Origin of the sequence: Bacillus sp. JFL15, assembly GCF_001184225.1 — a bacterium.
GTDB classification, from domain to species: Bacteria; Bacillota; Bacilli; order Bacillales; family Bacillaceae; genus Bacillus; species Bacillus siamensis.
The window spans coordinates 861,417-975,169 of record NZ_KQ236689.1; the positions used below are offsets into that span (position 1 = coordinate 861,417).

Genomic DNA, 113,753 nt, shown 5'->3' on the forward strand with positions numbered 1-113,753 from the left:
ATGCCATTTTCCTTTTACGCCTTTCACCCATCCGTAACGGTCGCCGTTGTGGTCAAAATGATAAGGTTTCGCCTCATCCAGCTGCCAGCCGAGGCGGTTTTCCAGCTCGGCTTTTACATTTTCCAGACCGAGACGGTCAACAGTATATTTAAATCTGGCATTCTTTCTGACGGAACGATTTCCGTAATCACGCTGAATCGTAATGGTTTTTTCCGCTACATCATACAGCTGCTCCGGTTTGCAGAAGCCGATGACTTTTGAAAGCTGCGGATAAGTGGCCGTATCACCGTGCGTCATTCCCATACCGCCGCCGATCGCCACGTTGAATCCGATAAGTCTGCCTTCTTCTACAATCGCAATGAAGCCGAGATCTTGAGAAAAGACATCGATATCATTGGACGGAGGCACGGCGATTCCGATTTTGAATTTCCGCGGCAAATACAGCGGCCCGTACATCGGTTCCGTTTCCGTATCAGGAGTGCCCGCCACCCGTTCCTCATCAAGCCAGATTTCATGATAGGCTCTCGTGCGCGGAAGAAGGTCGTCACTCAGTTTTTTCGACCATTCGTACACTTCCGCATGGATTTCAGACTGATACGGATTTGAAGCGCACATGACGTTTCGGTTGACATCTCCGCAGGCCGCAATGGTATCAAGCAGCGCCTCATTGATTTTCTGAATCGTTTTTTTCATGTTCCATTTTAAAATTCCGTGCATTTGGAACGTTTCGCGCGTTGTCAGCTTTAATGTATTGTTTCCGTATTTTTGCGCCAGTTCATCCATGACAAGCCATTGTTCCGGAGTTGACACGCCGCCTGGCATCCGGACGCGCAGCATGAATTGATAAGCCGGTTCAAGCTTTTGTTTCTGACGTTCATTGCGGAGATCGCGGTCATCCTGCAGGTAGCTGCCGTGATGCTTCATCAGCCGGTTGTCATCGTCCGGGATGCCGGCTGAAATCCGGTCAAGCATGACTTCTTTCAATGTGCCGCGCAAATAATCACTTTTTTCTTTAATTTCCTCAACATCACTTGGAGGGCCTTCCGGCGCTTTTAAAATGTTGTTCACCATGCTGAATAAGCTCCTTTCAAACCAAAATCAATATACGTCACGCTGATAGCGTTTTTTCTGCTGCATGTCTGCCAGGAAGCTTTCCGCTTTTTCACGGCTCATGCCGCCTTCTTCCTGAATGATATCGAGAAGCGCCTGGTGCACGTCATGCGCCATATGCTGTTCATCACCGCAGATGTATACGGCGGCTCCCTGCTGCAGCCATTCATACAGCTCTTTGCTTTGTTCTTTCATACGGTGCTGCACATATACTTTTTCCTCCGAATCCCGGGAAAAAGCGACGTCCATTTTTGTAAGTACACCGTTTTGCAGCCATTTTTGCCATTCCGTCTGATACAGAAAATCAGTGACAAAGTGCTGATCTCCGAAAAACAGCCATGTTTTCCCTTCAGCACCGGTTTCTTCACGTTTCTGCATAAAGGAACGGAACGGCGCGATGCCTGTCCCCGGCCCGACCATAATAATCGGTGTATCCGGGTTTTCCGGCAGCTTGAAGTTTTGGTTGTGCTGAATGTAAACCGGAAGCGTATCTCCCGGCTGGAGTCTTTCCGCACACAGAATGCTGCAGACGCCTTTTCGTTCTCTGCCGTGCGCATCATATCTGACCGCTCCGATGGTCAGATGCACTTCATCCGGATTCGCTTCTAAACTGCTTGCGATCGAATAGAGCCGGGCCGGCATTTTACGCAGGATGGAAAGAAAGTCTTCCGCGGACGCTTCCCACGGACCGAAATCCCGGACGAGATCAAGCAGGTCACGGCCGTTGATGTATGCTTTCACCTGCTCTTCATTTCCTTCGGCCAGAAGTTCACTCAGCTTTTTGTCAGTCGTAAACTGTGCGGCCTTTTGCAAGAGCGGTTTTGTTAACACTGTAATTTCAAAATGAGAAGTGAGCGCGTCTTTCAGCGGACGGGTCTCTCCTTGCTTATTCACCGCCACTTCCTGTTTTGGGTCCCATTTCAGCTCATTGATCAGCTCATCCACAAGCGCCGGATCATTTTCCGGATAGATGCCGAGGCTGTCCCCGGGCTGATACGCGAGACCGGAACCTTCAAGCGAAAGCTCCAGATGGCGTGTTTCTTTATTCGAACCGCGCCCGTTCAGATTGATGTTCTCAAGAACCTCCGCCCGAAACGGGTTCGTTCTGGAATAAACGGATTCACCGAGAGCAGGCGTCTCGGCAGGCGCTTCGGCTGTTTGGTTTCCCGCTCCTTCGTTCAGGCCGCCGATAACCGCATCAAGCCATTCTGAAAACGGTTCATCATAATCAAGATCGCAATCAACCCGGGGCGCAAGCTGCGTGCCGCCGAGCTCTTTAAGACGCTCGTCAAACTCTTTGCCGGTCTGGCAGAAAAATTCATACGAGCTGTCCCCGAGCGCCAAAACGGAAAAACGGAGCGCTTCAAGCTTCGGCGCGCGTCTGCCGTGAAGAAATTCATGAAAAGCCAGCGCGTTATCCGGCGGATCGCCCTCTCCGTGCGTGCTCACCACGATCAGTAAATTGTTTATTTTTTTCAGATTATTCGGCTTAAAATCGTTCATCGACGCGACGGTGACTTGGAATCCCCGTTCCTCAAGCGTCTTTACCGTCTGTTTCGCAAGACCTTCCGCATTTCCCGTTTGCGATCCGTATAATACGGTCACTTCTTTCGAGACTGCCGGGCTTTCTGCCGCAGCCTGGGGAGCGGGTGCGGCTGCTTCACCGGACTCGGGCCGGGCCGCAGCCAAATAACCGCTCAGCCAGATTTTCTGTGATTCTGTCAAGGTCGGCAGAAGGCGGTTAAGGAGCTCTGCCTGCTCCTGATTAAACGGACTGTTCATGACCTGAAGTTGCAACGATATCCACCTCACAAGGAATTAAACGTAACGTACGTTATTTCTATAGGAATTGTCAAAATAATATTCTAATTGAAACTTTACCGAAAGTTTGTGTGTAAGTAAAATATATAATCATGATGATAATGATTAAGATTACTAATGATAAAAAGCCCTTTGCACTTGGGCAAAGGGCTTACACGAATAAGCCGGCGGGCACTTCGTTTATAAAAGGAGAGAGTTCTCCCGGAGACAGCACGGTCAGATGATGCATCGCCCGCGTGCAGGCCGTATATAAAAGCTTGCGGTCATGCCCGCTTTTATACTGAGCAGCAGAGGCGTCAACGACAATGACGGCGTCAAACTCAATGCCTTTTGCCAAATACACGGGAATGACGCATACCCCTTTTTGAAAAGGCTGGTTTTCTTTATTGATCAAACGGACACCGCTCCCGGCGCTGACTGTCTGAAACACTTTTTCCGCTTCCGCGGCCGTTTTGCAGATGACAGCGATCGTCTCCCGGCCTTTTTGCCTGAGCTCCCGTATTGTTAGAGTCAATTGCTCGCGGCGCTCTTTTTCAGTATCCGCCCGCAGAACCCGCGGTTTTTCCCCGTTCCGGTTAAAAGGCTCAATGTCATCACCGTCAGCCAGCAGCGCTTTCGTAAATTCAACAATCTGCCGCGTCGATCTGTAAGTCCTCTTCAGGCTGACATACTTTTCTGCGCCATTGCGGAAGCAGCCGGCGAGTGAAGAAGGACCGGTAATGGTGTGTGCATAAATCGACTGGCTGACATCACCGAGCACCGTCATTTTTGCAGCCGGGAAGATGCTTTGAATATACGTGAGCTGAAAAGAGGAATAATCCTGCGCTTCATCAATGAAAACGTGCTTCATTTGTGTGTTTATTCTTTTTCCTTCTATCAGGTCCTGCAAATACAGATACGGAGCGGCATCTTCATACGGGAGCGACCGTTCTGCAAATGCGCTGCGGGTTAAAGCCCCGATGCTCTGCCAATGATCGGGCTTTTCATCAGCTCCCCAGTCTGAAAACAGCCGGAGGTACATCCGTTTTATATCGAGAAAGCCGAGCTGTCTGACGGCCTGTTTAATCGGTTTAAAGGCTTTGCGGACAATAATGGCGCCAAGCAGGCGCTGTTCACGCTGATGGTCGTCAAATGCAGGTTCATCATCCGCCGCTTGCTTCTTAAGTTTTTGATAAACCTCAGCATAATCTTCTTTATCAAGCAGCTCACTCTCCTGCAGCACCCATTCCTTCTTACGCTCCTTTTTTTCGAGTGCGCTGATTTCCGTAAGAAGCCATTCCGCCGTCAGCTCCGCTCTGTTCGGAATCGGCAGCTGCTTATCAAGCGAATAAAAATAGGCTTCAATCCGCTCTTTTGAAATCAGGATGTCTCCCCGGAAGCTGATCTGTTTACATATCAGGCCGGAGACCGAAAGCGACCCGGCATAACGGTCAATCATGGCCTGAAAAGCTGGTGACGCTTTGTAAGCAATGGCTGCGAGTCTTACGGAAAGGGCGTCCTGATTCTGCTCGGTCAGGCAATATTCGAGCTGTTCGTACGGGCTTTCACATTCAAACTTTCGTCCGAGCCGGCGGGCGATATATTCCTGAAACGTGGCCTGTTCCATATTTTCTTCTCCCAGTTCCGGCAATACGGCGGAAACGTAACTGTTGAACAAAATGTTCGGAGAAAACAGCACTATCTGACGGGCGTCAAGCACACCGCGCCCGCGGTACAGCAAGTAAGCGGCCCGCTGAAGCGCCGCGGATGTTTTCCCGCTTCCGGCGGCTCCCTGAACGATGAGATATTTGCTTTTTTCATCACGAATGATTTCATTCTGTTCTTTTTGGATGGTTGACACGATGTTTTTCATCTGCTGGCCGGAATGGCCGCTCAGCACCTCTTGCAGCATTTCGTCACCAATCGTCATATCCGTGTTAAACATCGCTTTAAGCGTCCCGTTTTTAATAATAAACTGCCGCTTCAGTGTAATGTCTCCTTCTATCGTTTCTTCCGGAACTTCATAGCGGGCTTTTCCCGGGGAATATTGATAGTAAAGAGATGAAATGGGCGCACGCCAATCGCAAATGAGAAAATGCTCATTGTTTTCATCCATTAAAGAAGTCAGCCCGATATAAATCTGCTCGGCAGAGGACTCCCCTTTTTCCGTAAAATCGACACGGCCGAAGTAAGGAGAGGCTTTCAGCTTTTGGATTTTTTGAAGCTGCCGGTATTGAAGCCGATGCGTCCGTTCACGTTCTGAAAGCATTTCAGCCTGCTGTTTAATGCTTGAAAATGTTTCCGCCGCTTCATGGGCATCATCCAAATTAACCGTGACATCATCCCAAAACGTTTTTCTCAGGCCGACAATATCCTGCTTCAATCCGCCCGATGATGCTTCAAGACGCGTTTGTTTCTGATCCAGTTCCTTCATGACAAAATTGATTCTTTCCTGCTCTTCTTTCCATTCTTCATCACGTTTTGCCATCAGCGGCACCTCCGACATCAAGCTGACAAATCCGGCTTTCTTTACACAAACATATTATTCATCATTATAGTCAAATACCCTTTTTCTTATCATATCGGGCGTCTTTTTTATCCGTTATGCAAAAAAACCGATTTCTTTTATGAAATCGGTTTTTTACTGATCTATATGATAGGAACGAATCGGCAGGCGCCACCTGAAAACATAACTGCAGATGCGGCATGCCACAAGCACAAGGAACAGCACATACAAACCTGCGGCATTCCCGGCCCAGCCGAGGCCCACGATTAATCCTCCGAGTGCGGCCCAGACTGCATAAATTTCCGACTTGAGCACAAGGGGCTTCCTGCCCGCGAGCAGATCCCGTATGATGCCGCCCCCGCTTCCGGTCAGCACCGCGGCCGCAACCACTGCACTGAGCGGATGGCCCATTTTCACGGCATACAAAGCGCCTTGGATGGCAAACGCCGAAAGCCCGATGGCATCGGATAAGTTGCCCCATTTACTCCAATGTCTTAACAGCAGCTTCGGAAATAAAAAGACAATCGTAACTGATGCGAGAGCGATTTGAAAAAACGCGCCTTGCTCCCACAAGGCGGAGACCGGAACACCGATCAGCAGGTTTCGGATGGCTCCGCCGCCGAACGCCGTTACAATCCCCAAGATATACACGCCTAAAATATCATACTCCTCTTCCATCGCAACAATCGCTCCGCTGACCGCAAACGCAATGATGCCGATTACACTAAGCAGCTCCCAGGCCATTCCATATGCTCCTTTTTATTTGTTAAATTTTCTGACGACCATTAGATTTTATAATCGCTTTCTCTTAAAATCAACCTTAATTTTGAAAGATTCTGATCCCAAAATCGGGACAACTGCATTCAGCATGGCTGGAGGAGAGAATATTTTCCTATTTTGTACTATATTAGGAGGTTTATTGGAAGTTTCATTGAATACCTTCTCTTAACAAAAAAGGGGGGTTATAAGATGAAAATCAGTTCACTTGTTTTTCCAGTTTTATTGGCCGCCGGATTAATTCCTGGCCTGCCGTCAGCCGAAAACCATACGCATTCGCACACTCATGCGGAGCCGGCCAAAACGGTGTATACGGACCCGCTTCCGAAAGCCGATCATTTTAAAGATCTGAAAGGCCCGGTTCAGATTGAACAGACGGTTGATACAAAAATTCTGGATGAAAACGGTAAGCAGGTCGGCACGAAACGATTCGACGCTAATGTCAATCAGGATAAAGCCTCAACTAAAGCCAGTACAGGCTCCCAGAAGGTCAGAGTACTGGCGGTGGCGGACGCTGAATACCGCGCCAAATACAACGACTGGCAAACGCGAATCGTCCAGATCGTGGAGCAGGCTGATGTCGCCTTCAATCGTGATCATAACATTGATTTTGTCGTACAGGCCGTGCAAGCCTGGAATTCCTCCGGCTCAAACAGTTCTCAGATTTTATCGAATCTTCAAAGCAGCTTCAGAAATCAAAATTATCATTTTGTCGTCGGTTTTACCGCAAAATCGAGTTTTGACGCCGGCGGTATCGCGTATGTATATAACGGCAAACCGAGCGGCCCGGCTTTCAGCGTGAACCTAGATCAAGGAACGGCCAACACGGCGAAAGCGGCCCAGCACGAGTTTTCCCATAATTTCGGACTTCAGCATGACGCCCAAGGCAGCGGCATCCGCTGCGTCATGAATTATGATTATGCCTATTCCGTAGATATTTGGGACAGTTCCCATAACAGACAGATTGAGACAAACAAAGCTTGGTACAGATAATAGAAAAAGAGCCGCTCCCATGGAGCAGGCTCTTTATTTTGCCGTGCGTTCCGCTTTGACAAAACACATGCAGACAATAATGAGAATAAATGCCGTCAATGCTAAGAATGGAATGGTAATAAAACCGAACCAGTTAATATATTCAGATGAGCAAGGCACGCCGTAGACGCATGGCTTGATGCCGCTGAAACCGGGCACCTTCTGCTCAAGGTAATGCATGATCGATATAAACGCACCGATGACGGCCATCGGGAGCACATATTTTTTCACGCGCGTGTCACCCTGAAAGGTGGCGATTCCTAAAATCAGGACAAGCGGGTACATGAGAATTCTTTGATACCAGCACAGCTCGCACGGTATGAATTTTCTGATCTCGCTGAAATATAGGCTGCCGAGCATGGCAACAAGAGCTATTACCCAAGAAGCATATAAAAATACGATTCTATTTTTCATTTTTCAGCTCTTTCTTAATCGTTTTTGAAATCTCCTCATAATTAGCGAAGTCTTTAATCACTTTGTCATTTACGTAAATCGTCGGTGTCGCCGTGATATTTAATTTATCATTCAGGTCAGTGTCAGCTTTCAGCTCTGTTGCGAAGGTTTCTTTATCAAGGTTTTCCTTCAGCTTGTCAGGATCAACCTTTTTCGCGGTGCTTTTGACCGTCTTTTCAAGCAATGCAGGCGTGACCCATTCCTGTTCGCTTGACGGCTGCTCTTCAAACAGCTTTTCATGGAAAGCCCAGAATGATGCCGGGTCTTCCTTCCACACCTCTTCTGAAGCAAGTGCCGCCAGACGCGAGCCGGTTCCGTGGAACATGACGTTCACAAATGAAAATTTCACGTCGCCTTTATCGATAAAATCTTTTTTGATTTTCGGAAAGATATCGCTGTTAAATACTTTGCATGACGGACATTTGTAATCTCCGAATTCAACTACCGTCACAGGCGCGCTCTCTTTGCCGAGCACGGGCTGTCCTTTAATGGAAGGCTGTTCGGCGGCTGTTTCGCCCGCTTTTTCCGTTTGGTTGTTAATAATTACGATGGCCGCAAATAAAACGACAACGATTAACGTCAGAATCACCGCAAATTTCGCAGACGATTGTTTCTTTTTCACTCAGACACCTCATTGTTTTTAAAATAAAAAAGAAGCGGATGCCGGATGGCCCGCTTCTCTATTTTACCAAGACAACCTTGTTTAAGAAAACCCTGAAAAACGAATTATCTTTGACAATTATTCCGCTTTCACTCTCATAACGCGCATTGCGTTGGCAACGGCGATCAGCGTAACACCTACATCTGAAAAAACCGCTTCCCACATGGTGGCGAATCCGAATGCGCCAAGCAGGAGAAAAATGATTTTCACGCCTAAAGCAAATCCAATGTTCTGCCAGACGATCCGGCGTGTGCGGCGTGCAATCCGGATGGCTTCGGCTGCTTTTGACGGCTGGTCTGTCATCAGGACGACATCGGCCGCTTCGACGGCGGCATCAGAACCGAGAGCCCCCATGGCAGCTCCGATGTCAGCTCTGGCAAGCACAGGCGTATCGTTAATCCCGTCACCGACAAACATCAGTTTTTCATTCGGTGCAAGCGCCGCTTCGAGTTCTTCGACTCGGTCTACTTTGTCACCCGGCAGCAGTTCTGTATACACGTCATCAATACCGAGCTCGCGGCCGACCGCTTCACCGGTCTGCTTTGAATCACCCGTCAGCATCACTGTCCGTTTGACGCCGAGCGCTTTTAAACGGGCAATGGCCTGTTTGGCGTCCTCTTTGATTTCGTCGGCGATCACGATCGCCCCCGCATACTGCTGATCAACGGCGACATAGACGACGGTTCCGTTATTTTCAGCTGTGCCGAAAGCGATTTGTTCTTTTGCCATCAGTTTTGGATTTCCGGCCAAAATCGTTGATCCGCCGGTTTTCACCCGAATGCCGTGTCCGGGTATTTCTTCATATTCTTCAATCTCCTCATCCGCGAGCGGTTGATTGTAAGCCTCACGGATGGATGAAGCTATCGGATGATTGGAATGGACTTCGGCAAGCGCAGCCGCATGAAGCAGGCTGTCTTGCGTAAATCCTGCCGCCGGTTTGATATCAGTAACGGCGAAATTGCCTTTCGTTAAGGTTCCCGTTTTATCAAACACGGCGTATGCCACCTGATTGAGCGCTTCTAAATAGTTGCTGCCTTTCACGAGCACCCCTGCTTTAGACGCGGCTCCAATACCGCCGAAAAACCCGAGCGGAATGGAGACGACGAGTGCGCACGGACAAGAAATCACAAGGAAAATCAGCGCCCGGTACACCCAGTCGGACAACGCGGCTGACGGCACGAGAAGCGGCGGTAAAAAGGCGAGAAGCACCGCAACAATGACAACGGCCGGTGTATAGTACTTGGCAAACTTCGTAATAAAGTTTTCCGTTTTCGCTTTACGTCCGGCCGCATTTTCGACCAGATCCAATATTTTTGATACGGCGGAGTCTTCATATCCTTTAGAGGTTTCAATATGAAGCACGCCGTTCTGGTTCATAAATCCGGCCATCACATCTTGCCCCGGCTCCGCTTTTCTCGGCACGGATTCGCCCGTTAAAGCGGATGTATCAACCATCGAGGAACCGCTCAGCACCTTTCCGTCCAGCGGAATCCGTTCTCCGGGATTCACGACGATGACCTGTCCGACTTTGACGTCCTGCGGCGGAACGGCAGCCATACCGTTTTCCGTTTTCACATTGGCGTACTCAGGACGGATGTCCAATAACGCGCTGATCGATTTTCTGGATCGGCTGACGGCCGCTCCCTGAAACAATTCACCGATTTGGTAGAACAGCATGACTGCGACGCCTTCCGGATACTGATGAATGATAAATGCGCCGATTGTCGCAAGCGCCATCAGAAAATGCTCATCAAATACCTGGCCGCGGACAATATTTTTTCCCGCTCTGGCTACGATATCGCCGCCGATGATCAAATATGAAGCAAAAAAGAGCAGAAACTCAAGGACGGCGCCTGTGTGCGCGAAGTAAGCGATGACGGCCAAAACGGCACCCGCCGCCAATCTCACTAACATCAGCTGCAGCTTTTTGCGGTATTCATCCTCTCCGGGTTTGTCTTCATGTTTCGAACGGACGGTCACATGAGGATCAATGGACTTTACTTTTTTTGCAACTTCATCTTTCATCCATTGCTCATCTTTGCCCCCGGCCGAAACCGTAATGGTGCTTGCCGCAAAATTGACAGCACAGCCGTCGATGCCGTCAATGGCTTTTACGCCGTTTTCTATTTTTTTTGCACAGTTGCTGCAATCAAGTCCGTCTAACACAAATTCACCTTTTGCCGCTTTCATTTTCGACTCACCCTACTTTCCGTAATAGGATTCCCATAATATCAATGCAGCTAAACGAAATTATATATATGAGCATATGTTCATATAGTTGTTTTCTATATTATATGCAAGTTTTGAATAAAGTGTCAATAAAAAAGACAAAACCGGCATCAGCCGATTTTGTCTTTTTTCACCTTCTGTAAACGCAAAGCATTAAGGACGACCGATACCGAGCTGAACGCCATGGCGGCGCCTGCCACCCACGGAGCCAGAAAGCCGGCTGCCGCAATCGGAATGCCTATGATGTTGTAGCCCAATGCCCATCCTAAATTCTGCTTGATGTTTCTCATAGTCAGCCTGCTCATGCCGATGGCGTCGGCAATGCCGTTCAGGTCTCCGCGGATCAGCGTAATGTCCGCTGCTTCCATTGCGATATCGGTGCCGGTGCCGATGGCCATCCCGATATCGGCCACAGCCAGCGCCGGAGCATCATTGATGCCGTCGCCGACCATTGCCACGCGCCGGCCTTCTTTTTGCAGCCGGGAAATCTCCGCTGCCTTTTGTTCGGGAAGCACTTCGGCAATCACGCTGCTGATGCCTGCGGCTTTAGCAATGGCTTCCGCCGTCTTTTGGTTGTCACCGGTCATCATGATGACGTCAAGGCCCATATCCTTCAGGCGTTTCACCGCAGCCTGAGATGTTTCTTTGATCGTATCGGCGACTGCGATAAGCCCCGCCACTTTGCCGTCTGCCGCAATGAGCATCACCGTTTTTCCTTCCGCCTCCAAGCGGGTCATGTGCGGAAGCAATGCACTATGCTCAATGTGTTCCGATTCCATCAGCCGTCTTGATCCGGCAAGAATCGTTCTCCCGTCAGCCTCTGCATAGATTCCGGAACCGATCCGGGCTTGGAAACGGGTTAGTTTCGGAATGGAAATCCCGCGTTTTTCGGCTCCTGAAACGATGGCTTCTCCAAGCGGGTGCTCCGATCCCGCTTCAGCGGCGGCCGCCAGCCGCAGGAGCTCCCCTTCGTTCATTCCCGCTGCCGGTACGGCGTCTGTCAGCACCGGTCTGCCGTTTGTCACCGTTCCGGTTTTATCCAGTACGATTGTCGTCAGACGCTGGGTCTTTTCTAAGTGCTCTCCGCCTTTAAAGAGAATGCCGAATTCAGCGGCGCGGCCTGAGCCCGCCATAATGCTCGTCGGAGTGGCGAGCCCGAGTGCGCACGGACAGGCAATGACAAGCACGGCGATGAATTTGCCGATCGCTTCAGAAAACTGTCCCGGAGACGCCCATACATACCAAATGAGAAAAGTCACCACGGCCAATCCCAGCACAATCGGGACGAAAATGCCTGAAATGTGATCCGCGAGCCGCTGAATGGGTGCTTTTGATCCTTGGGCTTCTTCCACGATTTTAATAATGTGTGCAAGCGCGGTATCTTTCCCGACATTCACCGCTCTGATTTTGAGAAAGCCGTTTGCATTGATCGTCGCCCCAGTGACGGTGCTCCCCGGAGACTTATCTGCAGGCATGCTTTCTCCCGTAATCATCGATTCATCAATCGCGGAATGGCCTTCAATCACTTCGCCATCGACAGGAACGCGTTCTCCCGGTTTCACATATACGATGTCCCCCGTCCGGACCTCGTCAATCGGAATCACCTGTACCTTCCCTTCCCGCTCAACAGCCGCCGTCTTCGCCTGAAGCTTCATTAACTTTTTAATCGCTTCTGATGAGCGGCCTTTTGCTTTCATCTCTAAAAGCTTTCCAAGCAAAATCAAAGTCAGCAAAATGGCGCTCGTTTCATAATAAAGCCCCTCGGCATGGCCGTTTCGCCCGAGAGACGCAATCGTCATGTACAGGCTGTACGCGTAAGCGGCTGTCGTTCCGAGGGCAACGAGAACATCCATATTGGCGCTTTTGTTTCTCAGCGCCTTGTACGCTCCCGTATAAAAAGGCCAGCCGATGACGAGCTGCACCGGGGTGGCAAGCGCGAATTGCAGCCACGGATTCATCAGGATATCCGGCATCCAGATAAAAGAAGTAAAAGAAAAATGGCTGACCATCGACCATAGAAGCGGAAAGGAGAGAACGGCAGAAAATATCAGCCTGATCAGCTGTTTACGCTGCTCTTTTTCCTTTTGAGATAACCCGCCGTCTTGGCCGTCCGCTTCCTTATCTTCTAACCGGTAGCCGAGTTTTGCCACGGTCTCTTTCAGTTCTTTCGGTGTCACTTCTTTAGGGTTGTATTCAACGGAGACCGTTTCAAGGGCGAAATTCACCGGCGCGTTCACAACGCCCTCTATTTTGTTCAGGCGCTTTTCAATCCGATTGGCGCAGGCGGCACACGTCATGCCTTCAATCTGAAAATCGGCTTTTTCCGTCACGACGTGATAGCCGAGTTTTTCAATTTTATCCTTTATGGCGCCAGCTTCGATTTTGTCAGGCTGATAGGAAATATTTGAGGTCTCAAGCGCAAGATTGACGGAAGCGTCATTGACGCCGTCCATCCGTTTCAGTCCTTTTTCAATTCTTGAAGCGCAGGCGGCGCATGTCATGCCTCCCACTTGAATAGTCATTTCTTTTGGTTCACTCAATGCCCTCACCTCTTCTCACAAACCCCCAGGGGGTATCATTTTCATAAAAGAAAACCGCGCCCGTTCCCGAAGCGCGATAAACCTTATACGACGTCATACCCTTGATCTTCAATCGCGTCTTTTATATCTGATACGGAGACTTTGTTCTCATCAAACGTCACATCCACCTGTCCGGCTTCCAATTTCACCTGAACCGCCGTCACTCCGTTCAGTTCTCCTACTCCGGTCTCTACTGCTTTGACGCAGTGCTGACAGGACATGCCTTCGACTTGCAGTGTTTTTTGTTCCATGATGATTCCCTCCACGTCTTGTTTTTTCTTCTTCATGTTACCATACCCCTGTAGGGTATTTCAAAACTTTTTATTTCATGATTTCGCGATTTTTTTCACGACATCCAGCAGCTCGGCAATCGCCTGCTCCCCGTTTCCGCTTTCAATGGCGCCGGCTACGCAGTGATGGGCGTGATCTTCCAGCAGATGAAACGCGACTTTCTGCATGGCCGCCTGAACGGCTGAAATCTGCACGAGAATATCCACGCAATATCGTTCGTTTTCCACCATGTTCTGAATGCCCCTGACTTGGCCTTCAATCCGTTTCAGCCGGTTCAGAATCTGGTCTTTTTCCTTGGCGCTTTTATGATTTAACGATTGATGTTCGGTATGTTTGTCCATTTTCCACCTCGTTTTTTTCTTCGTTATCTTCATTATACAGACTTGAAAAACCGGTGTAAAAAATTTTCAACACACAAGTTTTACCAGTACACCCGCGGGGTATATATTGTTATCACATATCAAGAGGGGGAAGTTCATTGAAAACGATACAGGTTGGCATATTAGGATATGGTTTGTCGGGGAAAGTCTTTCATGCGCCGCTTTTGGACGTCCTTGATGATTATCAGATCAAAAAAGTCATGACCTCCAGAACGGATGAGGTCAAACGTGATCTGCCGGGGGCTGAAGCCGTGCGCACGATTGAAGACATCACCGGAGACCCTGACATTGATCTCGTCATCGTTACGACACCGAGCGGAATGCATTATGAATCAGCGATGAAATGTCTCCTTGCGGGGAAACACACCGTCGTGGAAAAGCCGATGACGGCGACTTCAGCAGAAGCGGAGGAGCTGAGAAGAACGGCTGAAAATAAAGGCGTCTTGCTGAGCGTGTATCACAACCGGCGCTGGGACAATGACTTTTTAACGATTCAAAAGCTGATTCGGGACGGGGCGCTTCAAGACATTCATACATATCAAGTCAACTACGATCTATACAACCCGGTTGTACAAGAAAGATGGCGCGAAAAAAGCGGACCCGCCACGGGAACACTGTATGATCTCGGTTCACATATTATTGACCAGACACTCCTGCTTTTCGGAATGCCGGAATCCGTCACCGCACATGTGATGAAACAGCGGGACAACAGTGAAACGGCCGATTGGTTTCTGGCCGCCCTCCATTACGGCAAACTTCAGGTTATTCTTCAATCCGGCTCCATGAATGCGGCAAGCGGCCCGCGCTATCAGATTCACGGACGGAATGCAAGCTTTATCAAATACGGAAAGGACGGACAGGAAGCTGCGCTTTCAGCCGGCCAAAAGCCGATTGACGAGAACTGGGGCGCCGATGACCCTGACAGCTTCGGTGAGCTGACAACCGCAGCGGATGAAAAAAGACATACAGAAACAATCCCCTCTGAGAACGGATCTTACCTTACGTACTACAAACGGCTGGCAGACAGCATCTTAAACGGAAAACCGCTTCCTGTTACGGCGGAAGAAGGCATCGATGTCATCCGTGTCATTGAAGCGGTGATGAAAAGCAGCGAACAAAAACGGACGATCGCACTTTAATAAAAAACCCCCCAGCCGTATCAGCTGGGAGGTTTTTTTAGATTAGAATGATTTTCCGGCTTCTTTCGCGCGGGCAATCGCATCTTCTTTAATTTGCTGTGCTTTATTCGGTTCAGCATTATGACCTTCAACGATTAATCCGTCGAAAGAAGGAACGCCGAAGAAGTTCATCATGATGCCGATGTAACGGTGGCCCATTTCCATGTCAGCCGCCGGGCCTTCAGAGTAATAGCCTCCGCGCGCCTGAATGTGGAGCGCTTTTTTGTCTGTCAACAGACCGATCGGGCCTTGTTCTGTATATTTGAATGATTTTCCGGCTACAGCTACAGAATCAAGGTACGCTTTCATAACAGGCGGGAATGAGAAGTTCCAAAGCGGTGTAACGAATACGTATTTGTCAGCAGATGCGAATTGATCGCTCAGCTCGTTCAGACGGCCGACTTTCGCTTTTTCATTTTCAGAAAGCTCTTCAAAACCTGTGCCGGATTGAAGTTTTCCCCAGCCGCTGAATACATCCGCGTCGATATGAGGAATGTTTTCTTTGTAAAGGTCGATATGTACAACCTCATCATTCGGGTTTGATTCTTTATAAGAATCGATAAACGCTTTTCCTGTCGCCATGCTGTAAGATGTCTTTTCATCATGAGGATGAGCAGTGATATAAAGTACTTTTGCCATTGTAAACAGCCCTTTCGTTTTCAGATTACACACATATTTATTATGAAATATGAATGTTTTTTTATACTGATCAGTTCTGTAATAATTATAGTTACAAAAAAATCTTTTAGCAACAATAATATCTCGAAATCAGTATATTTTTTTGAAATGCTTTAATGACGGGGGTTTGAAGCACCAGAAAAAGCAGAAACATTTAGTTTCTGCTCAAAATCGGATTTGGTTTGCAGACCGGAATATCCAATCCGAGATTCCCCCGCAGTGTATCCGCCGGATAGCTTTTTCGGTACAGCCCCTTTTCCTGAAGGATCGGTATGACATGATCTACAAAGGCTTCAAGCATGCCCGGGATGTCAGAGTGAATGATAAACCCGTCCGCCGCTTCCCGCTGAAACCATGTTTCAATTAATGATGCCACACGTTCCGGTGTCCCGATAAAGTTGGTTCGCGGAAACGCCGCTTCGCGCGCCACTTGACGCAGCGTAAGATTCCGGGCTTTCGCCTCTCTTTTGATACGGTCTGTCGTGCTTTGAAACGCGTTTTTTCCGACGTCGCCCAAATCAGGAAACGGCTCATCCAATGGAAATCGGCTCAGATCATAATCGTCAAAAAATCTGGCCACATATTTAACGGCGTTCTCTATCGGAATCAGCTCGGCGAATTCCTGATATTTCGCTTCCGCTTCTTCTTGTGAGCCGGCTATAATCGGACTGATTCCCGGAAAGATCCGCAGTTTGGAAGCGTCCCGGCCATAATCCGCCGCCCGCTTCTTCACATCATCATAAAAAGCTTTCGTTTCCTCAAGTGAATTGGAGTGCGTAAAGACTGCATCGGCATTCCGCGCGGCAAACGACCGGCCGGTTTCTGAAGACCCCGCTTGGAAAACGACCGGCTCTCCCTGTTTGGACCGGCCGATATTCAGCGGGCCCTCCACTTGAAAATACTCGCCTTTGTGATACAGACGATGCAGTTTGTCAGGATCAAAAAACTGTCCGGTTTCTTTGTTGCGGACGAAGGCATCTTCTTCCCAGGAATTCCACAGACCGCGCACCACGTCCACATGTTCTTGGGCGATGGCGTAACGCCGGCTGTGGTCGGGAAGGCTTTCCTTGCTGTGATTGCGCGCAGCCCCCGCCTGCGGAGAAGTGACGAGATTCCAGCCCGCCCGGCCGCCGCTGATATGGTCAAGAGACATGAGCTGTCTTGCGATGGTGAACGGCTCAGTGAACGATGTGGAAAATGTACCGATTAAACCAAGATGGGTTGTAGAAGCGGCAAGCGCCGATAAAATGGTGATCGGCTCAAACCGATTTAAGAAATGCGGGATGGACTTTTCAGAAATGAACAAGCCGTCCGCAATAAAAGCAAAGCTGAACAGCCCTCTTTCAGCGGTCTGCGCTTTTTGCCTGTAAAACGCCGCATTCGTGCTTGCTGACGGATCGACGTCGGGATGACGCCACCCGTCCGTTGTACCGCCGACACCGTGAATCATGGCTCCGAATTGAATAAGATCCGTCCGGCTCATTTTCTCTCCCCCTTTTTTCCCTCGTAATCGGCAAGCGCCCGTTCTACGTGTTCAATGCCGACTTGAGTAACGGCCTGATACACCCGCCTGTCACCGCTGCCGATTTCAACGACGGGGACATGGCGGATGCCGTACTTAGTGTGAAGCACGTCACGCAATTCATCCCGCTCCGTCACATCAATTGTTTCGTACGCAATGGCCTTTTCCCGCAAATATCCTTTCACTTCCTCGCAATACGCACAGCCCTTTTTGCTCCAAACCACTACATTTGCTTCATGACTCATGTTCATCCCTCCTGTAATTGTGCGGCCGGCTGCACCGCTTCGCTTAACAGCCGATAAGACAGCCGTTTTTCTTCAGCGTTTTTGATAGGCGACAAAATCACAAAATCGGTAATGCTGTATTGAACGGATAATCGTCGCAGCTCGGCGGCGGTCTCTTCTTTTGTCCCGGCAATCACACCCGTCTTTTGTGTGATCGGCTTATATGGCTGCGTAACTTGTTCAAGAAACGCATCCGCTTGTTTTCGGGAAGCGACATTCACCTTTTTGCCGTCTTCGAGAATGATTTTGACCGATTCACGCGATACGACGTGTTTTTCCGCTTCCGCTTTTGTATGCGCGGTAAAGACCATCGGCGCAAGGTGGAATTCCGCTTTTGCCCCTTTCGGCAGATGTTCGTCAAAGGCTTGGCGCGCTTTTTCTAACGCAGCGTCTTCACCGTTTATGAAATAGGCGAAAACGAAGGAAATGCCGAGTTTGGCCGCTGTGATCGCGCTTTCTGTGCTGCCGCCGAGCAAAAAGATGTCAGGCGCATACTCAGTATGCGGAGCCGGCCGCAATGACGCGTAGCGATGCGAGTCCGGAAAATCATTGCGGATGAAATGAGTCAGCTCCTCAAGCTTTTCTTCAAATAAACGGGCGGGCTGAATAAGCTCGCGCTGCAGCGCATCGGTTGACAGCTGAAATCCGCCGGGCGCTTTGCCGACACCGAGCGCTATACGGCCGGGGGCAAGGGCGGACAAAACCCGGAACTGCTCCGCCACTTTATAAGGGCTGTAATGCTGCAGCATCACCCCGCCGGATGCGAGGCGGATTTTTTTCGTACTGGCGGCCAGATACCCCAGGACAATTTCCGGTGCTGATCCCGCTATCTCTTCATTGTTATGATGCTCCGCCGCCCAGAAACGGTCATATCCGTATTGTTCGGCCTCTTGAGCCAATCTCACCGTTTGCCGCAAAGCTTCTTCTGCGGTTTGGTTTTCCGCGGTGACACTTTGGTCTAAAATGCTTAAACGAATCATACGACAGGCTCCTTTATGTGTTCTTTTATGTCATAACCGTAATCAGGAAGAACGCGGCGGAGGAACTTCTTCGTTCTTTCTTTTTTCGTCTTGTAAAAGACCTCCTCAGGCGTTCCTTGTTCCACGATTGCGCCTTCATCCATAAACACAATTTGGTCGGACACTCTTCTGGCGAATTCCATTTCATGAGTAACAATGATCATGGTGGCCCCGGTCCGCACAATGTTAAGCATCACCTCAAGCACCTCGCCGACAAGCTCCGGATCGAGGGCTGCGGTCGGTTCATCAAACAGCATCACATCAGGATGAATGGCAAGCGCCCTGGCAATTCCGACCCGCTGCTTTTGGCCTCCCGACAGCTGATTCGGATAGGCGTGCAATTTATCCTGAAGCCCCACCTTGGCCAGTTCCCGCTCCGCAATGGCGTACGCATCTGTCTTTTTCATTTTCCTTGCGACCGTCAGGCCTTCCATGACATTTTGAATCGCCGTTTTATGCGAAAACAAATGATATTGCTGAAAAACCATCGCCGTCTGTTTCCTCAATCTGAGAATGTCTTTTTTGGCCGGCTTTTTGCAGTTAATGACTTCACCATGTACGGAAATGGCGCCCTCATCCGGCCGCTCAAGTAAATTAAGGCAGCGCAGAAACGTTGTTTTCCCCGAACCGCTCGGACCGATGATGGTCACGACTTCCCCTTTCCGGACACTTAAATTGATCCCTTTTAGCACGTGATGACTGCCAAAATGTTTCTGAATGTTTCGGATTTCGATCATACTGCGCCTCCTTGATATCTGGCCGCTCTTTTTTCCGCCAAAGTGTTTACGGCCTCGAGAATCAGCGTTAATCCCCAATAGATGACGGCCGCCCCGATAAATGCTTCCAAAAACGCATAGTTATCGGATGCCGCAATCGTCGCCGTTCCTGTAATTTCAGGCACTGCAACGATTGCTGCGATTGAAGTGGTATGCAAAAAACCAATGCCTATGTTGGTGAAATTCGGCAGTGATATCATGAACGCCTGCGGCAGAATCACGCGCCGAATCATCTGGCCCCGCGTCAGGCCGATTGAATAAGCCGCCTCCGCCTGCCCCGTATCGACGGCCATGATCCCTGATCGGAGAATTTCCGTCATATAGGCGCCTGCCGTTAATGACAGTGCCATGATGACAAACACGGCGACCGGAATCTGATTGGCCGACCAGCTGAGATGAAAGGCGCGGCTGAAATGATCGGCAATCAGCGGAACGCCTAAATAAATCAGCATAATATGGAGAATCGCCGGGGTGCTTCGAAAAAAAGACACGTAAAACGCTGAGCAGGCAAGCAGCCATTTGATGCGGAATATACGCACTGTGATATTGGCGAGACCTATGAAAAATCCGGCAATAATCGGAATGACCGTCATTGCCAGTGTAAGCGGAACGGTTTTCATCATTTGTTTTATCGCAGTGCCGATAAACGGAATGTCCAGCTCCAATGTTCTCCCTCCTTTTCAGCTGTGCGCGCTCATGTCAAAAACCGTCACAAGGCGCGTCTCATCTTTCTTGATTCGTTTTTCACACCATCTGAAGACACATTCAAATAAAAGGGCGGCTGCGTAATACAAAACAGAAAGCGAGATATACACTTCAAGAGAATGATTGCTCGACGTTATCAATGTCTGACCTCTGCCCGACATATCCATCACTCCGATTGAAAAAGCGAGTGACGTATCTTTTAAAAAACCGATCACCATATTCCCGATGTTGGGAAAAGCCTGCACGAGCGCCTGCGGCAGAATGATGCGCCGGAATGTCTGCACCCCGTTCAGCCCGATGCTGAACGCCGCCTCCGCCTGCCCGCGGTCAACGCTGTTCACACCTCCCCTGATGATTTCCGCCGCTCTTGCCGCACTGCTCAGCGCGTACGTGGCGATGGCCGCATACAAAGGGTCCATTTTGGAAGTGTCAATTCCGGCGAGCGCCGTGAGCGCCGGAATGCCGTAAAATACAATAAACAACTGCACCATAATGGGCGTTCCTCTGAAAAAAGAGATATACAGCTTCGCGATCTGATTCAGCACGGGAATGCGATAGATCCGGGGCAGCGCCAAAAGCAGCCCCAATAGAAAGCCGAACAGCAAAGACACCGCCAATATATACAGCGTGACGGGCAAATACCCGAGCAATGTCGGCACAAAGGATGCGATCATACTGATATCAAACGCTTTTTCCATTGCCGATCCCTCTCTTTTTCACTTAATATTGCTCCTTTGAATAATCCGCGCCGAGCCACTTTTCACTCAGCTTTTTGAGCGTGCCGTCATCAATGATTTCCTTGAGCGCTTTATCAATGTCATCACTCAGCGTTTGCTCATTTTTGTTAAACATAAAGAACACTTTGGCATTTGACAGCACCCCGCCGACCGTTTTTTCTTTGACCGCGCTCGTTTTGTTTTGGAAATCGACGGCAAACGGCGTGGAAATCGTCGCATCGGCGCGTCCGGATTTCAGCTGATTGGCCGCATCGTTGGAGCCTTGGCCCGCATAGGCGATTTCAAACGGACTGCCGTGTTTTTCATTCCATTTCTTCAGCACAAGCGCGCCGTTTGACGTCGGACTCGTAATGACACGCTTCCCTTTCAAATCCTCAATGCCGTGAATGTTCCCGTTCTCTTGGAGCACCGTGATTTTCAGCGGGAAGTTGTTATACGCGACTTGATTGAACAGAAATTTTTTCTCCCGTTCGGCGCTTTTCTCCATTTGATGAGCCACGATATCGACTTTATGCTGGCCGAGGCTGACAAGCAAATTGGAGAAATCCATCATTTTAAAAGTGAAACGATAGTCCGGCAGGCGCCTGTCAAGCTCTTTCACCAGCTCAACATCATAGCCCGTCAATTTTCCTTTATCATCGATAAAGCAAATATTCGGAAATTGAGTTCCAGTGCCGACCGTGATGTTCTTCACATTTTTCTGATTGCCTGATGCCGCCTCCCCGCCAGCGCCGCAGGCTGATAACGCCGCCATTGCGGCAATTGTTAATGACATGACCGCCAGTTTTATTTTCATGTGATCGCCCCGTTTTCTGCTTCAATTATTTCGTGAAACTTGATTTTGAATAATCCGCGCCGAGCCATTTTTCACTCAGCCTTTTCAATGTACCGTCCTTCTCCAGCTTTTGAATCGCCCGATCCGTATCGTCCGCCAGGGTTTGGCTGTTTTTATTGAACATAAAATACACTTCTGTATCCAGCAGCACATCACCGACCGTCTTTTGTTTGAACGCGTGCGTCTTATTTTGAAAATCGACGGCAAACGGCGTAGATACGGTGGCGTCAGCGCGTCCTGTCTCCATTTGGTTCGCTGTATCATTGCTGCCCTGCCCGGCGTATTTCAAATGTATCGGGCTGCCGTGGGCTTTGTTATATGCCGTCATATAATCCGCCGCGTTTGACGTCGCGCCGACGATGACGGTTTTTCCTTTTAAGTCCCGGAGCGTGTGTATCGCGTCATTATCCGCCTTCACCGTGATGTACATCGGCGAGTAGTTATACGGGATTTTGTGATACAAAAAGCGTTTCTCCCGTTCCTTGTTTTTCGCCATATTGTGTGCGATCACGTCAATTTTCCGGTTTCCGAGACTTGTGAGCAGATTCGAAAAATCCATCGTCTTAAAGACAAATTTGTATTGCGGCAGCTGTTTATCAATGGCTTTCATCACTTCAATGTCATAGCCGGTCAGTTCGCCTTTTTCATCCATAAAAGCAATGTTTGGAAAATCAGTTCCCGTGCCGACGATGACGGTCTGCACGCCGCTCCCCGCTTTCGTGCTTTCTCCTTGTCCGCACCCGGCCAGCGCGCCGAGCAGCAGAAGCAGACAGCCGGCTCTGATCCGCTTTTTCATCATTGCGCCCAGGTCGGTGTGCCTAACAGCGACGCGTCAAACCGCTCCGGTATGAGCACCTTTCTCATCATGACCCCGATGTCTCCGTCTTTCTCCTGCTCAAAATACACTTCATAGCCCCTCCGTCTGTACATATCCAATAACCAGGGATGCTTGCGCGCCGAGGTGCCGAGCGTGATGGCCGGGGCCTTCAGCGTATCCCGCAGCACGTGTTCCTCCACATAAGTCAAAAGTTTGCTGCCGATGCCCTGCCCCTTCAGCTCAGGAAGCGTCGCAAACCACCAGACAAACGGATATTTTGACGGAGGCGTGTCGCTCTCCCACGGAAAACGGATCGTAATGGTTGAAAGAAGCCGTCCGTCCCGTTCCAGCACAACGGCTGAATGATTTTCAATATTTTCTGTTACCATATCAAGGTCAGCCCGCGCCGACGGCCAGTCAATCTCCAAATTGCGAATCGGCTGAAACGCGCTGTACAGCAGTTCTAAAAACTCGGGCGCATCCTTTTTCTCAGCCAATCGAAATATGTCTTCACTCATTCCGTTCACTCTCCCCGCAAATATATATAATTCCAATTTGTTTACTAAGCTTTAATTGTTTATACTATAAAGCAAACTGATTTATTTGACTAATCAAAAAAAATAAAGGAAAAGTTCAAGAAAATTAATGAACAGCCGGGAGGGGATTTCGTTGGAGTTACGCACCATTAAAACGTTTCATACCATCGTACAGTCAGGCAGCTTTTATAAGGCCGCCGAAATTCTGAACTATTCACAGCCGACGATTTCAATGCGGATTAAACAGCTAGAGCAGGATGTAGGCGCGCAGCTTTTTGAACGGGGAAAGAAGCTGAAACTGACAAGAGCGGGACGGCTGTTTCATGAGCGGGCGGGGCAGCTTCTCGCACAGTATGAGGTGCTTGACCATACTCTGGCCGACATCAGACAGGGGCAGGCCGGCCTTATTCAGATCGGCATATCCGAACCGACGGCAAGCCTGATCTTTCCTGCCGTGCTGCGGGGGTTTTTAGATGATTATCCTGACATGTCGGTCAATGTCAGCGTGGATGATGCCAATACATGCAGCCGCAAACTGCTGGAGGGCGCCATTGATTTTGCGGTATGCGGCGAGCCGGAGCTGATTCTGGAAAATTACTTCGATCCGTTTTTCCATGACTCGCTCAATGTCATCGTGTCCGACAGACATCCCCTTGCAGCTAAAACAAGTATCAATCTCGAAGACTTAGAAAATGAATGCCTGATTTTTACGCCCGCCAACTGCCCGATCCGGATTCAAATTGAACAGCACCTGCAGCGGGCCATCGGCAGCCGCTATCGAAAAATGGAGCTGACCAGCAGCTTGGCTCACCAATATTATGTCAGGGAAAATATCGGCGTCTCGATCTTTACGGCGACGGCGCACTCAGAGCCGATCGGAGGCACGAAGGTCATTCCGATCCATAACTTAACGATTTCACCGCCGGTCGGGCTGTTGACAAACCAAAAAGAAGAGCATTTTGACTCCGCCACAAAAGATTTAATCAGCAGGATCATCAGCCGGTTTCAGCGTGAGCCGCATTAAAAAACCCCCGCCACTTTGCGGGGGTTTTTGTATATTCATCTTATATAATGCTCCGCACCAAGCCGCCGTCGATCCGCAAAGCAGATCCGTTAATGGCTGACGACAGCGGGCTGCTTAAAAAGGCGACAAAGTGGGCGATCTCTTCCGGACGGATCAATCGCTGAATGATCGACGTCGGACGATTTTCCTTCATAAATCGTCTCTCCGCTTCAGCCGCTGTCAGGTTTTCACCCGGATAAAGCGACTCCAGCATCGTTTCGACGCCCTCTGTTTTCGTGGAGCCCGGCATGACCGTATTCACCGTCACATTCGTCCCTTCCGTGAGCTCGGCCAGACTGCGTGACAGCGACAGCTGCGTCGTTTTCGTGGCGCTGTAATGGGCCATTTCCTGAGAAGGCATGACGGCCGCTTCACTCGCGATAAAAATCACCCGCCCTTCCTTCCGTTCAATCATCCGCTTTGCATACCGGCGTGTCAGCCGCACGCCGCTCATGATATTCACCTCGAAAAACCGGAGCCACTCCTCGTCAGGAATATCAAAATATTCCGCGGGTTCAAAGATTCCTAAATTGTTCACGAGAATATCCACATCAGGGTACTGCTGAAAAATCGCGCCGCATCCTTCCGCCGTGCCTAAATCAAATGCGGCCGGATAGAGCCGGGCATCAGTCGTCTGTTTCTCTAGTTCCCGGATCGTTTCGTTCACCTTTTCTTCACGGCGGCCGTTAATGATCACCGCCGCGCCTTCTGCAATCAGCGAAGCCGCAATCGCCTTCCCGATGCCTGACGTAGATCCCGTCACAAGCGCCGTCTTCCCTTTCAACTGCAAATCCATCGTCCATTCCTCCTATCACAAGTCTCTTCTTATATATGGTCAGAAATCGAAAGCCTGAAACCTTCCGTCCCTATTATCGGATAGAAAAATGGATGAGGGGAAGTACGCACTTTTTAGTGCCTGTCGTTTGACCCGGCTGACGGCTGTTCGAGTTGAATGAAAAACTCACCATCTAATTCTGCCTCAGCCTTTTTTAATATCCTTAATACATCATCAGCATCCGAACCCAATGCCTTCTGACTGATCTCAAAATTCTTCCACACCAAAGTCAGCGGATATTCGATCCATCCTGTCAGGCAATCCCATAAGGCATTCAGATTTTCACCATAATAGTCCGGGAAATCTAATTTATCTTTTAAGATTCGGTGTAAAGCTTCTGTGCTTGTAATATCTTTACCGTCTATGATGACGATTTCCATTCACATTCACTCCTTATTTCGACACGAAAAAACCGCAGTGCGGTCATGTGACGGCACTGCGGTTCTTATGTTATGTATGGAGACGGTGGGAGTCTATTATACTGCATTTGTATATTTTTAAAAAGGTGGATAAACGTTGATAAATAAGGTTTTTCGTTGTTTTTAATTTCAGTGGATAAAACTATTTTTTTATCTTTTTGTTACCAAAATGTTACCGAAAAAACGGCTATCAGGGTATAATTGAACAAAGAGAACTCGGACGTAATAAAAGGGGTGAGAGCAATGAATTTCAAATATCATACGCCAGTAGGTATATGCTTTGATCCTGCAATTGGGATGAAATACGATCCGCCAGTCGGAATGAGTATCGGGCGGGAAGTGAGAGTGGGACGATAAAAGAAGCTTATCATGAACATTAACAAAACAAGGGGTTTATTGTGCAAGCTCGCGCGTATTCTTGGCGATGTTCAGTCTGCCAAAAACGGCACGCTTGGAAAAAGGATAGCCAGCCGCACCACCGGTAAAGAAATAAAACAATTTAATCTAAAATGATGTTAGACTATACAGCCACTTTTGAACACAATATATTTTTAATATATTATATATATATTGAAAATATATTGTGTTGACTTTGATTTCAAAAGGATATAAAATTTATATCGTACAGAGTACGAGTTGGATTTGCTAAGGCAAAGTTAATTGCGTACAAAAAATGAACCACAAGAATTCGTTTAACCAAAACTGTTTTGTTATGTTAAACGTACTCTGTCAAGGTCCAAGGAGTCACGATTGACTATTTGTTAATAATTAGAGCGATTTACAAAAAGAACCGGGTGGGGGCCCGGCTCTTTTTGTTTTATAATTTAAATTTCGGGTATAAAAAAGGGAAAATTAGCAATAAAATAAAGTGAGGATTATTCTCCCGGTTAAGCGGAGCTTCAGTTGAACAAATCAATGCAACAAACAAATTTGGGGGTGTTCCTGCATCCGGTATTTACGAATAACCTCACTACCGAGTCTTTAGATTATTGCTGCGAACAACGTCAATTCAGATGGTGAAAAAACGGCCAGACAACAGTTGCTATCCAACCGTAAAACCAACTCAATGTCTTGAATCCGGCTATGATACGGTAGGTCCACTTCCCTATCATTCTCATCCTTCTGAATTTTCCTTGTTCTTTTTTCTTGCATTTATTACATGTTTCTTCCTTCATGGAATCACTCCTATTTTATTAATAAAAAGAGTGAAGTCCGCCCAGATTTATTCAACATTTGTATTATACCAGAAAAACCTTCCATAGCTACCTTATTATTTGACAGTAGGAAACTTTTTTCCTGAAACACTTTACCCTTAAATATGTTTGTTCTAAAGACTAATTTGACGTGTCTCAAAATTCCCTATTTGAATCATGACCTTTCATTTTTGGAAAGGTCTTTTTATTTTGCGCTGTATTTGCGGTTTTCGTTCGGTGTAATTTCGGTTACAACCAAGCCTATATATGTTTTAGTTGGTAATTGTAGGATATAACACAAGGAGGAATTTCATGAAGAAATTTGCGTCTGTCCTGTTGGTTTTATGTTTATTGATGTCGTTGGCTCCGAATGTCCTTGCCTTAGAAAAACAATCACCTGTGAAAAGCTACTCAGAAGAACAATATGACAAACAAGATATTTTACCCCTAGAAAAGTATGTATCAGTGAAGAATGGTCTTTTTACTTTAGACTATGAGAAGGCGAAATCCGATGGTATTGAAAAAGGTTTGCTCGATGGACAAAAGGCTTATTTTGAATACTTAAACGATGAGATAACAGCAGGTAAATTAGAAGCTAAAAAGGATTTAAGTATAGTTGAAAAGACTGAATCTGAATCTCCAGAAATGGCGCCCCTTGCTTGTAAAGGAAAAAACTACGGCCCTAAACATTACTGGTGGGGCTACCATGTTAAAATGAATAGCTGTGCTACTGATAACTTTGTACATGACATGAATACTGCCGGCAGCACGGCGGCGGGTATTGCTGTTTTCACTGCTTATTTTGGCTTTGTGCCGGGAGCTATCCCCGGAGCAGCTAGTGTTTTCTTCGGCTTAATGGCGAACCGTGCAGATGCTAATAATAAGGGTAAAGGGGTAAAAGCAGACATAACTTGGGCTTTAGCCTTTAGCTTCAGTCCGCAATAATTGCATATAATAACACCCGAGGAGTGGTCATCATGTGGGATTTTTATGTAAAATACACTTTACCTATTTTCATTGTTGGTTATTTATTTGTAACATGGTTGAGAATTAATAAAGAAAAGAAGAACGGAAAAGAAGCTGTCAATAAGGCCAAACTATTTAAACAGTTGGGAATTGCAGCTCTTATCACGTTCCTTGTCATTTCCGCAGTATCTTACATCATAATTAACATGGTCGTTTCGTAAGATATTTCCCCCTCCATAAAGAGGGGGATTTTTTATTATTTCATAAGCGCTTCGAGCCTCGCATTTGTCTTCAATCTCGTTATCCCATCGTCTTCAAAGTCTTTACAGAGCATAGAAATCAATCCTCCTTTGCTTTAAAATGTAAGTATCTGTGTTGAATAATAGGGGGATTATTATGATTTTATTTATGGGTTTTCTTACAATCTTTTCAACGGTCGGCTTTATAGTTGGATTGATATTTTTAGTTTTTCGCAAAACAAGAAAAAAAGCTTATTGGCTAGTTCCTTCAACTTTGATACTCGCGATCATCGGTTTTTCTTTTATGTCTAAACCAGTTGAAGAGCTAGGTGAAAGGGAAAAACAACCCATTTCATCAGCAAATATCGAGCCAATGGATTCTGATGCTCAAGAAGATAGCGAAGAAGATGACTCTACCGTGGTTGAAGATGACTCTACCGTGGTTCATGAGTTAAATTGGTCAGAAAAGAAAAATGACACCACATTTAAAATTGATCGTGTTGGGATTGTTAAAAACGAAATGGAATCTGGTGCTGAAGGGGCTATAGCTGTACACTTTGTTATTGACAATGGAAGCAAAAAGGATATTTCAACTTTTCCAAACCAAGGCACACTACTTACCAATACAAAGGAACAAATAGATGCCAGTTTGTCGCTCAGTGAAGATATAGGCGGAGAAATTATGTCAGGGGCAAAAAAAGAAGGATATGTCCTTTATCCAATAAAGAAATTAAATGATCCCAATGATATCAAATCAATCAGAGTTAAGTGGGATTTTTGGCCGGACAAAGATGTTACTACAAACGTTCAAGATTTTGATATTAATCTAACGTGGTGAGAAATAAAACTCCCCCTTCCAAATAGAAGGGGGTTCAATTATATTTAAAGCGCTTCGGCTTTGCTTTTGTCTTCAGCCGTAAATGCCGTAGCAAGGGACAGCTTACTTAAACCATTTTTCCATATTGTCCAGACACATACCGCCGTTTGCCGCCGTGGATGACTTCCCAATAACCTTTAGAGTTGTTTGAACCTTTAACAGAACCTGAGATGTTAATTGTCTTGCCGAGACCAATTGTATCCACATTCTTGGCGTTTTTACGGTCTGGTTTGTCCATAATAATGGCTGCACTTTTAACACCAACAATTTTAATTTTGCCTACAGACTTAATACCCCCGCTTGTCTTGTTTGAAGGTTTAGCAGGAGCAGATTTTGAAGGGGTTTTCCCTAACTCTGAATCGCTCTTGATATATCTTACATTAACGTAACCGCTGTATGTGGCTCCTTTAGAATTGGTATATTTAATGTAACCCCAACCATTTTGAGTCGATCCTTTTTTATATTGGACAGTCGAACCTTTAGGAAGAGCAAGCACAATAGACGAGTTGGCATTGCGTTGAGTTCTCACATTAAGGCTGTCAGCAACAACTGTATTTTTAATATAAGATTCTTTTGTTTTATCAACAGGAGAATTTTCCGTTTTAGACGGGGCGCCGCTGATCCCGGCTTTAAAGGAGTCCCATCTATCAAGGAGCTTGCGTGGACAATACTTGCCGGACCAATGTTGGTGAGGGACCACGTTTGCAAGGGAAATGCCCTGCTCCTTCATGAGCTTTTTGATCAGCCATTGAGCATTCGCCACGGCTTTCTCAAAATCCCCATTGCTATTCTCGCAAATTTCAATGCCGATAGATTTTCGGTTGCCAGTTCCGTGGTTTCCGTCTCCCGCGTGCCATCCGTTTTCATTCAATGGCAGATGCTGATAAATCTCTTTGTCGTCTACTGTAAAATGCCAACTTGTGGCCGTTTCCGGATTCTTCACATAACGGGCGTGCATGGCTGCGTTTGCCCCTTTTGCCGTGTTCGCAGTGTTGTGAACGGTGATGTATGTCGGGTCCATTGCGTATCCCGGTCTGTTATTGTGTCCTACTGGAATAAAGTCTTTTGTGATTTTCACCATGTTTCATCGTCTCCTATTCTGTTTTGAAATATAAAAAAGCCGCCGGATTAACCTGCGGCCTGATCGTCTTTTTCTGTTTTTTGATCGTTGTCGCTTTCAATTACGTGAAGCCGGTCAGTGATGACGGCCGGAATTTTAACGCCGATCTGCGCCAAATTCTCTGTGATGGACAGGCCTTCATTTGCGATATAAAAAAGAACGGTTCCAAAGGTCAGAACACCGTTCAAATTTGTTATCGTATCAATAATGTTGGCCACAATGATCACAAGGAAGCTGAGCATTTTCCGGACGTAACCAAACCAAGCACTACGGCTTCGTAGATTCTTAAATTTCCATGCCTTAATTACGCCTGTCAGGACGTCAATAATGCTGAAAACTAGCAGTAAATCAAGGTATTTCACCTCCCCGAAAAGATATGTTCTTGCGATCTGTAAGCTTTCAAAATTCATCCACACATGTATTCCCTCCAATTGTTATCACCTCCTTCGAGGCAAAATAAAAACACCTCTGGGGTGTTGATCAGTTTGCGGCGCCGCCTAAATCCACACTGACAGGCTGTTTTGTCATCGGATAGGTTAAGCCGGTTATTTGTTTATATTGATCTTCTGTAATTCTTCCCCATTCAACAAAACGGGCCACGTCTGCATTACTGTAATACTGCGGCCCCCACCCGTAGATGGTTTTTACGCTTGTAAACCAATCCATCATACCCCTTTCCCTCCCTCCGCCAGCATTAGATAAAGATTGGCTATCATTTGCGCTTGTGACTCGGCCAGGCTCTGCGCTTCCGCAAGCTGCGTTGTGATAGCTGCGTTCTGAGCTTTCAATTCATCGACGGGAGAAGGTACCCGTCCGCCTTCAATTTGCTTTTCCAGGGCTTCTTTCTCTTCCTGGGTGGCCGCCTCCGTCCATATCTTCTCAGCTGGATGATACATCGGCTTTATGAAAGACGGAGGCTGGACGGTTGTACAATTCTCAGGGATTGTATAGTTACCTTCTTCGTCAGGCTCAATCGGAACGGGTTTGGTCAAAATGAAATTTTCATCGTACTCATAAACCTGAATCATGCTGTTCCTCCTTCCTGAAAGCCCACAATCACATCAAGGTAATAGCCTCCGCCCATCTTACTCGAGTCCGCCGGGTCCGGGTATTTTATTTTCAAATCCCCATCATCATAAATGATCAAATTGGCTGTGCCGCCTGTACCACTTAACGGCACTGTTATAACGGAACCGCCAGCGGGCGCATATGCCGCGGGGATGGAGCCGAATATGATTTCGGCGTCTGTTTTCACATGCCCCCGTAAGATTAAAAATGCCCCCCACTTTGCATACATCGGTGTCCGCGTCCCTGCGCTGGCTCCGTTCTTCAGCATGATGTTGGCATAGGTGGCAGATCCGTTCCATGTCTTCCGTTCAGCTTTAGAAATATGTCGTTCTTGGTTGTAATTATGGGCCGTGAACTGACGTAATAATTCTTCCAGTTCATCTTTAAAACCCGCTGTGAATAACTTTGATAATTCTTCCAATGTATCTTTGAAAGGTTTGGTAACATGAATGTCCGTATTATTGGCGTGAGTGTTTACCTTCTCTTGCGCCCCGCTTTCTGTTTCTTTACTGTCCCAAGCCTTCCGATCTGCTGCAGAAACATGCTTTTCTTGATCGTTCGCATGGGCGTCTACTTTCTTTTGCGCGCCGGAGGGAGTTTCCTTGGCATTCCAAGCCTCCCGTTCAGCTACAGAAACATGCTTTTCTTGATCGTTCACATGTTTAGTTGTGTAAGCCTTGGCGTTTTCCTCTGCCGCATCCGCTTTCTCCTGCGCTCCCTTTTTCGTTTCAATGGCTTCCAGATCGGCAAATTTCTTCTGTAATTCCTCGACGGTCCGGCTGATCTCTTCGACGGTATGGTTTATCCCGTCTTTCAGCGTTTCAAAATCGTCAATGTAATAGTCAGCTGTTGGAATGATGTTCTGATCTTCCAACGTTTTGGCGATAGAGAAAGTAAAAAATGAAGTCGCTAGCGCCTGCCCATTTGCATAGTAAAGTTTGATTTCAGCCTTTACCGTTCCATAATGTTTAAGCTCTTCATCTGAAAGCATATATTCCGCATGCCCGTTCACCTTGTCGGTGATGGCAATGCTCTTTTTGTAAAATGACCCATCTTCATACAATAGAACGATTTTCGCGTCTACGGCAGACAGAGGCAACGACGTGCCATCCTTTGTAAAAGAAAAAGACAGCTTCGCGCTGCCCGTGTCCTGCGTCATGAATTGGATGTTCGTGGTTCGCCCGTTTGTCCGGTTCGCATTGATGTCAAATGCGACGCCCCCCGTTTTGTACATTCCTTTTCCTCCTTAGTGCTGCGGCGTAACAATCATTTGAGCTACACCGTACCCTTTTTCCGCATCATACGGAGACTTGATTCTCATAACGGTTCCATAACCACCGCTTTCTGCTTTAGTCGCGATTCCGCTAATTGCTGATACGCTATCCCCTACAGCCACTGTTTCGTCAATCCTAACAAAGACTTGACCGATCAGACCGATGACATGCCATTCGTCCCGAGAATCACGCGGCACATATTCGAGAGAAGGGTCGTAGTCCGGATTAAGTTTAGGGAGACGGATTTCTTCGCCGCCACGGAAAACTGTCTCGTAGACCAACCCGCCGAATTCATTTCTTTCGTACTGCTCGTTCCAATAGAACGCAGCACCGCCGAGCACCACGCCCGCAGTTTCCGAAACAACTCCGAGAATCTTGTCCCCTTTTTCCGCTTTTCGAATCTTTTCGCCTTCTAGCGCAACGAGATAACTAGAATCAATTTTCTTGCCGTCAGCAGACTCAAAATATTCCGCGAAGTCTTTGAAATCTGAGACGCTCTCCACTCGTCCTGTGCCGCGAATATGGCCGCCAGTCGAATCGAGTTCCCATCTCGTATTTTTTGTTGAGGCACTTCCAGTCCCATAACCGCCCCTAACACTGTATCCGTTATCGTTGATAACCCCCTGAGCTGCAAGAATAGCCCTTGAGTTGCCGTCACCTTTTGTGTGGCAGTTATTGACGGCTATTAGCGCTTGACGCGACCCCTCAGTTGTTGAGCCGCCCCGGACACCCAACAGAACATTGGCCGGGCCTTTTGCGATGTTGTCACCTGTACTGCCTAAAATGGCACTCGCTTCATGCAGTGCAGATCCGGAAGTGTTACCGCCCATAAAGCCGCCTTTTACTCTTGTCGGGATAGTGCTGTACTCTCTCCCGGCCAATTGAGCAGATATCTTATACCCGGCTGCTTCTACACCTACAATGGTTGTTTGATTATTCGGCGAACCAATTCCGACGGTTCCGTTTTTACCTATAATCGTTCCATTCATAATGCTTGAATGATAAACCCCGCCACCTAAACCGAAAGCTGCAGGAGCCGAGTTGTAAATATCAAAATTTGAGATCTTCACGTAATCAGCTTTTTGTGGGCCTCCGTACACTCGAATATCATGAGAAGCCTTTCTGAACCCTCTCATTTTAATTCCGTTTACGGTGATATTTCTGCAGCGATACTGAAAGGCTATCACCGGACTGTTTTTATAATCGTAATTGGGATTTCCGATTGCGGTAAAATTGACAATCTGCACGTTCTTATATGCGGATACAACAAGAGCACGCGGGGTAATTCCCTCATACAGATCATTAAAAACCGGTTCTATTGCGGTACAGTCCGTTAACGTCACATCATAAGCTGTAGTACTCTCAGGATCATCTGCTTTATGGTGGCCGATATGCCGCAAATCATAAGCCCGCACGTCCCGATATGAAACGTGGCCGAGGATATGAACATTTTGGGAAGCCGGCCATTCGGTATGCGCCTTAACTTCAACGCCGCGGATGTTTCCTTCTGTATAGTTGTTGAGCAGCCATACATGCTTAGAACCGTCATCAATCTCAATGCCGTTAGAGTTAGCCTTCCCCGCAGCATGTGCGATGCCTGTTGGATTTGTGCAATGGCAGTTTGATATGAAAATATATTCACTGTAATGGGTTGTTATCCCGTCATCCCCATACCCTGAGTTAACGCAGCCGTCAATCCATACATATCTGCAGCCGTCTTTTGTATACTCGGTATCTGGCAGATGGTCATACGTTGGCGCTGTTATATCAATGCCGTGAAGTGCGGGGTTAATGTTTTCTATACTTTTAATCCAGATGAATTTTGAATTCGCAAAGGCAACGCATGTGGAATGCTGCCCGCCTGTCGCCCTTAAACCACCCTGCCGTTCTTGATTCCAGTCTGTTGAGAATCCTTCAATGTGAATGTTTCGATTCCCTTTTTCGTAGTCCGCATTCGTAATGACCCATTCTGAGGCTGGTGTCTCATCATTCAAAATTAAGAATGTAACGCCGATTCCCTGACCGACGAGACGAACCCAGGAAGGGATTTTCAAACCTTTCACGACGTAAATGCCAGCTGACATAACCACCTGCACCTTACCGGTTCCGAATGCCTTCTTAAATGCCTCCGTGCTGTCCGTTTTTCCCGTCGGGTCAGCCCCGAAGTCATCAACGTTTACAACGCGTTTGATTTTCCTGTCAAGCTTGCTGAATTCCCTATCGAGCCTGTCTTTCAATGTTGCGGCAATTTCCCCATCCGTCGTTACGCGGGAATCCACGACTTCTTTCACGTCTTTACCGTCATGATTCAGTACAAGGTTAGTAAATCGCGCAAACAGATTTTTCAAACGGTTTTCGACGGTGTACCCATCATGTGTAATCTGTGAAGAATCATGAACGGCAATTCCTGCTCGGTGCCTTTTAAGATCATCATCAATTTTATTTATTCCATTTTCTATAGTTTCCATGTCATCCCTTATTTGAGATGTATACCGGGCATTTCGGGTGGTATCATAGTCTTTGGTAAGCCTGACCAATTTAGAACACTCCTTTCAACTAAAACGAAAAGCACCCCAATAGAGGTGCTTTAAATCATCATTCTTAATTTCTGAACATAACGTTTTTGATCTTTCAATCGTTTTTCTTGCTCCATGCGGATATCCTGGATATCTTTACGGAAGTTAGCAAAGTTCAATGTTGGCTTTGCATATGGATTTAACGGCTTGTATTGAATGGAAAGCAGCCTGACATCATCTTCATAAGTCACACCGTATGCTGTATCAGCCAGCACATGAAGTGTGTCTCCCTTCCAAAAATCATCTTGTATTTCAAGAAGCTTCGGCTCATAGATGTATTCATAATCCACTTCGATTTCCATCTTCGGGTAAGGATTCACGTATTTTTTAAGCGCCGTCATCATGCTGGACTCTTTTTTATAACGCTCGTTGCGTAGTGGCTCAGCCCACCGCGGCATGCCATCAAGCAGGAACTTATTTTCGTCAGGGTGCTTGTAAAGGACTGGATCAAAGACGTACTCCGTTTTTTTGCTGTCGGTGCTGCTGTTTTCCTTAATCGCACCGAATCCCCGCGCCCGGGTAGAGCAGCCTTCTGTCGATGTTTTAATTTTAATACCGGGCATATTATAACGAGAGTCGAGAGTGTGATTGATACGCTTTCCCATCTTTTTATAGATGTAAATCTTGTAATTATCTACATCCAGTTCTACACCGTAGTCTTCCACAATTTCGCTTATCAGCTCGTTCGCAAACTTGTCACCAAAATTCTCCTGCTCTACACTTTCAAATTCACTTTCCTTGTCTTTGAAAATATAAGAGAATTTCGTCCCCTTCAATGTGAAATCAAGCATTTTTCGTACAGTCAGTGTGCCGCTGATCGTCTCTTCTACATAATGGTTGTTCAAAACGGCAACGAAAACATGGCTTGCAGAAACTTTCTTGCTGAGTGTTTTTTCCTGATCGACCTCAACCATCGTAATAAAGTATTTTTGATGGTTGAATTTTTTTTCGTCCAAATAAAGGATATTGTCATTTATGAGCAAATCATATTCAATGCCATTATCAGCAGTCCGAGTGATCGTAAACTCAATATCTTTTTTTCCGGTGGTGTCATCTAATAGATCCGGATCGGCACCAATGACTTCGACCACTTGATTTCCGTCTTGGCTGGAAACATGCAACTGAGGGAAGTAAACGTCTTTTGGCAAGTTTTGATTCAGCGTAATGTCTTTACCATCATATTCTTTACTTGGTATATCCGGCTCAGAATCTGGTGTGCCTGGATTACTCGGTTCGTCTGGTACTCCTTCTGATGTATCATATTTCGTTAATTTATAGGTGAAAATGAGGCTGTTCAATTTTGTTGCGTAATTTGGGTCGGTAGCATACCCGGCTTTGACGAGAGCCGCAGTTGCTTTCTGATAATCTGTTTCCCCGACGACAGCTTTATAATGGTTTTTGTCCCAACTAAGGCCATTCAAGTACAGGTTCGCCAAGTCTTGTATAAATTCTTTCCATGAAGGGTACTTCCTGAATTTAGCCGGAACTTGTACGTTTTCTCCGTTGATAACTTCCCATGTTTGCATAATGACATACTGACCGTTGTATTCGCCCTTCATACCGAAAAGGTTATGTCCTTTTGTCGCCAATTCACTTGTGCCCCACGCGCTTTCTAAGCATCCTTGCGCAATGATCAATGATGCGAGAATACGGTGCTTTTTATATATTTGCTGGGCATCGCCGGCAATCTCTTTAATAAAATCTGTATTCGCCATATAAACCGCCTGCCTTACAAGTAATAGAGCCGGGTGTCAAATTCTATGACAAAATCATCAGTATTCTGAACTTCAAACTCATTCCAGCCAATTTCGAGATTCGGCAGACGTCCAGACGTTTTTATTGGTTTATTATTGAGCAGCGCGTACTGCTTTAAAAATGATACCTGCTGTGACTTCTTCAACTCCTGTTCAATCGTTAATTTCTCGCCATTGGTATGATTGATTAGTGTTACATTCTTCCCCTTGGCGTTCAATAGGACGTTATATGCATGATCAAGAGGATTGATTTGGACGTCTCCAGAATTAAAGACCGAGAAACGTTTCTGATTCTTAAAATAATAGGCCAGGTTGTCATCTGATTGCAGGTTCATACCGATGTTCCAGTTCTCTCCTGACTGAGTCTGTGCTGTTTTGGTTGAATGTTTAGATTCTGCCATCCCGGTAATATTGGTAAACTCGACTGAAAAAACAGCATGTGTTTTCTCCTTTTCTTTGGGAATGCTGAAATTCCCATCACACGTGACAAGGAAACGGCGATTCGGCCATAAGTCAGTAGAAATATAATAGGCAAATGGCTTCACCAATAAAGCATAGAGCTGATGCCTAAGCATATAAAAATTATTGTGAATTTTCGAATTCAAATATATTTCTACAGTGACCTTCCTTGATGAATAGGTCACATCACGTGGATGCTGTGCTGAGATAACACCATGACGCCGCGGGATCGTGATTGTTTCCCGATTGATAGCCGGCGCCTCCGCCAAAAAACTCAACACTTCAAATTGAGGGAGCAAGCTGTCAAGGCTCTGCTCCCCCAATCCGTTATCAAAATCCAAATATAGTTTTACCAAGCCGGCTTACCCCCGTTTCTATATTGTTTTCTTCTATATCGGTCAGCACTCGTTTGGTCTACTCGGGCACCGTCAATATAGGTATTGTTATCTTTTAAGACCAGTTGTTGCAGTAGCTGAATGTTCTGCTGGAGAGCGTCGATCTGCTGCCCCATCATACTGATTTGCCTTTCTTGATTTTCCACGACCCGAGTCATATCAATATTGACGCTTTTATCATTTTCATGCTGTGCCGCGGATGCTTTTTGAAGCAATAGTAAAGCCTTCGAGATCATCCCTTCCTGCAGAGAAGGCAGGACGCCAAGCTCACGCCCAACACGCGCCCACAACCCGATGTTCCTTTCGCGGTATGCCGGATCTTTCGTAATGGTGGTTTCATCGTACCCTCGTTCGTTGAGGACGGCGAGCTTGGAGCCGCCGCGCCCCGGAGAAGTACCGCCCTTTGCATACCCTACGTACGGGCCGCCGCGCGCCATTGATTTCAAGCCGGGATGATTGGATATATCACCATATCGCCCTTTGATGTAATTAATGGCCGCCAGAATGTTGTCCACCGGATTAAGTATGTTGTTATGACCCGGAAATGCGTTAGAGGAAAACGTACTCGGAATGGTCTGCATTAACCCCCTTGACGGATTTCCTGCTCTTGCATTGGAATCTGTAAGGTTAATGGCATTCGGATTTCCTCCTGACTCTTTCATGGCAATCGTGATTAAGCCGGGAACCCATGAAAACGGGACACCAGCGATGCCGACCGCTTCTGATACCCATTTTTGGACCTGGGCAGACCCGGTTGCGCCTTTATAGGCATCGGCCGTAAAAAATCCCACATCCGGCAAGACCCCTTTTAAGAATTGAAGGGCACCGCTTTTTAGCGTTTTGAGAATACCAGTCCCTAATCCATCTATGCCGGTTCCTGTTTTAAACGGGATCATACCTTTGAAAATGCTGCTGATTATCTTTTTCGGCCCTTTCATAATCATTTCCATAGCGTTAGAAGCGACATCCTTCGTTTTGCCAATGACATTCTTCCCGACAGAGACAGCGCCTTTCACCAGATTTTTTGATCCCTCAAACGCATTTTTGAAGAAGTTTCCGACCCCATTTGCATAACCGGGCAGCCCTGTGGAAGCTGCTTCTTTCGACTGAGCGTGCGGAAGAACAGACGTACCACGCGGAAGATCCCACACTTGCGGGCCGCCCATTCCGACAATGTAAGTGCCGATACCGGGCGTGTGAGCAAGCTCCCACCCTTCTTCCCCGACTAATGCCCGGCCGCCGGGATGGAAGTCTGTTCCTTTGGCATAGGCTAATCCCGGTGCAATTTGCATTGTGGAAGACTGGCGACTGTCGTATCCTGCTGGTTTCCACTCTGGAATTGTAGGCGCGTGAACAAATTTTAAAAATGCATTTATCCCATCAGTAATAGCATTTACTTTGGTTGCCAAGTCAACTTTGAATAGATCCCATTTCCCGAGCACTTCTCCTGTTTCCCAATCAACTTGACTAATATGGCCTTCAGCTTGCTTTTTCGCTTCTCTTACAACACCTTTATGAGTTTCCTCTGCTTCATTAATTGTCTTTTTCGCCTGGCTCTTTGCGTTTTTAACGGTTTTATCGTGTTCTTTCTTAGAAATTGAACGTTTCACATAATACTGTTCATCAGCGGCATCAATAACGGCATCACGTTGCTTCTCAGCTGCTTTTATTGTTTTATCTTTTGCCTTGTTACTGTCTTTTACTACAGCCGCCGCTTGTTTAGCAGAAAGATTAGACGTTTCTTCTTTTAATTTTTTGGAGATTTTGGTTTGCTCGTTCTTGCTGCGTGAGAGTGCAGTCTCCATTTCAGCAAGCATTTTGCCTTGAATTTCAGCAATTTCTTTATTCTCTTTTTCCGTGGTTTTTCGATTTTCACGGGCGGCGGTCCTATAAATTTCATCTACTCGATCAACATACTTTTGGATCTTCTTTTGTTTTTTCTCGTTATAAGCATCAATTTTGCCAATGATTTTATTTTCTTCTTTATCAGACATCCCTTTATTAGAAGCATAAAATTCTTTTAGCACTTTAGTTGCATTGGTCGCGCTGGTTTTGTATCCATTTTTCAAAGAATCTCCCATGTCTTTAAAGCGCTTTGACATGTCATCTGCGATATCGTTCGTGATGGTAGCATTGGTCGCGCGGAGTGTGTTCAGCTTGGCGGTAACCTCAATGTTCATATCTTCATAGGCGTTGACGGCTTTTGCTGTGGATTTTGATACACCGTCTCCAAATTCAATTGTTGCCGGGAGCACTCGTTTCTTTAAATTGTCGTAATACTTAAACCCGGCATCACCTAAAAGAGTTACCCCCGTAATAAGCGCGCCGACTGGTCCGCCTAACAATCCAAGTCCGCCACGTAAAAGACCGACAACAGCAGTGCCTTTTTTAAATATGTTAAACAGGCCGAAACCGCTTTTAGCGAGCTGCATAAATCCGCCCGCCCCTTTTACGGCATTTAATCCGGTTTTGATAATTCCGGCACCGAACTTTAACAGCTCAGGAGCAAAAGTAAGAACGAGTCCGGCAATTGTTCCGATTGGACCGCCGAAAAGAGTTAGACCAGTACCGGCCACACGGGAAGCGCCGCCAAGTCCGCGCATCGCTTTTGAGCTTCTATTTGTCGATTGCTCCAGTCGGCCCACTCGTGTTGCTGCCACGGCGTTTGTTTGGTTGAGCCTTTCCATTCGGGTGGCTGCTACCGTTGCCGCAGTGGAAGTTGTCGCAATGCCAGCTGCCGCTGTTCGGGATGCAGCGCCTGCCGCAACGGCTTCAGTCGTATAAACGCCGAGACTTGCCGATGCCCGATTGACGTTACCGGTTAAATATCCCCCCGCCGTGCGGAGCATGTTCCATCCTGCTGCGATCCTCGGTAATGCCCCGATTAACAGCAAGGCAGCCCCGCCAAAAAGAGAAAATACTGTTACAGCTCCGGCCGTAATAGCAATTGTGCTTGCGACGGAGTTCGGTAAGGCGTCGAACCATGTCACTAATGAAGTCAGGCCGTCAGTAGCAGCTCTGATGATCGGTATAAACTGGTTTCCCATGGTGATGACGGCGTTGTTTGTTGCAGATTTCAGATATTCTACAGATCCGGCCAGGTTGTCCATCTGCGTGTCAGCCACTTTTTCAGCAATACCGCCGCTGTTTTCTATTTCCTTTGTGAATTCTTCCAGCTTATCTTTACCTGCATGCATGAGCGTGATAAATCCAGATATAGCATGTTGTCCGGCCAGCTGTTTAGCGATCCGGATCTGTTCTGTTTCGGTATAATTTTTTGTTTTTTCTGTGATCTGTCCCATGATGTCGGCCAGCGGGCGCATCTTTCCGGTAGAGTCTGTCACTTTTAAACCCAATTCTTCAATAGCCGAAGCCGCAGGTTTAGGCGGAGCCGCTAAACGGGTAAGCGTCGAGCGAAGTGCTGTACCTGCCATGTCTGCCTTTATTCCGCTGTTTGCCAGAATACCGGTTGCCGCGGCCAACTCTTCCATACTGAGACCTGCTGTTTTAGCAGCCGGAGCCGCATATTTCATCGTTTGACCAATCTCCTGCAAAGTGGCATTGGAGTTCGTGAACGTATACGTCATTGCATCGGCAACACGGTTTGTGTCCTCTGCCTTAATATGAAATTCGGTTAAGATGTCAGAAACGATATCAGCCGTTACGCCGAGGTCAGTTTGTCCGGCGGCTGCCGTCGCAAGCAAGCCGGGCATAGCGCCGATAATTTGGTTCGTCTTATAGCCGGCCATCGCTAAATACTGCATGCCTTCGGCTACTTGCCCATCCGTATACTGTGTGACGGCGCCAAGATGACGGGCTGTTTCTGTTAATGATGCCAATTGATCGTTTGTTGCGTTCGCCAAGGCGGCGACACGGCTCATATCTTTCTCGAAGCTCGCTGCGGCCTTAACGGTTGCACCGATCCCAAGCGCTCCAGCGGCACCAATTCCCGCTAATGCCTTTCCTGTGGCTGTTGCAGATTTATAAACAGCGTTTAGCTCTTCTGATACATCCTTTGAATCCTTTTTAAAAACAGAAAAAATTCCTGCAGCCCGACTGCTGCTGTCTGACATGGTCTGAAACTCTTTGCTGACTTTATTCAGCTCTTTGCCGAGATTCTCATGAACCGCAATAGCATCATTCAAACGCCGCGCCTGAATCTGTGTCTCTCGGTTGTCTTTTCCTTTTTGTCTGACCAGTTCTTCATACCGCTGACGGTGCTCCTGGACCAACCGGCCTTGAATCTTATACTTATTACTCAAGCCCTCCATCTGCGATTGCAGGAGCTTTGATTGATCGCCAGCATTTTTATAAATGCTTCCGGCTGCCTTCATTTCTGAATTTGCCAGGCGCATCTGCCTTTTTAAGCCTTCAATGCCCCGGTTAAATCCTGTATCATCAAGACCGACCTTAACGACCATATTTCCTATTGGTTGAGCCATATGTATCCACCCCGCTTTCCTGGCAAAAATTCAACAAAAAAGACAGGCTATAAGCCCGTCTAAAAGAAAACATCTTCAAATTTCACTTCTTCTGGTTTATTGCTTTCGGTCAATATCTCTAAATAGTGATATATGTCCATCTCGTCAATCGCGCTCATACTCCACCCTTGTTGTAGGAGAGTAGCGTAAATTTCATTTATCTGCTCTATTCCGCGCTCGTAGGTGTATTCTTCTCCGTCTGTTCCGGCAAAAAATCCTGATCAGCAGCCTCAATTTCTTTATAGCCGGCAATTTCCGAGAGAATGCGGCTTACTTCCTTAGCCACTTCAAAAGATTCCAGCCCCTCAAATAATTGATCGTAAGTAAATTGGTTCCGGAATACCCCTACGATAAATTGCAGCTGTTTTTCAAGAATCTTGATGCTTTCCTCCAAATTTTCTGCTGTTTTTTCGGCTTCTGCGTTCAACCGTAATGCTTCAATAAGTGTTTTCGTATTTGTCCGAGGTGCAATAAATGTTTTCAATTTCTTTTCATCTTCGAACCATAGTTTGATTGAGATATGTTTTTGAGCCATGTCGACTCCTCCTTTTAATTGTTATAGAAATAAAAAAGGAAGCACTCTGCTTCCCTTTTTAAGCGCCAAGATCAGTGCTTTTACTTGCCTTGGGTTCATCGTTAGATGAAGTGTAGGCGTTGCCGTATACCTTTTCATAAAACTTGTCTAAGTCGAAATTAGGCGCGTCTTCATCTGCGATGATTTTATACACATCATCCTGCTCTCTTTCAAGAAACTCCGCGGACAATTTAGAGGTCTGGAAGTCTATTTTTTCTTTTTTTGTGCTCCAGTCATCATCAGGCAAAGTGAATCGGCCTTGAACTAAGCCTACATGACGTTTTTTTCCGTTTGCTTTGACACCAAAGAAGGTAATCGCGATCCAAGGCGGAGTAACGTTTTTCTTGAAAAGATATAGACCGTCTTTGGTTTCCTCTATCCCAAATAAATTGACAAGGTGTTCCGGCGGTACGTCTCGCATTTCTAAGTCGAGTTTCGTTGAGCCAGTCGAGACAGCTAAATCAGCTACTTTGTTATCTGCATACTGTTTTTCTGTAGATGAATCGGTTGCCATCTTTGCGTTGATAACATGTGGATAATCAATGATCTTGCTGGCGATCCACAAGCCTTTTTCTTTTACTAACGGTGAATACTTGACGCCTTCCAATCCCACCATAGAACTGTATTCAGGCATAATAAAACCTCCAATTATAGTAAAATATTGGCCTCAAACCGATATCCTTTCCGGATGAGGCGCTCAGATTGTAAAAATTCATTAAAAGGACCATAAGCCTGGAAATCAAAAGTTCCCATTACATCAACGACAGCAGCCATTACGGATTCACAAGACTGATTGTGGTACACATCAATCTGATATAGCGTGCTGTCCTGGATGGGCTTACCGTCTGCCCATTTGGTTGTTCGATAATCTAATTCTTGTACGACAATATAAGGTGGCTGGCTTTTTATTCCTTCCGGCACTGCCAATTCATAGATATTGCCGGGGTCAACCAATGATAAAAGCGCCGGATGAGCTTCCAGCGCTTCAAATAAACTGTTTTTCAATTGTGCAGCCCGTTCGATAAGATTCACAGCTTGTATCCCGCCTTTATGACTTTTTCCATTGCATCAAGCATCTTGCCATTCGCCTTTAGCATACTCCGGTGAATAAATGGATTGGCAGCTTGATGGAGCGTGCCGAATTCCGGCAAGTGAACACGGAATTTTGTATCTTTTGTAGGGCCTACAACTGCGTATATCTCTCCGTCTTCGTCCCGCCTGATACGGCTGCCGACTATAATATCATCGTCAATGTGCGGATGACTTCCGCCAATGGAAGAGCGTGGAGCTTCCTCGTTAATTTCCGCAGCCAAAACAGCCCCTCCGGCTTTCACTACTGCTTTATGAATCTTTTCATCCTTACGGGCCAGATCAGCAAAAGTAGATTCAAGCTCTCTAAACCCTTTCAATTCCAATTCAAAGTTCATCAGCTCACCACATTTGCTTTAATTGTAATGAAGTGCCGACGCGAATAGTTAGGCAAGATCGACTCTATTTCATAAGCCTTTTCACGAAAGATGATTCGCATATGCTCGTCTATGTCTTCACGATGACGTATTGTAAATTCCACTGTCTTTTCTTTTTGGATCGCAGCCGCAGCATAATATTCCCGGCCCTTTAAGCCCTCCGCCTTTGCCCAGCATTCAATAACTGTTTCCCAGCTATCATTTCCCTCCACAGGCAGACGGCCACCGGGCTTCTTTTTTTGAAATTGAATGCGATACCGCATATCATTTAGCATTGGCCTTCACCTCTGGAACCGTGTATTTCAACTGATTGATCATCATAGTCAGCACCCCATCAAGATTGGATGTCGTGCCGGCAATCTCCCGGTTCTCATACCAATGCGTCACAAAAGCTTTTACACACATAGCTGCTCGTGCTGAGTTATTCGGAAATGTAAGGCCAGTAGCACCTGTTATATGTTCCTTTGCTGATGCGATAAAGTCTAGAATTAAATCATCCTCCTGATCGCCATCGACCCGGAGGAATTTTTTCACTTTCTCTAATTCTATTTTTTCTGCTTCTGTCATCTGACTTCATCAGCCTTTCATTCTGCTGGAGTGGTCGGTTTCAGCTCATCAATTTGTTTTTGCATACCATCAAGTAAAGCTTTTACTTCACTGTTCAGATGCTCCAACATGATGCTGCCAGTCCCAACGTTTTTGCTGCGAACTGATTTTTCGGCCAGCATTTCATGTGCAATGCTACCCTCTTCAATGACTGCCGGTTCGCCTTGGGGTCCTGGAGGTCCTGGTTCACCTTGGGGTCCTGGTTCACCCGGATCACCCTTTAGGCCTTTTACGTAGAGAGGATTTTCTTCGCTGTTATCAGCAACCGAAATGTCAGTGATCGGTACTCCTTTACCGTTGTCCCTCGCAGAAGTTAATACACCGTTACTTTCGTTCAGAATATTGTCTAATTTCGCCATGTCGATCAATCCTTTCAATTTTTATTTTTACTTTCCAAGATCAGCAGACTGTTCAGGCGTTTCTACCTTTGCGTCTTCCCCGACGACAAGATCAGTGACAATGACGGCTGCTTCCGGATCTACCACTTTTCCGTCAAATCGTTCAATGCCGCGGAAATATGTCTGATCCGTAAGAAAAGCGTCTCCGCCCACGTCAGTTGATTTGATTTCGAATTTTTGACGGTCAAACATGAAATATGCACTTTCAAAATCACCGAAAAGAATATGAGTCTTTTGTGTCTTGTCGTCAGTTACAATTTCGTCATAAACCTCAACCGGACGTCCGAACAAAAGGAAGCTGTCTTCGTCCCTAGGATCTTGAGCTAAGATGCCTCTGCCGTTTTTATCTTCAATATTTGCCAGAGTTTCAAACGCTTCAGTATTCATAACCCACTTTGCATTTTTACGATATCCGCGTTTAATCTGGTTTTTAACCTTGCGTAGAAATTTGATCGTAATTACAGATGGCGCTTTAAGCGTTTTGTATTTGCCGCTGGTAATGATGCCTTCAACATTCGTCTCCCCACCTTTTCCATAAAAGACTTCATCATTTTCTGTCACTACAGCGGATTCAGAGAGCCAGTCTACGATTTCACGAACAAAGTTTACAAAAGAATCATTTAATAGCTCGCTAGAAACAGGCAAAAATCCGGCGAACTTTTTAACGTTGTACCAGATTTGTTCAAATTCCATGTTTTTTAGTTCTTTAATTTGTTCTTTCTCGGCTGTATTATAGAGTTTTCCGGCTACACCTTTTCGGACTGTATAACTCCCTGATGGAGCAGTTTTAGGTACAACGCGAACCAGATTCCGAACGGAATTTAATTCCTTGATGGATTTCAAAATCTCTTTTGAAATATCGTCCGGAACAGTATACCCGCCGTCTTTATCACTTCCAGAAGACAACGAGCGATTTTCTTTCAGAACACGCTGCATCATGCTTCTTTCTTCTTCTCCAAGGTCATGACTGCGTCCGGTCAACACTTTAAACCAAGCATCCCGGTATTCTTTTGTAGCTGTTAAGATATCGCGCTGTTCCGGTTCCTCATCAGGTTTTCGTTCAAGTTCCGGTACAAAGTTTCGCTCTTCACCCAAAGCCGGCAGTTCCAAGCCGCGTTCTTCCGACATCAGTTCGATTTGTCTTTGCAGCGCCTTCGCTTCATCAAGCATGCTGCGGGCTTCTTCGGACTTTCCTTCATTCAAAAGATTGGATGCCTCTTGTTTTTTCTGTGTGAATTTTTGTCTTAATTCACGTTCTTTTTTTGTCATTGCTACTGTCATTCAGGTATCCTCCTTATATTTGAACATAAAAAATAGACCTACAATGTGAGGTCTAAAAGTTCAAGTTCCATTTTCATTTTTTCAATTGGGGCAGTCCGCATTTCTTTTAACTGCTCCACTTTTTCTAAACTGCGTTCACCAAGCACTGCCTCCGTATCGCTATAAGCGGGCGTCGTTACGAGAGAAATGTCAAAGATACGTTCGATATTATTGATACGGCGTTCATAAATGTCCTCTTCATCATTATGGCGCCATTCGTCTGGATCTCCTTGACTGTAATCCAAAGAAAAAACAAAGGAGCATTGATTGATGACTACGCTTCTGATATTCTCCATTAAATCCTTAGCGTACGTCGTCTCTGTGGGGATAAAACGGAATTTCAGACCGATAGCGTCTACTTCCAGTTCAAGCCTCCCGGTTTCACCAGAAACCGTATTTCTCGCTAACGGATAATCCTGACGGTGGTTAAAAAGCGCCACAACATTAGAAAAATCTGTAGAATCTAAAGCGTTTCGGCTGATGATTTCTTTAAACCATCCTCCCAAGCGCTCTGACCACTTTTCGAACTTCAAGGCATATCCCTCTATATAATCCCTTTTCTCTTTTCCTTCATCACCGGCAGCCCTCATCTCAATCTTTGTCGTCAGGTGCCGTATTTCCTTGTTCATTTTTGTTTTCACCCCCTTTAGCTGCTTTTGCTTTATTCATTTGATATTGCTCAAGCGTATCAAGGAATGTGTAATTGAGAGAGACTAGATGGCGGTCGCCGTGCTCTATCGCATTCTTCTCTTCAAAAGCACGAATTTCATTTATATTTAATGCACTGATCCGTTCCATAATTTCATAATATTCCGCCCTAGATTTCGCATCGCCGCGCAGCTCGCTGTTCACATTGAATTTGATATAGAATCCATCTTTAACTTCTTCATCAGTAAAGAGCTTCGTAATAATCTCCTGTTCAAAAGAAACCAGCCACGGTTGCAGTGTATTTTTTACGTATTCAATTGATTGGTGTTCAATATTATTGAAAGTTGCCCGGTCCAACTCATTGATTTTGTGCAATGGAACTTTAAAAATAGATGCGATTTGTGCCTTATTAAATTTCATTGACTCCACAAACTGAGCTTCTTGCAACGGCATAGATATTGATTCATAAGAAAGGCCAGCATCAATAATTGCGATGTTGCGGCCCGCATTGACTTTTTCCCATTCATCTCTAGCCCGATTTTTTGCATCTTCATCAATTAATGTCGGAACTTTCAATATTCCTCGGGGGGTAGCATCATTTTTATATAATTTCGCATTGAATTTGGTTGCAGCAGACTGCGCTCCGATATGTTCCCGTATGACACCTATCGGGCTTTTGCCGTTAATTCCGTCTTCTGTCATACCCTTGAAATGCAAAACCTCATCTGCGTACAATTCAACACTTTTAGAATTAATGACAGTTTCATACCACAGCATACCCGTGTTCGGGTTCACATAGGCTTGTGTATTGGCAGGGTTTAATGGCAATAGAGCTGTAATAAAACCATTCCGATCTGTTTTTATATAAGAATAGGCATTCCCCCATGTACAGGCATGGGTCATCATGAGTTTTTTCCAAGTAAAAGCCGTCATGTATTGATTCGGCTTAATATAAAGCAATTGGGCAACAGGATGATCCATACTGCTTATAATATTTCCTTGCTTTTTTTTGAATGTATGGACTGAAAGCTTAGCAATGTCATCAGACAATACATTCACACATGAATAGACATCAGGATGAATTAAGGCGGTTGACTCGCTCACACGTTCACCGCTGGCCGTCTTTGAGCCGCCGAACATATCAATGATCCAGTCAGGAGGGTTCGCAAGATTCCAAGTCTCTGATTCATTTGATCTTTTTGAAAACAGCCCTTCCAAAAACAATCAATCACCCCCTTTTTTTGCTAATTAACACGGCATAAAATATAAAAAAGACACCCGTCGTCAAAAGACCGATGTTTGTATGCAAGCGATATGCGGCGCACGCTATAAATGCTGCACCTGTGATGAAAAGAAAATCGTTTAACAGAAGCAGCAAGAATGCGAATATTTTTTTCACGATTACACCGCCCTTAGAAAGAGAATGACGCTGATTTGATATATGAGTTCAGGTCTACTTCATTATCAGTTTGAGAAGCTCGTACATAAGCATTAATCAATGCGGCTACAGGATCAATCCGTTGTGTTGATTTGGATTTATCCAGCATGATATTCTCTTGAGCATCTACTTTGGTTACTGCGTTCCCCATCGCCCAAGTTAGCAGTGAATTTTTCGGATGAATGACTTTTTTTGATTTCACCTTAGCTCTGAAGCCTTTAGTCGGTTCCGATAGAGTAGCAACACCCTGACGAATTTCAATCATTACATACCCGTCCGCCTCCATCTGCTGAGCAAACTGCGTCGCATTGTATGGATCATATCCAATTTCTTTGATACGCCAGCCGTTTTCCTGCTCCATCTTTTTGATGTAAGCCCTGATGTAATCATAATCAACAACAGCGCCGTCAGTTGTCGTAAGCCATCCCCTATCTTTCCATGTGTCATACGGGACGTTGTCGGTTTTCATTCGCTCAAAAAAAGTATCCTCCGGCATAAAGCCGTGGCTTTCCACAGCAACCCGCCCATCATCCAAAGGAAAAACAAAAGATGCTGCAGTTAAGTCGATTGTTTTTGACAAGTCGATACCGACGTAACACTCCCTGTTTTTCAGATCCGGAGTTTTGTCAGAACCGCAGTCAGCCCAAGCCTGCATATCCATATAGCCGTTTTCTCGCATGTTTACCCAGATGTTCATGTTTTTTGTCATGAAATTTCTCATTTTCTCCGGGACAGCAAGCGCGACCTCCAATTCCCCACGTAAATAATTCAAACCGTGCTCATTGGCAGCAACAATCGGATTCGCTTTAATCCAGTTCTTTTCATCTTTGACGTCATCGCCTTTATCAAGCTCATTGACCATTACAAAATATTGCTCGTTCTGTTCGACCTTATTCGGGTCCAGTATACGAGACACGTAGTCATATTCCACACGATAAGCAGGATTATTTAATTCAAAGCCGGCCGTCGTAATAATTAACATTAATGGCTGGGCGCGGGCGGCCATACCAGAAGCCAGGACGTCATAAATTTCTGAGGTTTTATGAGCATGGTATTCGTCTATGATGCCGCATTGCGGGTTAAACCCGTCTCCGGTCTTCCCGGCATCTTTAGAAAGCGCCTCAATTTTCGACTGTGTTTTGGGGTGCTCAATTTTCCCATATGCAATCCGATATTTTTTTTCTGGCTTGTTCAAAAGGTCGCTTTGCATGATCTGCGCCTTAATTTCATTCCAACAGATTTTTGCTTGTTCAGTTTTTGTAGCCCCAATGTATACCTCGGACATATACTCATCGTTGGCCATTGTCTCATAGGAACCAACACAGGCCAGGCTCTGGGTTTTGGTGTTTTTACGGCCGACCTGCCAATATACCTTTTTAAATCGGCGGTAGCCGGTATCCTTATGCACCCATCCGTACACATTACCAAAGATGAAAATCTGAATAGGTTCAGGAACAATATTTTCACCCTGTAATGGCCCTTTCGTATGTTTAAATTGTGTCATCCAGTAAAGGAACCGACGAGCTTTTTCGTCATCAAACACATATGGGAATTCCCTTGTGCCTTCCCTACTCACATCATTTAAAAAACGCTGGCAAGCCCATATGTGTTTTTCGCATGCCACAATCTCACCCGATATCACATCGCGTGAGTAATCAAGTAGAAATTGTTTGATTGTATTCATACATTTTTAAACTCCTTTTCTGCAGCTGTTTTCTCCCGTTCTTCCTGTGTACGAGTGATAGCAAGCTTAGCCCGGGCAGACGGAGTCAGGCCGAAGTCATTAGCAGCCGATTTCATCTGATCATAATAGTTTTTTTGCCGCTTTAATAAAGGATGTTCTTCCCCTATTAACTTGATAGGATTTCCCTCTTCATCCTCGCCTTCTGTATGGACCATAATCCCGTCTTCTTCAATCACTTTTGATATAGATATATACTGAGAGTAGGCGTTGCAGTAGGCGGCCAACATGCTGATGTCCGCTTCCGTGATGATCTCGACCTCAGCCAGTAAAGCAGCAACTCGTTTGAATTCTTTTTTTCCGACTTTATCCAACCACGTAGGCGGTTTTATATTATCGGATCGCATTTTCAGCTTTTTCTCGTGCTCAGCCCGGGCGGCCAGCTCTTCCGTATTCTTTTTATTTGGGTTGCCCTGTATCAATTGAAGCGTCGCGGATTTTGCAGGCCTCGGCATGTTCTCACCTCATTTCATGTCAAAAAAATTGCATTTTTCACTTGTTTTTTTCACCAATCGTGATATGATGAAATCAACAACAAAACCAGTCGTACCAAGCCCTCTCGGCAAATTTGCTGAGGGGGCTTTCTGCTGTTTCCGGAACTTTGAAAAGCGGTGTTTGTTTGCAGAAGGGGGATCGCCGTTCTCCGTTCGTTTCCCTTCCAGAGATTTGTTAGGGGGGGAGGGTCACTTGCCCTTACTGCCGTGAGCCTTGTTGTGACAGGCGTTACACAAGCTTTCAAGGTTCTTTATGTCCAATCGTTTCGACCAATCTTTCTTTACTTCCACGATGTGATGCACCATGTCAGCCGGAGTGAAGCAATGATCTCTCAAACAATGCTGACAGAGATAATTGTCTCTTATCAAAGCAAGTTGTCTTGTTCGTTTCCATTCAGTTGATTTATAAAAACTTGTTATTGTTTTGTTTCTTGAATGTTTGTTGTAATGTTTTGTTTCTTCTTGTTGTTGTGTCTTGTGTGTATCACAGTACCGGTCACGGGTGAGACTGGAGCATCCGCGAGTAGCGCATATCCTTAGAGGCTTCAGAGGCATGAAGCCTTATCCTTTGTAACCTTTACATTCATTGTTATTCCTCCTCAATGATTTAATAGAAAGAAAACATCACTTGAGCCTTTTTTCATTTATGCTTATTGCACCTAGGTTATGGCTAATTGGTCTTACTGATCCATCTTCTCTATGAGCAACAATGTCAATATAAATCGGTTTGATCCCATACTCATCCCCAGTAAGATAAGAGAAATCTACACGGACTTTATTCTTTATTTCTTCGCCTTTATATAAAACACGCGGAACGGAAGTAATGTCATCAAGCTCAATCTGTAGCAAAGGCGTTGCTTTCGATGTCTTTAAAGGTTCTGGTTCTTTGTGATTTAGCACTCCTTCCGAGACACAACTGCCAATTATCGGCCCGCCAATATATTCAACAGCTTCTGTCTCGCCTTGAGCGGGAGAGAAAGTCTTCGCTTCTATAAACGTTTCATTAACAATGTTGGAGTCTTCAACTTCAATCATTGCAATGTCTAACCCTCCATCAAGAATTACGATGCCTGTTTTAACTGCCTTTTCAATTTCCATGCGCAATTTCTCTTTTGCTCCTCTATCAAGAGGTACATCCGTTTTAACAACTGGAATTCTCAAGTCTGTTCATCCTCCTTCATATTCTTTCTAAACTGCCCCCGCACTCAAGCCGTTAACCGCCGATTGTCTATCTTGAGATTTACCGGACGCAGTTTACAGAGAATATAAAAAGCGCCCCCTTATTAGACGGCGCTAATCTTTATAATGAATATTTAGTACATGTTTCTATTAGTGATTAATCTTGTTTTAATATTGTTCTCGGTTTAGAACCATCCCACGGAGAAACAATACCTTCCTCTTCCAACCGCTCCATAAGTGTTGCAGCATTCACATAACCGATTCTGAACCACCGTTGCAAGATAGACATAGACATTATTCCGTTTCCACATGGATCAAGCATTACCCATTGTTTTACTTCTTCGAAAGACGGTTTTCCAATGCCGCTCATATTATCCCTCCAATAGAAAAAGCGCCCTCCCGATTGGGAAAGCGCCTGCCTGTTTATTACCTATTACCATAATACCTTATCTAAAACAAAATGGTGTGCCGTTATTCTGCCATAAGTGTGCCAAAATTAACAATTGTTTAATTGGGCTTCTAATGTATCTATCAGATTTTTTTGTGCTTTTAGAACTTCTTTTTGGTGAAATAGTGTGTGCTTTATACCCGCAACAATATCATTGAAGTAACCTTGGTCAATTAGAATACGCATATTCTTAGTTTTAGCGTCTGATCTTTTATGAATGTTCACCGCTTCAAATCTTTTATGGTGATAATTATAAATAAATAGCTTCTCTTCTTGCTCATCATAACCAACTATCGGACCGCCTATATGACTAAACGCCTTCCCTCTTAGGTTTGGATGAGTAAAAGCTATTTGTTTATTCACGTACCATAACATTATTTTGTCATACTCTTTTAAAAGATTTTCAACAGCTTCTACTTGTTTTTCTCGCAAAAAATTAACAGTTTTTATATTTTTGCGAATTTCCTTTTCATCTTCCTCTAATTCTCCCAAAACTCTTTCAATATCGAGTGACATATAATTCTCCCCTTTCTAATGACATAATAGCTCATATTTTTCCATTTATCCACATTATCCACGAATTACCCATATGTTATATACTGTGCAACTGCCAGAAGTGCCGTCAGCCCTTGCCATCCGTGTTTTCAAACAATATCCCTAAAATGAATTCCACGTTTGCTTTTTGAAGAGAATCAATAAAAATATGCAAAAAAAGACTCATCTTGTTTATGAGATGAGCCTGTTATATCTTGAATTTCTTCATGGCGTTGTTCATGGCATCCTGATTGATTCCAATGTATCGAAGGGTTGTCCGCTGATCTGAGTGATTAAAAATCTCCTGCAGCATGGCAACGTCTTTTGTTTGCTTGTAAAAATGGTACCCGAATGTTTTCCTCAGCGTGTGCGTGCCTATATCATCTAAATTGACATACTCAGCAGCAGCCCTCAGAATCTTATAAGCCATCGACCGGGAAATGGGCTTGTTGATCCCTTCGCGGCTTTTGAAAAGATATTCATGATCTTCCTTCCCCTCAATATATGCTTTTAATTCCCTTTGAAGAACCGGCGTCATGTCAATTCTCTTTTTCTTTTTGGTTTTCTTCTCTATAAGATTGAAATACGGCCGCTTGGCGTCCCTTACCCTCAGTTCCAGTATATCTGATATGCGAAGCCCTGAGTTTATCCCGGTGACAAATAGCATGTGATTCCGCTCACTCTGTTTTTTTAGAAACCGTTTGATATAGAAAATGCATTCCGGATCTCTTATCGGCTGAACAAAATTCATTCCGGCGCGCCCCCGTCCTTATAGACTTCCACGCGAAGAGCAAATGCCAACCGGTAAAATGCTTTTGCTTTCGTCCGGTAGTAACTGCGCTGGCTGATTCTCATTTCTCCATAGACTTCATAATCATACATCTCTTCATTCTGCATGTAGAGCATGACAAGTATTTGCCGCTCTTTTTGAGAAAGCCGGTTAACCGCTCTTTGTATTCTCTTTAAAAACCGGTCCCTTTCAATCTCCCAATCCATGCGTTTTAATGCTGCGTCTTCGGTGGATGAATGAAATTCATTCGAAAAGCTGGGAGGGACAAGGCTATATGTTGCGGTCACTTTCGGCAAAAAATCCTCCGGCACTTGTAGCAAGTACATCCGATATTGTTCGAGCAGCTTTTCTGCTTTCATTCTCGTTGCTTCTTCGTCAATTTGAGGAATATTTAATGTCAATTGATTCATTTCTTTCCCCCCTGTGCACCTTTAATATTTGAATTAATGTATCTTGCAATCTTCATTCGTGAACGGTTAATTGTTGTTTGAACAGTTCCTTTTGCAATACCGAGCAGTGCGCTAATACGTTCATAAGAAAAACCTTCTACAATATGCAAAAGAAAAATTTCCTTTTCGCGATTCGTAAGTTTGCCGAGACAATCATTAATTATTTTCTGCTCTTCCTCCGTAACTGATCCGGTTTGCTCTGGCAGAATAGAAAAATCATTTGAGAAGACTTCCATTATCTTAGGATCAATGAACATAGTCCTTTGATATGAGGCTCTGCGATCTATTGAGCGACGTGACCCGGGTTGCCTCCCACTTTCAAGCCAGTCGATTGTCCATTCGAGATCAGAAATCATATTTCTGAGATTCTTTTTATCTCTTATACCAGCAACAGGAAGGTCGCTTTCATTTGCTTCCGCAAGTGGCTTATACATTGCTTTTGTTTGTTTTAGTGTACTTTTATAGCTGAAAAGTAAATCTCTCACAATGATCCCCCTCTTATTTACGCTTTAACGCCCCACCTTTGCCTCTTTTTAGTGTTTGCCTGTCTTGCCCCATCATTTGCCGCCAAAAGCGCTCTGATTGCTCCTGAGCGTTTTTATTGGGCTTTTCCTTCCTCTTCTTCATACCGTCCCTCCGTTCAAATAAAAAACGGACACCAACCAGAGCACAGTGATTCTGTGCAATGATCAGTGTCCGCAGGCTCTCCGTCTTGGACATATTGATTTTTGATTACTTCACGTAAAATTTTGCTGATTCAGATGTTCCAATGTAGTTCCGCTTACCGGAATCAGAATAGCAGTCAAGCTGGATGACATAGGTTCCCTTTCCGGTCTTATTCCAGATCGTTTTCACGTTGAATGATTTCAGAGGCGTTGCCGTTTTGAAGCTGCCCCGCTGTACTAAATTCGTATCAGTCAGCCCGCCGCCGCTGCGTTTCTTGTATACGCCGGCCGTGTAATAAAGTGTTTCTGCTCCTTTTTTCTCGGCTTTCCAGTCGACCGTTGAGGCGCCGGTCGTGTATGTCGCAGCATCCGTAAACACCCGGCCGCTGTACCCGGATTCATTTTGCCAGCCGGACCATTCCGCGGAAGCAGACGGCGCAACGGCCGCCGCTCCCGTAAGTAATACTGCTGATAGGATGATTGATTCAAATAGTTTTTTCATTATTGTTCCCCTTTCGTTAAACTGACCTTTTACACGGCCTTTCTTTGTTCATAAATTATTAACACTTATTTACAAGGTTATTTTTAATCTAGGACGAATTCTTTAGGTGTATCAAAAAAACTAAGGGAGTGTTGATAATGAATTTTAAAAAGTTAGTAACGACTACATTATTAACTTCAGCAATTTTAGGATCAGGCTCAATTGCAAGTGCCGCAAATTTAGACAGTAAAGAACAAATCGCACCACTTACAAACACACCACAAGTGAGTTCTATTTTCACCACAAATGGAAAAGCATCAATAACTGCAAGTGTTGTATATGTAGGTGGCAGACTAGAAGCTAATGGTTCAAGCAAAGATTATATAGACTCAAAAGTGTTTACCCTCTCAAATAACACTGGAACAAATTATAAAGGGTGGCAAGAATCCGAAAGGGCAAACGCAGCTGCTTATCTTAAGTACGAACTAAAAAATGCATCTACAGGTACAACTGTGTCTCAAGTCAGTTATTATGGTGAAGTTAAAGCAAATGATGGACGTACTTGGCCTACTTTATCCTTTACCAGCTCTAATATAAAAGTTACAGATAGCTATTATGTTAGGGTTACCAATCTTGGTAGTTACCCTGTGAACTTCGCTGGTAATGTTTACAATTAATGTCTAGAAAAAGCAATCTTATTTTAGGTTGCTTTTTCTATCTTAAAAACGCCTTCGGGCTGATTTTATATCAGTCTAGGTGTAATCGCAGTCCGGGCAATGGTATTCGATCATGACCGGACCACCGAATCAAACAAGCTGAGTTGAGTGATCTTATAGTTGAACAGCAATAATTCTTCAGCTCCGCGGCTTTTTCCGGATCCGCCGACAACCTGTTTGTATGCAGAAAAGGTTTCTGACTCCCAGTTCGGATAGATCTCGAGTATCAAAGGATCATCGTAATAAGAAAGAACCACTTTTCCTTTGACCTGATTAAGCAGCCGGGCCAGTTCCCGGTGGTCCTCTTCAGTAAAGCCGCCAGCATAAAACCGCTCGCGCCCAACATATGGCGGATCCACATAAAACAGAGTATCCGGGCTATCGTATTTCTCAATGATGTTGCGAAAATCCTTACATTCGATCATGACGCCCTTCATGCGGTTGGCGAAAGACTCGAAGGCAGCGCAGGCGCTTATGTATCCGCCAGCAGGGTTCTGCCCGCTTTGTGTGCTATGCCTCCAGCCTGTCTGCGGTACTTCCTCCGCGTTCCCCTTACTAATGCCGGAGCGATTCATATAAAACCATCTGACAGCCCGGTCAAAATCATTTTGCGGGTAATCTTCAGTTTTCCATTTCTCATAGAGCGCCCGGCTGTACGGAATGGATTCGCAAGCCTGCTGCATGGCCTGCGGATCCTTTCTGACTTGCATCAAGAAATTCACCACATGGCCGTCAATGTCGTTATACACTTCATGTCCCATTTGCGGCTTATTCGCTATGACATGAGCCGCGCCGCCGAAAGGCTCGACGTACACCTTATGGCCGGGCATTTTATTTATGATGTGATCGGCGTATCGACCTTTGCCGCCAAACCAGATTAACGGTGAGCGCGCCATCCCTTAACCTCCGATCAAATTCGGCAACACGGAGATAGTGAAGAAGATGAGCCCCACGCATGCCCCGACCAGCCAGATATTTGTTTTATCCCGTTTAGCGATAATGGTATCGCCGATCATTTTCAGATCGTCAGACCGAGCGACAAGCGTTGGGATGTAGTCCGGGTGGACCTTTAAAAGCTCGGCTGCCTGCTCGACGGTCATTGCTTCGTCCTTCGTGGCCTTCACGTTCCGCTGGAGAACTACTTGTAAAGGCATCATTCTACTTCCCCCTTCGGTGTAAACTCTTTGATCACTTTAAAAATATAAGCTGTTTCCCCGTTATCTAATTCATCCATAGCGCACTCAAAATCTTTTCCCGCGCTTTTCATTGTGCCGTGGAATTGTACATCTTCGCTTTGCGTGTCATATACCATATAAGTATCATTCATTCCGCTTTCTTCTTTCTGTTCCTCGACCTTTATTTTTAGTTCTTCGTTCTCTTTTGTAAGCCGCTTAATCTCTTCTTGAGCCTGCCGAAACTGATTGACCGCGATTTCCTGCTGCCGCTGATGCTCCCGATTCATAGCCTGCTGCATGATTAACTCTTCCGCGAGCTTTTCGGCTGCTGCTTCCAAAGAGATTTGCTCCGGTGTACTGGCTGGCGTTTTTGAAAGGGTGCAAATGTAAGAGCCGGTATATAAAACCTCACCTTTTGACAAATTGATTTTGAATTCTTTCATGCCCAGGCCTCCCGGTCTAAAAGACATGTTTTACATACAACCCAATGAGCTGAATAATATATTTTTCCGCAGCGTTCACACTTGCGGGCAATTTCGTTTCGATACATTTTCCGTTCCTCCCCCGCAGGGGAAAACCCCTGCTAATTGAATTTATGGCCGATCTCGTAATCACAACGAGCCAGACCGCCTTTTACTGTTTGAATGATTGTTTTACCGTGTTCCGGTGCCTCAACGACATATGCGGCGTTTTGGTTGCCGTCTAACACGATGACAGACACCTTCCCCGGCTCAATAAATTGAGAAACACTTGTATTTTGATTGAGTGATATATGTTTTGGCTGCATGTTCAAAGCCTCCGTATGGTATAATAAAAGTGTCTAGGTTTTATTTACCATACGGTGGCGGTTGCTTTAGCGGCCGTCCTTACATCCAATAGTTTGACGGGAATAGCTGTATGCCAACCTTTGGTTTTTCCGTCGGAATGATTGGGTGTTTTTTTATATACTCAACGCGTTCCTCTTCGCTCATCACCCGTGTTGTAACTTCTCCGTGCCGACGCAAGTTTTTGTTTTCTGTCATGGTGCTGTCCTCCTATTCTTTATTCATGCCTTTGATTTGAAGATTATATAAGCGCTCAAGCTCTTCATCTGTCTGGCGGTTTAAAAAATCTCTGCCATAAGAGCCGATAAGCAATAGCCATTCCATTAAATGCTTTCGTTCTGCCTGTCCCAAACGTCTGCCACTCCCTTCATAATCAGCATTTGTAAAGCCGCGTTCCGTACCTCCGGGGCGCAGTCTTCATAACGCACGATGACCATAAGTTGCTGGACCGTTGCTTTTTCAAAACGGAAGCTTTTGCTTGTTGCGTTCATCTTCTGACGCTTCCTTTCCGAGCAAGCCGGATTCCCGAGGCTCAATGAGGTCTCTTTTTGCTTGGTCGATGATAAGGAATAACGTTTCATCTTCATTCCGTTTCAGCTCTTTTGCTATGTTGAGATAAGACTCATCTGCCTCCCATAGCTCCCGGAAACGCCTGATTTCACTGTCATAAAACATGAAGTTTAGCTCCTGAAAAGGGATATACACCGGGCTTTCTTCAAACAAATAGCGTAGTCGGTACATTTTATCTTTCATCGTTTTCTCGGATATTCTAATTCTTTTGTTAGCGCGTAAGCCGTTTTTACGGGCGGGCAGGATGTTTTTTCTTGCAAAGTCCATGACCAGCAAAATGATTTCATCCGAATCTCTGTTTAATAATTCCGACATATCAAGAATTGATTTCCCATCATGCCAGTATTGAACGACCTTTTTTAGCTGGACCATTGACCATTCATAATTCATATCCTCCAAAGCCAGTTCGAACGGTTCAGCATTGACCGCCTGACTCATGCCCAACACCTCCGGACCGTTCCTGTATTCCGATGGACGATAATAAGACGGTGTTCATGCTGCAGATTTTTGCTTACAAGCCAGTTATTCGGGTTTAAGCCGTTTGCCTTAATGACATTTTTCTGTGCGCGCGTCGGGCGCTTCCCGTGTTTCACACTGCATTCCCCCTAAAGTTCTGATAGTCTGCTATTTTTTGATCAAGAACCTTGATAAGCTCGTCTATTTCTTTTTTGCGCTGGTCATCCGTTAATTTGCGTTCAGGGACGATCTGCAGCACGCCGGGCATGATTGCTTGTATCAACTGTTTTCACCTCCTTAAACCAGTGAAGCCGGTGTCTTGCGGCCTTTGCCTTTTTGCGCCTCTTCAAACTCAATTTTTTCAAGATGGGCCGTAAGGCGGTTGACGGTCTTTTTGTCATAAAGCTTTGCTAAAGCCAATCCTGTGAGGTTTGTTGTTACAATCGTCACCTTGCCTTGCCTTCCAGTAGAGATCCCATACCAGACCCTCTGAATGAAATCAGGGGCTGTCCTTTTCTCGTTATCTGTGTCGCCCACTTCACTCCCCAAGTCGTCGATGACAAGATAATCGACTCGTGTGAGCAGTTCGATCGCCTTGGACTCCGTAAGTTTTTCAGAATCATCGTTGAAAGAATTTTTTATGCGCCGCATGAGTGCGTCACTATTAACAAAAAGAGCTGATTTTGCATATGCTTCTTGACTCTTTTTGTTCAGTTCTTTAAGTGCTGATATTGCCAGATGACTTTTGCCGGCATTGGACACACCGGTTATAAATATGTTCATGATTACACCCGCTTTGATCTGATCAACCAGTTCAAGCATCCGGCGTTTGTTCTGTTCATCCTCCTGGTTGTAACAGTGATATGTTTCAAACGTTGCCTTTTCCAGAGTTGGATCGGCAATGAGTGAGTGTGTAGAAAGAACCCTTCTCTCTACCTGGCGGCGCCAAACCTCAGCTTCTTGCTCAATCTCCTTATTGCGTTGCTCCCTTTCGCACATAGGACACTTTACAGAGCCGTTCCAAAGTTTCATGAGCTGAACTGGATACGGTTTTTCTTCTCCGCCTATTATTCGAGTGTGTTTGTCACAGTAAATGGGGTTGCCGTGCTTGTCAGTATGGAATATCATCCTGCGAGATATTTCGCCCTCTACTGCTGCTGCCTGCTCCTTTGTGAAGTCCTCCATGTGGTCCATTCCCCCGTTCGCGTTTCATTTGCATAGTAAGGTCATCGAATTTTTGATTGAGCTTATCAGCTGATAAGATATTCGCAAACCAAAAGTCATGGTTTTGCGTCCATATGATCATGTCTTTAATTTCTTCGTATGTTCGCGGCTGCTCTCTGTTCTCCATCATCAAGCGAAAACGATTAGCCCATTTGTCAAGGTTAGGGACCTTCGCTTTTGGGTTGTTCCGCTGAATAAGAGAAAATAAGAGCTTTGCCAAATTCATGTGGATGTCCTCAAATTTCAATTTGGGGACATATATATTCTTTTCTTTTTCTTTTTCTTTTTCTTTTTCTTTTTGTCCCCTTGACGTCGACGTATCGTGACACGTATCGTCAACGTATCGTGAAAACAGTTCCCTGATAGACTCGTTCGGTATATGCGGATAAACCAATTCGATTAGTGAACGATCCTTTACCTCTCGTAACTCTTTTTCTATGCAATCCAGCATAGGCTTCCCGGCTTTATTGAGGTTGTAACGCCCCCATTTTAAAATGGCAATTTCTCGGGTACCCGGATTGTATTCGACCAAATGATGATGATGCTGAAACCGATCCATAAGGCTGTTTATGGACTCAATAGAGTGTCCAATATCAAAAGCCATTTGCTTCTTGGTGATCGAGTAAATGCCTATTTGTGAGGTGAATGGATTCGTCAATAGATACAGATAAAAGTACCTATCTTCTGGTGTCATTTCCTCAAGCACTTTCGGATCTTGCCAAAATTCGGTTCTTACGTGGCGATATTTAGCCATTGTTTCTCCCTCCTTGCGTTGCGGTCTCTGCCTTCGTCAAAGACCATACAGACCGTTTGCCGTTTACGATTACAGAGCCGAGGGTGTTTTGCTGACATTGATCAGACAGGCAGGTGCCGCCTTGAGCTTTTAGTTCGGCAATTGCCTTTTCGTGAGTATTAACAGACTCGCTTATAATTACGTGAATTTGATTATGCAGCCGGACGCGGCTTTCTAAAAACACATGTATTCTCCTTTCCGTTATTTGTTGAAAATCTCAGCAAAGTGTTTATCTAAAAAGGCAGCCATTTTAGGTGCCTGAAAGCTCCAGCTTTGCCCCTTAGTCTGTGGATAAAAAACAAAACCTCCATTTGCGGAATCTAAAAAGCATCGGAAACGACTTGGATATAAAATGTTTTCCTTGATCCATTCGCTTTTACGTCCTATCTTTTTTTCAAGGTCTTTCATGTTCCAATAAACCCCCGATAGTGATTGATCCCTTAGTTCTTGCAGTTCTACTTTGCTGATAAGGACTTTATCAGCTGGAATGGGAATAGACAGACTAACATTAAGAAGTTGTTCCATAAATTAATATCCTCCCCACTTATGATTTTTGAAATAACTCATCCAAGGTACGGCCAAAGTAAACAGCTAATTTTTGACCTTCTGTGATTGTAAAATCACTTACTCCCTTTTCTTTCAGGTAATAAGTCTGCTTGTTAATGTTTAGATATTGAGCTACATCATTTTGCGATTTTCGTTTTTCTTTGCGAGCGATAAAAAGATTCAGATACAAAATTATTACCTCCCCCCTAAAATATACCTGACAGGACTATTGATACTCAAAAAAAATTCTTATACGTAACTTTTCTTCCATTTGTTCAATAGCCTTTAACGTTGGATTTGCTTTCCCGCTCTCTATACGAGAGATATAAGAAGCAGTAAATCCAAGTAATTGAGCAAAATCATTTTGTGTCATTTTACGTTTTTTTCTTAATTCCTTAATCATTTGTCCAAATTCATTAAGACGAAATATTTCAATCACACCCTTTTTAATTCCTGTCAGGTATATTTTTAGGTTACCACAGAGGGATTTTTTATACAAGAGTTTTCCAAAAAAAATTTCTTGTGAGGAATACCCTGTGATATAATTACCTATAGGTAAGAGGGTTATTTTTAAAAAAAGCGGGTGTTTGTTATGGAAAATCTAAAATTAGGGGAAGCTATACGTCGCCTTAGAAAAGAGAAGAAGAGAACCATAGAAGAAATGGCTGCTTCAATAGGAATTACGCAAAGTTATCTTTCGCGCATTGAAAGAAATATACAACAACCATCAATGCAGGTTATAGAAAATATCGCTGATTATTTAGGCGTTCATAAATCATACTTGTTTTTTGATGAAGAGAGTTTGAAAAAATACTCAGAACCTGAAAAGCAACTTCTCGCTCAAAAGAGTATCACGATAGATGACCTTAAAAAGTTAAATATTGTTCATGATAACGGAAGCAAGATTACAGAAGAAGAATTACAAATGGTTATAAACTATTTGAAAGAATTAAGGGAATTAAAAGAACGGCATTTGAAAGACCTAGATTAACCAACTTTCAGTTTTTTTGTGTCTGCATTTTTCTCCTTTTCAATTTCCTTTTTCAAATTCCCGATGATGTTTTCATATGAAATGTGCATGATGTTTCCCCTTTCAAAAAGAACGCTTGTTCCCATTATATTTAATATCAATTTCAAAATAAACACTTTTTCAAGAATTTCCTGTTTTCGTTTTTTTTGAAAACAGGAAATATCCCCGAAAAGTACGAAAGACGTTGCCCGTTACGGCAGCGTCTTTTTTTAAAAGATTATATACTTTTCAGGTGGCAATGATTTATGCTCCTACTCTAATCTCGGCAGTTTGAAATTCGCCTTTTGCTGTATGAGTAAAACTCACATTGGTATAAGAAAGAGCCAGTATACCGAACACTAGGGATAGAGTTAATAGCATTTTTCTCATTTGCAACACCTCCTGATACTACATATTAAAATTAAAACCTAATTTTATCAAGTGTATTTTTGGAAGTGTTGCCCTGAATTGGTCTTGTTGCTGTGAAAAAAAATAAAGAGATAACAGTAATTTCTCTGAAGATTCCTCTTTCTTACCATCAAACAATAAAGCGTATTTTTTGTATGTCTCATGTTTATAAAATTTATTGAGGACTTTCTTTTCTGCCAATGCTTTTGCAAATTCAGTGACACAAAAATCTTCTGATATTTCTTTGTCCCAGTAACGCTGGAGTATTGCTATTTCTTCTTTATTCTGTATCAATTCGTCTTCTCTGTCAGGGAATTTCCTGAGTAACGTTATGACTTCCATGTAGTAGTGATAGGATGCAGAATAGGATTCATATACATAGGATAAAGCCAATATGTATAACGCTGTCATATTTAGATTGACACTAAGATTCTTTTCCAAAAGCGAGTGAGCTACTTCCCTCGCCTTATTAACATTGTTTTTCTGTTTCAAATAGATATTAACTAAAACTTCTTCAACGCGGGCCGAATAAGCCATTTTTAAGAATGGATCACTCAACTCAGAAATCAAGATTTTAATAGATTCTATTTGATATAGAGTTATCTCAAACCTGCCATTATAAAAATTACCGTACATCTCTAAGATATATAGTAACACCTTTGTTTCATCCGAATTTGATTTTAGTTCTTTAAGGTTTTCAATGTACTCTATATTTCCATCAGATAATCGAAAATCAAGGATGAATCTATAGATTTTTGACCATAAGTCAGATTTTCCATCTCGGGCTATCTGATTTTTAATCAACGATTCAACGACCGAAAAAAGCCGTTTTGCATAACAATATTCTAAAGCAGAAGCATAATTCTTCTTCTTCACTCCGCTTAAACAATGCCGTTCCATCAATTCGGTTTCATTCTCTGGGTCAAGATACTTTACGATCTCTCGAACCATCCAAAAGTTTATTTCTTTTCCACTGAGAAATTTACTCAAATATCCTTCGCTTATCCCGATTTTAGTAGCTATCAGATTTTGCTTTTCGTCGGATGATTTAATCATTTCTTTTAGATGAACTCTTATATCTCTGGCTGCAATTGTTCCCATATGATCACCTTTTCAACTCAAATTTAACATAATCACAAAGAGAATTTTGTCGAACGGTGGCGATAAAATTTAGAATTTTGCAATATTTCTAAAGAAAAAAATTCTTTCAATACTTAATTATACCATATATGTAATTAAAAGTATAAGTATTCATACCTTTTTAACATGATATTTCACCTCATATTCTTTTCAAAGAAAGGATCACATGCTATCTTATAAAGTAAAACTGAGTTCATTTGTCCTACGGTAAGGAGGGAACGTATGCCTGTTTATCCAGAAGAAAATAAGAAGACGTTTTATTTTGTATGCCGTGTACCTCAGAATGATGGATCTCTTAAACAAGTGAAACGGCGTGGTTTTAAAACAAAAAAGGCAGCAAAAGATGCAGAAAGAAAAATGTTGGTAAGCTATGAAGAACAGGGTTCATCAATTACATTTTCAGAAGCTGCTGAAACATATTTCACATGGTACAAAGCGAGACGAAAAACATCATCCATCAACGTAATCAAGAACATTTTATTCAATCACCTGATCAAAGAGTTTGGAAATACTAAAATCGAATCAATCACACCTAAAAAAGTAATGCTATATCAAAACAAAATTATTGATTTATATTCCCCGGACTTTCTAAAAAAGATTCATTCAACACTTTCGGCGGTATTCAATTTCTCGATTAAGTTCCATAATACAAAAAACAACCCCGCAAAGGTTGCCGGGAATTTTGAAATGGAAGTAAACAAACGGTTTAATTATTGGGAATTCGATGAATTTAAAAGGTTTATTTCTGTAGTTGACGACAATTTATATAAAGCCTTTTTCTCGACTTTATATTTCAGCGGGGCGCGAAAAGGTGAATTGTTGGCATTGAACTGGGCCGACGTCGATTTTGAAAACAATTTGATCGACATAAATAAAACAGAATATAACCGGGAGGTTACCAAGCCTAAAACAAAATCATCTATCAGAATAATTATGATGCCTCAAAAAGTCATGGACTTATTAAAGGACATAAAAAAAAGCGCGGAGGAAACAGCGCCAGTCAAACCAGATTATCGAGTTTTTGGTTCATTCTATGACAGCATTGCAACCAGCACCATAGATAGACGGTATGAAAAATACATAAAACTGTCTGGTGTTAAAAGAATTCTGATTCATGAATTCAGACATTCCCATGCATCTTATTTAATCCATAAAAAAAGCAACCCGCTCATCATTGCTCAGAGGCTAGGTCACAAAAACGTGGCAGAAACTTTAAACACATACAGTCACCTTTATCCTTCAGCACAAAGGGAAATTGTAGACCACATGGAAAACGAAGAATTTTAAAAAGTGTTACCAAAATGTTACCGCAGTGCCATCGAAAGCTTCAGAAGCCTTGATAACACTGCGGTTTTGGCGTTATGTATGGAGACGGTGGGAGTCGAACCCACGTCCAGAAACATCGATTACTTAAGCGTCTACGAGCGTAGCCTGCATATTTCGTGTTTCACTCGTCTTCGTGCCTGCGGGCGGGCCTTCCGAGAGCTAGTCTGTCAGTCTCTTCTTACGTTCTCAGACGGGAACGCAAGCGTAGCCTACTTGGATGTGCTCTTCACGGACACATAGGCAATGTCAGGAAGAGCTCGCTGCGTTTATTAGGCAGCTAGTGCTAAGTTTTGGTTAAAACTTTTAGTTTTGCCAGTTATATTTAGGTGCGTGTTAACGAGATCGCCTCTCGGCTCGCAGCTCAAGCTCGATCCATCCCTGTCGAATCCGTAACGTCCCCTTGTTAAGGGTATACGGGAGATCTATCAAGCTCTTGCTCAACTGGCTGTACTGTTATTATATCATGATCACAGACAAATTCAATTGGGAATGTCTTCAATAAACAGCCTGTGAATCTGATGTGTGAACAGTATAGCATAGGGCAGTCATCACATCAAGGCTCAGGCATCAGAAGCCTTTTTGTCTGTCTCTGAACGCTCTTTCGATTTCTCTTTTGGCGTCTTTTCGTTTTAAATCTTCGCGTTTATCGTATGTTTTCTTCCCTTTTCCGAGGCCGATTAACACTTTGGCAAAGCCGTTTTTCAAGTACAGCTTCAGCGGCACGAGGGAATAGCCTTTCTCTTTCGTCAGGCCGATCAGCTTGTTGATTTCTTTCCTGTGCATCAAAAGCTTTCTCGTCCGGAGCGGGTCGTGGTTATAGCGGTTTCCCTGCTCGTACGGGCTGATGTGCATGTTATGGAGGAACACTTCGCCGCGCTCGATTTTCGCAAAGGAATCCTTCATGTTTACGCGGCCGGCGCGGATGGACTTAATCTCCGTCCCCTGCAGCACGATGCCTGTTTCATAGGTTTCTTCTATAAAGTAATCATGGTTTGCTTTTTTGTTTTGTGATAATACTTTGCCTGATCCTTTTGGCATGCCTTATCCTCCTCTCTCCGCAAAAACCGTTCATGTGTGCGATACGCTTTATTTTAGCAAATGGAGCGTTCCGCGACAATGAAAATGCGGCTTGCGAAAGAAAGCAAACAGAGCATTTTGCCCCATTTGCTTTTCGCATTTACTTCTTCTTTTTGCGTTTTTGTTTCGGCGCGTTTTGGAAACCGCGTTTTTTCTTTTTCTTCTTCGGTTTTGTAAACCATTCCCCTTTTTCCTCCGATTTCGGCGGTGAAGCCGGGGTATTGCTGTTTAACACACGTTTCCGCGCCGGTCTGCCTCGTTTTCTGCGATCGCCTGTTGTTTCTCTCGGACGGCGGGTGCCTTTCATGCCGACAATTTCAAAGTCGATGTTTCTCTCATCTTTATTGACGTCGACGACTTTGACCGTGATTTCGTCTCCGATGCGGTAAACGTTGCCCGTGCGTTCGCCGATCATGGCGAAATGCTGCTCGTCAAAACGGTAATAATCATCCGTCATAAAGCTGACGTGCACAAGCCCTTCAATCGTATTCGGCAGCTCGACGAACATTCCGAAGTTCGTGACGGAACTGATCATGCCGTCAAATTCCTCGCCGATTTTATCAAGCATATATTCCGCTTTTTTCAGATCGTCCGTTTCCCGCTCTGCATCAACGGCGCGCCGTTCCATCGTTGATGTATGGTCAGCGATTTCCGGAAGGCGTTCGGCCCACTTTTCCTGAGTCGCTTCGTCCGATTGTCCGTTGATCAAATACGTTCTGATCAGCCTGTGAACGATTAAGTCAGGATAACGGCGGATCGGCGATGTGAAGTGCGTATAAAATTCAGTCGCCAGCCCGAAATGGCCCAAGCTTTGCGGATCGTATTTCGCCTGCTTCATGGAACGGAGCATGACGGTTGAAATCACCGTTTCTTCCGGACGGTCCCGCACTTCGTCAAGAATGCTTTGCAGCGCGCGCGGATGAATGTCTCCGGCTTTCCCTTTGACGATATAACCGAATGTCGTGACGAACTCCAGGAACTTTTGCAGTTTTTCGGCGTTCGGCTCTTCGTGAATCCGGTAAATAAACGGCACGTTCATCCAATGAAAGTGCTCGGCCACCGTTTCGTTTGCCACAAGCATGAATTCTTCAATCAGCTTTTCCGCTACTGAGCGCTCTCTGATGACGACGTCTTTTACGGCGCCTTCCTCATCGACGAGCACCTTCGCCTCTTTGAAATCAAAATCCACGGCGCCGCGGTCCATCCGTTTCGCCCGGAGAATTTCCGCCAGACGTTCCATGTCTTTGAACATCGGGACGAGCGGCTCATACCTTTCTTTCAGCTCGGCGTCGTCTTCTGTGAGAATCCGGTTGACATCTGAATAGGTCATTCTTTCCGTCGTTTTAATGACGCTTTGGAAGATCTCGTGCTCTGTCACCTGTCCCTGCTGGTTGATTGTCATTTCGCAGGAAAGCGTCAGGCGGTCGACCTTCGGATTTAAAGAACAGATTCCGTTAGACAGTCTGTGCGGAATCATCGGAATGACCCGGTCAACCAGATACACGCTTGTCCCTCTTTCCAGCGCTTCTTTGTCAATCGGGGAATTCTCCGTGACGTAATGGCTGACATCGGCAATATGGACGCCGAGCTTGTAGCTGCCGTTATCAAGCTTTGTTACAGTGACAGCGTCATCCAGATCCTTCGCATCCGCGCCGTCAATGGTGACAATGACCTGATCGCGGAGATCACGGCGGTCTTTGATGTCTTTTTCATCGATGGTATCGGGCGTGCTTGTTGCCTGCTCCATCGCTTCAGCCGGAAAATCTCCCGGCAGGCCGTGCTTATGAATGATTGATAAAATATCGATGCCCGGATCATTTTTATGGCCGAGTATTTCAACGATTTCTCCTTCGGCGTTCATTCTGCCTTCAGGGTAGCTTGTCAGTTTGACGACGACTTTATGGCCTTCCGCAGCGCCGTTATTGGCATGTTTCGGAATAAAAATATCACTCGTGATTTTCTTATCATCCGGGATGACAAAGCCGAAGCTTTTTGTTTCTGTGTATGTGCCCACGACGCGGTCGATGCTTCTTTCCAGGATACGGATGACCGTGCCTTCCTGTCTTGATCCGTTTGACTGGGAATTGAGCCGGACCATGACGATATCTCCGTTCATAGCTGTATTCAGCTCATTCGGCGGAATAAACACATCGCTTAAAGAGGTATCCTCCGGCAATAGGAACGCGAATCCCTTTGCATGCGCGGAAATTTTTCCTTTTACTAAATTCATTTTTTCCGGAAGCCCGTAGCGGTTGCTTCTGGTGCGGACGATCTGTCCGGTCTCCTCGAGCGCCACCAGCGCTTTAACCAGTTCTTTAAATTCTTCGGCTTCCGTGATGTTCAGCATCTCCTCAAGTTCCTGAACGGTAAGGGGCTTGTACGCCTCTTCCTTCATAAACGCGAGAAGACGGTCCATAAACGCTTCTTTTTCCATTATCCGACCTCCTGTTTGTTACCAATCGAGTTTCTCTAAAAATTCGTACACATCCTGATGAACGAGGTCCCGTTCTTTGTCCAGCGTAATGACATGTCCTGACTCTTCATACCATTTCAGCTGTTTGTCGTCCGTTTCCACCTCGTTGTAAATGATGTCTGCACTGTCTGTGTTAATCATATGGTCATGCCGTGCCTGAACCACAAATGTCGGGGAATAGATCATGTCGACGTTTTTGCGCACATCGGCAATCAGCTCCTGAAGCGATTTGAGCGTATTCATCGGCGTTTTTTCAAACTCCTTCATTTCCTTTTCAATCTGCTCCGGCTGTTTTCCTTCGAATTTTTTATAATTGCGCGCGTAGGAGAGAACTCCTTCGTACATAACCTCTTCACTTTTAATGTGCATCGGAGCACACATAGGAACAATTCCCTTTATGGGTACAGTGTAACCCAATTTCAATGAAAAAACCCCGCCAAGCGACAGTCCGCAGGCCGCAATGTTTTCATAGCCTTCAGATTGTAAATATTCATACCCGTCCATGACGTCTTTCCACCAATCTTCAGGTCCCGTATGTACCAGCTCTTCCGGCGGAACGCCGTGCCCTTTATATTGAGGCGCGTGACAAGTGTAGCCGCGCTCATTCAAGTAGCGGCCGAGCATTCTGACGTCTGCCGTATTTCCCGTAAACCCGTGCAGCAGAAGCACCGCCTTGTCTCCGCCTTTAAATGTAAATGGTTTTGGTGTCACAATTTTCATGCTCATAACCCCTTTTTTGCACATTCAATTTAGTTTTCCACAGTTTTGCGAGAAACAAACGCCGTCTCTCAACAAGAAAAAGGCCTGATATTAAATCAGACCTTATACAAACATTGCCTTATACGATATACGCCAGCGAAATCGTCAACACGAAAAACAAGACTGCCAGCACAACGGTTGTGCGGTGAAGAATCAGATCAAGGCCCCTTGCTTTCTGTTTTCCGAAAAGCTGCTCCGCCCCGCCTGAAATCGCACCCGATAAACCGGCGCTTTTGCTGGATTGAAGCAATACGACAATAATAAGTGCAATACTGACGATAACCAATAAGGTAATCAATAAAGTGTGCATCCCATACACCTCCAGACTGACTGGCCTACATTGCTTCTATTTTACATGAAAAGCAAAGGCATGTCACGCCGTATCGGTGCACATCATGTCAGAAAAACGGAAATGCAATTTGAATCTTTCATCACTATTGACTTTTGTCAACAAAATCGTAGTAAAAAAGATCTTCAAACTTCATGTCAAAGTAATAGAGCATCTTTCCGATGACCAGCTGGCCCGGCCTCCGCTCTCCATTCAGTACACGGCTCAGTGTGGCGGGAGATATTCCGATCTCCAGGGCGAGCTGGTTTAACGAGTAGTCATTATTGACCATATACTGCAGCACATAATCTCTTCTGATCTGTATCTTTTCGACCACTTTCTTCACCTTCCGTTCTGTCAAATACTTTCTTTCTTATACATAAGATACGGCTTTTGTTAACTTTTGTCAATACTTTTCCAGCCTGACTATTCCCTTTAGTCAATAAACATACTAGAATATAATTAGACCGCGGGAGGGGGAGAGACTGTGGAAAGCTTCGGGAAACAATTACGGACATTGCGGGAAAAACGACATCTGACAGTGAACCAGCTGGCAACGTATTCGGGCGTCAGCGCCGCGGGAATCTCGCGGATTGAAAACGGCAAACGCGGGGTGCCGAAACCTGCAACCATTAAAAAGCTCGCAGATGCGTTAAAAATCCCGTATGAGGAATTGATGCAGACGGCGGGATACATAGAGACCGTTCAGGAAACGAAAGCCCCATACGACACAGGCTGCACCTTGCTGGAAAAAGCCGAAACGTATGAGCTGGATGATTTATCACTTTTGGAGCGGGAGAACTGGCGGCACCTGTCGAAAGAAGACTTGGTTCTGCTTGATAAATACTTTGCGTTCTTGTCAGCGGAAGCCAAAAAAAGAAAAAATGAAGACTCATGACTTTGCACATGTGAGGCGATCTTATTGAACACATTCGGAAAGCAATTAAGAGAGCTGCGCCGCGCCCGGAAGCTTACCGTCAATCAGCTTGCCGTCTATTCCGGCGTCAGCTCGGCGACCATTTCCAGAATTGAAAACGGGCACCGCGGCATTCCTAAACCGGCGACCATCAAGAAATTGGCGGACACATTAAAAATTCCGTACGAAGAGTTAATGGCGCGGGCCGGACACATCAAGGCATTTCAGGAGGAAATCCGCGAAACATCCGAAAGCTATCAATCCATCCGCGCCATCTATCAGACCGCCGTTGACAGAGGCGCGGAGCATCTGCCGCTGTTTGACAGCAAAAAGTGGCAGCACTTCACAAAGGAAGACATTGAAAGCGTCAGCAAATACTTTGATTTTATCGCGGCTGAAGCGAAAAAGCGCTCCCCGGATTCCTCATCCTCTTTTTGACCCTCCCTCAACTTAACAAGCGCCAGACGTACGTTCCCTCCGATTTTGCGGTATAATAGCAGAAGACGAGGTGAAAAAGCATGAACCAATCAGAAATGTGCCCCAGATTCGAAAAAGCGGTCGACATCCTAAGTAAACGCTGGGTGGCTCTAATCGTCTTTCAGTTATTGAACGGACAGCAGCGATTTAGCGAAATTGAAGCGGCGCTTCCGAATTTAAGCGGAAGAGTCTTGTCAGAACGTCTGAAAGAACTTGAAACAGAAGGTGTCATCAAACGGGATGTTATCCCCGAAACGCCTGTCCGTATTGAGTATTCTTTAACGAAAAAAGGCTGCGCATTAGCCCCTATTTTAGAGGAAATTTCCAAGTGGTCTTCAACATGGATTGATCCTTCCTGATAAACGCTTTTCCGCATAAGCGGCTGATCTCTCAAACGGACAGCCGTTTTCATTTTGCTTTTCTTAAACAAGAAAACAAGCCCTCATGCGTGCAGGGCTTGTTTTTGTCTGATGCCTTCCAGCGGAATTCGGATTTCCGCACGGGCTCCTCCAGACTCTTGATTTTCAAGTATTAATTCACCGTGGTGAAGATGTACGACATGATGGGCGAATGTAAGCCCCATGCCATGATGCCCCGCCGAATGTCTGCTTTTATCCTCCGTGTAAAAAAGCTGTGTCGCCCTTTTCAGCGCTTCCTGCGAGAACCCGCTTCCGCTGTCAGATACGGCAATACTGAGTGCGGTATCGGTGCATAGGACGTCCACACGGATTTCTCCTCTTTCCGGCGTATAGTCGACGGCATTCGCCGCGATATTCATGACCGCCCTGCGAAGCAGTTCTTGATCAATCGGCGCTTCTTTTCGGTCAATGCCCCGCTCACTGAGGACGAGATCAATCTGTTTCGGCCCCGCAAGCGCCGCTGCGTCACGATATATGTTTTGAGCCCACTCTTTGAGATCGGTATATTCCAGATGAACGGCAACTGCCTCCTCCGCTTTAGAAAGCTGAATCAGCTGCCCGACATATTGCTCGATTTTGTTTCCGGCATCAAGGATATACTGCGTGTATTCCGTCTGTTCCTCATCAGGTTCTGTTAACTGAAGCAGCTCGGCATTTCCTTTAATGATCGTTGCCGGAATTTTAATATCATGCGCAAGCGCGCCGATCTGTTCCTTCTTTATCCGCTCCGCCTCCCATTGCGCCGCCAGAGATGCCTGAAGCGCGTCTTTCATTTTCAGCAGAGAGTCAATGACATCGTCAAATTCCTTTATGCGCGGCCTTTTTGGATTGATATTTAAATTCTGTTTTTGAATGCTTGCCGTAATGGAGCTGAGTGTGCTGAAATGCCGTCTCAGCTGATTGGCGAATCGCGTCGTCACGATAAACACAGTTAAAAGAAGCAAAGAGATCAAAACCGCAAGACCCGTCCATTCATAATTCGGCAGATAGCGCCTTAGCAGAGGCGACTGAAATTCCGACCTGAGTGAATATTGGAGAACGCCGTATTCATTTTTCCGATCAACCACCATGAATCCTTTTTGAGCATAATTAAAATACGGCTGATGCTGGATCTTTTTTCTGGCGCTGGCCGCGTCTTTTTCCGTCATCGTTCCTTTTGTCATCCGCTTTGTTTTTTTATCAAAAACGGCGTATGTCATACCGTCGGGAATCATGTCTTCTGTTATCTTTTCCGCCGATTTCAGGCGGGGCTTGATCTGTTCCGCCTCATGCTCGCTGTAATTTGCCGGCAGGATCGCTCCGGCATTCAGGGCAATGGCATTTAAGGCGACGCATAATGCCGCCACCCCCATCGTGCTCAGACACAGCGTGATGGTGAATTTGACAAGCTCTTTGCGGATGCTGGATTTTCCTTTTGCTATTCCCATTTGTATCCGACACCCCACACCGTTTTGATCGGATCAGCCCCGTGTTCTTTACATTTTTTCCGGATGGTTCTGATAAACTCCGTAATGGTTGAATAGAGCGCATCGCCGTCCAAGCCGTACACTTCCTCGTAAATCTGCTCCCGTGAGAATGTTCTGTTTTTATGCTGTGCCAGAAATTCTACGATTTTATATTCGTTTTTCGTAAGAGGCAGTTTCCGGTCATCAAACCATACTTCTTTATTGTCAAAATCAAACATGAAGCCTGATATCAGACGTTTTGTCTGACGCTTTTCCCGCTGTTCCCTTCTGACATGAGCGTTTACCCTTGCCATCAATTCCTGTACGCCGAACGGCTTTGTGATGTAATCATCAGCGCCTGTCATGAGGCCTTTCACAATGGATTCTTCGTCAGACTTTGCTGTTAAAAACAGGATCGGGCTGTCCACCAGCGGCCGAATCCTCCGGCAGAGTTCAATCCCGTCGGTTCCGGGCATCATGACATCAAGAAGAATCAAATCATAGCCTTGAAAAAAATCCAATGACTGATCTTCCGCTTTTTCCAGAATCGTTACTGTATGCTGATCACGCTGTAAAATGTTTCTGATCAGAACGAGAATATCTTTTTCATCATCTACCGCTAAAATGTTTGCCACCGGCCGAATCGCTCCTTGCCTTTATTCATATGAACGCCGCCCTTCCCATCTTCTGCACCAATGGAGGCCGGCCAGACATAATATCACTATAGAAAAATATAACATTATTTCTCCGAATCTCATATCGTATCTCACATAAGGGATAAACTCTTTTTTGACTTTGTCAAAATGCAGCAGTCCTGCAAGGTTCGACAGCCGCACGCTCCATGCCCACGGGAAAAAACGCCAGATGACATCGCCCAATCCCGTATTCATCAGCGCCGCCATTAATAAACCCGCTCCCCCTAAAAGCCCGGACGGTCCCATGCCGTACTGTATGCCGACAAAAAAAGACATCATATAAAGCGGAATACTGCCGGCAATCAGCCACGCCCCTCCCTTTAAAAAGAGAAAGTACGGAAGGTCATTGATGTGAAGAACAAATTTCATCCCCGCCAAATAAAGACAGATGGCAAGACCTATCGATAACACATTCAACAGCAGCAATAGAAGCAGCTTGCCCGCAAAACTGATTATTTTCGAATGCGGAACCGCCAGCATCATCTGAAAATGACCCGCCTGTTCCTCGACTGAGGCAGACATGCCGCAGACAATACTGATGATTAAAGGGTATAAAACGGCAATCGCGCTGAAGAAGACGCTGTACAGCACACAAGGCTCCTGAATCCTCCCATACATCATATATAACAGGAAAAATCCCGCGCATACGGCCGGCGCCGCAACATGCATCCATATGAGCGGTGTGCGCTTCATTTTTAATACATCGGCCCACATATATCGTAAAAGCACGGTCATGACCGGTTTCCCCCTTTTGCAAAAGGCACGGCGGAAATCAAACTTATTGCGATAAAAGAAAGGATAGAAAGAATAATAGCCGGAAAGATCACATTTCCGTTCAATAAGCCGCTGTCTGCGGGAAGCTGAATTCCGTTCGGATGGATTCCGAGAATCGGTGACATCACCCGGACTGACCAGCTCCATGGACTCAGCCACCACAATGAACGGGACGCCGGCAGAATACCAAAAACAAAGGCGGCGATCATATTCACGAGAATGACTGCCGTAAACCCGAACTGTCTGGCAATCCATAAGCACAATGGGATTTCCCAAAGCGTCGTCAGCCACAAAAGGGAGCCCGCTTCAACGCCTTTCAGCTGCAGCGCAGCAATTCCCGAAAACACAAGGCCAAGTAAAAACATGATGATGAAAAAGACGATTTGCGACAGGAGTGAATACAGCGCGATCAAGCTTATTTTTGAGAGCCATATGCTTTTTAAGCCTGCCGGCAATGAGTACACCGCGCGGTCATTCGCAGATTTTTTCTCTTTTTTAACAGATAAACCGCACATTAGAGCAATCATGAGCGGCATGAAAATAACCGCCCACCAATTGAACGTGCCCGTCATAAAATAGGCCTTATTCAGCAGAAAAGAAAAAGCCGTGTTCAGAAGGGGAATCAGAATGATCAGTTTTTTGATAAATGTTCTTTTAGATGTAAGGTGTTCCGCCTGCATGTACTGAATCATTTTCCTGTCCCCGCTTTCTCCCGTGTTGATTTGACTACCTCCAGAAACAGCCGCTCCAGATCGTCTTCCCGGCTGATTTCTCCTTGATATCCCAAAACACCGTCACTGATGATTCCGATATGGTCTGCGATCTGCTCCACTTCTGATAACAGGTGGCTTGATAAAATTACCGTCATTCCCTGTCCGGGCAAGGAGCGGATAAATTCCCGCATATCCTGAATCCCCATCGGGTCCAATCCGTTTGTCGGCTCGTCAAGAATTAAGAGCGACGGACGGTTGACTAATGCCAACGCAATGCCGAGACGCTGTTTCATTCCCATGGAAAATTGGCCAGCGTGCTTTTTTCCGGTTCCCGTTAATCCCGTGATTTCCAGCACCTCCGCAATTCTTGAATCAGGAAGCCCGAGCATCACGCAGCGGACTTTCAGGTTTTCAGCGGCTGTCAAGTTGCTGTAAAGCGGCGGCGCTTCAATCAGGGAACTGATCTTTTTCAAATCTTCGCGCTTCCATGGATGCCCGTCGAACAGAACCTCGCCGGATGTTTGCTGCAAGATGCCGGTCAATATTTTAAGAGTCGTTGATTTTCCGGCGCCGTTCGGACCGAGCAGGCCGTATATACTGTTGCGCTTAACCGATAGAGACACATCAGCCACTGCCTGTTGTCTGCCGAATGATTTTTGCAGCTGTCTTGTTTCTAAGATGTTGCTCATATGATTACCCCTCTGCTTTGTTATTTGATATGTAAGACTTTACAGCGCAGTTATCAAAATTTAATCAAGAAATCAAAAAAAGCATCCTTCACGCAGAAGAATGCTTTTTTTCATGAGGCTGAGCGTACGATCAGCTTTCTTTTTTGTTTTTTCACAGGGCTGAGGGCTCGTTCCAACCACGCCATCAGCAGGTCTGCGGCTACCGCCATCAGTGCGGTCGGAATGGCGCCCGAAAGAATAATGGCGGTTCCGTTTGTCGCGTTCGAGCCTCTGACGATCATATCCCCGAGGCCGCCTGCGCCGACGAAGGTGCCGATTGCCGTGATGCCGATCGCAATGACGAGCGCCGTTCGGAGACCCGCCATAATGACGGAAAGCGCAAGCGGCAGCTCCACCATGCGGAGCACTTGATATTTCGTCATGCCCATCGCTTTTCCCGACTCAAGATAAGCGTGCTCAATATTGATAATGCCCGTGTGCGTATTCCTTAGAATCGGCAGCAGTGAATACAGAAACAAAGCCGTGATGACCGTATTGGCGCCAAGTCCCATGACAAGCATCAGGACGGCGAGCATCGCCAGCGCCGGAACGGTTTGAATCACGTTCGCCACAGCAAACACCCAGCCGGAGAGACGCCCGTGCCTCGCTGTCACAATGCCGGCCGGAATGGCGAAAACGGCGGCGAAAACGACGCCGTACGCCGACATGAGAAAATGCCGCCAGCACTCATACAGAACATAGCTGCCGTTTTGAGCGTAATACGTAAACAGCTCTTTCAGCGTGTCCATCCGCATATCTCCTTTCCGTTATTCAAAGTAATGATGCTTTTCTAAAAATTCCTTTGCCACGACGGACGGCTCTTTTAATTGGCCGTCGACTTCGTAATTCATTTTCTGCATCATCTTTGTATCAATCGCGCCGATCATTTGATTGATCACGCCTTCCAGCTCGGGATGCTCGTTTAATACACGTTTCGGAACGACGGGTGAACAGTCGTACGGAGGAAAGAACCGCTTATCATCTTTCAGCGTTTTCAGTCCGTAAGCAATGATTCTTCCGTCGGTGGAATAAGCGAGCGCGATATCCATCTTCCTGCTTTTCAGCGCGTCGTAAACGAGGCCGATCTGCATCGGATACGTGCCTTCAAATGACATTCCGTATGTGTTCATAAAATCCTGATATCCGTTGCCTCTCAGCTTCATCCAATAGTTATCAACGCCGAATTTCAGATGAGACGCCTCTTTTTTGACATCGGATACCGTTTCTAAATGGTATTTGCGGGCAAGCTGTCCGGAAACGGTAAAGACGTATGTATTATCAAAGCCGTAGGAATCAAACCATTTCATGTCATATCTGTTCTGAAATTCACGCTGAACGAGCCGCAAAGCTTTATCCGGGTCTTTTTCCGGCTCCATACGAAGCGTGCCCGTCAGCGCGTCCCCCGTATAGCGCGTGGCGGCGATATCAATATCACCGTTTATCAAGGATTGCTGCTGTACGGCGTTGGAGCCGAGATTTTTAATAACGGTTGTTTTCAAATCGCTGTGATGTTCGATCATCTGTCCGAGCATGCTCGCGATGATTTCTGATTCGGTCATGCTTTGCGCCCCGATTTTGATGGTATCCTCCGACGCGGCGCTCAATCCCGGAAGCGAACAGCCGCCAAGGAGCAGCACGCCGATACAGGCGAATGCGAGCAGCCGTTTTTTGCATCTATTCCCCACGAGAGATCTCCTCCTTATGAAGCATTTTTTATGTCCTTCAGCCCGTCAGGCGTGACTTTCCGTTCTGTCATCCCGAGCATGCAGTCAACGGCGGCCGCTAACATCGTGACCGGAACGGCGCCGGCGATAATATACTCCGGCTGATAAAGGTTCAAGCCGATAAAAATGTAATCCCCCAGTCCGCCTCCGCCGATAAAGGAGGCAAGCGTCGCCCAGCCGATCAAATAAATCGCGGACGTCCGGATGCCCGCCATGATGACCGGGGCGGCAAGCGGGAGCTCTACAAGCCTGATCTGCTCCCATGCGGTCATGCCGATCCCTTTTCCCGATTCAAGAAGATGCCGGTTGACACCGAGGATTCCCGTATACGTGTTTCTGAGAATCGGCAGCACGGAATAGAAAAACAGCGCCGCAATGGCCGGGACCTTTCCCACGCCTAAAAGCGGAATAAAAAATGCGAGAATGGCAAGGCTCGGCAAAGTTTGAATGATATTGACGATGCCGATGACTGGGCCAGCGCCTCTTTTCATCCTCGTCAGCAGGACGCCGAGCGGAACGGCGGCGAGAATGCCCGCCATGACGGCGATTAATGAGATGTACAAGTGCTCCCATGTTTTATAAAGCAGTTCTGCACCGTTTGTCTGTAAAAATTGCACGGTTTGATTCATATCAATTGAAGCCTCCTCATGACATCACCGCGAGCTCTTTCTCTTCTCCCCAAATGGAGTCATAGACGATGTCAACGAGGCTTGCCCTTGTCACGATTCCCGTTAAACGGCCGGCTTCATCAATGACGGGCACAAATTTCATGCCTCTTTTTAAAATTTTATGGACGGCGTCGCGAAGCAGGGTGCCGCTTCTGACCGTGTATAGATCGCGCTCAAGCACTTCCGCAACGGTTGCCGCCTGTCTTCGTGTGCGGTCAATCATTTCCACATCGACATAACCTTGGAGAACGTTCTTCTCATCAATGACGAGCAGCGAATCCACCCGCTCGGCGCGCATCAGCTGAATGGCGGCTGACAGCGTTTTCTCAGGTGTTACCGTCACAGGAGCGGAATTCATGATCTGCTCCACCCGTTCAATATCAGGGCTGGATGATTGAATCAGCCGTTCTTTGCCGATAAACTCCTCAACAAATTCATTCGCCGGAAATCGGAGAATGTCATCAGGCGTTCCGGCTTGGACGATTTCTCCCGCTTTCAGAATGACGATTCTGTCCGCAAGTTTGATGGCTTCGTCCATATCATGGGTAACAAATACGATGGTTTTATGTAAGGTTTTTTGCAGTTTTTTAAATTCTTCCTGAAGGGAATCTCTCGTAATCGGGTCAAGCGCCCCGAACGGTTCATCCATTAAGATAAGCGGCGGCTCTGCGGCAAGTGCCCGTAATACACCTATTCGCTGCTGCTGTCCTCCGCTCAGTTCATGAGGGTAACGGTCTAAATATTCAGGCCCCATATCAACGAGCTTTAAAAGCTCCCGCGCCCGTTCCTTCCGTTCTTTTGCAGGATGTTTTAAAAGTTTCGGAACGAGGGTAATGTTCTGCTGAATGGTCATATGCGGAAACAGCCCGATCTGCTGAATGACATAGCCGATGCTTCTTCTGAGTTCCACCGGGTCTTGTTCCATAATGTTTCGGCCCTCTATCAGGATTCTGCCTTCCGTCGGTTCAATTAAGCGGTTGATCATTTTCATCGTCGTCGTTTTCCCGCAGCCGCTCGGTCCGATAAAACAAATAAATTCGCCCTTAGCGATATTCAGATTGATGCTGTTGACGGCTTTTTTTCCGCCTTTATACGTTTTCGAGACATTTTCTAATGTCAGCAAACACTCACACCTCCATGATTAAGTTTATTCAATTCGTTAAATTTGTATTTAACTTTTCAGACAATTGAATGTTTCCCATTATAAATTAAACTTTATAAATAAAAAAGTTTACAATTTGTCCATATTATATATAAAGGTTGTGTAAGCACTGATTTACCCGTATTGACCGGCAAAGTTCTTCTTATTGCTCCGAATTACTGCCAAATTCTCTCGGAAGAGCATTTCCGCCGGTTTAAAAATATGGTATATTGACATCGGAATTGCTGACTGAAAGGATTGAAACTGTTGGAGAAAGATCCGTTACACGTAATCGAACAAGCCGAAGATCATTTAATAGAACGAATCGCTGAAAATATGCATACATTCGGGATGCCCGCGACGGTGGGACGCATTTTAGGCATTATTTATATGAACCGCAAGCCGATGACCTTAACTGAATTATCAGAAGCGACCGGCATGAGCAAAACGAGAATGAGCCAGGCCGTCCGTGAAATGCTTGACGTCAATCTGGCGGAAAAAGTGTTTGAAAAAGGCGTCCGCAAAGATTTATACGACGTCGAGCAGGATTATTACCAAACCTTTATTACGCTGTTTACGGCCACATGGAGCAAGGTCGTCAGCAAAAATAAGATGATGCATAAAAAGCTGAACCGCGAACTGACGGCCGTTCTTGAAAACGGCGTGCCGGAGGAAGCTGAGGAAAAAATCAATGAACTGCTGAAAGAATTAAAGGATTGGCTTGATTACTACAATTGGATCAGCCGCCTGATCGAGTTTTTCGAAAGCGAAGAAATTTTCAAGCATGTTCCGAAGCCATAAGAAAAAACGCCCTGACCCGCAAGGCGTTTTTTTCATGCCGCATTCGGCGCTTTGGTTCGTTTTTTCTTTCTCCCCGGGCTCAGCGCCCGCTCCAGCCACGCCATCACAAGATCTGCGATAACTGCCATCAGCGCTGTCGGGATGGCGCCGGCTAAAATAATCGCGGTTCCGTTCGTGGCGTTTGAGCCTCTGACAATAATGTCACCGAGTCCGCCAGCGCCGACAAACGTACCGATTGCCGTAATGCCGATCGCGATGACGAGCGCCGTCCGCAGCCCCGCCATGATGACGGAGAGCGCAAGCGGCAATTCCACCATGCGAAGCACTTGAAATTTGGTCATGCCCATCGCTTTTCCCGATTCAAGATAAGCGTGTTCAATGCTGGCGATTCCCGTGTACGTATTCCGGATGATCGGAAGAAGCGAATATAAAAACAGCGACAAAATCACCGTATTGGCGCCGAGCCCCATGACAAGCATCAGCACCGCGAGCATCGCAAGCGCCGGCACGGTCTGAATCACGTTTGTCACCGCGAATACCCAGCCGCTTAATGTTCTGTATCTGGCAATGAAGATGCCGAGCGGAATCCCAACAATCGCCGCAAATAAAACGCCGTATACCGACATGAGAAAATGGCGGTAAAACTCCTGAAGTACATAGGCGCCGTTTTGAGAATAATAAGTGCCGAGCTGCTGCAGCACTTCCATTTGCCCCACCTCATTTCTTATTCAAAATAATGATGTTTCTCCAAAAATTCTTTAGCGACGACGGACGGTTCTTTCAGCTTGCCGTCCACCTCGTAATTCAATTCCTGCATCGTTTCCGTATCAATTTTGCCGATCAGTTTATTCACAATGCCTTTCAGTTCCGGATGCTGTTTCAGCACGCTGTCGGGGATGACCGGGGAACAGTCATACGGCGGGAAAAACTGCTTGTCGTCTTTTAAAATTTTCAGATCGTATGCTTTGATCCGTCCGTCCGTTGAATAAGCGAGGACGGCATCCATTTTCCCGTTTTTCACGGCATCGTATACAAGTCCGATCTGCATCGGATAGGTTGTGCCGAATTCATAGCCATATGTGTCGGTGAAGCCCTTATAGCCGTCGCCTTTTCGTTTCAGCCACGCATTGTCTACACCGAGCTTAAATTGATCCGCATACTTCTTAATATCTGATACTTTGTCTAAATGGTCTTTTTCCGCAAGCTCTTTCGTGACGGTAAAAGCGTATGTGTTTTCAAATCCATAGGAATCAAACCATTTGTAATGGAAGCGTTTCTCAAATTCTTTCTGCACGATGGATAATGCTTTTTTCGGATCTTTTTCCGCCTCCATGCCGAGGGTGCTCGTTAAGTCAGTTCCTGAGTAGCGCGTCGCGGCGATATCGATTTCACCGCCGAGCATCGCCTGCTGCTGAACATAGTTTGATCCGAGGTTTTTAATTAATGCCGTATTCAATTCTGTATTGTGCTCAATCATCTGTGCGAGCATATTGGCGATAATTTCTGATTCCGTCATGCTTTGCGCCCCGATTTTAATCGTATCATCGGAAGCCCCGCTCAGCCCGGGAAGGGAACAGCCGCCTACAAGCAGAGCAGCCGACAGCGCCAACGCGCACATCCATCTCTTTAGATTTCTTTTCAAAACAGCCAACTCCTTATGATACTTCCTTCAGTCCTTTCAGCCCTTTCGGCGTCACCTTCCGTTCCGTCGCCGCCAGCAGATAATCGATGATAATGGCTAAAATGGTGACGGGCACGGCGCCGCCGATAATATATTCAGGCTGATAGAGGTTCAGGCCGATAAAAATATAGTCTCCGAGCCCGCCGCCCCCGATAAAGGAAGCAAGCGTCGCCCAGCCGATCAGATAAATGGTGGATGTGCGGATGCCCGCCATGATCACCGGAACCGCAAGCGGCAGTTCCACAAGCCTGATCTGCTCCCAGACCGTCATCCCGATGCCTTTTCCCGATTCCAGCAGATTTTTGTTTACGCCTTGAATGCCGGTGTACGTGTTCCGGAGAATCGGCAGCACCGAATAGAAAAACAGCGCGACGATCGCCGGCAGCTTTCCCACCCCTAACAGCGGGATAAAGAATGCCAGTATCGCGAGACTCGGCAAGGTCTGCACAATGTTGACGGCGCCGATGACAGCGCCTGCGCCCTTTTTCATTCTCGTCAGCCCCACTCCGAGCGGAACGGCGACGAGAATGCCTAATATGACGGCGATGATTGAAATATATAAATGCTCCCACGTTTTATATAAAAGCTCTCCGCCGTTCGTCTGCAAAAACTTGATCATTTCATTCATTGTAAGCGTTCCTCCCCTTGTCAGCCTGTCACCAGCTGGTCTTCCTCGCCCCAGATTGAATCGTAAACGATGTCGACAAGGCTCGCTCTCGTGACAATCCCGACCAAATGCCTTTGTTCATCAACGACGGGTACGTATTTCATTCCGCGCTTTAAAATTTTGCGTACGGTATCGCGGAGCAGCGTCCCCTGTTCGACCGTATACAGATCAGAGCGGAGCACGTCGCCGACGAGGCTTGCTTTTTTCCGGTTCTGATCAATGATTTCGACATCTACATATCCTTGCAGCACATTCAGGTCATCAACGACAAGCAGGGAATCGACCCGGTGCTCCCGCATCACCTGTATCGCCTGCGAAAGCGTTTTGTCCGCCGTAACGGTGACAGGCTTTTTGTTCATCATTTGCTCGACGCGTTCAATGTCCGGTCTTGATTGCAATAACCGTTCTTTGCCGATAAATTCTTCGACAAACTCATTAGCCGGATTTCGGAGGATGTCATCAGGAGTGCCGGCCTGAACGATCTCTCCCGCTTTTAAAATGACGATCCGGTCAGCCAGCTTAATGGCTTCATCCATGTCGTGGGTTACAAACACAATCGTTTTATTCAGTGTTCTTTGCAGTTTTTTGAATTCTTCCTGAAGCGAATCACGTGTAATCGGATCAAGCGCTCCGAACGGTTCATCCATGAGAATAAGGGGAGGTTCCGCTGCCAGGGCGCGCAGCACGCCGATTCTCTGCTGCTGTCCGCCGCTCAGCTCATGAGGATAGCGGTCTAAATATTCCGGGCCCATATCGACGAGCTTCAAAAGCTCCCGCGCCCGTTCCTTCCGCTTTTGTTCCGGCCATTTCAGCAGTTTCGGCACGAGGGAAATGTTCTGCTGAATGGTCATGTGGGGGAAAAGTCCGATCTGCTGAATGACGTAGCCGATTTTCCGTCTCAGCTCCACAGGGTCCTGCTCCATGATATTTTCGCCATCGATGAAAATCTTTCCTGATGACGGCTCAATCAGTCTGTTAATCATTTTCATCGTCGTTGTTTTTCCGCAGCCGCTCGGCCCGATAAAACAAATAAACTCGCCTTTTTCGATATTTAGATCAATGCTGTTGACGGCTTTTTTTCCGCCTTTATAGATTTTTGATACATTTTCTAATCTCAGCAATCCGTGCACCTCCGAAGGATTCCGTTATTTTTCTGAAAAGTATAATCTTTATTATAAGATGAAGTTTATAAAATAAAAAGTTTATAAAGTGTCGAAATTATATATAATACACGTATTATTTGATGTTATCCCGCTGACAACGAGGACGTTCTTACAATCGCTCCGGATAGCTCGCATATCCTGCCGCATCATCTTTTTCAACAACTGTAAAAAATATGATATATTGTCAGCATGAAAAGCCAGTGAAGGGATGATCAGCCGTGGAAAAAAACGCTCTTGATATCATCGGTCAAGCTGAAGAGCATCTCATTGAGAGAATCGCCGAGAATATGCATACATTCGGAATGCCGGCCACACTGGGGCGTGTGCTCGGTATTATTTATATGAACCGAAAGCCGATGACGTTAAATGAGCTGTCAGAGGCGACCGGCATGAGCAAAACGAGGATGAGCCAGGTGGTCCGCGAGATGACCGATGCCAATCTGGCTGAAAAAGTGTTTGAAAAAGGCGTTCGGAAAGACCTTTACGACGTGGAGCGTGATTATCACCAGACGTTTATCTCCCTGTTTACGGCAAATTGGACAAAGGCGGTCAGCAAAAATAAAATGCTGTATAAGAAGCTGAACCGTGAGCTGACTGAGCTTCTGGAATCGGAAAACCTCAGTCCCGAAATTGAAGAAAAAGCCCGTCAGCTTTTGAACGAACTGACGGACTGGCTCCATTATTATGACTGGCTGAGCCGTTTGATAGAATTTTTTGAGAGTGAAGAAGTGTTTCAGCATGTGCCGAAAATAGAAAAAAGCAGCGCCCGCAGATAACCGGGCGCTGCTTTTTTTAAGTCAGGAAACCAATATCGGGAACATGCCTTTCAGACCGGCGCCGATCATGCCGATCGCCACTACCGCCAAAATCAAACCCATCAGCCGGGTAATCACGTTCATTTCGGTTTTCCCGAGCTTGTTGCTGATGAAAGAAGAATAGTGAAAGAAGATGAACGTCATCGCGATGACGGCCGCAATACCGATCAGCACGCTGATGTAATGGAAGATGCCGCCGTGGCCGGCCGACAGACTCATTACCGTCGCAATCGTACCGGGACCGGCGATAATCGGAATCGACAGAGGCGTCACGGAAATATCCGCTTTCTCCTTGCTTTCCCCTTTCTCTTCATGATGAAGGGACTGTACATGTGATTGTTTCGCGTTCAAAAGATTATAAGCGATGCCGAAAATAAAAATACCGCCCGCGATACGCAGGGCATGAATATTAATGTCAAACAGTTTAAAGATCAGATGGCCGAAGATTAAAAATGCCGCCAAGATGATAAACGACAGCACGGACGCCTTGCGTGCGATCGCTGTCCGTTCTTTCTCCGGGTAGCCCTCTGTCAGTGAAAGAAAAATCGGCACGTTTCCGATGGGGTTGGACACTGCAAACAGGGAAATGAAGACATGAATGATAAATGAAAACATGCGTACCTCCTTATGACTTGCCGTTGTGATTTATGTTTTGTTTTCCGCTGTTTCTTATGCATGATTTTTACCCCGGTGCCTGCTTCTTGTAACCTCAGCCGGCCGATCTGGAAACAGAAAAAAACCGCCCTTACAGGACGGTTTTTTCCGTTTGCTATCTCCATAAGCCTTTTCCGAATTTCAACAGCCGATAAAGCATTTTTAATTTTTTTAGCATCAGTTAATTTCCTCTATCACCCTGATCAATACTCTCGTTAAAAATTCTACCATAATGGGTACTTTTTCTCTATTATCAAATAATAGAGAAAGTGAATAGTATATCTTTAGAAATCTCCGTTACATCCGCCCTATTTTCTTTTATAATGTAAATATTGAACAAAATCCCTATATTACATGTAAAAGGAGTTTTAGAATGTATTGTCCTCAATGCGGCCATCATACAGATGGCGGAAAGTTTTGTGAAAAGTGCGGTGCGCCCCAGCCCAACCAGACCGCTTCAGGCCAAATGCAGGCCGGCGCCGCTGCTAAACAGGCTTCAAAGCAATTTGCCTTATTCGTGCTTAATGTTTTAAAGAAACCGTATCAGACATGCAAAACGACAGGCGGTGAACAGCTTGTCAGCAGCATAATCAACATGGTGCTTTTCTGTCTGATAACGCCGATTATGATGTATATTCTCTTATCAGACGGCTTTCGTGACGTCAGTTTTACCGCGGTTGTGATCAAACCGGCGCTTACCTTTGCGATATGTGTATTCTGCCTGTATCTCTTGATTTTTATCGCATTGAAGGCCGGCGGCGCGCAGGTGTCATTTAAAGATTCGCTGTCCAGATTCGGGGCGTTTTTGATTCCGTTTACGGCTATTTTGCTTCTTGCACTCATTTTTATGCTGATGCACACAACCGTTTGCTTTACCATTCTGGCTGTCGGTCTTTTAGGAGCGGCGTTTGCCGTGCCTCCGCTCATGCTGGCGAGCTACCAGCATCAGCTCACGGCTAAAGCGGATATCACTTATGCTGTTATCGTCATCTATTTCATCATTTGCGTAACGTTTCAATTCACGATCAAGCATTACACAAAAGAACTTATGAATTATTTTTTCTTTTAAAAATGAAAACCCCCGCCGCCTGGTTGGCGCGGGGATTTTTTTATTGAATGGATGTTAAATAAATTCTTCCGTCTTTCACAACGCCGCCGTACGTCCAATGATATGTTCTGAGCTTCGGGCTGCCGCCGGCTTTCGTAATATAAAACTCCTCATACGTATGAATCGTCAGATGGGAGCCGTTCTGCGAAAAGCTTTTTACATTCACTTCATTAAATACTTCTGTCGTTCCCTCGCCGTATAGTTTTTTTACCAGTTTTTGCTGATCAGCATACAAAGGGCCTCCCTCTTCCAAATTGCCCGCCATGATGGCGAAATTGTTCAGGCTGACAGCGCTTGATTGGTTTGTCAGGTAATCAACCATAAACGATGTGACTTGTTCATTCGTGAGGCTGCCTGAAGCTGCCTTTCCTTTGGATGACGCCCATGCGGATGTGTAGGTTTTCGGCTGGTCGTTTTTTATTTTTTTCACATTTGCCCCAGAGGAATCTGAGGCTGGATCAGCTTTTTCAAAAACCCATTTTTTATGTTTTGTATCATATGACAGTACATAATGAAAGCTCGGTTCAGCCTCTTCCATATCAGGCTTCGTATCCCCGTCGAAATAAGCAGACTCATGTAGCTCTTTACCTGTAACAGTTACTTGCCAGCGGCCGTTCTCTTGTGAAATCGCAAATGAATCCAGATCAAAGCTTGTCTCTTTATACTGATCCTTCAAAAAAGTGCCGGAACTCTTCATGCCGGAAACCACTTCTTTCGTCTGCTCCTTCCACGCTGAACCAGCCTCGGTCATCTGATCCGTATTTCCGTCTGCCATGGCTTTTGTATACTGCTTCGTTGTTTTGACAATCGTGTCCATGATTGTTTTTTGTGTATCCGGATCGGGAATTAGCGTTAATTCCATATCAGTGCCATTGATCGGAACATCGGCAGTTTTTGTTTCCCCCCAAGGAAAATCAGCCTCCACGGCGGCTGTCATGGAGCCGTCAGTTAAGAGCGGGCCGTATGTAACGGACTTAAAAGGGTCTTTATGGACGGACTTGCCGTTTATCAGCAGATCGCCTTTCGCGTTTTTGAAGCTGTCTGCCGGAGTGAACGTCACATCCTCGGCGTCTAACGGCAGGTCAAACTCAACATTCCGGCTTCCGGCTGCCTCCGCCTCTTGCTTTTTGACAACGTCAACCGTATCATTTTGAAGCTTGGCTTCCGCCGTATAGACACCGGGTGCATACGGGCCGAATGTTTGGGTTTCATCGGCTTTTTTGACCGTACCGGTTTTCTCGCTGTTGATGTAAAGATCGGCGCCTTTATAATTACTTGTGATGCGGAAATAAACTGGATCGACTTTCAGTTCATAATGGTCGAACAAGAGAAGGGTTTTTCCCTCTTTTTTGACGTATACCGCATCTTTTTCAGATGAATTGCCGCGAAGCGATTCCATCAGTTCACCGTGTTTCTTTGCGTATGCAAGGAGCGGTTTGACATTGGTCTCATTCAGCTTCAATTTTTTGTCTGAAGGGGTGAGAAGGGCTGCGAGCTTTTTCGTGTCCCCGTCATGGACCGCCTGTTCGAATTGATCCGTGAGCCTTTTTTCAGATGTCAGCCAGGCTCCGGTTTTATATGCGGCAATCAATAAGATCAGCGCTGCGGCGATGCCTCCCCATAGGAAGAGCGTTTTTTTAGGGATCGGCTTTCTCGGCTGTGATGCGGATTCAGCCGCCTGCCGCTCCAGCCAGCTTCCTTTCCCGATCGGCTTTCCGCATTCTTTACAGAAATGCGCCTCTTCATTATTCTGTCGGCCGCAATATTTACAAAAAAACATGACTTTCCTCCTATTCAATCTGCAAAACTTGTATAACTTTTCCTATGTTTCATATTTTATAATAAAGTAGAATGATTTTGGAGTTATTTTGAAAAAATAGCTGCCGATCACAATGAAGGAGGAGAAACGGACATGCAAAAACTGAGCATCCGAAAAGCGGCAGAGCGGGATGAAGCGCTGTATGAACTATTGCTGCTGGCCGATCCGTCGAGGGAAATTGTCGATGATTATCTTGCCAGAGGCGAATGCTATACGGCTTGGACGTCAGACGAGCTTGCAGGGGTCTTCGTCCTTTTAAAAACAAGACCAAAAACGGTGGAAATCGTCAATATTGCGGTAAACGAATCAATGCAGAACAAAGGCATCGGCAGAAAGCTCTTAGAAGAGGCCGTGAATAAGGCAAAACAAATGGGAGCGGCGACTATTGAAATCGGAACGGGCAACTCCAGTATAGGCCAGCTTGCCCTTTACCAAAAATGCGGCTTCAGACTCCAAGCCATCGACCATGATTTTTTCATCAGGCATTATGAAGAGGAGATTTTCGAAAACGGGATACAGTGCCGCGATATGGTAAGGCTTTATGCAGACATATAAAAAAACCTCCCCTTGGGGAGGTTTTTTCGATTACTTATTCAAGTTATAGAAAGAGTTGATACCGTGGTATTGAGCAGTTTCAGCCAACTGATCTTCGATGCGAAGAAGCTGGTTGTATTTCGCAACACGGTCCGTACGGGACGGAGCACCTGTTTTGATTTGTCCTGCGTTCGTTGCCACAGCGATGTCAGCGATTGTGCTGTCTTCAGTTTCACCAGAACGGTGAGAGATAACAGCAGTGTAGCCTGCGCGTTTCGCCATTTCGATCGCATCGAATGTTTCAGTCAATGTACCGATTTGGTTTACTTTGATCAGGATAGAGTTGCCTACGCCGTTTTTAATACCTTCAGCAAGCTTTTTCGTGTTTGTAACGAAAAGGTCGTCACCGACAAGCTGAACCTTTTTGCCAAGACGCTCTGTAAGAAGTTTGTGGCCTTCCCAGTCGTTTTCGTCAAGTCCGTCTTCGATAGAGATGATTGGGTATTTAGAAACCATTTCTTCATACCAGTCAACCATTTCAGCAGATGTTTTCACAACGCCTTCGCCAGACAGATGGTATTTGCCGTCTTCTTTGTTGTAGAACTCAGAAGATGCAGCATCCATAGCAAGTTTCACTTCTTCGCCAGGTTTGAAGCCGGCTTTTTCGATTGCTTCAACGATTGTTTGAAGCGCTTCTTCGTTAGAACCAAGGTTCGGAGCGAATCCGCCTTCGTCACCTACAGCTGTGTTCATGCCTTTAGCAGAAAGAACTGATTTCAGGCTGTGGAAGATTTGAGCGCCCATGCGAAGCGCTTCACGGAAGTTAGGCGCGCCTACAGGCATAATCATGAATTCTTGAATGTCTACGTTGTTGTCAGCATGCTCTCCGCCGTTTACGATGTTCATCATCGGTACAGGAAGCGTTTTTGAGTTGAAGCCTCCAAGGTACTGATAAAGAGGGATCTGTAAGAAATCAGCAGCTGCGCGCGCACAAGCCATAGATACGCCAAGGATAGCGTTCGCACCGAGTTTGCCTTTGTTTTCAGTTCCATCAAGCTCGATTAAAAGCTGATCGATTGCGTTTTGTTCTGTTACGTCAAAGCCGAGAAGCTCTGGAGAAATGATTTCGTTTACGTTGTTAACAGCAGTTAACACGCCTTTTCCAAGGTAACGGTCTTTGTCGCCGTCACGAAGCTCAACCGCTTCGTATTCGCCTGTAGAAGCTCCGCTTGGCACTAATGCGCGGCCGAAAGCTCCTGTTTCTGTATATACTTCTACTTCAACTGTCGGGTTGCCGCGGGAGTCAAGGACTTCGCGTGCATAAACATCAACAATGTATGGCATGAGTTTTGTCTCTCCTTTTGATTTCAAATTATTTTTGAATTAAAGATGTTCCGGTCATTTCTTTCGGTTTTTCAACACCGAGAAGGTCTAATAACGTTGGTGCGAGGTCGCCTAGGATTCCGCCTTCGCGCAGCGTCACGCCTTCTTTCGTCACAATGACAGGGACTGGATTTGTCGTATGGGCAGTGTGCGGTTCGCCTGATTCTGTAATCAGAATGTCTGCATTACCGTGATCAGCGGTAATGATGGCATGCCCGCCTTTAGCGATGATGGCGTCAACCACTTCGCCTAAGCACTCGTCCACTGCTTCAATTGCTTTAATCGTCGGTTCGACCATTCCGGAGTGGCCGACCATGTCAGGGTTTGCAAAGTTCAGGATGATCGCGTCATGCTTGTCAGCGGCGATTTCTTTTACAAGAGCATCCTTCACTTCATACGCACTCATTTCAGGCTTCAGGTCATATGTCGCGACCTTCGGCGAGTTAATAAGGATGCGCTCTTCGCCCGGGAATTCTTCTTCGCGGCCGCCGCTCATAAAGAACGTAACGTGCGGATACTTTTCAGTTTCTGCAATGCGAAGCTGTTTTAACCCGTGCTGTGCTAATACTTCACCAACCGTATTGTCAAGGTTTACCGGTTTAAAAGCCACATATCCGTCAACAGATTCACTGAAGTGAGTCAGGCAGACGAAATACAGGTTTTTCGGATGATGTTCACCGCGGTCGAAATCGCGGAAATCTTTGTTGGTAAACGTATTCGAAATCTGGATGGCGCGGTCAGGTCTGAAATTATAGAAAATCACAGAATCGCCGTCATGAATTTTCGCAACGGGTTCACCGTTTTCTTTTGTGATGACGGACGGAATGACGAATTCATCATGAATGCCGTTCGCATAAGAATCGTCGACGACATCCATCGCGCTGCGGTAAGACGGGCCTTCGCCGTAAGCCATTGCGCGGTACGCTTTTTCCACACGGTCCCAGCGTTTGTCGCGGTCCATGGAGTAGTAGCGTCCGGAAATGCTGGCGATTTCGCCGACACCGATTTCTTCGATCTGCTCATTCAGCTGCTGAATGTAAGTTTTCGCCGTTTGCGGACCTACATCGCGGCCGTCGAGGAAACCGTGGATATACACCTTCGTCAGCCCTTCACTTTTCGCAAGCTTGAGCAGCGCGAATAAATGATTGATGTGACTGTGTACGCCCCCGTCAGAAAGAAGACCGAACAGGTGCAGCGCTTTGTCGTTGTCTTTCGCGTTTTTGATGGCGTCAAGGAACGTTTGATTGCGTTCGAATTCGCCTTCGCGGATGGCAACGTTCACGCGTGTTAAGCTTTGGTACACAATACGTCCTGCGCCGATATTCAAATGTCCGACTTCAGAGTTCCCCATCTGTCCTTCAGGCAGTCCGACTGCTTCGCCTGATGCCGTCAGCGTCTGATGAGGGTATTGGTTCCAATAACGGTCGAAATTCGGTTTTTTCGCTTGTGCGACTGCATTTCCGACTGTTTCATTGCGTAATCCGAACCCATCAAGAATGATGAGTGCAGCTGGTTTTTTACTCATATTGACCTTCCTCCAATAATTGAACGAATGACTGCGGTTCAAGGCTTGCGCCGCCGACCAAAGCACCGTCAATATCGGACTCTGCCATATATTCTTTAATATTTGCAGGTTTTACGCTGCCGCCGTATTGAATGCGGAGCTTGTCAGCAGTTTCCTGGCTGAAGCTTTCAGCAACAACTTTACGGATATGCGCGCAGACGTCGTTAGCATCTTTCGCTGTAGAAGATTTGCCTGTTCCGATTGCCCAGATTGGCTCGTACGCAATAACGGAAGCAGCAACTTGCTCTTCAGAAAGACCCGCAAGACCTTTTTTCACTTGATCGGCAACAAGATCATTTGTTTTTCCGGCTTCGCGCTCTTCAAGCGTTTCACCTACGCAAATGATCGGCACAATGCCGTGTTTGAAAGCGGCATGCGCTTTTTTGTTAACTGTTTCATCTGTTTCAGCGAACATTTCACGGCGCTCAGAGTGGCCGATGACGCAGTAATCCACGCCAAGGTCTTTCAGAGCGACCGGGCTGATTTCGCCTGTGAACGCACCGTTTTCTTCAAAATGCATGTTTTGGGCGCCGACTTTTAAGTCAGTTCCTTTAACAGCAGAAGTCAGCTTTTCTAAGAAAAGTGCTGGTGCGCAAACAACGGCTTCCGCTTTGTCTGCTGCTGGAATGGAAGATTTCACTTCTTCAACGAAGCTGACAGCCTCGCCGAGTGTTTTGTTCATTTTCCAGTTACCGGCTATAATTGGTTTTCTCATCTGTTCCACTTCCTTATAGCAGTTTTATTTATCGTTCAGTGCAGCTACCCCTGGAAGCTCTTTGCCTTCCATGAATTCAAGGGATGCGCCGCCGCCTGTTGAGATGTGGCTCATTTTGTCAGCAAGGCCGAATTTTTCAACGGCTGCCGCAGAGTCTCCTCCGCCGATGACAGAGTATGTATCATTCGCCTCTGCCAATGCTTCTGCAACCGCTTTTGTGCCTTGAGCGAACAAGTCGATTTCGAATACGCCCATCGGTCCGTTCCACACGACAAGTTTGCTGTTTTTGATAACGTCAGCATACGTTTCGCGTGTTTTCGTACCAATGTCGATGGCTTCTAAATCACTTGGAATCTCAGAGATCGGCACGATTTGAACGTTTGCATCGTTAGAGAAATCATCAGCAACGAGAACGTCTTCCGGCATATAGAATTTAACGCCTTTTTCTTTCGCGCGGTCCATGAATGATTTTGCAAGCTCGATTTTATCTTCTTCAAGAAGAGATTTACCGACTTCATAGCCAAGCGCTTTAACGAATGTGTAAGCAAGACCTCCGCCGATGATCAAGTTGTCCACTTTATCAAGCAGACTTTCGATGACGCCGATTTTGTCTTTTACTTTCGCTCCGCCGATGATTGCCGTAAACGGGCGCTCAGGATTTGTCACGGCTTTGCCGAGAACGTCAAGCTCTTTTTCCATCAGGAATCCTGCAACCGCCGGCAGATGCTCGGCAATTCCGGCTGTAGATGCGTGAGCACGGTGGGCAGCACCGAATGCGTCATTGACATATACATCCGCAAGCTCAGCAAATGCTTTAGCAAGCTCAGGATCATTTTTCTCTTCGCCAGGGTAGAAACGTACGTTTTCCAATACAAGAACGTCTCCGTCCTTCATATCAGAAATTTGTGCTTTTACAGCATCACCGTAAGCTTCATCTGCTTTTTTCACTTCTTTGCCAAGCAGTTCGCCTAAGCGTGCAGCGACAGGAGTTAAACGAAGCTCCTCAACCACTTCGCCTTTCGGGCGGCCTAAGTGGCTCGCAAGAAGGACTTTCGCGCCTTGGTCTGCAAGATGTTTGATTGTCGGAAGCGCAGCACGGATACGAGTATCGTCTGTTACTTCCCCGTCTTTCATTGGAACGTTAAAGTCAACGCGGCAGAATACGACTTTGCCTTTTACGTCGATGTCTTTTACTGTTTTTTTATTCATGCCTTAGGAGATCCTCCTTCAAAATGGTTTGCATAGCACGAAAAACGTGAAACGTGAAACCGCCTTATGATGCTTCCGCCGCGGGGCAGATTGCAGCTTCCGGGCACGGGGCAGATCGTCTTCTGAGCCAGGGCAGGCGGCCAGAAAACGAAAGTGCCGCTGAAACTGCAAAACGCGGACGTTCTGCAGCAATCCGGCGCTTTCTGAAAGCCGGTTCTCATGGAAAAAGGGAAAGGGAGTCCGTCCCCTTCCCTTGTCCGCTTTCATTATAGCGTTTCTGTCCGAAAGAACCAAGTCCGGTCCTTTCCGGGAGCTATGAATTAAAGACCTTGTTTTGCGATGTAAGCTGCAAGGTCAACAACGCGGTTAGAGTAGCCGCTTTCGTTATCGTACCAAGAGATTACTTTTACCATGCTGCCTTCCATAACCATTGTAGAAAGAGCATCGATTGTAGAAGAGTTAGCATTGCCGTTGTAGTCTCCGGATACTAATGGCTCTTCGCTGTAGCCAAGGATTCCTTTAAGATCGCCTTCAGCCGCTTCTTTAAGAGCTGCGTTTACGTCTTCAGCCGTTACGTCTTTGTTAAGTTCAGCAACTAAGTCAACAAGAGAAACGTTTGGAGTCGGCACACGCATTGCTCCGCCGTTCAGTTTGCCTTTTAGTTCAGGAAGAACTAGGGAAACTGCTTTAGCAGCACCAGTTGATGTTGGGATGATGTTTTCAGCTGCTGCACGCGCACGACGGTAGTCTTTGTGCGGAAGATCAAGGATTTGCTGATCATTTGTGTAAGAGTGAACAGTTGTCATCATACCGCGTTTGATGCCGAATTTGTCGTTAAGTACTTTTGCAAACGGCGCAAGGCAGTTTGTTGTGCAAGATGCGTTAGAGATAACATCGTGGTTAGCCGCATCGTATTTATCTTCGTTAACACCCATAACGATTGTGATATCTTCTTCGTTAGCAGGTGCAGAGATGATGACTTTTTTCGCGCCGGCTTCTAAATGTTTCGCAGCGTCTGCGCGTTTTGTGAAGAAACCAGTAGATTCAACTACGATTTCAACGCCTTGTTTGCCCCAGCTGAGTTTCGCAGGATCGCGCTCAGCAGAAACTTCGATTGTTTTGCCGTTAACAACAAGGTTGCTGCCGTCAACTTTAACTTCTGCGTCTAATTTTCCGTGTACGGAATCATATTGTAAAAGATGAGCAAGCATGTTAGCGTCTGTTAAATCGTTAACCGCCACTACCTCAACTTCAGGATTGTTTAATGCTGCGCGGAATACGTTACGTCCAATACGACCAAAACCGTTAATACCGACTTTTACTGCCATGATTATTTCCTCCTTTTAATAAGTGAGAGATATTTATATTGAGGGACTGTTATCCCTTAATAACTTCTTTGCGGCTCCTTCGTCCGTGACGAGAACCGTGTTTCGCTGCTTTTTAAAATAAGCTTCGATTGCTTCTGCTTTTGATGATCCGCCCGCTACCGCGATAATGTCGGGGATGGCATCGAGGTCATCGAGCTGCATTCCGACTGAATGCACCTTGTGAACGACTTCTCCGTCCGCATTAAAGTAGTAGCCGAATGCTTCTGTCACCGCATGATTGTCATCTATTTTCTTCAAATCTTCCAAAGGTGTGTTTCTTCGCTCCGCCATTGTTCTAGCTTCGCCGATTCCGTGAATGAGCATACTCGCTGATTTAATCGTCTGAAGCACCTCTTTTACGGAAGGTTCTTCAATAATAGATGAATAGGCGCCTTGCGACAGCTGTCCGGGAACAAACAAAAGCCGGTAAGTGCCTGAAGCCTTTTCCGCCATATGCGCGCATATGGTGTTCGCCTGGTTTTTCACGTCTTCGCCTAAACCGCCTCTTGCAGGCACAAACAAAAGCTCGCGGTTTTTAGAATCCGGCGTCATCATATCGGCGACGGCTTCAATTGTTGTACCGCCGGTTACAGCGACGATATTTTTGCCTGAAAATCTCTTTTTCATACACGCAACGGCCGCTCTCCCTAATTCTTTTTTGACCCAAGGAGATTGGTCGCTGTCTCCGGAGACGATAATGGCGTCTTTCAGATTAAGCCGCTCTTTTAATGTCTTTTCCAAAAGCGTCAATCCTAAAACATCCTTCATCGTATCTTCCAGAATCGAAAGCAGTGAATAGCCTTCTTCCGTCATTGTCATGCCGTTTGTTTTAATATCAATGAGATTCTGTTCTTTCAAAAACTGAACCTCGCTTCTGAGAACGCGCTCGGTCAATCCGAGACTGGCTGCGAGACTTCTGCGGCCGATCGGTTCGGTAAGCCTGATATACTGCAAGATTTCAAATCTTTTCTGCATGACAAGCAAAAGATCAGGCAATAATTTTTTTTGAGCTTGTATTAACTGGTTCATGACTCAAACGTTCCTTCCTATTCATACTGGACAGAAAATGTCCCGCTATGACAAAAAACGTCCCATCATAGCCAAAAAAAATTATGTCTGCTTTCTTTAATTATTTTAACAGGATGACTTTGTTAATTCAACTGTTAAAGGTCAATTCCTCGACATTCTTCGCAGGATTTACCAGTATCTCCTTGATACAGTCATTATATACAGAAACAGACTGAAGGTGACAGACAAAAGCCCGCCGGAGCGGACTTTTGTCGTAAAACGCTTTCATTTTATCCAGAGTTTTTCTATTTCCTCTAATGATTTATTTTTCGTCTCAGGGCAGATCGTCACGACAAACAAGAAACAGAGAATATTAATGACGGCGAATATCCAGAAAGTGTACGCGAGACCCAGCCCGCTGATCATCATCGGCACGAATTGGCCGATCGCCCAGTTCGCCCCCCACAGGAATATCGTCGCAATACCGGCGGCGCGTGCGCGGAGGTGGTTCGGAAAGATTTCTGAAATCATGATCCACGTAATCGGCCCGACTGAAACGCAGAAAGCGGCGACGAATCCCAATATAATGACGACTAAAGCCGGACCGCTTGCCAGCTGAAAATAAAAGGATGCCCCGATTAAGATCATGAACAGCGCCATAAAGGCTGATCCGACCCCCATCAGCTTTTTCCGGCCAACTTTATCGACTAAAAGAACCGCGATAATGGTGAAAATCACTTCGACGACACCGACGATGCATGTCGTGACAAACCCCGCATTCTGCCCGAAGCCCATCATTTTGAAGATTTCCGGCCCGTAATACGTAATCGCGTTCATGCCGATGACCTGATTGAACAGAGCCAGCAGAATCCCGATCACAAGCGCTTTTCTCAGCCCCGGTTTAAACAGCTGAGACACCGAACCCATTTTTTCTAATTGTAAAGACGTTTCGATTTGTTTGATTTCTTCTTTCGCGGTCTGCTCGCCGTTAATGCGCGTCAGCACGGCGAGAGCTTCATTCCTGCGCCCCGCTTTTGCAAGCCAGCGCGGACTTTCCGGCACGATAAGCAGCACGATAAAAAAGATGACAGACGGAATCATGCCGTAAGCGAGCATCCACCGCCAGCCGGTGTGCACCCCCCATTCATATGAGCCGGACTGCTGGACGGCGAGGTTAATAAAATAAGTGCCGGAGATGCCTAATATCGTAAACAGCTGATACAGTGAGGACAGACTGCCGCGTATGGCCGGAGGAGCGGCTTCGGTAATATAGGTGACAGAAAGCGAGGAGCCCATTCCGATCCCCAGACCGCCGATGACTCTGGCGATAATTAAGGAAGACACACTTTGAGAAAGCGCAGAGACAACCGCTGACACCGCAAACAAAAGGGCCGCTGCCATCAGAACCTTTCTCCGTCCGAAACGGTCACTCAAAAATCCGGAAATACCGACGCCGAAAACACCGCCGATCATAATGCTTGAAATCACGAGTCCTTCCATAAAAGGACTTAAACGGTACAAGTCTTTCAGAAAACCGATGGCGCCGGAAATAACCGCCGTGTCATAACCGTACAAAAGCCCTCCCAGTCCGGCCGCGCATGAGATAAGAATGACAAACCACTTCGAATGCTCCCGAGTGACAGGTACATTTGAGCCAATTGGTGCCGGGTGATTCTTCATGAATTTTTACCCTCCCGCGAATAATAGAATAAAAACGCTTACAAATCAGAGCACTATTACATTTGTACGTACTTATAAAGAATTTTATCTAAAAATAAGGAAAATTAGTACGTACAAATAAAGAATAAGCAGTTTTTCAGAATCTGTCAATTGTTTTTACGACTTGATGAAAGGGCTTACTATGTTATACTGGAATTTGTCCGTATACATTTTGGAGGAATTGATATGCTACCGAAATATGCTCAAGTAAAAGAAGAAATTTGTTCATGGCTGAATCAAGGAAAAATACAGCCTGACCAAAAGCTGCCTACGGAAAATGAGCTGATGCAGCAGTTCGGCGTCAGCCGCCATACCATCAGAAAAGCGATCGGGGATTTGGTCTCGCAGGGGCTGCTGTACAGCGTTCAGGGCGGAGGCACCTTTGTCGCTTCACGCACGGCGAAATCAGCCATGCATTCAAACAAAACGATCGGCGTCATTACAACGTACATATCAGACTATATTTTCCCGAGCATCATCAGGGGAATCGAATCTTATTTAAGCGAACAAGGCTATTCCATGCTGCTGACGAGCACCAACAACAATACAGAAAGTGAACGACGCGGCCTTGAAAACCTGCTGTCTAAAAATATAGACGGGCTGATTGTCGAGCCTACGAAAAGCGCGCTGCAGACGCCCAACATCGGCTATTATCTCAATCTGGAGAAAAACGGCATTCCTTTTGCCATGATTAACGCTTCTTATGCGGAGCTGGCCGCACCGAGCTTTTCCGTCAATGATGTCAAAGGCGGCATGATGGCTTGCGAATACGTCATGTCCCTCGGCCACACGCACATTATGGGAATTTTTAAAGCGGATGACACGCAGGGCGTCAAACGAATGAACGGCTATCTGCAGGCGCATCGGGAGCGCGGAATCTTCCCGTCTCCGGACATGATCGTGACTTACACGACTGAGGAAAAAGAAACCGTGCTTCTCCAAAAGATTAAGGATACCCTTGAGCAAAACAGCGGGTCATACCCGACGGCCATTCTTTGTTATAATGATGAAATTGCGCTGAAGACGATTAATCTTCTCAGAGAATTCGGCTTAAAGGTGCCTGATGACGTGTCAGTCATGGGCTATGATGATTCACATTTCGCCCAGATTTCCGAGGTGAAGCTCACCTCTGTCAAGCACCCGAAATCCATTATGGGGAAAGCGGCGGCAAAATACGTCATCGACTGCTTAGAACATAAAAAACCGAAGCAAGATGACGTCGTGTATGAACCGGAACTCGTCATCCGGAATTCCGTCAGGCGGATCGGCGAATGAAAATGGGCAGATACAATAGTATCTGCCCATCAGTCATTAAATTGAAAACTGAGCTGAAAATCATGAGGTGGAAGAACATCATCTATATTTTCTTTATTAAAATGCTTTAAAATATAATAAAATAACGAATCTGAAATATATAGTCTTTTATCATAGTATGTAAAGACCTTTGGAAAGATATCCTTTTTGGATTGCAATTCATCGAAGTGGTTAAGTACAGAGGTCAGTGCACCATGATTTATTGACTTTTTCTCATGGATTCGGTGAATATTCTCATATAAATACTGAAAAGAAAATCCTCTCCTCGCTATATCTTGATCAGACGTTAACACAATTTTCATTATATAATAGTATAACTTCAGCTTCGCTTTTCTTTCTCCATCTGCAATGTCTTGAATTTTTGTCAGATATTCCTTGCTTACTCTTTTATAATACAGAGCATTACATTCCTTAGCTAATTCAAGACTGTCAAGAACAATGTAATTCTGACTTCTCTTTCTTATCCCACTTTCACGACAATAATCAAAAAGAAGTTGTTGATATACAGCAACTATTTGGCTAGATGCCTCTATAAAATAATTTATTACATTTTCACTAATGTCTATATTCAGCTCTTTACAGCCTCTACTCTTTATCTTCAACAAATCTGTAGTAGACCATTTAGTAGCATCAATATAATCAATTCTTTGAGATAATTCTCCATTGAATTTTTCAAAATAGCCATTTATAATTTTCGTCCCGATTATAATGAATCTTAAGCCACTTTGATAGAACATTTTCAGGTCAAAAGCCAACAGATATTGATCGACTAAATTTAAATAATGAAAGTCATCCAGTACAATAAACTGAATGCCTTTTTCCTTCAGTGATTCAGCCACTCTGACACTTACGGTCTTAGGAAGATCCATTTTCCCTGATTCACTTAATAACTCTTTTTCTGATGAATCTCCGGTCACTTTCGCTTTTAAAAATTGAAATAGATTTGCCTCTACTTGACTATCAATTTTTGAGCACTTTTCAATACTTTTGGAAAAGTTATCAGATATCTCCACGCCGGATTTGTATAAAATTTGTGTGTAAATATCAGCTAAATCAACTCCCTTCGTACAGTCTATCACTATAGTGTTTTCAGCTTTGGTTACATATTTTTTTCTTAATAATGTTTTTCCGACTTTTGTTTCACCATAAATTACGATGTGATGATCCGTTAGTTCAATTTTATCTTGATAATCCTCATCAATTTGTTGTCTATCGACATAACTTTTTAAAACATTCCGCGATATACCAAAAACATCTTTCAAAGAAACATCCAAATCTTTATTCCCTCCCTACGTTTCAAGAAAATTTTTCTAATAAATGATACCACAATAGTATGAAATTTCATATTATTATACAAAAACAGGCAGCACACTATAAAGAGTGTGCTGCCTGTTTTTATCTTTTTAATTCGGCGATGATTTCAAACGACCGCATTCTGTCGGCATGCTCAAAGCTTTCTGAATTCACCATGATTTCATCGGCCTGTGTTGTCTGGATGAAGTTTTCCAGCTTTTCCTTCACACGCTCCGGTCCGCCGACGATCGTTGAACTGAGCTGTTCATTGACCATCGCTTTTTCATACGGCGACCAGATTTGATCCATGTCTTCAACAGGGGGCTTCAACTGGTTCGGCGTGCCGCGGACGAGGTCTAAAAATCTTTGATAATGCGATGTCGCCAGATGCTCCGCCTTTTCATCCGTGTCCGCGGCAATGACGGTGACGCCGACCATCGCGTACGGTTTATCCAGTACGTCTGACGGACGGAAGGAGCTTCGGTACAGCTCAAGAGCCGGCACGGTGTTTTTCGGTGAGAAATGAGCCGCAAAGGCGAACGGAAGCCCGAGCTCTCCGGCAAGGCGTGCGCTGAAGCCGCTTGAGCCCAGAAGCCAGATCGGCACGTCCAGCCCTTCGCCCGGAATGGCGCGGACTTGATTGCGCACATTGCCTGTCGGTTTGAAGTAATTTCTCAATTCTTCAAGCTGATCCGGAAAATCTTCCCCGCTGTTTATGTTTCTTCTTAAGGCTCTTGCCGTTAATTGGTCGGTTCCCGGCGCACGTCCGAGTCCGAGGTCAATCCGCCCTGGATATAACGTTTCAAGGGTTCCGAATTGCTCCGCGATTATAAGTGACGAATGATTCGGCAGCATAATGCCGCCTGAACCGACGCGGATTTTTTTCGTGCCGCCGGCGATGTGGCCGATCAGCACTGACGTTGCCGAGCTGGCGACGCCTTCTATATTATGATGCTCCGCCAGCCAATAGCGGTTATAGCCCCACTCCTCGGCGCGGCGCGCTAAATCCATGCTGTTGCGGAACGATTCAGCAACCGTTCCCCCCTGTACGACCGGCGATAAATTCAATACGGAAAACGCAGTATCTTTCAATGTATGTTCAGCCATCGTTTTCTCCTTTATGGTTTAGTGTAAGCAGATCTTAAACAAGGTCTCTACCACCCACCTTACCACAGCTTATCACGTGAGTTAAACAATTTGATTCGATGATCTTCGAACAATCATATTCCCCACTAATATAGTACAAATGTAATAGTTTCATTCTAATAATCATTTACAAAAACAAATCATAGCATTACGAATAAAGAGGTCCGCTTTAGTTTTCAACTATAAATCAACCATAAAATAACAATAGAAAACTTGAATGCATAAAAACATTATGCTATATTATGGTTTATATTGAAAAATGATAAATAGGAGGATATAATTTGAAAAAATCTATTTTAATTACTGTTGTTACTTCTTTGTTAGTAACATTTATTATTTTCACTGGTAGCATTAGTGCTCTCGCTGCAGATTTTTGGTCTGGCGATCAACAAAATTTAAATGTAACAGGATTTACTGATGCCTCTTACTATACTAAAAAAGCAAAAACCGTTGACTTTACTCTATCATCACCCTATCCGGGAGACCATACAAATAAAGGAAACCTATACTTGCAACGAAAGTCAGGTAATAAATGGACGACTTGCAAAAAGACAAGCTTCGCTTTCGTAGATCATGTAACTAAGTCATTCTCTTTAAAAGGGTGCAAGACAGGTTATTATCGTGTGAAAGCCACTTTTAATACAAAAGTTACAAATACGACAAACTCTTTTAAAATTAACCGATAAGATTCAGGGCCCTAAGATGATTAGGGTCTTTTTATTCATTCTTTGTGAGTTCCTGCGCGATTTGAATAAAAAGTTTTGCCGCCAATGAAGCTTCCTTTACGGAAGGAACGGCAAGCAGAACATCGCGGTACACCGCCTGATTCAGATCTCTCGTCACGACATTGTCCGGCAGCGATATTCCCGACATAGACATTTGTGATAATATCGCGATTCCCAGCCCTTCTTTAATCATGCTGATGGACGTATTGACGTTGTAAACAGTGAATGCGGCAGTCAGCACAGATCCTGCCTCCCTAAACATATCAATAAGCGGTGATTCGTACCCTCCGTCACAGATGATCATCGGCTGGCAGTCAAGGTCTTTCAGAGTGATTGACTCACAGCTGCAAAGCGGATGATCATTTCTAAGCACGACGGCCATTTTATCTTTTTTCAGCGGCAGATATTCCATGTCTTCCGTAGGAAAAAGAGTGATACCTGCGTCTATTACCCGGGAGCGGAGCCATTCCTTTACTTCGTTGACCGTTCCTTCGTGAAGCACCAATTCAAGCTTCGGATACCGCTTTTTAAACATGCTGATCAGCTTTGGAATGAAATAAGCGGAAGCGGCCGGAAATGTGCCGACGTGAATCGTTCCCTGTTCAAGCCCTCTTTCCGCGGCCGCCAGCTGTTCGGCTTTTTCTATGCCTTTGAGCACCTCTCTGATATGGACGAGAATTTTTCCGCCCGTGTCCGTGAGCCTTACGCCGTTGCGGCGCTCGCGGATGATAAGCTTAATGCCGAGCTCTGACTCAAGCGCCGAGATGGCATGGCTGACGGCGGGCTGCGTCATATTCAGCGCCAGCCCCGCTTTTGTAAAACTTCCCGTTTCAGCGATTTGAACAAAAACCCGCAGTTGTGTAATCGTCATAACGTTTTACTTATGCTCCTTATAAAAAAGATTCATTTTATTTATCTTGCTGATTACCGTATCATATGATGGAATTGTTCTACAAGGAGTGAACGACGTGAAACAGCTTTCGAAAATACAGACAGCTCTCATGCTGGCGTTTTTAGTTACGGTATGGGGGATTAACTGGCCGCTGACAAAGGCCGCGCTCGCCTATTCGCCGCCACTTCTGTTTGCCGGAATCCGCACGCTGATCGGCGGAATTCTATTATTAATGGTGGCGCTGCCCCGTTTTAAAAAGCTGCGTTTTAAAGAAACGTGGCCGATCTATCTGATTTCTGCTATTTTAAATATTACTTTATTTTACGGCCTGCAAACGGTCGGCTTGAATTACCTGCCTGCCGGCCTATTTTCAGCCATTGTGTTTTTCCAGCCTGTTTTAATGGGTGTTTTTTCTTGGCTGTGGCTCGGGGAATCGATGTATCCTTTGAAAATAGCCGGGCTTATTCTGGGCTTTTCCGGTGTCGCCGTCATCAGCTCAGCCGGTTTCGGAGGTCATATTTCCATCGCCGGCATTCTTTTGGCCTTAGGCTCCGCAGTCAGCTGGGCGCTCGGCACGGTATATGTGAAAAGAACGGGCGGACGCGCGGACTCGATCTGGATGGTCGCTCTTCAGCTTCTGATCGGCGGCGTGCTGCTTGTGAGCTCCGGCAGTTTTTCGGAAAGCTTTTCAGCGATTCAATGGAAAGCTCCGTTCATTCTGAGCCTTCTGTTCATTTCGGTATTTGTCATCGCGCTCGGCTGGCTCGCCTTTTTTACGCTTGTCGGTTCAGGGGAAGCAAGCAAGGTTGCCTCTTATACCTTCCTGATCCCGCTCATATCCATTGTCGTCAGCTCGATATTCCTGCATGAGGCACTGACCGTCAGCCTTTTGGCCGGACTGCTTCTGATTGTCACAAGCATTTGCTTTGTGAATATAACACCGAAGAGACTGAAAACACCTGCTTTGGCCGCAGAAAAAAAGGCCGCTCATTAAAAAAACTCTTGCCGCGGGGCAAGAGTTTTTTTGTTTATTGATGTCTCCCTTTCACGAGATACGCAGCCGTAATAAGCAGGTAGATGGCCGCGGTGATGCATGTGATGACAATGGATGTCGTCGCAATTACGCCGATCAGGATGGCCAAAAGCGCAAGCACCGCAAACCATGTCGTGTACGGGAACCATTTGACGTAATAAGCCGGCTGTTCTGTTGAATGTTTTCTTGATTTCAAATGGGCGAATCCGATAATCAGCCAGATGAACAGCACAGTATAGCCGAGTGAACCCATCAAATAATTAAACGTCTGGCTTCCTGCAAATAAAGAAATCAGGACGCCTACATATAAAAATGACGTACAAGTCAGAATCGCATAGACGGGAACCTTTTTCTTCGATAGTTTTGAAAAGATTTTCGGCACCCGGCCGTCAGAAGCCTGCGTAAATAAGACGCGGGATGACCCGTACAATCCCGAGTTCATAGACGAGATAATCGCAAGAAGAATGACGGCATTCATAATATGGTCGGCACCCGGAATTCCGATCATCTTAAATACTATGACAAACGGGCTTTCGGGAACGCTGTTGACTTGATTCCAAGGAATCAGGCTGACGATGATGAAAAACGGCAGCAAATAAAAAGCGACAATCCGCGTTAACGTGCTTCGGACAGCTTTTGGAATCACCTTTTCGGGGTTTTTTGTCTCCGCCAGCGTGACGCCGATGATTTCCGTTCCGCCGTATGAGTAGATCACGACGAGCATCGCCGTAATGACGCCCCCCGCTCCATGCGGGAAGAACCCTCCGTGATCCGTTAAATGAGACAGCCCCGGCGCCGTGTGATTGCCGAATGAGAAAAATAAAAGCAGAATTCCGCATAAAATAAAGATGACAATCACCGTAATTTTAATGAGCGCAAGCCAGTACTCTGTCTCGGCAAACAGCTTCACAGAAAGCATGTTTACGACAGTTACCACGATAGAAATAATCAAAGCGAGTATCCATATCGGACATTCCGGCAGCCAATATTGAATGAAAATGGCGGCTACGACCGCCTCTGCGGCAATATTGAGCACCCACATTTTCCAATAGATCCAGTCTAAAAAGTATGCAGCGTACGATCCGAGAGACTGCTCAACCAAATCACGGAACGTTCTTGCATGTTTGTTTCTGACGGCCATTTCGGCCAGCCCCTGCATAATAAACAGCAGAATGATTCCGCCGAGGAGGTAGGCCAGCAGCACGGAAGGCCCGGCTTCATCAATCGCCGTGCTGCTGCCTTTAAAGAGCCCGGCCCCGATTGCGCCTCCAAGCGCCATCATCATAATGTGTCTGGACGACATCGTCCGTTTCAACGTTTGCTTGTCCTTTTCCATCTATCACACGCCCTCTCGCAAAAAGTGTTCATCACATAAAAAAGCACGCCGCCTCTTTTTAGAAAAGAGACGGCGTGCCTCAGGCAGCCGCGGTACCACTCTTGTTGATCCCAAATATCCGGAATCCAGCTTGAAAACCTTTTAACGAAGGTCAGCCGTTAGGACATAGGGAATATTCCGACAATTCCGTTCCGCCCTGCCACTTCCGGGCGAGTTCAAAGAACAATCAGTCCGCGTTGCACCAAACCGCGGCTCTCTTTTTCTGACTGGATTCTTTTACTGCTCCCGTTCACAGTGTTTTATGTTAAATGAATCTCTTGAGTTTTTATTTTCTGAATATAGTAACATAATATACAGTCTTCTAATTTTAAAGTCAATACTAATTTTTGCCGTCTATTGTCCTTCCCGGTCATTCGAAAATCTCAGCTGAAATCCGGAAACAAGGCTTTGCTTTCCGGGTGCCGCGCTTTCCGCTTTCACCTTAGTGTTTGCGTATAAAAACAGCGCAAGCGCAATGCCGAAGGATATGACGAGAATCCATGCTTTTTTCATCCAGATGCCTCCTCACTTTCTATCATCGGCGGCCTTTCTCTTTTTTTATACACCAAATCGAAAAAACAATTTTAAAATTCTGTTTTCCTTATATTGAAACTTGCTTTATCATAAAAGTATGCGTTTACATTCGAATAGGGAGGTTATAGCATGACCCCTGTCAATTCAAGCAGTATCGGGAAGATTCAGGCAGCCAGCAAAGGCTTGTCGCCAAAATTGAGAGCGATTGCAGATCATATCGTGAAGGAACCGAAAGACGTGGTTCATCTCTCTATCATTCAGCTGGCGGAAAAAACGAAAAGCTCTGAAGCGACGATTTTCAGGCTGTGCAAGCGGCTCGGTTTTTCCGGCTATCAGGATTTAAAAATCGCGCTTGCTCAGGAAATCGTTCAGGAGCCTGTGCAGCACATTCATGAAGAAATGAGCCCTGATGACGATACCGAAGTCATCATCCAAAAAGTTTTCCGCGCAAATATTTCCGGCCTGACCGATACGTTTCAGTTGTTAGATCCGGCCGATGTTGAAAAAGCGGTAGAGATGATTCACGGCGCAGACAGAATCGAATTTTACGGAAACGGCGGCTCCGGGCTGATCGCCACAGATGCGTATCATAAGTTTATGCGCACGGGCATAAACTGCATCGCTCACACGGACTCTCACTTTCAGGCGATGTCAGCGGGGCTTCTCGGTCCCGGAAGCGCAGTCATTGGGATTTCTCACTCGGGGAGCAACAAGGATGTGCTCGACGCGGTGAAAACGGCCAAATCGCTCGGCGCGGGCACGATCGGCATTACAAGCTACCAAAAGTCGCCGCTCACCCAGATTTCTGACGTTGTGCTGTATACATCAACAAGGGAGACGGCCTTCCGAACGGAAGCGATGTCCGCAAGACTCGCCCAGCTGACGGTCATTGATACACTTTATTTCGCAACGGCACGTCTGCGGCAGGAGAAAACGCTCGCCAACTTGCAGCAAATCAGAAAAATGATCGCGCACAAACGTTTGTAACCGTTTTCTGAATATTTATTTTTCAAAAGAGAAAAGCCGATACAGCGGGAATTGAGGCAATTTTGTGAAAAAAATTTTCTTCTCTATCGTTGATTTATAAAAAAATTATTCCTATAATTGACTTTGTAAGGGCATACATTATCAATCTATCTTATTATTCAATTAGAGTAGGCGGGATATATATGAAGGAAACCCAAGCTGTTATCGGTCTGGATATCGGCACGACCAGCACGAAAGCCGTTCTGTTCGGACCAAGAGGCAAAGTGCTAGCCAAACATTCGGTTCACTATGATTTAATACAGCCAAAGCCGGCATGGGCCGAGCAGGATCCCGAGCACATTTTGGAAGCTGTTATCGCGAGCATCAGAGGCGCCGTCACAAAGGCCGGACTGAGCCCGGACAACCTGCTGGCAATCGGTATCAGCACCGCCATGCACTCATTGATTGCTGTCGATCAAAACGGCGGCCTGCTGACCAAAAGCATCATTTGGGCGGACAACCGCAGCGCCGAGCAATCAAAACGGATTTTAAAAGAAATGAACGGTTTCGATATTTATAAAAGAACGGGCACACCGATTCACCCGATGTCTCCCCTTTCCAAAATTGTGTGGATGAGAGAACAGGATAAGGAGACATTCGCGAAAGCCGCCAAATTCATCAGTATTAAGGAATATATTTTGCACGAGTTTTTCGGAACTTATGTCGTTGATTATTCGATTGCTTCGGCAACGGGGCTGTTCCGTTTAGAGACGCTTTCATGGGATGAAGAAGCGCTCCGGATTGCCGGAATCCGGGAAGATCAGCTGTCGGACATCGTGCCGACCACTCACCAGCTATGCGGCCTTGCGCCGGAAATCGCGGCACGGATGGGCATTCATGCGGATACTCCGTTTATTATCGGCGCAAATGACGGCGTGCTCGCCAATCTGGGAGTAGGCGCGATCGGCAAAGGCGAGGTAGCCGTTACGATCGGAACAAGCGGAGCCGTACGTTCGGTGACGGATAAGCCGGTGACGGATGAAAAAGCGCGGACGTTCTGTTATGCGCTGACTGACAAGCATTGGGTCATCGGAGGACCGACGAATAACGGAGGCATTATGCTGCGCTGGCTTCGTGATGAATTCGCTTCTCCTGAGGTCGAAACAGCGAAGCGGCTGGGCATTGATCCGTACGATTTAATGATCGATATCGCGGATAAAGTGCCCGCAGGCTCTGATGGTCTGCTGTTTCTGCCGTTTTTATCAGGAGAGCGCGCGCCGTTTTGGAATCCGAATGCCCGCGGAACGTTTTTCGGCATCAGCCTCCGCCATAAACGGGAGCATTTTATCAGAGCGGTGCTGGAAGGCGTCATCATGAGCGTCTTTTCGATCGGTGTCGCACTGAGAGATTTGGCGGGCCCCGCAAAAGATGTGCGGGCATCCGGAGGGTTTGCGAGATCGCCGCTGTGGAGGCAGATTTTGTCCGATACGATGGGACGGGAAGTCCTCGTTCCGGAAAGTTATGAGGCATCGGCGCTCGGAGCTGCCGTCCTCGCTTTACACAGCATTGGCGAAATGGAACAGATTGAGGATGTTCAGGACTGGATCAGAATTTCTCACCGTCATGAACCGAATGTCAAAAACAGCGAAACATATATTGAGCTGTTTTACTTATACGAGCGGCTGTATGACAAGCTCAAAGATGAATTTGACGTCATCAGTGAATTTCAGCTCAAACAAAGCCGTTAATTCTTCTTTGAAAGGGTGAAAAGGTCATGTTACTGTTTATAGTCATTGCCGCTATTATCGTTTTACTCTTATTGATTACGGTCGCTAAGTTAAATCCTTTTATCAGTCTTTTGATTACATCCATTCTTGTCGGTTTTGCAGCGGGCATGAAGCTGCCGGACATTATCACTTCGATGAAAACCGGGCTGGGCAATACGCTGTCTCTGCTTGCGATCGTGCTGGCCCTCGGCACGATGCTCGGAAAAATGATGGCTGAATCAGGCGGTGCGGAGCGGATCGCCCACACCCTGATCGGCCGCTTCGGCAAAAAGAAAGTCCATTGGGCGATGGTGGCCGTCGCTTTTATCGTCGGCATCCCGGTCTTTTTCCAGGTCGGCTTCGTCCTGCTCGTGCCGCTTCTGTTTACGATTGCGATTGAAACCGGTGTTTCATTAGTGACGATCGGAATTCCGCTCCTTGCGGGACTTTCCGTCGTGCACGGATTGGTTCCGCCCCACCCTGCGGCGATGGCGGCTGTCGGCATTTATCACGCCAATGTCGGAAAAACGATTGTGTATTCTTTAATCGTCGGCATTCCGACTGCTATCATCGCAGGGCCGCTTTACGGAAAATGGATCGGTAAGCGCATTCACAAACCCGTCCCCGAACTATTGAAAAAACAATTTATTGAACGGAATGAAAAACGCAAGCTTCCGGGATTCGCAAATACATTGTTTACGATATTAGTACCGGTGATTCTGATGCTTATGGCAACGCTTGCCGAAATTGCGCTTCCGGAAAAAAGCGCGCTCTATGACACTTTTAAATTTATCGGCGACCCTGTCACGGCGCTTTTGATCGCCACGGTTTACTCCTTTTTCAGCCTTGGATTTTATCAAGGCTTTAACAGAGAAAGCATTTTAAAATTCAGCAATGACTGTCTGGGACCGATCGCTTCCATTCTGCTCGTGATCGGAGCCGGCGGCGCTTTTAACAACGTTCTGATTGATTCAGGCGTCGGCACGTACATCGCAGACATGGCGAAGCATTCGAGCTTCTCTCCCGTTCTTTTAAGCTGGACGATCGCGGCAGTCATCCGTGTCGCGACAGGTTCAGCGACTGTCGCCATGATGACGGCGGCCGGTATTGTTGCACCGATTGCATCTGTCATGCCGGGGGTCAGCAGCGAGCTTCTTGTTTTGGCAACGGGAGCGGGCTCTCTGATTCTTTCTCACGTCAACGACTCCGGTTTCTGGCTCATTAAAGAGTATTTCGGAATGACCGTGAAAGAAACGTTCCTGACATGGACGGCGATGGAAACGATTATTTCTGTCAGTGCGATTTGTTTTATTATGATTATTAACGCGTTTATATAAAAACAACCCCCGGTTTTGGCCGGGGGTTGTTTTTTATCGGTCATTAACAAGGATATAAGCGGCTTTCACGGGTCCGTGGACGCCGACAACCAAGTCCATTTCGATATCAGCCGAGTTGCTCGGTCCGGTAATATAGTTGATGCAGGAAGGAACGGTGACGCCGTCTCTGATCTGCTGTTTCAGGATATCGCTGGCCTGCGTCATTCTCGGCACAATGGAAGATTTCGGGATGATTGCGATATAGGTGGTCGGAAGCAGGCTGACTGATCGGCCGGCATGCTCTGACGCATACAAAACGACGGTGGCTGATTCAGCAAGCGTAATCTCACTGAATGTAATGCCTACATTCGCTTGTTCCGCTTTTTCAATATTTTTCGCTCCTTGTTCCGCATCCCATTCCCAAACCGGAATGCCTTCATCCGGCCACTCTTCCGACACAAGAGTCTGCAGGCCGTACGTTTCAAAGCGGCTGTCTTTCGGAATGATGACAGGCCCTCCTTCAAAACGGTCCACCTGCGTGCGCAAAGCGGCGTACAGCCCGGCGGCATCCGTTTCGATCAGCTCGGTATGAATGTTGACGCAGTGGTCTTTCAGCATCGTGACAAGATCATCTTCCGTACAGCCCGCATGCGTTTCATATTGAGGCTGGTACTTCCATTCAGGCAGGGACACGCCTGCTTTTCTGCGCTCTCTGCCCAGACGTCCGGCGATCCGGTTTAAAAAGGATTCCTGATGTTTAACCGTCCCTTTCATCATCATTCTTCCCCCTTTTGTTTTTCCCGGTCAAAAAACCAATCTCTGAATCTCGATTTATGCGGCGCCGGGAAGTCCCGGACTGCGGTCCATCCCTTTAACGGCCCCGGCCCTTTTGATATTTTGTCATCTTCCGTAAACGGCGTCATGGCGGCAGGCGCCCATTTTGATCCCATTTTATAAAGGGACGGGGATGACGAGCCGATCCCGAAGGCTTTCATGGCCAGTTTTTCGCTGAACGGCGCTTTGCCCTCTTTTTCCACGATGTTCTGCCGATGCTTGAGCAGCAGCTCGTGCAGCGGAATTTTAACAGGACACGCTTCCGTACAGGCCGCGCATAAGGAAGATGCGTACGGGAGCTCCTTATACTCATCGTATCCGCCGAGAAGGGGCGATAGGACGGCGCCGATCGGACCCGAATAGATGGACCCGTACGAGTGTCCGCCGACATGTCGGTATACGGGACAGACATTGATGCAGGCGGCGCAGCGGATACATTGCAGCACCGATTGAAATTCCGTGCCGAGTATGCGGGAACGCCCGTTATCCACGACCACGAGGTGGAATTCCTCCGGCCCGTCTGCTTCTCCCTCCTGCCGAGGACCCGTCAGCGCCGTAATGTAACTTGTAAGCCGCTGGCCGACGGCGCTTCTCGTCAGCATGCTGACAAGCACTTCAAACTCAGAAAATGAAGGAACGATCCGCTCCATTCCCATCACGGTGATCTGCGTCTTCGGCAGCGCGGACACAAGGCGGCCGTTTCCTTCGTTTGTCACGAGACTGACCGATCCCGTATCCGCGATTGCAAAGTTGCAGCCCGTGATGCCGACATCCGCTTCGAGAAATTTTTTCCGGAGGACGCTGCGCGCGTGCATGACGAGCTCTTCCGGCTTTTCCGTCTGCTTGTATTCAAGTCTCTCTTTAAACACGTCACGAATCTGTTCTTTGTTTTTGTGAAGAGCGGGAGCAACGATATGTGACGGCGGATCGTGATCGTCAATCTGGAGAATATATTCGCCGAGATCCGTTTCTGTGACTTCACAGCCCTCTTCTTCAAGCACTTCGTTCATATTGATTTCTTCTGTCACCATAGATTTGGATTTTACGATTTTTTTGGCGTTTTTCTGCCGGATGACATCGCGGATATAGGAGGACGCTTCTTCCGCCGTTTCGGCGAAAAATACGTGTCCCCCTCTTTTGGCGACGTTTTCGGCGAGCTGTTCTAAATAGAAATCAAGATTGTCCAGCACATGCTGCCTGATTTCCTCCGCATGGGAACGCCAATCCTCCCAGTTTCCCAATTCCTCTGCCGCCTGAAGCCTTCTCGTCCTGAGCCGTTCCTGCGCTCCGGAGACGGCTCCTCTCATAAACTCATTATCTATTCCTTCTGATACCCGCTCTTTAAAAGCGGCGGTACCGATTTTCATCGCCATGATTTTACCCCCCCTGTGGTTTCTCGTGTTATCTGCTGTTCAGCACTTCGGCGATGTGCATGACTCTGACGTTTTTATCCTTACGGTCAAGACGCCCGCCGATATTCATCAGACAGCCGCAATCAGCCCCGATCAGCACCTCGGCCTCCGTTTCTTCCACGCAGGCGACCTTTTCATCCACCATTTGCTCAGAGATTTGCGCCATTTTTACTGAAAACGTTCCTCCGAATCCGCAGCATTGATGTTTTCCTGGAAGCGAAGTAAATTCAAGCCCCTTTACATGACGCAAAAGCTTCATCGGCTCCTCCGACACGCCGAGCAGCCTTGTCATGTGGCACGACGTATGTAATGTCGCTTTTTTATGCAGCACCGCCCCGACATCCTCCACCCCGAGAACATTGACGATAAAATCTGTTAACTCATACGTTTTGTCCGCAAGCTGCTGCGCTTTTTCCGCCCACTTCGGATCGTCCTGAAACAGATGCGGATATTCACGGAACATCGTCGTACAGGAACCTGACGGACTGACGACGTACTCCGCTTTTTCAAACGCGGCAATCATCTGCTTCATCGCTTTTTTCGCGTCTGTCACATACCCGCTGTTGTATGCGGGCTGCCCGCAGCAAATCTGACCCTCGGGAAAATCCACCTCACACCCGAGCCTTTCCAGCACCTCAACCGTCGCCTTTCCGACATTGGTCTGGAACATATCCACAAGGCACGTGACAAATAATGAGACTTTCATGATGAACCCCTCTTTCATCCTCAATATGTGATCCGGTCATCTGATGACCTGTTTTTGGAAAGCTCTATAAATATCCTACACTATTCTGAATATGGATTGGAAGGTTTTTCTGAAAAATCCTTTTGTCCGATGCGCTAAGATCACAAAAAAAAGAGAAGCCCGAATGCTTCTTTACGCCTCATTTTTCAGCAGGCGTCCCAGCCGTTGGACCCCCTCTTTTAGCGCGGCTTTTCCTGCGTAACTGAACGACAGACGGAGATATTCTGCGCCGTCTTCCTGATGCAGAAAAAAATATTTACCGGGTACATAGGAAACACCGTGAGAAAGAGCCCGCTCCAGAAGTGCAGACGTATCCGCCCCCGGCACTTTCACCCAGACAAAATAACCGCCGTCCGGCACGTGCCAGGATGCGGACTCGGGCAGATATTGCTTTAATGCGGCGATCAATACGTCACGTTTGCTCCGGTATGCTTTACGCAAGGCGGCGAGCCGTTCTTCAACATTCGTTTGTTCCAGATAGACGGCGGTCACCGCTTGAGAAAATGGATGATCCAAGTCTTTTTTAAACCAAGACAATGCCTTGATGAATGCAGCGTCCCCTGCAATCCAGCCGATTCTCAGACCCGGGGCGATGACTTTTGAAAATGAACCGGCGTACAGCACCCGGCCGTTCTGATCCATCGCTTTCAATGACGGCGGGATATCCGTGAATCCGAGCTCGCCGTATGCGTCATCCTCCAAGATGAGAAAATCATATGTGTCGGCAAGCTGAAGCAAGCGGGTTCTCCGCTTCGCTGACATCACGGTTCCCGCAGGATTCTGAAAAGCGGGTATCGTGTAAAGAAGACGCGGAAG

The 113,753-nt window shown here is 46.1% G+C and carries 127 protein-coding genes, 1 other RNA gene, 1 pseudogene and 1 other annotated feature (2 of these 130 cut by a window edge); of the genes and pseudogenes, 23 read left to right on the forward strand and 106 right to left on the reverse strand.

From position 1 onward, the window contains the following. From cysI to AD710_RS04335, 4 genes are all read right to left on the reverse strand, one after another. Positions 1–1,071: the 5' portion of an assimilatory sulfite reductase (NADPH) hemoprotein subunit gene (cysI, locus tag AD710_RS04320; protein ID WP_047477147.1), read on the reverse strand. It extends 645 nt beyond the left edge of the window; only the first 1,071 of its 1,716 coding nucleotides appear in the window; it begins with the start codon at positions 1,069–1,071; its stop codon lies beyond the left edge, outside the window. Between the two features lie 27 nt (positions 1,072–1,098). Further along, entirely contained in the window at positions 1,099–2,907 is a 1,809-nt protein-coding gene (locus tag AD710_RS04325; RefSeq protein WP_049627363.1) for an assimilatory sulfite reductase (NADPH) flavoprotein subunit, read from the reverse strand. A 175-nt stretch (positions 2,908–3,082) separates the two neighbouring features. Next, complete coding sequence (gene helD / locus AD710_RS04330; protein WP_049627364.1) at positions 3,083–5,398, reverse strand: RNA polymerase recycling motor HelD; 2,316 nt, start codon at positions 5,396–5,398, stop codon at positions 3,083–3,085. Between the two features lie 153 nt (positions 5,399–5,551). After that, the gene (locus AD710_RS04335) at positions 5,552–6,160 is read right to left on the reverse strand and encodes a trimeric intracellular cation channel family protein (protein ID WP_016937932.1); all 609 of its coding nucleotides are present in this window, start codon (positions 6,158–6,160) and stop codon (positions 5,552–5,554) included. Between the two features lie 225 nt (positions 6,161–6,385). Here AD710_RS04335 and AD710_RS04340 point away from each other — a divergent pair, with 225 nt between their 5' ends. Then, positions 6,386–7,186, forward strand: a complete 801-nt coding sequence (locus tag AD710_RS04340; protein ID WP_049627365.1) for a zinc-dependent metalloprotease — start codon at positions 6,386–6,388, stop codon at positions 7,184–7,186. A 33-nt stretch (positions 7,187–7,219) separates the two neighbouring features. Here the strand turns inward: AD710_RS04340 and AD710_RS04345 are convergent, their stop codons facing one another. From AD710_RS04345 to csoR, 6 genes are all read right to left on the reverse strand, one after another. Then, positions 7,220–7,639, reverse strand: a complete 420-nt coding sequence (locus AD710_RS04345; RefSeq protein ID WP_013353605.1) for a disulfide oxidoreductase — start codon at positions 7,637–7,639, stop codon at positions 7,220–7,222. Beyond that, positions 7,629–8,300, reverse strand: a complete 672-nt coding sequence (locus AD710_RS04350) for a disulfide bond formation protein BdbD (protein WP_049627366.1) — start codon at positions 8,298–8,300, stop codon at positions 7,629–7,631. Before AD710_RS04350 ends, AD710_RS04345 begins: the two co-directional genes overlap by 11 nt. A gap of 117 nt (positions 8,301–8,417) precedes the next feature. Beyond that, complete coding sequence (locus AD710_RS04355) at positions 8,418–10,529, reverse strand: heavy metal translocating P-type ATPase (protein WP_049627367.1); 2,112 nt, start codon at positions 10,527–10,529, stop codon at positions 8,418–8,420. Positions 10,530–10,678: 149 nt separating this feature from the next. Further along, entirely contained in the window at positions 10,679–13,108 is a 2,430-nt protein-coding gene (locus AD710_RS04360; protein ID WP_049627368.1) for a heavy metal translocating P-type ATPase, read from the reverse strand. A gap of 83 nt (positions 13,109–13,191) precedes the next feature. Further along, a complete protein-coding gene (copZ, locus tag AD710_RS04365; RefSeq protein WP_015240581.1) occupies positions 13,192–13,398 on the reverse strand; it encodes a copper chaperone CopZ in 207 nt (68 codons plus the stop codon). A 75-nt stretch (positions 13,399–13,473) separates the two neighbouring features. Next, positions 13,474–13,779 (reverse strand): copper-sensing transcriptional repressor CsoR, encoded by a 306-nt coding sequence (gene csoR, locus AD710_RS04370; RefSeq protein ID WP_013353610.1) that lies wholly within the window; start codon positions 13,777–13,779, stop codon positions 13,474–13,476. A gap of 137 nt (positions 13,780–13,916) precedes the next feature. Here csoR and AD710_RS04375 point away from each other — a divergent pair, with 137 nt between their 5' ends. Beyond that, positions 13,917–14,957, forward strand: coding sequence for an oxidoreductase (locus tag AD710_RS04375; protein WP_049627369.1), 1,041 nt, complete (start codon positions 13,917–13,919; stop codon positions 14,955–14,957). 42 nt (positions 14,958–14,999) lie between these two features. Here AD710_RS04375 and azoRB read toward each other — a convergent pair whose 3' ends face one another. The 10 genes from azoRB to AD710_RS04425 all read right to left on the reverse strand — a co-directional run bounded on the left by azoRB (position 15,000) and on the right by AD710_RS04425 (position 22,887). After that, on the reverse strand, positions 15,000–15,635 hold the full coding sequence (gene azoRB / locus AD710_RS04380) for an FMN-dependent NADH-azoreductase AzoRB (protein ID WP_003151719.1): 636 nt from the start codon (positions 15,633–15,635) through the stop codon (positions 15,000–15,002). Between the two features lie 193 nt (positions 15,636–15,828). After that, positions 15,829–17,157, reverse strand: a complete 1,329-nt coding sequence (locus AD710_RS04385; protein WP_049627370.1) for an LLM class flavin-dependent oxidoreductase — start codon at positions 17,155–17,157, stop codon at positions 15,829–15,831. After that, positions 17,154–17,441: a glutaredoxin family protein gene (locus AD710_RS04390; RefSeq protein WP_045925956.1), complete on the reverse strand. Its 288-nt coding sequence runs from the start codon at positions 17,439–17,441 to the stop codon at positions 17,154–17,156. Before AD710_RS04390 ends, AD710_RS04385 begins: the two co-directional genes overlap by 4 nt. A 2-nt stretch (positions 17,442–17,443) precedes the next feature. Next, positions 17,444–18,460 (reverse strand): LLM class flavin-dependent oxidoreductase, encoded by a 1,017-nt coding sequence (locus AD710_RS04395; protein ID WP_049627371.1) that lies wholly within the window; start codon positions 18,458–18,460, stop codon positions 17,444–17,446. Further along, positions 18,457–19,236, reverse strand: a complete 780-nt coding sequence (locus tag AD710_RS04400; protein WP_016937923.1) for an amino acid ABC transporter ATP-binding protein — start codon at positions 19,234–19,236, stop codon at positions 18,457–18,459. The genes AD710_RS04395 and AD710_RS04400 overlap by 4 nt, the downstream gene beginning before the upstream one ends. Beyond that, positions 19,233–19,940, reverse strand: a complete 708-nt coding sequence (locus AD710_RS04405; protein ID WP_049627372.1) for an amino acid ABC transporter permease — start codon at positions 19,938–19,940, stop codon at positions 19,233–19,235. Before AD710_RS04405 ends, AD710_RS04400 begins: the two co-directional genes overlap by 4 nt. 15 nt (positions 19,941–19,955) lie before the next feature. After that, the gene (locus AD710_RS04410; RefSeq protein WP_016937921.1) at positions 19,956–20,678 is read right to left on the reverse strand and encodes an amino acid ABC transporter permease; all 723 of its coding nucleotides are present in this window, start codon (positions 20,676–20,678) and stop codon (positions 19,956–19,958) included. A gap of 22 nt (positions 20,679–20,700) precedes the next feature. Then, the gene (locus AD710_RS04415) at positions 20,701–21,513 is read right to left on the reverse strand and encodes an amino acid ABC transporter substrate-binding protein (RefSeq protein WP_049627373.1); all 813 of its coding nucleotides are present in this window, start codon (positions 21,511–21,513) and stop codon (positions 20,701–20,703) included. Between the two features lie 25 nt (positions 21,514–21,538). Next, positions 21,539–22,351, reverse strand: a complete 813-nt coding sequence (locus AD710_RS04420) for an amino acid ABC transporter substrate-binding protein (RefSeq protein WP_442853071.1) — start codon at positions 22,349–22,351, stop codon at positions 21,539–21,541. Beyond that, positions 22,348–22,887, reverse strand: a complete 540-nt coding sequence (locus tag AD710_RS04425) for a GNAT family N-acetyltransferase (protein ID WP_013353621.1) — start codon at positions 22,885–22,887, stop codon at positions 22,348–22,350. The genes AD710_RS04420 and AD710_RS04425 overlap by 4 nt, the downstream gene beginning before the upstream one ends. A gap of 151 nt (positions 22,888–23,038) precedes the next feature. Here AD710_RS04425 and AD710_RS04430 point away from each other — a divergent pair, with 151 nt between their 5' ends. Continuing rightward, positions 23,039–23,929: a LysR family transcriptional regulator gene (locus tag AD710_RS04430; protein WP_049627375.1), complete on the forward strand. Its 891-nt coding sequence runs from the start codon at positions 23,039–23,041 to the stop codon at positions 23,927–23,929. Positions 23,930–23,969: 40 nt separating this feature from the next. Here the strand turns inward: AD710_RS04430 and AD710_RS04435 are convergent, their stop codons facing one another. Further along, entirely contained in the window at positions 23,970–24,764 is a 795-nt protein-coding gene (locus AD710_RS04435; RefSeq protein ID WP_049627376.1) for an SDR family NAD(P)-dependent oxidoreductase, read from the reverse strand. Positions 24,765–24,877: 113 nt separating this feature from the next. After that, complete coding sequence (locus tag AD710_RS04440; RefSeq protein WP_049627377.1) at positions 24,878–25,183, reverse strand: barstar family protein; 306 nt, start codon at positions 25,181–25,183, stop codon at positions 24,878–24,880. A 408-nt stretch (positions 25,184–25,591) separates the two neighbouring features. Between AD710_RS04440 and AD710_RS19765 the strand changes: the two genes are divergently transcribed. From AD710_RS19765 to AD710_RS04460, 4 genes are all read left to right on the forward strand, one after another. Beyond that, entirely contained in the window at positions 25,592–25,735 is a 144-nt protein-coding gene (locus tag AD710_RS19765) for a hypothetical protein (RefSeq protein WP_049627378.1), read from the forward strand. Positions 25,736–26,727: 992 nt separating this feature from the next. Then, complete coding sequence (locus tag AD710_RS04450) at positions 26,728–27,360, forward strand: hypothetical protein (RefSeq protein ID WP_049627379.1); 633 nt, start codon at positions 26,728–26,730, stop codon at positions 27,358–27,360. Between the two features lie 32 nt (positions 27,361–27,392). Continuing rightward, positions 27,393–27,602 carry a hypothetical protein gene (locus AD710_RS04455; RefSeq protein WP_049627380.1) on the forward strand — a complete coding sequence of 70 codons (210 nt, stop codon included), beginning with the start codon at positions 27,393–27,395 and terminating at the stop codon, positions 27,600–27,602. Positions 27,603–27,777: 175 nt separating this feature from the next. Continuing rightward, on the forward strand, positions 27,778–28,458 hold the full coding sequence (locus AD710_RS04460) for a hypothetical protein (RefSeq protein WP_049627381.1): 681 nt from the start codon (positions 27,778–27,780) through the stop codon (positions 28,456–28,458). A gap of 637 nt (positions 28,459–29,095) precedes the next feature. Here AD710_RS04460 and AD710_RS19950 read toward each other — a convergent pair. The 30 genes and pseudogenes from AD710_RS19950 to AD710_RS04600 form a co-directional block, all read right to left on the reverse strand. Continuing rightward, a pseudogene (locus AD710_RS19950) lies at positions 29,096–29,578 on the reverse strand (peptidoglycan recognition protein family protein); the annotation flags it as partial. Positions 29,579–29,625: 47 nt separating this feature from the next. Further along, positions 29,626–30,048 carry a phage holin family protein gene (locus AD710_RS04470; protein ID WP_049627383.1) on the reverse strand — a complete coding sequence of 141 codons (423 nt, stop codon included), beginning with the start codon at positions 30,046–30,048 and terminating at the stop codon, positions 29,626–29,628. A gap of 49 nt (positions 30,049–30,097) precedes the next feature. Continuing rightward, positions 30,098–30,286 carry an XkdX family protein gene (locus tag AD710_RS04475; RefSeq protein WP_043867136.1) on the reverse strand — a complete coding sequence of 63 codons (189 nt, stop codon included), beginning with the start codon at positions 30,284–30,286 and terminating at the stop codon, positions 30,098–30,100. Continuing rightward, positions 30,283–30,645, reverse strand: a complete 363-nt coding sequence (locus AD710_RS04480; protein WP_049627384.1) for a hypothetical protein — start codon at positions 30,643–30,645, stop codon at positions 30,283–30,285. Before AD710_RS04480 ends, AD710_RS04475 begins: the two co-directional genes overlap by 4 nt. Further along, positions 30,642–31,919: a phage baseplate upper protein gene (locus AD710_RS04485; protein WP_049627385.1), complete on the reverse strand. Its 1,278-nt coding sequence runs from the start codon at positions 31,917–31,919 to the stop codon at positions 30,642–30,644. The genes AD710_RS04480 and AD710_RS04485 overlap by 4 nt, the downstream gene beginning before the upstream one ends. Positions 31,920–31,931: 12 nt before the next feature. Next, positions 31,932–34,427, reverse strand: a complete 2,496-nt coding sequence (locus tag AD710_RS04490; RefSeq protein WP_231595040.1) for a peptidase G2 autoproteolytic cleavage domain-containing protein — start codon at positions 34,425–34,427, stop codon at positions 31,932–31,934. A 119-nt stretch (positions 34,428–34,546) separates the two neighbouring features. Beyond that, entirely contained in the window at positions 34,547–36,250 is a 1,704-nt protein-coding gene (locus tag AD710_RS04495; protein WP_049627387.1) for a phage tail spike protein, read from the reverse strand. A gap of 14 nt (positions 36,251–36,264) precedes the next feature. Continuing rightward, the gene (locus AD710_RS04500; protein WP_049627388.1) at positions 36,265–37,104 is read right to left on the reverse strand and encodes a phage tail domain-containing protein; all 840 of its coding nucleotides are present in this window, start codon (positions 37,102–37,104) and stop codon (positions 36,265–36,267) included. Further along, positions 37,098–41,585: a phage tail tape measure protein gene (locus tag AD710_RS04505; RefSeq protein ID WP_049627389.1), complete on the reverse strand. Its 4,488-nt coding sequence runs from the start codon at positions 41,583–41,585 to the stop codon at positions 37,098–37,100. The genes AD710_RS04500 and AD710_RS04505 overlap by 7 nt, the downstream gene beginning before the upstream one ends. Positions 41,586–41,790: 205 nt before the next feature. Then, positions 41,791–42,159 (reverse strand): phage tail assembly chaperone G, encoded by a 369-nt coding sequence (gene gpG / locus AD710_RS04510; protein WP_049627390.1) that lies wholly within the window; start codon positions 42,157–42,159, stop codon positions 41,791–41,793. A 58-nt stretch (positions 42,160–42,217) separates the two neighbouring features. Then, positions 42,218–42,832, reverse strand: a complete 615-nt coding sequence (locus AD710_RS04515) for a major tail protein (RefSeq protein WP_014418477.1) — start codon at positions 42,830–42,832, stop codon at positions 42,218–42,220. 14 nt (positions 42,833–42,846) lie between these two features. Beyond that, a complete protein-coding gene (gene gp17, locus AD710_RS04520; RefSeq protein ID WP_049627391.1) occupies positions 42,847–43,230 on the reverse strand; it encodes a tail completion protein gp17 in 384 nt (127 codons plus the stop codon). Further along, on the reverse strand, positions 43,227–43,625 hold the full coding sequence (locus tag AD710_RS04525; RefSeq protein ID WP_049627392.1) for an HK97-gp10 family putative phage morphogenesis protein: 399 nt from the start codon (positions 43,623–43,625) through the stop codon (positions 43,227–43,229). The genes gp17 and AD710_RS04525 overlap by 4 nt, the downstream gene beginning before the upstream one ends. Next, positions 43,625–43,939 (reverse strand): phage head closure protein, encoded by a 315-nt coding sequence (locus AD710_RS04530; protein WP_049627393.1) that lies wholly within the window; start codon positions 43,937–43,939, stop codon positions 43,625–43,627. The genes AD710_RS04525 and AD710_RS04530 overlap by 1 nt, the downstream gene beginning before the upstream one ends. Next, entirely contained in the window at positions 43,929–44,231 is a 303-nt protein-coding gene (locus tag AD710_RS04535) for a head-tail connector protein (protein ID WP_046559942.1), read from the reverse strand. Before AD710_RS04535 ends, AD710_RS04530 begins: the two co-directional genes overlap by 11 nt. Before the next feature lie 17 nt (positions 44,232–44,248). Then, positions 44,249–44,629: a hypothetical protein gene (locus tag AD710_RS04540; RefSeq protein ID WP_049627394.1), complete on the reverse strand. Its 381-nt coding sequence runs from the start codon at positions 44,627–44,629 to the stop codon at positions 44,249–44,251. A 27-nt stretch (positions 44,630–44,656) separates the two neighbouring features. Continuing rightward, entirely contained in the window at positions 44,657–45,949 is a 1,293-nt protein-coding gene (locus tag AD710_RS04545) for a phage major capsid protein (protein ID WP_049627395.1), read from the reverse strand. A gap of 38 nt (positions 45,950–45,987) precedes the next feature. Further along, a complete protein-coding gene (locus tag AD710_RS04550; protein WP_049627396.1) occupies positions 45,988–46,617 on the reverse strand; it encodes an HK97 family phage prohead protease in 630 nt (209 codons plus the stop codon). Next, positions 46,580–47,860, reverse strand: coding sequence for a phage portal protein (locus tag AD710_RS04555; protein WP_049627397.1), 1,281 nt, complete (start codon positions 47,858–47,860; stop codon positions 46,580–46,582). Before AD710_RS04555 ends, AD710_RS04550 begins: the two co-directional genes overlap by 38 nt. 188 nt (positions 47,861–48,048) lie before the next feature. After that, a complete protein-coding gene (locus tag AD710_RS04560) occupies positions 48,049–49,758 on the reverse strand; it encodes a terminase large subunit (protein WP_014418487.1) in 1,710 nt (569 codons plus the stop codon). Continuing rightward, positions 49,755–50,270 carry a phage terminase small subunit P27 family gene (locus tag AD710_RS04565; protein ID WP_014418488.1) on the reverse strand — a complete coding sequence of 172 codons (516 nt, stop codon included), beginning with the start codon at positions 50,268–50,270 and terminating at the stop codon, positions 49,755–49,757. The genes AD710_RS04560 and AD710_RS04565 overlap by 4 nt, the downstream gene beginning before the upstream one ends. Positions 50,271–50,498: 228 nt before the next feature. After that, positions 50,499–50,864 carry an HNH endonuclease gene (locus tag AD710_RS18955; RefSeq protein WP_046559950.1) on the reverse strand — a complete coding sequence of 122 codons (366 nt, stop codon included), beginning with the start codon at positions 50,862–50,864 and terminating at the stop codon, positions 50,499–50,501. Positions 50,865–50,933: 69 nt separating this feature from the next. Continuing rightward, positions 50,934–51,470, reverse strand: a complete 537-nt coding sequence (locus tag AD710_RS19955) for a hypothetical protein (protein ID WP_231595041.1) — start codon at positions 51,468–51,470, stop codon at positions 50,934–50,936. Between the two features lie 175 nt (positions 51,471–51,645). Next, a complete protein-coding gene (locus AD710_RS04575) occupies positions 51,646–51,858 on the reverse strand; it encodes a DNA translocase FtsK (protein ID WP_049627398.1) in 213 nt (70 codons plus the stop codon). A 126-nt stretch (positions 51,859–51,984) separates the two neighbouring features. Further along, a complete protein-coding gene (locus tag AD710_RS04580) occupies positions 51,985–52,452 on the reverse strand; it encodes a hypothetical protein (RefSeq protein ID WP_049627399.1) in 468 nt (155 codons plus the stop codon). Positions 52,453–52,678: 226 nt separating this feature from the next. Beyond that, positions 52,679–53,221, reverse strand: a complete 543-nt coding sequence (locus AD710_RS04585) for a tyrosine-type recombinase/integrase (protein WP_049627400.1) — start codon at positions 53,219–53,221, stop codon at positions 52,679–52,681. Further along, complete coding sequence (locus AD710_RS04590; protein WP_049627401.1) at positions 53,218–53,670, reverse strand: ArpU family phage packaging/lysis transcriptional regulator; 453 nt, start codon at positions 53,668–53,670, stop codon at positions 53,218–53,220. Before AD710_RS04590 ends, AD710_RS04585 begins: the two co-directional genes overlap by 4 nt. Further along, positions 53,667–54,194: a sigma-70 family RNA polymerase sigma factor gene (locus AD710_RS04595; RefSeq protein WP_049627402.1), complete on the reverse strand. Its 528-nt coding sequence runs from the start codon at positions 54,192–54,194 to the stop codon at positions 53,667–53,669. Before AD710_RS04595 ends, AD710_RS04590 begins: the two co-directional genes overlap by 4 nt. A 13-nt stretch (positions 54,195–54,207) precedes the next feature. Then, entirely contained in the window at positions 54,208–54,336 is a 129-nt protein-coding gene (locus AD710_RS20180) for a hypothetical protein (RefSeq protein ID WP_256890668.1), read from the reverse strand. A 105-nt stretch (positions 54,337–54,441) separates the two neighbouring features. Next, positions 54,442–54,876, reverse strand: coding sequence for a hypothetical protein (locus tag AD710_RS04600; protein WP_049627403.1), 435 nt, complete (start codon positions 54,874–54,876; stop codon positions 54,442–54,444). A 137-nt stretch (positions 54,877–55,013) separates the two neighbouring features. Between AD710_RS04600 and AD710_RS04605 the strand changes: the two genes are divergently transcribed. Next, positions 55,014–55,532: a hypothetical protein gene (locus AD710_RS04605; protein ID WP_049627404.1), complete on the forward strand. Its 519-nt coding sequence runs from the start codon at positions 55,014–55,016 to the stop codon at positions 55,530–55,532. 110 nt (positions 55,533–55,642) lie between these two features. Here the strand turns inward: AD710_RS04605 and AD710_RS04610 are convergent, their stop codons facing one another. The 15 genes from AD710_RS04610 to AD710_RS04660 all read right to left on the reverse strand — a co-directional run bounded on the left by AD710_RS04610 (position 55,643) and on the right by AD710_RS04660 (position 61,598). Continuing rightward, a complete protein-coding gene (locus tag AD710_RS04610; RefSeq protein WP_049627405.1) occupies positions 55,643–56,467 on the reverse strand; it encodes a DNA adenine methylase in 825 nt (274 codons plus the stop codon). Between the two features lie 3 nt (positions 56,468–56,470). Next, complete coding sequence (locus AD710_RS04615) at positions 56,471–56,728, reverse strand: hypothetical protein (protein ID WP_049627406.1); 258 nt, start codon at positions 56,726–56,728, stop codon at positions 56,471–56,473. After that, positions 56,725–57,189, reverse strand: a complete 465-nt coding sequence (locus AD710_RS04620; RefSeq protein WP_156187153.1) for a hypothetical protein — start codon at positions 57,187–57,189, stop codon at positions 56,725–56,727. Before AD710_RS04620 ends, AD710_RS04615 begins: the two co-directional genes overlap by 4 nt. 140 nt (positions 57,190–57,329) lie before the next feature. Beyond that, complete coding sequence (locus tag AD710_RS04625) at positions 57,330–57,533, reverse strand: XtrA/YqaO family protein (RefSeq protein WP_024085436.1); 204 nt, start codon at positions 57,531–57,533, stop codon at positions 57,330–57,332. Between the two features lie 79 nt (positions 57,534–57,612). Then, entirely contained in the window at positions 57,613–57,768 is a 156-nt protein-coding gene (locus AD710_RS19770; RefSeq protein ID WP_015387919.1) for a hypothetical protein, read from the reverse strand. A gap of 12 nt (positions 57,769–57,780) precedes the next feature. Next, complete coding sequence (locus AD710_RS19490) at positions 57,781–57,921, reverse strand: BH0509 family protein (protein WP_015387918.1); 141 nt, start codon at positions 57,919–57,921, stop codon at positions 57,781–57,783. 108 nt (positions 57,922–58,029) lie between these two features. Next, positions 58,030–58,578 carry a hypothetical protein gene (locus tag AD710_RS04630; protein WP_049627407.1) on the reverse strand — a complete coding sequence of 183 codons (549 nt, stop codon included), beginning with the start codon at positions 58,576–58,578 and terminating at the stop codon, positions 58,030–58,032. Then, complete coding sequence (locus tag AD710_RS19775) at positions 58,575–58,733, reverse strand: DUF6906 family protein (RefSeq protein ID WP_015387915.1); 159 nt, start codon at positions 58,731–58,733, stop codon at positions 58,575–58,577. The genes AD710_RS04630 and AD710_RS19775 overlap by 4 nt, the downstream gene beginning before the upstream one ends. Continuing rightward, positions 58,730–58,879 carry a hypothetical protein gene (locus AD710_RS19780; protein ID WP_024085441.1) on the reverse strand — a complete coding sequence of 50 codons (150 nt, stop codon included), beginning with the start codon at positions 58,877–58,879 and terminating at the stop codon, positions 58,730–58,732. The genes AD710_RS19775 and AD710_RS19780 overlap by 4 nt, the downstream gene beginning before the upstream one ends. Positions 58,880–58,893: 14 nt before the next feature. Continuing rightward, positions 58,894–59,724, reverse strand: coding sequence for an ATP-binding protein (locus tag AD710_RS04635; protein WP_049627408.1), 831 nt, complete (start codon positions 59,722–59,724; stop codon positions 58,894–58,896). Next, a complete protein-coding gene (locus AD710_RS04640) occupies positions 59,708–60,574 on the reverse strand; it encodes a hypothetical protein (RefSeq protein ID WP_049627409.1) in 867 nt (288 codons plus the stop codon). Before AD710_RS04640 ends, AD710_RS04635 begins: the two co-directional genes overlap by 17 nt. Continuing rightward, on the reverse strand, positions 60,567–60,797 hold the full coding sequence (locus AD710_RS04645) for a hypothetical protein (RefSeq protein ID WP_049627410.1): 231 nt from the start codon (positions 60,795–60,797) through the stop codon (positions 60,567–60,569). The genes AD710_RS04640 and AD710_RS04645 overlap by 8 nt, the downstream gene beginning before the upstream one ends. A gap of 17 nt (positions 60,798–60,814) precedes the next feature. Further along, positions 60,815–61,138: a DUF771 domain-containing protein gene (locus AD710_RS04650; protein ID WP_049627411.1), complete on the reverse strand. Its 324-nt coding sequence runs from the start codon at positions 61,136–61,138 to the stop codon at positions 60,815–60,817. 19 nt (positions 61,139–61,157) lie between these two features. Next, positions 61,158–61,349, reverse strand: coding sequence for a helix-turn-helix transcriptional regulator (locus tag AD710_RS04655; protein ID WP_047936206.1), 192 nt, complete (start codon positions 61,347–61,349; stop codon positions 61,158–61,160). A gap of 36 nt (positions 61,350–61,385) precedes the next feature. Beyond that, complete coding sequence (locus tag AD710_RS04660) at positions 61,386–61,598, reverse strand: helix-turn-helix domain-containing protein (protein WP_231595042.1); 213 nt, start codon at positions 61,596–61,598, stop codon at positions 61,386–61,388. 153 nt (positions 61,599–61,751) lie between these two features. Between AD710_RS04660 and AD710_RS04665 the strand changes: the two genes are divergently transcribed. Further along, complete coding sequence (locus AD710_RS04665) at positions 61,752–62,150, forward strand: helix-turn-helix domain-containing protein (protein WP_047936207.1); 399 nt, start codon at positions 61,752–61,754, stop codon at positions 62,148–62,150. Positions 62,151–62,432: 282 nt separating this feature from the next. Here the strand turns inward: AD710_RS04665 and AD710_RS20185 are convergent, their stop codons facing one another. Both AD710_RS20185 and AD710_RS04670 read right to left on the reverse strand, forming a co-directional pair. Then, a complete protein-coding gene (locus AD710_RS20185; RefSeq protein ID WP_254900092.1) occupies positions 62,433–62,558 on the reverse strand; it encodes a hypothetical protein in 126 nt (41 codons plus the stop codon). An 18-nt stretch (positions 62,559–62,576) separates the two neighbouring features. Then, a complete protein-coding gene (locus AD710_RS04670; RefSeq protein WP_049627412.1) occupies positions 62,577–63,677 on the reverse strand; it encodes an AimR family lysis-lysogeny pheromone receptor in 1,101 nt (366 codons plus the stop codon). Positions 63,678–63,938: 261 nt separating this feature from the next. On the opposite strand from AD710_RS04670, the gene AD710_RS04675 reads away from it, so the two are divergent. Beyond that, positions 63,939–65,003 (forward strand): tyrosine-type recombinase/integrase, encoded by a 1,065-nt coding sequence (locus AD710_RS04675; RefSeq protein ID WP_047936209.1) that lies wholly within the window; start codon positions 63,939–63,941, stop codon positions 65,001–65,003. Positions 65,004–65,079: 76 nt separating this feature from the next. On the opposite strand, the gene ssrA is transcribed toward AD710_RS04675, so the two are convergent. The 6 genes from ssrA to AD710_RS04700 form a co-directional block, all read right to left on the reverse strand. Then, positions 65,080–65,442: a transfer-messenger RNA gene (gene ssrA, locus AD710_RS18960) on the reverse strand. A gap of 167 nt (positions 65,443–65,609) precedes the next feature. After that, the gene (smpB, locus tag AD710_RS04680; protein ID WP_003151688.1) at positions 65,610–66,080 is read right to left on the reverse strand and encodes an SsrA-binding protein; all 471 of its coding nucleotides are present in this window, start codon (positions 66,078–66,080) and stop codon (positions 65,610–65,612) included. 139 nt (positions 66,081–66,219) lie between these two features. Continuing rightward, a complete protein-coding gene (rnr, locus tag AD710_RS04685; protein ID WP_049627413.1) occupies positions 66,220–68,553 on the reverse strand; it encodes a ribonuclease R in 2,334 nt (777 codons plus the stop codon). 18 nt (positions 68,554–68,571) lie between these two features. Next, positions 68,572–69,312, reverse strand: a complete 741-nt coding sequence (locus AD710_RS04690) for an alpha/beta hydrolase (protein ID WP_016937913.1) — start codon at positions 69,310–69,312, stop codon at positions 68,572–68,574. A gap of 118 nt (positions 69,313–69,430) precedes the next feature. After that, complete coding sequence (gene secG, locus AD710_RS04695) at positions 69,431–69,661, reverse strand: preprotein translocase subunit SecG (protein WP_013353627.1); 231 nt, start codon at positions 69,659–69,661, stop codon at positions 69,431–69,433. A gap of 124 nt (positions 69,662–69,785) precedes the next feature. Next, entirely contained in the window at positions 69,786–69,971 is a 186-nt protein-coding gene (locus AD710_RS04700) for a helix-turn-helix domain-containing protein (RefSeq protein WP_087920807.1), read from the reverse strand. 195 nt (positions 69,972–70,166) lie between these two features. On the opposite strand from AD710_RS04700, the gene AD710_RS04705 reads away from it, so the two are divergent. The 3 genes from AD710_RS04705 to AD710_RS04715 all read left to right on the forward strand — a co-directional run bounded on the left by AD710_RS04705 (position 70,167) and on the right by AD710_RS04715 (position 71,431). Beyond that, a complete protein-coding gene (locus AD710_RS04705) occupies positions 70,167–70,577 on the forward strand; it encodes a transcriptional repressor RghR (RefSeq protein WP_049627414.1) in 411 nt (136 codons plus the stop codon). A gap of 24 nt (positions 70,578–70,601) precedes the next feature. Then, on the forward strand, positions 70,602–71,033 hold the full coding sequence (locus AD710_RS04710; protein WP_016937910.1) for a helix-turn-helix domain-containing protein: 432 nt from the start codon (positions 70,602–70,604) through the stop codon (positions 71,031–71,033). A gap of 80 nt (positions 71,034–71,113) precedes the next feature. Next, entirely contained in the window at positions 71,114–71,431 is a 318-nt protein-coding gene (locus AD710_RS04715) for a catDE operon transcriptional regulator CatR (RefSeq protein ID WP_016937909.1), read from the forward strand. 83 nt (positions 71,432–71,514) lie between these two features. Here the strand turns inward: AD710_RS04715 and AD710_RS04720 are convergent, their stop codons facing one another. The 9 genes from AD710_RS04720 to AD710_RS04760 form a co-directional block, all read right to left on the reverse strand. Then, positions 71,515–72,918, reverse strand: coding sequence for a sensor histidine kinase (locus AD710_RS04720; RefSeq protein WP_049627415.1), 1,404 nt, complete (start codon positions 72,916–72,918; stop codon positions 71,515–71,517). Further along, positions 72,909–73,571, reverse strand: a complete 663-nt coding sequence (locus AD710_RS04725; protein WP_016937907.1) for a response regulator transcription factor — start codon at positions 73,569–73,571, stop codon at positions 72,909–72,911. Before AD710_RS04725 ends, AD710_RS04720 begins: the two co-directional genes overlap by 10 nt. Before the next feature lie 21 nt (positions 73,572–73,592). Then, on the reverse strand, positions 73,593–74,366 hold the full coding sequence (locus tag AD710_RS04730; protein ID WP_049627416.1) for a lantibiotic immunity ABC transporter MutG family permease subunit: 774 nt from the start codon (positions 74,364–74,366) through the stop codon (positions 73,593–73,595). Beyond that, complete coding sequence (locus AD710_RS04735) at positions 74,363–75,097, reverse strand: lantibiotic immunity ABC transporter MutE/EpiE family permease subunit (RefSeq protein WP_049627417.1); 735 nt, start codon at positions 75,095–75,097, stop codon at positions 74,363–74,365. The genes AD710_RS04730 and AD710_RS04735 overlap by 4 nt, the downstream gene beginning before the upstream one ends. Then, a complete protein-coding gene (locus AD710_RS04740; protein ID WP_049627418.1) occupies positions 75,094–75,807 on the reverse strand; it encodes a lantibiotic protection ABC transporter ATP-binding protein in 714 nt (237 codons plus the stop codon). Before AD710_RS04740 ends, AD710_RS04735 begins: the two co-directional genes overlap by 4 nt. A 110-nt stretch (positions 75,808–75,917) precedes the next feature. Continuing rightward, positions 75,918–76,595, reverse strand: coding sequence for an ABC transporter permease (locus AD710_RS04745; RefSeq protein ID WP_049627419.1), 678 nt, complete (start codon positions 76,593–76,595; stop codon positions 75,918–75,920). A gap of 18 nt (positions 76,596–76,613) precedes the next feature. After that, complete coding sequence (locus tag AD710_RS04750) at positions 76,614–77,531, reverse strand: osmoprotectant ABC transporter substrate-binding protein (RefSeq protein WP_049627420.1); 918 nt, start codon at positions 77,529–77,531, stop codon at positions 76,614–76,616. Between the two features lie 14 nt (positions 77,532–77,545). Further along, positions 77,546–78,199, reverse strand: coding sequence for an ABC transporter permease (locus AD710_RS04755; RefSeq protein ID WP_049627421.1), 654 nt, complete (start codon positions 78,197–78,199; stop codon positions 77,546–77,548). A 16-nt stretch (positions 78,200–78,215) separates the two neighbouring features. Further along, positions 78,216–79,361, reverse strand: a complete 1,146-nt coding sequence (locus tag AD710_RS04760) for a betaine/proline/choline family ABC transporter ATP-binding protein (protein ID WP_049627422.1) — start codon at positions 79,359–79,361, stop codon at positions 78,216–78,218. Between the two features lie 285 nt (positions 79,362–79,646). On the opposite strand from AD710_RS04760, the gene AD710_RS04765 reads away from it, so the two are divergent. Beyond that, positions 79,647–80,180, forward strand: a complete 534-nt coding sequence (locus AD710_RS04765; protein WP_003151660.1) for a GbsR/MarR family transcriptional regulator — start codon at positions 79,647–79,649, stop codon at positions 80,178–80,180. Positions 80,181–80,212: 32 nt separating this feature from the next. Here AD710_RS04765 and opuCD read toward each other — a convergent pair whose 3' ends face one another. From opuCD to opuCA, 4 genes are read right to left on the reverse strand one after another with little or no spacing between them, the layout of a single operon-like run. Next, positions 80,213–80,887 carry a glycine betaine/carnitine/choline/choline sulfate ABC transporter permease OpuCD gene (opuCD, locus tag AD710_RS04770; protein WP_045925940.1) on the reverse strand — a complete coding sequence of 225 codons (675 nt, stop codon included), beginning with the start codon at positions 80,885–80,887 and terminating at the stop codon, positions 80,213–80,215. A gap of 17 nt (positions 80,888–80,904) precedes the next feature. After that, a complete protein-coding gene (gene opuCC / locus AD710_RS04775) occupies positions 80,905–81,798 on the reverse strand; it encodes an osmoprotectant ABC transporter substrate-binding lipoprotein OpuCC (protein WP_049628768.1) in 894 nt (297 codons plus the stop codon). Positions 81,799–81,835: 37 nt separating this feature from the next. Further along, positions 81,836–82,489: an ABC transporter permease gene (locus tag AD710_RS04780; protein WP_047477185.1), complete on the reverse strand. Its 654-nt coding sequence runs from the start codon at positions 82,487–82,489 to the stop codon at positions 81,836–81,838. 20 nt (positions 82,490–82,509) lie between these two features. After that, entirely contained in the window at positions 82,510–83,649 is a 1,140-nt protein-coding gene (opuCA, locus tag AD710_RS04785; protein ID WP_016937896.1) for an osmoprotectant ABC transporter ATP-binding protein OpuCA, read from the reverse strand. A 260-nt stretch (positions 83,650–83,909) separates the two neighbouring features. Between opuCA and AD710_RS04790 the strand changes: the two genes are divergently transcribed. Further along, positions 83,910–84,467 (forward strand): GbsR/MarR family transcriptional regulator, encoded by a 558-nt coding sequence (locus tag AD710_RS04790; protein ID WP_049627423.1) that lies wholly within the window; start codon positions 83,910–83,912, stop codon positions 84,465–84,467. Positions 84,468–84,488: 21 nt separating this feature from the next. On the opposite strand, the gene AD710_RS04795 is transcribed toward AD710_RS04790, so the two are convergent. Beyond that, positions 84,489–85,121, reverse strand: a complete 633-nt coding sequence (locus AD710_RS04795; RefSeq protein WP_014471043.1) for an NAAT family transporter — start codon at positions 85,119–85,121, stop codon at positions 84,489–84,491. Positions 85,122–85,533: 412 nt separating this feature from the next. Here AD710_RS04795 and AD710_RS04800 point away from each other — a divergent pair, with 412 nt between their 5' ends. Continuing rightward, complete coding sequence (locus AD710_RS04800; RefSeq protein WP_049627424.1) at positions 85,534–86,229, forward strand: zinc ribbon domain-containing protein; 696 nt, start codon at positions 85,534–85,536, stop codon at positions 86,227–86,229. Between the two features lie 40 nt (positions 86,230–86,269). Here the strand turns inward: AD710_RS04800 and AD710_RS04805 are convergent, their stop codons facing one another. Further along, positions 86,270–88,048, reverse strand: a complete 1,779-nt coding sequence (locus AD710_RS04805; protein WP_049627425.1) for a zinc ribbon domain-containing protein — start codon at positions 88,046–88,048, stop codon at positions 86,270–86,272. A 132-nt stretch (positions 88,049–88,180) separates the two neighbouring features. On the opposite strand from AD710_RS04805, the gene AD710_RS04810 reads away from it, so the two are divergent. Then, positions 88,181–88,642, forward strand: a complete 462-nt coding sequence (locus AD710_RS04810; RefSeq protein WP_049627426.1) for a GNAT family N-acetyltransferase — start codon at positions 88,181–88,183, stop codon at positions 88,640–88,642. Positions 88,643–88,672: 30 nt separating this feature from the next. On the opposite strand, the gene eno is transcribed toward AD710_RS04810, so the two are convergent. The 7 genes from eno to AD710_RS04850 all read right to left on the reverse strand — a co-directional run bounded on the left by eno (position 88,673) and on the right by AD710_RS04850 (position 97,547). Further along, on the reverse strand, positions 88,673–89,965 hold the full coding sequence (gene eno, locus AD710_RS04815; protein ID WP_007409956.1) for a phosphopyruvate hydratase: 1,293 nt from the start codon (positions 89,963–89,965) through the stop codon (positions 88,673–88,675). A gap of 28 nt (positions 89,966–89,993) precedes the next feature. After that, positions 89,994–91,529: a 2,3-bisphosphoglycerate-independent phosphoglycerate mutase gene (gene gpmI / locus AD710_RS04820; protein ID WP_016937891.1), complete on the reverse strand. Its 1,536-nt coding sequence runs from the start codon at positions 91,527–91,529 to the stop codon at positions 89,994–89,996. After that, a complete protein-coding gene (gene tpiA / locus AD710_RS04825; protein WP_003151618.1) occupies positions 91,522–92,283 on the reverse strand; it encodes a triose-phosphate isomerase in 762 nt (253 codons plus the stop codon). Before tpiA ends, gpmI begins: the two co-directional genes overlap by 8 nt. A gap of 24 nt (positions 92,284–92,307) precedes the next feature. Next, entirely contained in the window at positions 92,308–93,492 is a 1,185-nt protein-coding gene (locus AD710_RS04830) for a phosphoglycerate kinase (protein WP_016937889.1), read from the reverse strand. Between the two features lie 320 nt (positions 93,493–93,812). Then, positions 93,813–94,820, reverse strand: coding sequence for a type I glyceraldehyde-3-phosphate dehydrogenase (gap, locus tag AD710_RS04840; RefSeq protein WP_007409954.1), 1,008 nt, complete (start codon positions 94,818–94,820; stop codon positions 93,813–93,815). Positions 94,821–94,853: 33 nt separating this feature from the next. Continuing rightward, a complete protein-coding gene (gene cggR, locus AD710_RS04845; protein ID WP_016937886.1) occupies positions 94,854–95,888 on the reverse strand; it encodes a gapA transcriptional regulator CggR in 1,035 nt (344 codons plus the stop codon). Positions 95,889–96,152: 264 nt separating this feature from the next. Next, entirely contained in the window at positions 96,153–97,547 is a 1,395-nt protein-coding gene (locus tag AD710_RS04850) for an arabinose-proton symporter AraE (RefSeq protein ID WP_049627428.1), read from the reverse strand. 225 nt (positions 97,548–97,772) lie between these two features. On the opposite strand from AD710_RS04850, the gene AD710_RS04855 reads away from it, so the two are divergent. Beyond that, positions 97,773–98,861 carry an arabinose utilization transcriptional regulator AraR gene (locus AD710_RS04855; protein WP_049627429.1) on the forward strand — a complete coding sequence of 363 codons (1,089 nt, stop codon included), beginning with the start codon at positions 97,773–97,775 and terminating at the stop codon, positions 98,859–98,861. Between the two features lie 29 nt (positions 98,862–98,890). Here AD710_RS04855 and AD710_RS04860 read toward each other — a convergent pair whose 3' ends face one another. Beyond that, the gene (locus tag AD710_RS04860; RefSeq protein WP_049627430.1) at positions 98,891–100,174 is read right to left on the reverse strand and encodes an ATP-binding protein; all 1,284 of its coding nucleotides are present in this window, start codon (positions 100,172–100,174) and stop codon (positions 98,891–98,893) included. Positions 100,175–100,295: 121 nt separating this feature from the next. Then, positions 100,296–101,300, reverse strand: a complete 1,005-nt coding sequence (locus AD710_RS04865; RefSeq protein ID WP_049627431.1) for an LLM class flavin-dependent oxidoreductase — start codon at positions 101,298–101,300, stop codon at positions 100,296–100,298. A gap of 320 nt (positions 101,301–101,620) precedes the next feature. On the opposite strand from AD710_RS04865, the gene AD710_RS04870 reads away from it, so the two are divergent. After that, positions 101,621–102,025, forward strand: coding sequence for a hypothetical protein (locus tag AD710_RS04870; RefSeq protein ID WP_049627432.1), 405 nt, complete (start codon positions 101,621–101,623; stop codon positions 102,023–102,025). A gap of 31 nt (positions 102,026–102,056) precedes the next feature. Here AD710_RS04870 and AD710_RS04875 read toward each other — a convergent pair whose 3' ends face one another. Further along, positions 102,057–102,935, reverse strand: coding sequence for a LysR family transcriptional regulator (locus tag AD710_RS04875; RefSeq protein ID WP_049627433.1), 879 nt, complete (start codon positions 102,933–102,935; stop codon positions 102,057–102,059). Between the two features lie 97 nt (positions 102,936–103,032). Here AD710_RS04875 and AD710_RS04880 point away from each other — a divergent pair, with 97 nt between their 5' ends. Then, positions 103,033–103,950 carry a DMT family transporter gene (locus AD710_RS04880; protein ID WP_049627434.1) on the forward strand — a complete coding sequence of 306 codons (918 nt, stop codon included), beginning with the start codon at positions 103,033–103,035 and terminating at the stop codon, positions 103,948–103,950. A 34-nt stretch (positions 103,951–103,984) separates the two neighbouring features. Here the strand turns inward: AD710_RS04880 and AD710_RS04885 are convergent, their stop codons facing one another. Beyond that, positions 103,985–105,325 (reverse strand): amino acid permease, encoded by a 1,341-nt coding sequence (locus AD710_RS04885; RefSeq protein ID WP_047477202.1) that lies wholly within the window; start codon positions 105,323–105,325, stop codon positions 103,985–103,987. A 62-nt stretch (positions 105,326–105,387) separates the two neighbouring features. Continuing rightward, positions 105,388–105,627: a binding site (T-box leader), on the reverse strand. 91 nt (positions 105,628–105,718) lie between these two features. Next, positions 105,719–105,877, reverse strand: a complete 159-nt coding sequence (locus AD710_RS19785) for a hypothetical protein (protein ID WP_016937878.1) — start codon at positions 105,875–105,877, stop codon at positions 105,719–105,721. A gap of 150 nt (positions 105,878–106,027) precedes the next feature. On the opposite strand from AD710_RS19785, the gene AD710_RS04890 reads away from it, so the two are divergent. From AD710_RS04890 to AD710_RS04900, 3 genes are all read left to right on the forward strand, one after another. Continuing rightward, positions 106,028–106,885 carry a MurR/RpiR family transcriptional regulator gene (locus tag AD710_RS04890; RefSeq protein WP_049627435.1) on the forward strand — a complete coding sequence of 286 codons (858 nt, stop codon included), beginning with the start codon at positions 106,028–106,030 and terminating at the stop codon, positions 106,883–106,885. A 182-nt stretch (positions 106,886–107,067) separates the two neighbouring features. After that, positions 107,068–108,612, forward strand: coding sequence for a gluconokinase (gntK, locus tag AD710_RS04895; protein ID WP_049627436.1), 1,545 nt, complete (start codon positions 107,068–107,070; stop codon positions 108,610–108,612). A gap of 26 nt (positions 108,613–108,638) precedes the next feature. Next, positions 108,639–109,967 carry a GntP family permease gene (locus AD710_RS04900; RefSeq protein ID WP_016937875.1) on the forward strand — a complete coding sequence of 443 codons (1,329 nt, stop codon included), beginning with the start codon at positions 108,639–108,641 and terminating at the stop codon, positions 109,965–109,967. A gap of 33 nt (positions 109,968–110,000) precedes the next feature. Here AD710_RS04900 and AD710_RS04905 read toward each other — a convergent pair whose 3' ends face one another. From AD710_RS04905 to AD710_RS04920, 4 genes are all read right to left on the reverse strand, one after another. Next, the gene (locus tag AD710_RS04905) at positions 110,001–110,723 is read right to left on the reverse strand and encodes a LutC/YkgG family protein (RefSeq protein ID WP_049627437.1); all 723 of its coding nucleotides are present in this window, start codon (positions 110,721–110,723) and stop codon (positions 110,001–110,003) included. Beyond that, positions 110,723–112,153, reverse strand: coding sequence for a LutB/LldF family L-lactate oxidation iron-sulfur protein (locus tag AD710_RS04910; protein ID WP_045925923.1), 1,431 nt, complete (start codon positions 112,151–112,153; stop codon positions 110,723–110,725). Before AD710_RS04910 ends, AD710_RS04905 begins: the two co-directional genes overlap by 1 nt. A 28-nt stretch (positions 112,154–112,181) precedes the next feature. Then, entirely contained in the window at positions 112,182–112,898 is a 717-nt protein-coding gene (locus AD710_RS04915; protein WP_016937872.1) for a (Fe-S)-binding protein, read from the reverse strand. Between the two features lie 171 nt (positions 112,899–113,069). After that, positions 113,070–113,753 carry the 3' portion of an aminotransferase-like domain-containing protein gene (locus AD710_RS04920; RefSeq protein ID WP_049627438.1) on the reverse strand. Its footprint extends 507 nt past the window's final position, so 684 of the gene's 1,191 nt are visible here — the last part of the coding sequence; the start codon falls outside the window, past its right edge — the gene reads right to left on this strand; its stop codon occupies positions 113,070–113,072.

Excerpts from the sequence above, each read along its gene's own strand:
- opuCD (WP_045925940.1), bottom strand. The coding sequence starts at position 80,887 with ATGGAAGTGCTGCAGCAGCTCGGCACTTATTATTCTCAAAACGGCGCC.
- AD710_RS04550 (WP_049627396.1), bottom strand. The coding sequence starts at position 46,617 with ATGAACAAGGAAATACGGCACCTGACGACAAAGATTGAGATGAGGGCT.
- AD710_RS04545 (WP_049627395.1), bottom strand. The coding sequence starts at position 45,949 with ATGACAGTAGCAATGACAAAAAAAGAACGTGAATTAAGACAAAAATTC.
- secG (WP_013353627.1), bottom strand. The coding sequence starts at position 69,661 with ATGCACACTTTATTGATTACCTTATTGGTTATCGTCAGTATTGCACTT.
- AD710_RS04665 (WP_047936207.1), top strand. The coding sequence starts at position 61,752 with ATGGAAAATCTAAAATTAGGGGAAGCTATACGTCGCCTTAGAAAAGAG.
- AD710_RS04650 (WP_049627411.1), bottom strand. The coding sequence starts at position 61,138 with ATGGAACAACTTCTTAATGTTAGTCTGTCTATTCCCATTCCAGCTGAT.
- AD710_RS04355 (WP_049627367.1), bottom strand. The coding sequence starts at position 10,529 with ATGAAAGCGGCAAAAGGTGAATTTGTGTTAGACGGACTTGATTGCAGC.
- AD710_RS04340 (WP_049627365.1), top strand. The coding sequence starts at position 6,386 with ATGAAAATCAGTTCACTTGTTTTTCCAGTTTTATTGGCCGCCGGATTA.
- AD710_RS04485 (WP_049627385.1), bottom strand. The coding sequence starts at position 31,919 with ATGTACAAAACGGGGGGCGTCGCATTTGACATCAATGCGAACCGGACA.
- AD710_RS04425 (WP_013353621.1), bottom strand. The coding sequence starts at position 22,887 with ATGAGTGAAGACATATTTCGATTGGCTGAGAAAAAGGATGCGCCCGAG.
- AD710_RS04800 (WP_049627424.1), top strand. The coding sequence starts at position 85,534 with ATGTATTGTCCTCAATGCGGCCATCATACAGATGGCGGAAAGTTTTGT.
- rnr (WP_049627413.1), bottom strand. The coding sequence starts at position 68,553 with ATGGAAAAAGAAGCGTTTATGGACCGTCTTCTCGCGTTTATGAAGGAA.
- eno (WP_007409956.1), bottom strand. The coding sequence starts at position 89,965 with ATGCCATACATTGTTGATGTTTATGCACGCGAAGTCCTTGACTCCCGC.
- AD710_RS04855 (WP_049627429.1), top strand. The coding sequence starts at position 97,773 with ATGCTACCGAAATATGCTCAAGTAAAAGAAGAAATTTGTTCATGGCTG.
- AD710_RS04690 (WP_016937913.1), bottom strand. The coding sequence starts at position 69,312 with ATGAAAATTGTGACACCAAAACCATTTACATTTAAAGGCGGAGACAAG.
- AD710_RS04730 (WP_049627416.1), bottom strand. The coding sequence starts at position 74,366 with ATGACCGTGCTTTTACGATATATGTGGGCCGATGTATTAAAAATGAAG.
- AD710_RS20180 (WP_256890668.1), bottom strand. The coding sequence starts at position 54,336 with ATGAAGAAGAGGAAGGAAAAGCCCAATAAAAACGCTCAGGAGCAATCA.
- gap (WP_007409954.1), bottom strand. The coding sequence starts at position 94,820 with ATGGCAGTAAAAGTCGGTATTAACGGTTTTGGTCGTATTGGACGTAAC.
- AD710_RS04420 (WP_442853071.1), bottom strand. The coding sequence starts at position 22,351 with ATGATGAAAAAGCGGATCAGAGCCGGCTGTCTGCTTCTGCTGCTCGGC.
- AD710_RS04395 (WP_049627371.1), bottom strand. The coding sequence starts at position 18,460 with ATGATTCGTTTAAGCATTTTAGACCAAAGTGTCACCGCGGAAAACCAA.
- AD710_RS04640 (WP_049627409.1), bottom strand. The coding sequence starts at position 60,574 with ATGGCTAAATATCGCCACGTAAGAACCGAATTTTGGCAAGATCCGAAA.
- AD710_RS04335 (WP_016937932.1), bottom strand. The coding sequence starts at position 6,160 with ATGGCCTGGGAGCTGCTTAGTGTAATCGGCATCATTGCGTTTGCGGTC.
- AD710_RS04900 (WP_016937875.1), top strand. The coding sequence starts at position 108,639 with ATGTTACTGTTTATAGTCATTGCCGCTATTATCGTTTTACTCTTATTG.
- copZ (WP_015240581.1), bottom strand. The coding sequence starts at position 13,398 with ATGGAACAAAAAACACTGCAAGTCGAAGGCATGTCCTGTCAGCACTGC.
- azoRB (WP_003151719.1), bottom strand. The coding sequence starts at position 15,635 with ATGGCAAAAGTACTTTATATCACTGCTCATCCTCATGATGAAAAGACA.
- AD710_RS04540 (WP_049627394.1), bottom strand. The coding sequence starts at position 44,629 with ATGGCGAAATTAGACAATATTCTGAACGAAAGTAACGGTGTATTAACT.
- AD710_RS04575 (WP_049627398.1), bottom strand. The coding sequence starts at position 51,858 with ATGAGCGGCATTGGAAAACCGTCTTTCGAAGAAGTAAAACAATGGGTA.
- AD710_RS04525 (WP_049627392.1), bottom strand. The coding sequence starts at position 43,625 with ATGAACTTTGAATTGGAATTGAAAGGGTTTAGAGAGCTTGAATCTACT.
- AD710_RS04905 (WP_049627437.1), bottom strand. The coding sequence starts at position 110,723 with ATGATGAAAGGGACGGTTAAACATCAGGAATCCTTTTTAAACCGGATC.
- AD710_RS04910 (WP_045925923.1), bottom strand. The coding sequence starts at position 112,153 with ATGGCGATGAAAATCGGTACCGCCGCTTTTAAAGAGCGGGTATCAGAA.
- AD710_RS04565 (WP_014418488.1), bottom strand. The coding sequence starts at position 50,270 with ATGCCGAGGCCTGCAAAATCCGCGACGCTTCAATTGATACAGGGCAAC.
- AD710_RS04435 (WP_049627376.1), bottom strand. The coding sequence starts at position 24,764 with ATGGATTTGCAGTTGAAAGGGAAGACGGCGCTTGTGACGGGATCTACG.
- AD710_RS04480 (WP_049627384.1), bottom strand. The coding sequence starts at position 30,645 with ATGATTCAGGTTTATGAGTACGATGAAAATTTCATTTTGACCAAACCC.
- AD710_RS04830 (WP_016937889.1), bottom strand. The coding sequence starts at position 93,492 with ATGAATAAAAAAACAGTAAAAGACATCGACGTAAAAGGCAAAGTCGTA.
- AD710_RS19785 (WP_016937878.1), bottom strand. The coding sequence starts at position 105,877 with ATGAAAAAAGCATGGATTCTCGTCATATCCTTCGGCATTGCGCTTGCG.
- AD710_RS04850 (WP_049627428.1), bottom strand. The coding sequence starts at position 97,547 with ATGAAGAATCACCCGGCACCAATTGGCTCAAATGTACCTGTCACTCGG.
- AD710_RS04745 (WP_049627419.1), bottom strand. The coding sequence starts at position 76,595 with ATGGACACGCTGAAAGAGCTGTTTACGTATTACGCTCAAAACGGCAGC.
- AD710_RS04440 (WP_049627377.1), bottom strand. The coding sequence starts at position 25,183 with ATGGAAATCGTCATCATAGACGGTAAAGATATTACAAGCACAGAAGCT.
- AD710_RS04780 (WP_047477185.1), bottom strand. The coding sequence starts at position 82,489 with ATGAATGAAATGATCAAGTTTTTGCAGACGAACGGCGGAGAGCTTTTA.
- tpiA (WP_003151618.1), bottom strand. The coding sequence starts at position 92,283 with ATGAGAAAACCAATTATAGCCGGTAACTGGAAAATGAACAAAACACTC.
- AD710_RS04455 (WP_049627380.1), top strand. The coding sequence starts at position 27,393 with ATGTGGGATTTTTATGTAAAATACACTTTACCTATTTTCATTGTTGGT.
- AD710_RS04885 (WP_047477202.1), bottom strand. The coding sequence starts at position 105,325 with ATGGAAAAGGACAAGCAAACGTTGAAACGGACGATGTCGTCCAGACAC.
- AD710_RS04625 (WP_024085436.1), bottom strand. The coding sequence starts at position 57,533 with ATGCAGCCAAAACATATATCACTCAATCAAAATACAAGTGTTTCTCAA.
- AD710_RS18955 (WP_046559950.1), bottom strand. The coding sequence starts at position 50,864 with ATGCCTCTGAAGCCTCTAAGGATATGCGCTACTCGCGGATGCTCCAGT.
- AD710_RS04865 (WP_049627431.1), bottom strand. The coding sequence starts at position 101,300 with ATGGCTGAACATACATTGAAAGATACTGCGTTTTCCGTATTGAATTTA.
- AD710_RS04390 (WP_045925956.1), bottom strand. The coding sequence starts at position 17,441 with ATGAGTCATGAAGCAAATGTAGTGGTTTGGAGCAAAAAGGGCTGTGCG.
- helD (WP_049627364.1), bottom strand. The coding sequence starts at position 5,398 with ATGGCAAAACGTGATGAAGAATGGAAAGAAGAGCAGGAAAGAATCAAT.
- gpG (WP_049627390.1), bottom strand. The coding sequence starts at position 42,159 with ATGGCTCAAAAACATATCTCAATCAAACTATGGTTCGAAGATGAAAAG.
- opuCC (WP_049628768.1), bottom strand. The coding sequence starts at position 81,798 with ATGTGCGCGTTGGCGCTGTCGGCTGCTCTGCTTGTAGGCGGCTGTTCC.
- AD710_RS04580 (WP_049627399.1), bottom strand. The coding sequence starts at position 52,452 with ATGTCACTCGATATTGAAAGAGTTTTGGGAGAATTAGAGGAAGATGAA.
- AD710_RS04620 (WP_156187153.1), bottom strand. The coding sequence starts at position 57,189 with ATGAAAGAATTCAAAATCAATTTGTCAAAAGGTGAGGTTTTATATACC.
- AD710_RS04635 (WP_049627408.1), bottom strand. The coding sequence starts at position 59,724 with ATGATATTCCATACTGACAAGCACGGCAACCCCATTTACTGTGACAAA.
- AD710_RS04505 (WP_049627389.1), bottom strand. The coding sequence starts at position 41,585 with ATGGCTCAACCAATAGGAAATATGGTCGTTAAGGTCGGTCTTGATGAT.
- AD710_RS04810 (WP_049627426.1), top strand. The coding sequence starts at position 88,181 with ATGCAAAAACTGAGCATCCGAAAAGCGGCAGAGCGGGATGAAGCGCTG.
- AD710_RS04585 (WP_049627400.1), bottom strand. The coding sequence starts at position 53,221 with ATGAATTTTGTTCAGCCGATAAGAGATCCGGAATGCATTTTCTATATC.
- cggR (WP_016937886.1), bottom strand. The coding sequence starts at position 95,888 with ATGAACCAGTTAATACAAGCTCAAAAAAAATTATTGCCTGATCTTTTG.
- AD710_RS04495 (WP_049627387.1), bottom strand. The coding sequence starts at position 36,250 with ATGGCGAATACAGATTTTATTAAAGAGATTGCCGGCGATGCCCAGCAA.
- AD710_RS04805 (WP_049627425.1), bottom strand. The coding sequence starts at position 88,048 with ATGTTTTTTTGTAAATATTGCGGCCGACAGAATAATGAAGAGGCGCAT.
- AD710_RS04700 (WP_087920807.1), bottom strand. The coding sequence starts at position 69,971 with ATGGTCAATAATGACTACTCGTTAAACCAGCTCGCCCTGGAGATCGGA.
- AD710_RS04670 (WP_049627412.1), bottom strand. The coding sequence starts at position 63,677 with ATGGGAACAATTGCAGCCAGAGATATAAGAGTTCATCTAAAAGAAATG.
- AD710_RS04740 (WP_049627418.1), bottom strand. The coding sequence starts at position 75,807 with ATGAGCAACATCTTAGAAACAAGACAGCTGCAAAAATCATTCGGCAGA.
- csoR (WP_013353610.1), bottom strand. The coding sequence starts at position 13,779 with ATGGACAAACATACCGAACATCAATCGTTAAATCATAAAAGCGCCAAG.
- AD710_RS04410 (WP_016937921.1), bottom strand. The coding sequence starts at position 20,678 with ATGGAAAAAGCGTTTGATATCAGTATGATCGCATCCTTTGTGCCGACA.
- AD710_RS04720 (WP_049627415.1), bottom strand. The coding sequence starts at position 72,918 with ATGGGAATAGCAAAAGGAAAATCCAGCATCCGCAAAGAGCTTGTCAAA.
- AD710_RS04475 (WP_043867136.1), bottom strand. The coding sequence starts at position 30,286 with ATGATGGATTGGTTTACAAGCGTAAAAACCATCTACGGGTGGGGGCCG.
- AD710_RS04345 (WP_013353605.1), bottom strand. The coding sequence starts at position 7,639 with ATGAAAAATAGAATCGTATTTTTATATGCTTCTTGGGTAATAGCTCTT.
- gpmI (WP_016937891.1), bottom strand. The coding sequence starts at position 91,529 with ATGAGTAAAAAACCAGCTGCACTCATCATTCTTGATGGGTTCGGATTA.
- AD710_RS04560 (WP_014418487.1), bottom strand. The coding sequence starts at position 49,758 with ATGAATACAATCAAACAATTTCTACTTGATTACTCACGCGATGTGATA.
- AD710_RS04605 (WP_049627404.1), top strand. The coding sequence starts at position 55,014 with ATGAATTTTAAAAAGTTAGTAACGACTACATTATTAACTTCAGCAATT.
- AD710_RS04415 (WP_049627373.1), bottom strand. The coding sequence starts at position 21,513 with ATGAAAATAAAACTGGCGGTCATGTCATTAACAATTGCCGCAATGGCG.
- AD710_RS04615 (WP_049627406.1), bottom strand. The coding sequence starts at position 56,728 with ATGATGCCTTTACAAGTAGTTCTCCAGCGGAACGTGAAGGCCACGAAG.
- AD710_RS04755 (WP_049627421.1), bottom strand. The coding sequence starts at position 78,199 with ATGAATCAAACCGTGCAATTTTTACAGACAAACGGTGCAGAACTGCTT.
- AD710_RS04490 (WP_231595040.1), bottom strand. The coding sequence starts at position 34,427 with ATGGAAACTATAGAAAATGGAATAAATAAAATTGATGATGATCTTAAA.
- gntK (WP_049627436.1), top strand. The coding sequence starts at position 107,068 with ATGAAGGAAACCCAAGCTGTTATCGGTCTGGATATCGGCACGACCAGC.
- AD710_RS04385 (WP_049627370.1), bottom strand. The coding sequence starts at position 17,157 with ATGAGCCGGACGGATCTTATTCAATTCGGAGCCATGATTCACGGTGTC.
- AD710_RS04715 (WP_016937909.1), top strand. The coding sequence starts at position 71,114 with ATGAACCAATCAGAAATGTGCCCCAGATTCGAAAAAGCGGTCGACATC.
- AD710_RS04675 (WP_047936209.1), top strand. The coding sequence starts at position 63,939 with ATGCCTGTTTATCCAGAAGAAAATAAGAAGACGTTTTATTTTGTATGC.
- smpB (WP_003151688.1), bottom strand. The coding sequence starts at position 66,080 with ATGCCAAAAGGATCAGGCAAAGTATTATCACAAAACAAAAAAGCAAAC.
- AD710_RS04795 (WP_014471043.1), bottom strand. The coding sequence starts at position 85,121 with ATGTTTTCATTTATCATTCATGTCTTCATTTCCCTGTTTGCAGTGTCC.
- AD710_RS04515 (WP_014418477.1), bottom strand. The coding sequence starts at position 42,832 with ATGCCTGAATACAGTTCTATGGTGGGATTGGAAGGCGTCAAGTATTCA.
- AD710_RS04915 (WP_016937872.1), bottom strand. The coding sequence starts at position 112,898 with ATGAAAGTCTCATTATTTGTCACGTGCCTTGTGGATATGTTCCAGACC.
- AD710_RS04610 (WP_049627405.1), bottom strand. The coding sequence starts at position 56,467 with ATGGCGCGCTCACCGTTAATCTGGTTTGGCGGCAAAGGTCGATACGCC.
- AD710_RS04600 (WP_049627403.1), bottom strand. The coding sequence starts at position 54,876 with ATGAAAAAACTATTTGAATCAATCATCCTATCAGCAGTATTACTTACG.
- AD710_RS04630 (WP_049627407.1), bottom strand. The coding sequence starts at position 58,578 with ATGAGTCAGGCGGTCAATGCTGAACCGTTCGAACTGGCTTTGGAGGAT.
- AD710_RS19765 (WP_049627378.1), top strand. The coding sequence starts at position 25,592 with ATGAACATTAACAAAACAAGGGGTTTATTGTGCAAGCTCGCGCGTATT.
- AD710_RS04535 (WP_046559942.1), bottom strand. The coding sequence starts at position 44,231 with ATGACAGAAGCAGAAAAAATAGAATTAGAGAAAGTGAAAAAATTCCTC.
- AD710_RS04460 (WP_049627381.1), top strand. The coding sequence starts at position 27,778 with ATGATTTTATTTATGGGTTTTCTTACAATCTTTTCAACGGTCGGCTTT.
- AD710_RS04735 (WP_049627417.1), bottom strand. The coding sequence starts at position 75,097 with ATGATTCAGTACATGCAGGCGGAACACCTTACATCTAAAAGAACATTT.
- AD710_RS04450 (WP_049627379.1), top strand. The coding sequence starts at position 26,728 with ATGAAGAAATTTGCGTCTGTCCTGTTGGTTTTATGTTTATTGATGTCG.
- AD710_RS19770 (WP_015387919.1), bottom strand. The coding sequence starts at position 57,768 with ATGACAGAAAACAAAAACTTGCGTCGGCACGGAGAAGTTACAACACGG.
- AD710_RS20185 (WP_254900092.1), bottom strand. The coding sequence starts at position 62,558 with ATGAGAAAAATGCTATTAACTCTATCCCTAGTGTTCGGTATACTGGCT.
- AD710_RS04530 (WP_049627393.1), bottom strand. The coding sequence starts at position 43,939 with ATGCTAAATGATATGCGGTATCGCATTCAATTTCAAAAAAAGAAGCCC.
- AD710_RS04890 (WP_049627435.1), top strand. The coding sequence starts at position 106,028 with ATGACCCCTGTCAATTCAAGCAGTATCGGGAAGATTCAGGCAGCCAGC.
- AD710_RS04590 (WP_049627401.1), bottom strand. The coding sequence starts at position 53,670 with ATGAATCAATTGACATTAAATATTCCTCAAATTGACGAAGAAGCAACG.
- AD710_RS04875 (WP_049627433.1), bottom strand. The coding sequence starts at position 102,935 with ATGACGATTACACAACTGCGGGTTTTTGTTCAAATCGCTGAAACGGGA.
- AD710_RS04400 (WP_016937923.1), bottom strand. The coding sequence starts at position 19,236 with ATGATCGAAATCCGAAACATTCAGAAACATTTTGGCAGTCATCACGTG.